The organism is Vibrio sp. Hal054 (genome assembly GCF_037162405.1).
GTDB classification, from domain to species: Bacteria; Pseudomonadota; Gammaproteobacteria; order Enterobacterales; family Vibrionaceae; genus Vibrio; species Vibrio diazotrophicus.
On record NZ_JARLUT010000001.1, the window covers coordinates 2652885 to 2768227 of the forward strand.

The window sequence follows — 115343 nt, forward strand, 5'->3', positions numbered from 1 at the left end:
GTTTTGACCTTATCAGCAACATATAGCCAACAAATTGTAGTCTACATTCGACAAAACGCTGCAACCGTTTGCCCATAAAAGAAGGTAACAAATTCTCGAGTTTTAACGACAACTTCCTGACACTTACCACCCAACTTGGCGAAAAACACTAATTTTAATCTCAGGCAAAACATGAGTGTTCCATCACACTTGAATGTTACATTTTTCACTCAACCTCACTACAAATTTGTATTCAAACGCACATTCAACACCGTACAAATTAGAAGACGATTCATCCATACATATAACCAATAAGTTGGCTTACCATTTGCTTAGTGAGCTGAACGCTATGAAAACGGCGGATAGCAAAGTAACTAAATCGTCATTTTGCACTATTTTGGTGATTCAAATCACATATATGGTGAGTCTAATTTCTTGTAAACGCTCGGAATTAACAAATAGACATACATTTATGGCTAATTAGTTTCTTCCTTTACAAAAAAATGTGATTTGGTGTGAGGTATTCGACTTTTTTTTGCAGCGCAAACGATAAACTTATACACGATCAAACTAGCTCACCAATAATTCATTCAAACTATTGATATTTTGTTTTTTGGGTTTGTTGGACTTTTGTTAAAGGTCAGCAGTCTCTCGTCTAGTACAGTGGTATTGCAACATAGGTATATAACAGTGAAAAAATCTATTATAAAAATCTCAGCACTTGCTTTAGCGGTTTCGTCATTTCACGTATTCGCAGAAGCAAAACCAGCCGTAATCTATGATACAGCGGGTAAATTCGATAAATCGTTCAACGAAGCGGTATATCAAAATGGTGTAAAAGTGATGGCTGCGGAAGGTACTGAAGTTCGCGAATTTGAACCTCAAAATGAGGCTCAACGTGAACAAGGTCTTCGTCGTTTAGCAAGCCGCGGTTTTAGCCCTATTGTTGCAGTAGGCTTTAATATGGCATCCGCTGTAGAAAAAGTGGCAACTGAGTTCCCAGACATTCACTTCACAATTCTTGACTCAGTTGTTGATAAACCAAACGTTCAATCAATCGTATTTAAAGAGCACGAAGGTTCATTCCTAGTGGGTGCACTTGCTGCGAAAGCGTCAAAATCAGGCGTAGTTGGCTTCGTTGGCGGTATGGATATCCCTCTTATCCGTAAATTCCAATGTGGTTATGAGCAAGGTGCTAAATACACCAACCCAAGCATCACTGTTCTACAAAACATGACAGGTTCAACTCCAGCAGCGTTTGCTGACCCTGCAAAAGGTTCTGAGCTTGCTAAATCTCAATTCTCTAAAGGTGTTGACGTTGTTTACGCGGCAGCTGGCGGTACTGGTCTAGGTGTTTACCAAGCAGCGAAAGATGCAGGCAAACTAGCGATCGGTGTTGACTCAAACCAAAACCACCTACAACCAGGCACAATGCTAACTTCAATGGTTAAGCTAGTAGGTGCAGCTTCAGTTGATACTTGGAAAGAAGAGATGAACGGTACTTGGCAACCTGGTATCAAAGCTCTTGGTCTTAAAGAGAATGCGGTTGACTGGGCATACGATGACAACAACAAGTCTCTGATCACTGACGAAATGAAAGCTTACATGGATACGCTAAAAGCAGACATTATCGCAGGCAAAATCAAGATTCACGACTACATGTCTAATAACAAGTGTGAGTACTAATTTAGTTCTTAATACTTAGTTAAAACAATACGTTCCGTTTGGAAATGTCATACGCCGCTGCTTGCTCAGCGGCGTATGGTTTATTTGGCTGCTCGGTCAAGCGCATCCATTTGAATATGGCCTTAGGGTCTGTTGACCTCATTAGTTCAGGAAGTTTTTACGTGACGCAATCTCAAAACTATGCCATCGAGCTTAAAAAAATCGATAAACGCTTTGGTGCCGTTCACGCGAATAAAGCTATCGATTTAAAAGTTCCAGCAGGTACGATTCACGGCATTATCGGTGAAAATGGCGCTGGTAAATCCACCTTGATGAGCATCATCTACGGTTTTTATACACCAAACTCAGGTGAGATGTTTGTCGATGGTAAACCATATAACCCTAACAACTCTCAAGAAGCGATTGCCGCAGGGATAGGCATGGTTCACCAACACTTTATGTTGGTTGATACCTTCACGGTTCTTGAAAACGTCGTTCTCGGCGCTGAATCAGGCTGGAAACTAGAAGACAGCTTAAAAGCCGCAAGAAAGAAACTGCACCAAATAGAAAAAGACTACGGTTTAGATGTTCCACTAGATAAATTGGTTGGTGACCTACCTGTTGGTTTGCAACAGCGAGTAGAAATTCTTAAAGCTCTCTACCGCGATGCAAAACTGCTTATTCTTGATGAACCAACTGGCGTGTTAACACCTCAAGAAGCGGATCACTTATTCGCAATTCTGGACAAACTTCGTAGTCAAGGCACAACGGTTATCATCATCACTCATAAACTGCGTGAAGTACTGGCTATTACCGACAACATTTCAGTCATGCGCCAAGGTCAGATGGTTGCAGATGTAAAAACCTCAGACACCAACCGCGAAGAGCTTGCAGAACTGATGGTGGGTCGTAAAGTTCGCTTAAAAGTTGATAAGTCTGAAGCCAAACCAGCCAAAGAGTTACTGAAGGTAAACAAATTAGGCTACGTCGATCACAGCGGTGTTAAACGCGTAAAAGACATCAGCTTCTCTGTTCGTGCAGGCGAACTGGTCGGTATTGCAGGAGTATCCGGCAATGGTCAATCAGAGATCTTGTCGCTACTGTCTGGCATCTTAAAGCCAACATCAGGCAGCTTTGAACTGAACGGTCACACGATTTCTGTCGATAAACCAGCGGATCCACAGCAAGTGAGAGCTATGGGTGTGGGTCATATTCCAGAAGATCGCCACAAGCAAGGTTTGATCAATAAATTTGAAGCTCAAGAAGCTTACATCTTGGGCTATCACAATCTGCCAAAATACAACAAAGGCTTACTGCAAGATAAAGCCGCTATTTCGAAGATTTGCCAAGAGAGCATGGATAAATGGGACGTTCGCCCGAATGATATCCACCTAAAAACAGCAAACTTCTCTGGCGGTAACCAGCAAAAACTGGTGATTGCCCGAGAAATGGAAGAGAACCCAGATGTCCTTCTAATTGGCCAACCAACTCGTGGGGTGGACATAGGCGCGATTGAGTATATCCACCAGCAAATCATTGCTAGCCGAGATGCAGGCAAAGCCGTGCTATTAGTCTCGGTTGAACTGGATGAAATCCTCAGTCTTGCCGATCGCATATTGGTTGTGTTTGATGGAGCTATTGTCGGTGAACTGCAAGCTCATCAGGCCGATGAGAAAACATTAGGTCTTATGATGGCAAACATCATTCCAGACCACATAAAAGAGAGTATTGCCCAAGGAGAGACGGCATGAGTCAGGCAAAAGTGCCCGCTTGGGTAACCATTGCGCTGTTACCTGCGATTAACGTTTTGGTCGCATTTTTAGTTTCAGCTTTGTTGTTTATTTATATTGATATCAATCCATTAGATGCCATCAAAGTCATGTGGACAGGGGCGTTCGGTTACGCTGAAGGCTTCGGTTACACCCTTTACTACACCACTGGTTTTATCTTTACAGGTTTAGCCGTTGCAGTGGCTTATCACGCAGGGCTATTCAACATCGGTGTGGAAGGCCAAGCATATATTGGTGGTCTGGGTGTCGGGATAATCTGTTTAACCCTAGGCGAGTACGCTCCTTGGTATGTAGTATTTCCTGTAGCGGTTATCGCTGGCGGCATTTTTGGTGCGGCTTGGGCGTTTATTCCTGCTTACTTACAGGCAAAACGGGGTTCTCATATCGTTATTACAACGATCATGTTTAACTTCATTGCAGCTTCGCTTATGGCATACCTTCTAGTCGACATTCTGAAGCCAGAAACCACGATGGCAACAGAAAGCCGAGTATTTGCACAAGGTAGCTGGCTACCTAAAATGCACGAACTGTTTGCTATGTTTGGTATTAACGTTGCGCCAAGCCCACTCAACATCAGTTTCATTTTCGCTCTGTTGTGCTGTGTGTTTGTGTGGCTATTCATTTGGCACTCTCGCTGGGGATATGAGATTCGCTCTATTGGCGCGAATGCATCAGCTGCATCTTATGCAGGTATTAACTACCTGAAGATAATCGTCATCACTATGCTGCTTTCTGGCATGTTGGCAGGCTTCTTTGGTATTAACGTGCTGCAAGGTGAACTGCACCAGATCAAACTGAATTTCGTAGAAGGGTTTGGCTTCACAGGTATTGCAGTAGCTCTGATGGGACGAAACCACCCTGTAGGTGTTGTTCTCGCAAGTTTGCTGTTTGGCTTCCTCTATCAGGGCGGTGCTGAGCTGAGCTTCGATTACGGCGTTGACCGTAACATCGTTGTGGTACTGCAAGGTCTGGTCATTCTTTTCTCTGGTGCGCTTGAGTACATGTTCAAACCTTCAATTGAACGCATTTATCTGCGCTTATTTGGCAAACAAGAACATGGAGTTGCGTAATCATGTTTGAAACCATCATTTTAATGGCTGATGCCACAATTCGTGTTGCCACCCCGCTTATTCTTGCCGCTCTAGCCGGTATGTTTAGTGAGCGTTCAGGTGTAGTAAACATCGCACTGGAAGGTAAACTTTTGGCAGCCGCTTTCGCAGGTGCTGCGACAGCTTACATCACTGGCTCAGCTTGGCTGGGTGTTTGTGCTGGTGTGCTGGTGTCTATTCTGCTTGCCTTACTTCACGGCTTTGCTTCGATTACACACCGTGGCGACCAAGTAGTCAGCGGTATGGCAATCAATATTCTTGCGACAGGTTTAACCGTAACTCTAGGACGTTACTGGTTTAATCAAGGCGGTCAAACACCAGCGCTTTCTGGCGATGCTCGTTTTGCACCAATAACATTACCTGGCGCTGATGCGTTGCAAGATGTTCCTGTTGTTGGGCTCATTTATTCTGAGCTAATGAGCGGTCACTCGATTATTGAGTACGTAGCTTTAGCGGCAGTACCTTTGTCTTGGTACGTATTGTTCAAAACTCGCTTCGGCTTACGTTTAAGAGCAGTAGGTGATTCTCCGGCGGCAGTGGATACAGCCGGTATTTCTGTTGCGGGCATGCGCTATAGTGCCATGGTGATCTGTGGATTATTGGTGGGTTTAGCTGGCGTGTACCTCTCTGTAGGTCAAACTGCGCAGTTCATTCCTAACATGAGCGCAGGTAAAGGCTATATGGCTCTCGCTGCTCTTATCTTTGGTAAGTGGCGCCCTGTGACAGCTATGGCAGCCTGTTTGCTGTTCGGCTTCCTTGATGCGCTGGCAATTCGTCTGCAAGGCGTGAGCGTTGGTGACTTCCCTATTCCGGTTCAAGCCATCGAAGCGTTGCCATATATCTTGACGGTATTTCTACTTGCTGGATTTATTGGTAAAGCAGTTGCGCCAAAAGCGATTGGTGTTCCATACACCAAAGAGCGCGAATAACGATTTAATCTTTTACTTAAAACAAAGGGAGCGAATTTCGCTCCCTTTTGCTATTCATCGTTCCCAAACAGCTCAATACTGTTTGTCCAAAGCTGTGATGCCAGTTGTTCTTTATTCGTGTCTCTCAGCGCCGCCAACTCTTCTAAGACATCAATTAAGTACTTAGGATGATTCGCCTCGCCTTGCCTGCCGGATAACGGCATGTCCGGTGCATCGGTTTCTAAAACCAAAGACTCTATCGGTAATTGACTGATCGCTTGTCGAGTTTTATTAGCTCGTGGGTAAGTAATCACTCCGCCTACACCGATTTTAAAGCCAAGGTCGATAAACTGTCTGGCTTGTTGTTCACTGCCGGAAAAAGCATGTAACACACCACCTTGAGTAAAGCGATGTTGTTTAATTAATTGCAGTAATCGATTATGCGTTTTGCGGCTATGCAGAATTACCGGAAGACGAGCGTGTTGCGCCATGGCTAGTTGGGCGATGAAAACACGCTCTTGGAGCGAGGTATTGACCTCAACCATAGCGTCTAATCCACATTCGCCTACGGCAACACAAGCGCTTTCTCGCAGTGCTAATTCATCTTCTAACAGCTGCAACTGTTCATCGGCAAAGTGTTCAAGAAAATAAGGATGAAAACCGAGGGCGTATCGAAGGGTTGCTGGGTATTGTGCCGCGAGATTTTTCACTCGCAGCCAATTAAAAACACCAACCGATGGAATAAGGATTTTATCTACCTGAGCATGCGTTGCGGCAGACATTTGCTCCGGAAACGATGCGGCAAACTCATCAAAATCAAAGTGGCAATGGGTGTCAAACAGCCTCAGCTTATGATTTTTCAATGTCTTTGCCATGAGCAGGGTCTTTGTCATGGCTCGGTTCTTTATCATGAATTGGATCTTTACGATAAGGAACGCAACAACGTTTTTGATCTGGCGTTAAACCCATGCTTTGACACCAATCATCATAGCGTGCCAGCCATTTTTTAAACCAAGTTAGCATAACAACCTCATCTATAGGCTTATTGTTCTTCTCGTTTGAATACTAGCTCTGTTGCTGTCGATTCAGCGGCACAATAGTAGTAGCCCGCAGTGTCAAAAGATTCCAACTGCTTCACCGACTCAATACGGTTTTCAATAATGTATCGCGCCATCATACCGCGAGCTTTTTTAGCAAAGAAGCTGATCACTTTATATTGACCATTTTTGCAGTCTTTAAACACAGGAGTGATCACTTGAGCCTCTAAAGCTTTCGGTTTAACGGCTTTAAAGTATTCATTCGAAGCAAGATTGATCAGCACATTATCTTCTTGTGCCTTAATTGCTTCATTTAGCTTATCGGTAATGATGTTGCCCCAGAATTGATACAAATTGCTGCCACGTTCATTACCCAGCTTAGTACCCATTTCGAGGCGGTAAGGCTGCATAAGATCGAGAGGCTTCAACAAACCGTATAAGCCTGACAGCATACGCAGATGATTTTGCGCATAATCTAAATCCGCTTCAGACAATGTTTCTGCTTCGAGACCTGTGTAGACATCACCTTTGAAGGCAAAGATCGCAGGGCGAGAATTATCAGGTGTGAAAGTTTCGGTCCACTGCTCAAAGCGTGCCACGTTCAAACCAGCAATTTTGTCACTGACTTTCATTAAGTCGGCAATATCTTGTGGCGTCAGTGTACGACACACTTTGATTAATTCCGCTGAATGCGAAGTCAACTCTGGCTGGGTAAAGCGCGTTGTTGGCAATGGAGATTCATAATCCAATGTTTTTGCTGGAGAGACCACGATAAGCATAAGGTTTCCTTTATAAATTCTGTTGAGCTGACTTTTATTGCTTTTGAACGATAGCTTACAAAAAAAGCCATGCAGTGTCTGCATGGCTTTTCCAATCTATAACATCGGTACTATCTATTAGTGTACTTAGTTTGCTTTATTCGACTTCGATTGATCCCAGATTCCATCTTCAAGTTGAGTTTTTAGTTCTGGGTAGTCATTGGCATTGAAAGTTGGTACTTTGCCCGCGTCTAGCTGACGGTTGTAGTCTTTCGCAAGCTTAATTACGGTTCCAGACAGAAGCAGAATCGCAATCAAGTTAACAATCGCCATCAAGCCCATAGAAACATCGGCCATAGCCCAAACCGTAGGCAGTGTCGCTAACGCACCAAACATCACCATACTTAAGAAAATCAGACGAAATACGACCAAACCTTTCTTGTTGTTGTGCTCAAGGAATATCAGGTTAGTTTCCGCATATGAATAGTTCGCAATGATTGAGGTGAAGGCAAAGAAGAAAATCGCCATCGCAATAAACACGCCGCCCCAATCACCGACTTGTGAACTTAGTGCACGTTGTGTTAGCTCGATACCAGTAATTTCGCCGTGCGGAACATATTCACCAGACACTAGGATGATCGCCATAGTCGCTGAACAGATCACGATAGTATCAACAAATACGCCCAGCATTTGCACATAACCTTGAGACGCAGGATGCGGAGGATAAGGCGTTGCAGAAGCCGCGGCATTCGGCGCAGAACCCATACCAGCTTCGTTTGAGAACAATCCACGCTTCACGCCGTTGATCATTGCCTGTGCAATCGCATAGCCAAGACCACCAGCGGCAGCTTGTTCAAAACCGAAAGCACTTTTAATGATCAGAGAGAACACCGCAGGCACTTTCTCAATGTTCATGAACACGACCACAAGCGCAATTGCTAGGTAGGCGATAGCCATAAATGGGACGATAAGTTCAGCGGTTCGTGCAATTTTACGGATACCACCAAAAATTACGAAGGCAGTTAGTAGCACAATACCAATACCCACCATCATCGGATCAAAACCAAATGCATTATTCATCGCATTTGAAATCGAGTTAGCTTGTACTGCATTGAACACCAAGCCAAACGCAATGATAAGGAAGATTGAGAAAATCACCCCCATCCAGCGCATACCCAAGCCTTTTTCCATGTAATAAGCAGGGCCACCACGGTAGTTGCCATCCTTATCACGTGATTTGTAAAGCTGAGCAAGAGTACTTTCTGCGAATGAAGTCGCCATGCCTAGCATCGCTGTCATCCACATCCAGAAAATCGCACCAGGGCCACCAACGGTTAATGCAACCGCAACACCAGCCATGTTACCTGTACCTACACGCGCAGCAAGACTGGTACAAAGAGCTTGAAAAGAAGAAATACCAGCATTGTCAGCTTTACGGCTGTTTCTCAGCACACTGAACATGTGCCCAAAATGGCGAAATTGGATAAAGCCTAAACGCAAGGTGAAATAAATACCGACACCAACAAGGAGATACACCAGTATCGATCCCCAAAGCAGGTCGTTCATTAAGTTAATTAAGTCTGTCACAAAAACCTCTAAAAAGAGTAAGTATTAGAACCTGAAAATAAAAGTTAGCACTTTAACTACACGCTCGCTGGCTGCGATTTGCTTTTATAATGGTGTGTAGTTCAGGAGAATGAAGACACCTTATCGGTTTAGGTATCTATATGATGGGCGAGAATAATGCAGGCAGGGTTGTTAAAAATCAATATGAGTTAAGTTGCATTTATGAGAATCCGTAAGCGCTATTCGTAGAAACAACACCAAGTAAAAATCACACAAAAAAACATTACTATTACATTAATAAAACATTACCTCCCACACCAAACTTATGTCATGCACAATAAGTTGAAGTCACATTCAGCCTTATAGCTCTATATGCTCCATCACAAAATGATTTCTAATTGCGGAACTTGAAACATTTAGAAACCTAGCGACCAAATATTAATCAACCGGCAATCCCACGGCCTAGATTAGTAACTTTTCATTAACATCAGCCAATTATCAATAAATAAGAAAATTGGTATCCAACCGGTTAAATAACAACCACCCCAATGCTAACAAAGTTTATATTCCTAGAAGAAATCCATAAAAATTTCATATCAATGAAACAAATGAGAAATAAATCATAGTTATTGTCCTTAAAAATATGATATTTAGAAAAAACTCCAGGAAAGGAGACAACCAGAAAGAGGCTTGCTTATGGACGACTTGCACTTTGATGAACTGTTAGATGCACAAATCGCAAAGCTCCGCTCAAATGCGAGTAGCAGAGCGAAACCTGCTAAAAGGATGTGGCGTGAGATAGAAGCTATACGAGATCGAAAACGGTTGGAAAGAGAGTTATTGGAAATGGATGTCTGTCTAGAACTCGATGACCTCAAATTATAAATAGAAGAGGCGCCTTTGTTGGCGCCTCTTCTATTTCTACACTTTGACTTTGTACATTTTTCCTAATTGCACTCTGTTTCGCTTTTTCTTACTCGACGAGCAAGCTGAGCGTATCTTTCCGCAATGGTTGAACCAAATACCGGATCTTCTTCACTACAATTCCACTCAGATTCCACCTGTTGCCAATCTGCAACGCTAAAAGTTCGATTAATCAGCGGTAAAACTGTTTGCTCTTCCATTTCTAAATGTTGACGCTGTGAATTAATGAATTGTTCTAGCTGTTCCATAAATACATCTTGAGGAACAACCGCATCATTTAGGATCATCTCCACCGTGTTCAAAAACTCATGTGTCGATTTGGATAACAGTGCATGTTCTTTTTCTAAATCCGAGACTTCTTCATGCTCGCCATAATGCTTCATGTAATGCCGATAAAGAATGTCTTCTTTGGGGTGATGGACACTTTCAGAATGCCTTGAAAGATAATCCACAATCTCCTTAACGAGGCTGTAGTTAATCGGTTTTTCGTCTTTAAGAAGCTGTAACTTTCCGCGCAAAATAGCCAACAGTCGAGTCATGTATCCATGTTCACGTCTGATTCTTTCAATCATCATTGTGCGTCTCCCTTACACAGTCTTGTAGGTAAAGTCTATATAAGGAATGACTAATCCGCTTTGATTTTGGTCGAAAAAACAGCAATACGAACAACCATTCATCACATCATTGATTCGAATCAAGAGTTGGTTGCCAATCAATTGGTATTTGGCCTAACTGTTTGAGTATCTGATTTGTTTGCGAAAAATGCTTACAACCCAAGAATCCTCGATGCGCTGATAACGGCGAAGGATGAGGAGCCATAAGTACATGATGCTTACTTCTGTCTATCATCTGCCCCTTTTTCTGTGCATGAGATCCCCAAAGAAGGAAGATCACGCCTTGACGATGTTGGTTTAGCGCATCAATTACACGGTCAGTGAAAGTTTCCCAACCCGTTTTAGCATGTGAATGTGCCTTCCCCTGCTCTACCGTTAAAACAGTATTGAGCAACAAGACGCCCTGATCCGCCCAGCTTTTTAAATAGCCATGATTCGGGATCTGAAAGCCGTCAATATCTTGAGCCAGTTCTTTATACATGTTCACCAGAGAAGGAGGCGTTTTCACACCCGGTAAGACAGAAAAGCACAAACCATGTGCCTGATTAGGCCCATGATAAGGGTCTTGTCCGAGGATAACGACTTTGACGTCATCGAACTCAGTAAAGCGAAAGGCATTAAACACATCTTTAGCAGGCGGGAAAATAACTTTACCAGCGGCTCGCTCAGCTTCGACAAACTTCAGCGTTTGCTGGAAATATTCTTGTTCTTTCTCTAGACCAATGACATCGTGCCAAGTCAAAGAATGGCTCATAACAGCTCCTGAGTATAAAAATAATTGCTTTATCTTATACCCATGAGCACAAAGTTGCAGCCAGACAGCACTCGTAAAATCGAATACGACATCCCTGAAACCTCAGATTTTGATCAAGAATGTCGTAAACAATTCACAAATGTCATCAACACAACAACCAAGATTTCATCTTACCGACCAACAGCAGTTCTCATCAGTAAGCCTTACTTGCAATGAGATTTACTTGGTTGCGGTGAACGATGGTGGCCTCTACCTGTTACATGCCGATTAGGCACTGGCATACGGGCAGCAGGTCGAGCACTGAATGATGAGGTAACACAAACTGAAGAGAACATAATTGGGCATCCTTCTTTACAACGTTTCATGAAAACGTCATGAGAAAAGCATGCCAATATCGTGATCTCAAACGAACAATTTATACACTTAAATGGTGCTCGCGCATTGTTTGGATCTCTAAATGCCAAATATCAGGATCAATTGTTTCTAAAATCAATGGGATATTATCAAAACGAGGATCTTTAGAGATGTATTCAAAGCAATCCCAACCGATCTCACCTTTGCCCAATGAATGGTGGCGATCCAGCTTACTGCCTAGTCCACCTTTTGAGTCATTAATATGCATTGCTCTTAAATAGTGCATACCGACAACACGATCAAACTCCGCAAAAGTAGCTTCACAAGCGGCAAAGCTACTTAAATCGTAGCCAGCGGCAAAGGTGTGGCAAGTATCGAGGCAAACACCGACACGAGATTTGTCTTCTACTTGATCAATGATTGCCGCCAAGTGTTCAAAGCGCCAGCCTAAGTTCGTTCCTTGCCCTGCTGTATTCTCGATAACAGCAATCACATCAGGTACAGCTTTATGAGCAAGGTTGATTGACTCAGCAATAGTCGCAAGGCACTGCTCTTCAGACACCAGTTTTAAATGGCTGCCCGGATGGAAGTTCAGTAGTTTCAATCCTAGCTGATTGCAACGCTCCATCTCATCAATAAATGCTGCACGCGATTTTTCCAGCTTATCTTCTTCTGGCGCGCCCAAATTAATTAAGTAGGAGTCATGAGGCAAAATATAGTCAGCAGAGAAACCTAAACGCTGACATTGCTCTTTGAAACGTCTTATTGTTGACGCTTCTAGTGGCTTCGCTACCCATTGACGCTGATTTTTAGTGAAGATAGCAAACGCGTTTGCACCAATCTCTTTTGCTCTTAATGGCGCCTGATCGACGCCACCAGCAGCGGAAACATGAGCACCAATATATTTGTTGCCAAGAGGCTTTACTTCTTTTGTCATTTAATCACTTTCTACTTTCAAATTGGCTTTTATAACTTACTGATTTGTTCTAGTTAGCTTGTTCTAGCACGTTAAAATGTAGTTTTATTACCACAAATAGAACAAAACTTAACCATAAAATATTTTTTAATCATTAAAATTTAATTGAATAATTATATTTATTAAACGCTTATTGATTAACATCAATTTATTCACCTTAAAACAATTAAGGTTTTATGTTGTTTTTTGACCTATATCAATACTATAATCATGGATATAAAATATATAATACGAAGCTCAACAATAATTACGAAATTTAACACCAATAAATACCACTGAAAGTGGACTAGGAGATATTGATGATCCAAGGTATCCAAATCACTAAAGCAGCTAATGATGACCTACTTAACTCTATTTGGCTAATCGATAGTGAAACAAACGAAGCTCGTTGTGTTGCAGCAACTGGTAGCTACTCAGAAGATCAAGTTGTTCCAGTATCTGACCTTGGCGAGTACGAAAGCCGTGAAGTGGCTATCGAAACAACTCCAAAAATTGAAGGTGGTCAGCACCTTAACGTTAACGTTCTTAAGCGTGAAACGTTGGAAGATGCCGTTGCTCATCCAGAGAAGTACCCACAGCTAACTATCCGTGTATCAGGTTACGCTGTTCGTTTTAACTCTCTAACTCCAGAGCAACAACGCGACGTTATCGCTCGTACTTTTACTGAATCTCTATAATTCAGTTTCGCAAATTAAAAAAAGCGGTGCTCTTACAGTAGCACCGCTTTTTTATGCTTTGTTGGTAGAGAATCAGTAATGATTCTCTACCTTGTATTACTCGCCACGAACCTTGATTAGATGCTTTCTCAGTGCTGCGAAGTCAACGTCCATCTCATCAGACAGTAGTTCCATAACAGCATGTTTAGCCAAAGGTGCTGGTAATTCGATGTCCGTACCTAAAATCTCATCAACCACTTCTTTGAACTTAGCTGGATGTGCAGTACATAAGAACAGACCGGTTTCACCTTCTTGAAGTTGCTGTTCAAGAACGCGGTAGGCAATTGCACCGTGTGGTTCACACAGATAACCCAATGCGTTCAGCTCTTTCACTGATTCCGCACTTTCGTTATCGAGAACCGCACCTTTACCTAAAGTTTCCAAGCCCCAATCTTTGATTTTGCATAGCTCTTCGATACGTGGCCAGTTGTTTGGTTGGCTCACATCCATCGCATTTGAAGTGGTCGCCACTGTTGGTTTTGGATCCCATTTGCCAGTTTCTAGATAACGAGGCACAGTGTCGTTTGCGTTCGTTGCAGCGATAAAACGTTTGATAGGTAAACCCAACGCTTTAGCTAATAAACCTGCAGTAAGGTTGCCGAAGTTACCACTTGGAACTGAAACAACAAGGTTTTCGCGCTCTGCTTTGCTCATTTGCGCAGCCGCTTCGAAGTAGTAACAGATTTGTGCCATTAAACGGCTGATGTTGATTGAGTTAGCTGAGTTAAGACCTACTTTCTCACGCAGTTCTGCATCATCAAATGCGCTTTTAACCAATGCTTGGCATGCATCGAAATCGCCATTGACAGCAACAGTGTGGATGTTCTTACCTAATGTACAGAACAGCTTTTCTTGTAGTGGGCTGATTTTACCTTTTGGATAAAGGATCACGACATTGATATCTTCCATGCCGTAGAAAGCATGAGCAACCGCAGCACCTGTATCGCCAGATGTTGCTGTTAGAATCGTGATTTTTCCGCCATTAGATACAGCCGCAAGAGACTGAGCCATAAAGCGGCCACCAAAGTCTTTAAACGCAAGCGTTGGACCATGGAACAGTTCAAGAGCATAAACGCCATCTTTTACTGATTTGATTGGCGCAGGGAACTGGAATGCAGATGCCACCATCTCATTCACTTTCTCGCTTGGCAGTTCGTCACCAATCAAAGCAGATAGGATCTTAGTGCTGCGTGATACGAAATCTTCGGCTAATAGCGCATCAATATCATCAAACTTTGGTAATTCCGACGGGAAAAATAGACCTTGGTTACGGCCTAACCCTTGGCGCACGGCTTGGCCAAAGGATACTTGTTCATCATTTTCTTTTATGTTGTAAAGCTTCATAGCTCACTTCCTGTAACTTTTGAACCGTTTTTGTCTAGACGACAAACGTGAACGAATCCTTCTTCGTTTTGTACGTAGTTTTGTTCCAGCCAACGCGCAACGCGCTCGGCAACGTCTTTTTCTTTGCACACACTAAATAGCGTTGGACCGCTACCAGAGATGCCTGTCGCCAATGCACCAGCAGAAAGCGCATATTGACGAGCTTTCGCAAAACCAGGCAGCAGTTTCTCACGATAAGGTTCTGCGATCACGTCTTTGATCATTTTCGCGGCTAACTCAGGCTGATTGGTGTGGCAGGCATGAATAAAGCCAGCCAGATAACGACCATGAGCGATGATATCTTGGCGGCGATACTGAGACGGTAAGATAGCACGCGCTTCAGCCGTTGAAACCTTAATACCCGGATAAGCCATTACCCAGTACCAATCATCAAAACAAGGCACTTCTTGGCTGATAATGCCAAGCTCTTCAAGCATCAGTTGTACGCCACCGAGATAGCATGGGGCAACGTTGTCATAGTGAATGCCGCCCGAGATCTTTCCTTCCATTTCACCCATTAATGCCAACAGTTCAGTTTCGTTTAATGGTTGATCATGGAATCGGTTGAGCGCATCCAGTGCAGCCACAATTGAACAAGCACTTGAACCTAAACCTGAACCTATAGGCATGTTCTTCTCTAGCGTCATTTCAAGAGGCTTCAGTTCAACCTGCTTTTTCTCTAGCTCACGAGCGAACACTGTCCAACAATCATAAACAATATTTTCTTTCGGGTTTTCTGGAAGCTTAGAAACAAAGCTGCCTGCCGTTTTCAGTGTAAAGGGTTCTGAACCCGCTTTTACTTGTACACGATCGCCAAGCAGTGTTCCGTCAATCGGTGAAACCGCAGCACCCAATACATCGAAACCAACACTTACGTTACCGATAGAAGCTGGGGCGTAAACGACTACGCCCATGTCACTTGAACTCATTGATTAAATCCCTAATTTCCAGCCAAGCGTACGCATGACATCCGAGAACACACCAGCAGCAGTTACTTCAGTACCTGCACCGTAACCGCGTAGCACTAAAGGAATTGGCTGATAGTAGCGGCTGTAGAATGCCAGAGCGTTCTCGCCATCTTTAATTTTGAACATAGGACCATTCTCATCGACCATCGCGATGTGTACTCGGCATTCACCTTCCGCTATTTCGCCTACGTAACGAAGAACTTTGCCTTCCTCCGCCGCTGTGGCTGACAGCTGTTGGAAATATTCATCCGCTTGAGGCAAGCGAGCCATGAAGTCTTCAACACTACCTGATGCATCAAAGCCCGGTGGTAACGCTTGTTCCACTTTAATATCTTCTAGCTCTAATACCATTCCCGCTTCACGAGCAAGGATAAGTAGCTTACGAGCCACATCCATACCTGATAGATCATCACGAGGATCTGGCTCTGTGAAACCTTTTTCTTTAGCAATCGTTGTTGCTTGGCTCAGTGTCAGACCTTCATCTAACTTACCGAAGATGAATGATAGAGAGCCTGATAAGATACCGTTGAATTTTTCCAGCTCATCACCTGCAGCAATGAGGTTCTGCAAGTTTTCAATAACTGGCAGACCCGCACCAACTGTTGTTTCATACATCAATTTACGACGAGAGTGACGAGCCACTTCGCGCAACTGATGGTAATACGCCATGCTTGCTGTGTTTGCTTTCTTATTTGGAGTTACAACGTGGAAACCTGCCGCTAAGAAATCTGTATATTGATTCGCGATGGCTTCACTAGAAGTACAGTCTACCAGCACAGGGTTGATGATGTGGTTACGTTGAACCAAGGCAATTAAGCGAGCTAAAGAAAATTCTTCCGATGCTGCACCCATGCGGTCACGCCAGTTATCAAGAGGCAGACCTTCGCTATCAAGTAGCAAGCCCTTACTGTTCGCCAGACCACATACGCGAATCACAATACCTTTTTCCGCCAGTTTCGCCTGTTGACGGTTAATTTGATCAACCAGCTCGCCACCAACACCACCAACACCGACAACAAAAACATCAAGGAAGTGTTTAGAGTTAAATAAGTTTTCGTGACACGCTTTAATTGCGGAAGACACTTTGTCTTCTGGAATAACCGCTGAAATCGCTCGCTCTGATGAACCTTGAGCAATCGCGACGATATTGACGTGAGCTTCTGTTAACGAAGCAAAAAACTGAGAAGCAACACCGCGCGACGTACGCATACCATCACCAACAAGAGTGATGATCGAAAGATCTTCCATAAACTCAACTGGCTCCAACAAACCATCTTTGAGTTCGAGTTCGAAAGCTTCTGACAATGCTTGTTGAGCTAGCACTTTGTGCTCTGCTTCAATACAGAAACTGATGCTGTATTCCGATGAAGACTGTGTGATAAGAACGATAGAGACACCCGCAGCAGACATTGCTCCGAACACTCGGCTAGCCATACCCACCATGCCTTTCATGCCAGGGCCTGAAACGTTGACCATAGTTAGGTTGTTAAGCGTTGTGATACCTTTGATCGCCAGATTATCTTCACCAGTATCAAGACCAATTAAAGTGCCAGGGCCTTGAGGATTGAAACTGTTTTTGATTAGACAAGGAATGTGGAACTGAGCAATAGGAGCGATAGTTTTTGGATGGAGAACGGAAGCACCAAAATAGGAGAGTTCCATCGCTTCTTGATAGCTCAGAGATTTAAGTAAGCGAGCATCGTCAACTAAACGTGGGTCACAGTTATAAACGCCATCCACATCAGTCCAAATTTCACAGCACTCAGCGCGCAAACAAGCGGCTAAGACGGCTGCAGAATAATCCGAACCATTACGGCCAAGACAAACCAATTCACCTTTCTTATTACCTGCTGTAAAGCCCGGCATAATGTGGACATGTTTTTCTGGAAGAGGGTTTGCCTTGAAGTTTTGAGTTGAAATTTCAACATCAACCATCGCTTCTAAATAATCGCCTTTCGCTAGCAGATATTTTACTGGGTCAATTAGGTTGGCGGCTAATCCTTTTGCTTCCATTACCGCTTTCATTAGCTGAATAGAAACACGCTCACCTTTACTGATAATGCGAGCATTCACATTATCAGGACACATGCCTAATAGACTGATGCCATGCACGAACTGACGTAGCTGTGACATTGAAGACTTGACTTGATTATCAAACGCAGCGCCATCGATGTTTGGCAATACTGCTTTTACATCTTCAAATAAAGTGTTGAACGAAGATTCCAACTCTTTAATTTGTAGTTCTGCTTCTCCATTACGCATCGCGCTATCGATCACTGCCACAAGTTTATTTGTGGTTTTACCCGGTGCAGAAAGAACAACGGCAACGTCTTCCTGCTGAGCGTTATTTGCAATGATGTCTGCTGCCCGTAATAAACGGTCAGCATCAGCTAACGATGAACCTCCAAACTTTAGAACTCGCATCCCTTTACTCCAAGTCATTAAAAATAGGCATAAAAAAAGGCCTGTATCGGTGGGGATACAGGCCTTCTTTGAAAATTTTACGCTTAGCAGCCTGCCCCAACACGCGTAATGTCGGTAATAATAATGGTGGTTGTCATCATTACTAGGCTGTTATTAAACATAGAAATCTTACTTCGTTTGTGTGTTTGCTTACCCCTACGTTTAACCTATTTTTTATCGCATAGTCAACGAAAAAGTAGTTTTTTTTATGTTTCATTCTGATTAGTTAGCTAAGTCTCTAAAAAATCAACAATCATTATTTGAGCAAACAAAACCGACTAAGTAAATAACCAAATACTCTAACGACTCCTCTGCCGACTCTGTTTTTTGTGCCTAGACTTTGTAAAGCGCAGTGGAAAAGTCATTTAAAAAATTTATAACTACAAGGGGGATATCATGAGACTTAGTCTTGGTATTACCTGCATGCTCATTGTTTTTAGTGCTCGCTCTGAACAACTTCCTACTCTGCCTTCAATGCAGAAAGATTCCCCACATCGATTGTTTCTAACAAGTGAACAGATCACCAGCGAACAAAACAGAGATGAATTTGGTGGTTGGGATATCAACATTGATGGTGGATACGCCTATGCGATATTCAACGACATTGATGTTTATGTCGGCGCCCGCATCAACCAATCTGACTCTGGCAACAACAGTTTTAGAGAAAATGGATTGCTCAGTGGAGTTAGCTACCAGCTAACTGAAAAAGTAACATTAAGCAGTTCAGTACAATCCTATTTTTCGGATAAAAACAGTGAGAGAACTTCAAATATTGGGGCAGAATTGTCCAGTCGATTACAGCTTTCTGATGATTTAGATTTGCATGCCACCCTTGGCTATCAAGAGTGGCAACAAGGTGTTGAAGTGGGTTTAGGATTTCGTTTTTAGCTCAAATCAAGCGCTTGCTTAGAGAGCAAGATTCCATTCCAGTCGGCATAGACATAATCCCCCGGCAACACCATTTGATTGTGCATAGCTAGAGCTACATTCACTTTACCTACACCTCGCTTTTCGGTTTTAAATGGGCAAGCATCTAATGCTTTTATCCCTAAATCCATTTGCGAAAGCGCGACAACGTCTCGAACAGCGCCATAGATAATCACTCCTTCCCAACCGTTATCAATCGCCATCATAGCAACCTGATCTCCCATCAGTGCTTTTCGGCGAGAGCCGTGACCGTCAACCACCAGTACTTTTCCCTTGCCATTCTGGCTCAAGACTTCACGCACTTTTGAATTATCGTGATAGCAACGGACTGTCACTATCTCTCCCCAAAAACTGCTTCTCATACCGTAATTTTGCAAAGGTAAGTCGAGTAAAGTCACCTGTGACTCGTAGCGATCACATATATCCGGTGTGATATCTTTCATCGTTCCTCCATGATTCTCGTAATTGTAATTTCAAAAAATAATTAGGCTCTAAAGGGGAATAACCTCTTTTGGGTTACAGTTTGAATAAATTGAAATCCCCTAAGCATTCCCGTAGTTCTCCCTTACAGGAATGTAAATAAAGCATGTTGTTACACACGTAATAGATGGCATTCTGCCTATAAACTCTGCCGAGTTGTAACGCCTTATCCAAAGGCATATTCACGGCAAAGCTTTCTTCAAACCAATAAAATTCTGGATCACCAACGCGAACAGAGCACCAATCATAACTAATCAGCTCATTCTGTAAACGTTGATTATTTACGCAATTCTCATATTCTGACAACTTATCACTTTCAGGGTTCCATGCGGTAATGATGGCGTAGTTTTCAAAGGCCATTTTATGTTGAAGATCAAATTTCACGTTGGAATAAGCTTGCCAAAGGTTTGCATTTATTTTCATGAAGTTACTGGTGTTACATCTCGTCATTAGTTTTAATATCTGTTACATTCTAACAATTGATGTAAATCAACAAAGTGATTGGAATTAACATTTGGCCGTTGTTAGCATGCTGTTAACATTATAGAATCCGGCTCAAAGACTAGTAGAACCAAAGAGGTATTGGATTCCTCATAAACTAGTATTCCACGGATGGCGGGCAACCCGAGAGTAGATTTTTTACATAAATTAAGTTTTATTGTTAACATCAAATTACCCTATGTTATGTTTTTGCCTAGAATGAGTTCTATTAGCACAAATTTTTCACAAGTTTAGGTACCGCCAATGCAAACCCCGCAGATTCTTATCGTTGAAGACGAGCAAGTTACTCGTAACACTCTAAAGAGTATTTTTGAAGCCGAGGGATACGATGTTTTTGAAGCTAGTAACGGTGAAGAAATGCACCACGAACTATCTGACAACAACATCAACCTAGTGATCATGGACATCAACTTACCGGGTAAAAACGGTTTGTTGCTAGCTCGTGAGCTTCGTGAGCAAGCTGATGTTGCTCTAATGTTTTTGACTGGTCGCGACAACGAAGTAGATAAAATCCTTGGTCTAGAAATCGGTGCAGATGATTACATCACTAAACCATTCAACCCTCGTGAACTTACTATTCGTGCTCGTAACCTACTAAGCCGTTCTATGAACACTGGCGTAACTCAAGATGAGAAACGCTCTGTTGAGAAATACGAATTCAACGGTTGGGTACTAGACATTAATAGCCGTTCACTGGTTAGTCCAAGTGGTGATGGTTACAAACTGCCTCGTTCAGAATTCCGTGCACTACTGCATTTCTGTGAAAACCCAGGCAAGATCCAAACTCGTGCTGATCTTCTTAAGAAGATGACAGGCCGTGAGTTGAAACCACATGACCGTACTGTAGACGTAACGATTCGTCGTATCCGTAAACACTTTGAGTCAGTGTCTGGTACTCCAGAAATCATCGCAACAATTCACGGTGAAGGTTACCGTTTCTGTGGCGACTTAGAAGAATAAGCTCTCGCTGTTCTTACTACTAAAGAATGCAAAAAAGCCCCTATCTGGGGCTTTTTTATTGTGTCTTGGGTTCTCTATTTGGGTTTTATTCGCAATAGAAAATGCTATGAATCGACCTTATCGAACGTTAGATTCTATCGTTCAGTAGACCTTATCAATAGTGACATTACGTTCCACCAGCCAAACATCACCGTTGCTGTCACTAAGCTCTAAAGCCACGTGAACGCTCTTTTCGACATCCACTGGGATCTCCGTTGCAAACACCACTTCCCAAAGATTTTCACTCAATGTTCTCAATTCAGTCTCATCGCCTTGAACGATCCAAGTATTGTCTTTCTGCTTGATAACCACCATTTCAACAACAAGTTCCGCTGACAGTTCACCAGAAGTGTCTAGCATCAAAGTACCGTTAAGAGGTTGGCTCTCAGATGTGCCATCAACTTTAGGCATCTTGTCTGTCCACAGATTACTTTTAAGCTGGATGTCAGTCTCAGATAAAGCAGCCAAATTACCCTGTTTCCAGTTAATGTTTTCGTGATTAGAAGTCTGAGAAGTACATGCAGCCATTGTCAGAGCTAATAAAGCGAGAGCAAGTTTTTTCATTTTATTTCCTTTGTTCCAACCACTGTTTGAGTACTTCAATATCGTTGAGGTATTCGTTCTTAATTTCCTCAACCCAATCGGTTATGTTTTCCCACCAAGCTGGCGCTTCTGGAGATTGTGCTTTTTGCGCCACACTTTGAATGTGTTTTAGACCTATAGATCCTGCTGCGCCTTTTATCTTATGCGCTTCAGAAACAATGCCGTCTTGATCTTTCGCCACCATGTTGGAATCCAAGACTTCAATATAACTTGGCATCATCTCTTCAAACATCTTGATGCTATCAAGTACAGGCTTCTGCCCAACAATATCAACGTAAGAAGTCAGCATGTCGAGATCCAGCAGACGAACATAAAGATCGTCGTTGCCTTCAATATGTTTTTCCATAGGTTTTACCTCGTCTGTTATTTGCAGAGGATTCATAGTGACCTTGCTTATCACATCCTGAACAGCTGAAACCGATAGTGGCTTACTTATCGCGTCATCCATGCCCTTTTCAAGATATTCAGAACGATCTTTAAGCACGTTAGCTGTCAACGCCACCAGCGGTGGAAGCTCTTGATAGTGGCTGCGGTAATACTGCGCAATATCAAAGCCCGTCATATCCGGAAGCTGAATATCCAAGAAGACTAAGTCATACAGCTCCGGTTTAAAATTATCAATCGCGGCTTGTCCTGTCATGGCGACAGTAACCTTATGCCCAAGACTTTCAAGCAATGAACGAGCAACGGTGACGTTGAGTTCAATGTCTTCGACCATAAAGATATTCAAACTGCGCTGAACTGCCTCCGGAGCCTTCTTCACTTCGGATGCTTCGACCAAAGGAACACTGATCGACACCGTAAAAGTACTGCCAAAGCCTTCTTCACTGCTCACGGTAATATCACCGCCCATCAAATTGACAAGCTGACGAGATACCGCAAGGCCAATACCTGTACCAACAGCGTGTAAGTTGTCCTCGCCAGACTTCACCTGATAGTACATGGCAAAAATTTTATCGAGTTCCGATTCAGGAATCCCGATGCCGGTATCTTCAATATCCATGGTGATATATGCCATATCATCTTCGATATCCGCACTGACGTTCATCACCACTCCACCTTCTTTGGTGAACTTCATTGCGTTACTGATCAAGTTCCACAGCACTTGGCGAAGTCGCGTCGCATCCACACTGACGAGTTCAGGTAAATCCGTTAATCGTTCTAAATCGAAGCGCAGACCTTTCTGCTCCGCCATCAGAGCCGACAAGCTTTCTAGCTCGACAACGAATTCTTCGAAATTCAAAGGTGCAGGGAATAACTCTAGCTTGCGACGGTCAAACTTATCCATATCAATAATATCGTTAAAGATATTACCCAAGGTGACAGCACTGACATTAATTGTCTGCATGTGTTTGCGCTGCTCAGGTGTCATTGGCGTATCCAGCAGCATTCGGCTTAAGCCGACAATACCGTTGAGCGGCGTACGCAACTCATGGCTAATTGTCGAGATAAATGTGGTTTTATCGCGGCTGGCTTTTTCCAAAGACTCTTCGTGGCGTTTGCGTTCAGTGATATCACGACCAAAGCCAACCAGACCTAGGTGACGGCCATCTTTGCTGTAAAACGGTACTTTGCGTAGCTCGAAATAGTTTTTGTGGCCATCTGGATATTCCAGCCACTGCTCATAAGTGATAGCGCGGTTGTCTTTGAATACGCGTTGATCGGTTTCAACAATCGACTGAGCAATCTCTTTACGGTAAACATCCCAAGGTGTTAAGCCAACCAACTCGCTTTCTCTTTTACCGGTCAGTTCTTCCATGGCTCGGTTACAACCCGAGAATTCACCTTTTGCGTTTCGATAATAGATCAAGTCAGGAGAAGCATCGATGAATGAACGTAACAGAGCCGTGCGTTCAGCCAGTTCAACCTGTGTTTTTTCACGTTGAAAAACCTCGGTTTCCAAATCCACCATGGCTTCTTCACGTGCTTCTTCCGCTTTTATACGCTCTTCAATCTCTTGATTCAGCTTAACAATGTTCTGCTGGAGCTTTTGGTTCAGCTCTTGATCTCGTGAACGCATATCTTTGAGCTTGGAAACCAGTTTGGAAAGACGCTGACGTGACTCTTCCAACTGATCGACGACCACGGAAAGGAAATACACAGCCCAAGGGGTGATGATCAGACCAAAGAACACCGATCTCAGAATATCGATATCATCAACATAGCCATTAAGGGCAAGTGTGATACCTACCTGAACGACCACAGCCAGAGCAACTAAAGCAAGCGCCAGTAAAATAGAGAAACGCAAAATACCCAGTTTGACTAGCAGATCCACGTAGTACTGGGCGAGATTTTTCATCGGTTTCATTCATAACTCCACAGGAATGAATTAGCCGTAGTCTAGCCTGTTTCGATGCCAAGAGTCAGCCAAAGAAGTTACTCGTCTTTGAAGAATTTGAACTAATCAAGGGTTACTGATAAAAGTCCGACTCTTTTCCGCTGTGATGAGGGAAATTAACGGACAGTTTGATAGTGAAAAGGCTGACCAATAAGAGAACCTTGCGCGCCCTCTTTATCTAATGCTTTACCAATTTCCGTCATTGCGAGCCAGCGATTCTCACACCACAACGGAGATAACAAGGTTGGTCGGCGTGCTGCGGAAGAAACACGGTGATAAACCACATTAGGCGGTGTTAAACGAATCATTTCGCTGGCAATCGCAACATACTCTTCCAACGTTGGCGCTTCTAATCTTCCGGCACGCCATGCCTTAGCCATTGTGCTGCCTTCGACAATATGCAAACCATGCAATTTGATGCCGTCAGTACCCACTTCCACAACTTTTTTCAGGGTTTCAATATTGTCGTCACTGGTCTCTTTTGGCAGGCCAACAATTAAGTGAGTACAGACTTTAATCCCCAAAGATCGTGCTCGCTCAGTGATCTGCGCATAACATTCGAAGTCATGACCTCGATTGATGTGTTTCAAGGTTTGGTTATTCGCGGTTTGTAAGCCAAGTTCCAACCAAATTTCATACCCTTGTTGTACATAGCCTGCGAGCAGATCAAGGACAGCATCAGGAACACAATCCGGTCGAGTTCCAACACATAAGCCGACAATATCCGCAGCTTTTAGTGCCTGTTCGTACATGCTCTTCAAGGTCTGAACTTCAGCATAAGTGCTGGTATATGCCTGAAAATAAGCGAGATATTTACGAGCTCTATGGATTTCACCAGCACGGTCTTTCAACTGTTCTTCAATACTTTGGATTTGCGTCTCTTCATCCGCAAACGAGGCCACATTGCAGAATGTACAGCCACCACGGCCAATGGTGCCATCACGGTTAGGACAACTGAAACCACCATGTAAAGTCAGCTTGTGTACACGCTCTCCGTAACGCCTTTGGAGATCCTGACCGATGGTATTAACTAACTCGTGTAACTGCATATGGGTACCAAAATAGATGCAAATAGTTCTCAATGCGATCTTTGTAATTAAATTACAAAATCACAAAAAAATGGTAGCCAATTGTAAATATACAGAACTTGCTAAGACCCAATCAAAATCAATAAACATTCACAAAATAAGCATTTAATACACATTGTTATTCATTTGTTAAAATCATTATGCATTTTGCAACAAAAAAATGACCTAGAAAGTAGAGTTTTCGTTGGAATTTCGTGCAACAAAAATGTAGGATATTTACAGTTTTGCGCTGATTTTGTTTATTTTATTACACAAAACCCTGTGAAACATCTGTGATTATCCAAGCCCACCTATATAAATCACTACAAAAGTGATCAAGAAAAATGGATATCACTATGGATTGTTTTTCTCACAAAATTTTTCCGTGAGAGACCGAAAGGATGCGAACCAACTAGCACTGGTTGGTTTAGATTCATTAAATATAAAAGGACTGGACGCAATGCTATGGCATGCCCTAGGGAAATTGCGTCTGCTTGAACTGGAAGGAAGTATCTATGGTAGATAGACAGCAAAATTCGCAAGGTCTCTATACTCCTGAGCTGGAGCATGATGCATGCGGTATCGGTTTTGTTGCTCACCTAAAGAACCGCAAGTCGCATCACGTTGTGACACAAGCTCTGGACATGCTCGCACGTATGGAACACCGCGGCGGCCAAGGTTGTGATCCATGTAGTGGTGACGGTGCCGGTATTTTATTGCAAAAACCACACGAATTTTTACTCGAAGAAGCGGTAAAGCTTGGTATTAAATTGCCATCTTTCGAAAAGTATGGCGTTGGTGTCATGCTGTTCCCGAAAGACGAGTACAAACGTGCACAATGTCGTGACATTCTTGAACGCAACGCTCGCCGTCTAGATCTAGACGTGATTGGCTACCGCGTTCTGCCAACAGACAATTCAATGTTGGGTGCTGATCCGTTAAGCACCGAACCACAGTTTGAACACGTATTTATTTCAGCAGCACCTGGCGTTACTCCTGAAGAACTTGAGCGCAAGCTTTATGTTCTACGTAACTACACAATCCGTGTTTGTCTGGAAAGTGTTTCTAACATCAAAGACGAATTCTACATTAACTCAATGTCTTATAAGACATTGGTTTATAAAGGTCAGTTGACCACAGAGCAAGTACCTCAATACTTCTTGGATTTACAAAATCCATCCATGGTTACTGCTTTGGCACTGGTACACTCACGCTTTTCGACCAACACATTCCCAAGATGGCGTCTGGCTCAGCCTTTCCGCTATATTGCCCACAACGGTGAAATCAACACAGTTCGAGGCAACTTAAACTGGATGAAAGCGCGTGAAGCGATTCTTCAGTCAGATCTATTTACTCAAGTTGAAATCGATATGCTGCTGCCTATCTGTCAAGAAGGCATGTCAGACTCAGCAAACTTTGATATGGCGTTAGAACTGCTTGTTCTTTCAGGCCGTAGCTTGCCACATGCTCTAATGATGATGATCCCTGAAGCATGGCAAGAGAACAAAACCATGGATCCAACTCGCCGTGCGTTCTACCGTTACCATGCAAACATCATGGAACCGTGGGATGGCCCAGCGTCTGTCTGTTTCACCGACGGCGTTCAGGTAGGTGCAACTCTTGACCGTAATGGTCTGCGCCCTTCTCGCTACACAGTGACTAAAGATGACTTCCTTGTGATGGCGTCTGAATCAGGTGTGGTAGAAATCGCACCAGAAAACGTGGAATTCCGTGGTCGTTTGCAACCGGGTCGTATCTTTGTTGCTGACCTAGAGCAAGGTCGCATTATTTCTGATGAAGAAGTAAAAGACAGCATCGCGACAGCTCAACCATACGAGAAATGGGTTGAAGACAACCTACTAAGTCTGAAGAAGCTTCCAGAAGCAGACAACGCACACAGCCAACCAAACCCAGAGCGTTTACTGCATCGCCAACAAGCGTTCGGTGTCAGCACTGAAGAAGTGAACGACATCATCGTGCCTATGGCAAATGATGGTAAAGAGCCTCTTTCTGCAATGGGTGCAGACTGGCCGTTAGCGATTCTTTCTCACCAGTCACAGCATTTATCTAACTACTTTAAGCAGTTATTTGCGCAGGTAACCAACCCGCCGATCGACCCGATCCGTGAGCGTATGGTTATGTCACTCAATACCTATATTGGTAAAGATCAAAACCTGCTTGCTGAATCACCTCAGCACTGCCGTAAAGTGGAACTTGAATCGCCAGTTATTTCTAACGCTGAGTTAGAGAAACTACGTGCGATTGATAACGAGCACTTACAAGCAAAAACACTGGATATCGTATTCCAAGCTAGTGAAGATGCCGGCAAACTTGAGCGTGCACTAAAACGTATCTGCCAATATGCAGAAGACGCAGTGATCGATGGTTACTCCATCATCCTGTTGACTGACCGTGCGGTTAACTCAAACCATGCAGCGATTCCAGCAATGCTCGCTGTGGGCGCAGTTCACCACCACCTAATTCGTAAAGGTCTTCGTGCACGTTGTGGCATCGTGGTCGAAACGGGTGATGCACGTGAAACTCACCACTTCGCAACGCTACTTGGCTATGGTGCAAACGCAGTTAACCCATACCTAGTATCGGAAACACTGGTTGATCTACAACGCCGCAAGAAACTGAACCCAGAAACGCCAGTTGAAAAGCTGTTCGACAACTACCGTAAAGCAGTAAACGGCGGCTTATTGAAGATTTTCTCTAAGATGGGGATCTCAACACTTCAGTCATACCACGGTGCACAGATCTTTGAAGCTCTGGGTATCCACAAGTCTGTGGTTGATAAGTACTTCACCGGTACCGTTTCACGTATCCAAGGTTTGACTCTGGATGACATCGCCAAAGAAGTGATCGTTCGTCACCGCGTGGGTTACCCAACTCGCGAAGTGCCAATTCGTATGCTTGATGTGGGTGGTGTTTACCAGTGGAAACAGCGTGGTGAAAAACACCTGTTCAACCCAGAAACCATCAGCCTGTTGCAACAATCAACGCGTAATAAAGATTACGCGCAGTTCAAGCAATACGCTGCGGCGGTTGATAAGCAGGGCGATGACGCAGTAACACTACGTAGCCAGCTAGAATTCATTAAGAATCCAGCAGGTTCGATCCCGATTGAACAAGTGGAACCTATTGAAAGCATCGTTAAACGCTTTGCAACGGGTGCAATGTCATTCGGTTCTATCTCTCATGAAGCGCACTCAACACTTGCGATTGCGATGAACCGCTTAGGTGCGAAATCCAACTCTGGTGAAGGCGGTGAAGATCCAACTCGTTTTGAACGTAAAGAAAACGGCGATTGGGAACGCTCAGCAATCAAGCAGGTCGCATCAGGTCGCTTCGGTGTAACGTCTTACTATCTGACGAACGCAGAAGAGCTTCAAATCAAGATGGCTCAAGGTGCGAAGCCGGGTGAAGGTGGTCAGCTACCGGGCGATAAAGTCGATGACTGGATCGGTGCAACTCGTCACTCTACTCCAGGGGTTGGTTTGATTTCTCCACCGCCACACCACGATATCTACTCAATCGAAGACTTAGCTCAGCTTATCTTCGACCTGAAAAACGCGAACCGCGCGGGCCGTGTAAACGTGAAGCTAGTTTCAGAAGCGGGTGTTGGTACTATCGCATCGGGCGTTGCGAAAGCAAAAGCTGATGTGGTTCTTATCGCTGGTTTCGATGGTGGTACAGGTGCTTCACCAATGTCTTCAATTCGCCACACAGGTCTTCCTTGGGAACTTGGCTTGGCGGAAACTCACCAAACGCTACTGAAGAACGGTCTACGTAACCGTATCGTTGTTCAGGCTGATGGTCAGATGAAAACACCTCGTGACCTTGCAATCGCAACGTTACTAGGTGCTGAAGAATGGGGCGTAGCAACCGCAGCTTTGGTTGTTGAAGGCTGTATCATGATGCGTAAGTGTCATAAGAACACCTGTCCTGTTGGTATCGCAACACAGAACAAAACTCTGCGTGAACGCTTTGATGGTCGCGTAGAAGACGTTATCACCTTCTTCCAATACATGGCGCAAGGTTTACGTGAAATCATGGCGGAGCTAGGCTTCCGCACTATCGATGCAATGGTTGGTCAAGGTCAGAAATTGAAACCTCGCCAAGACGTTGCACACTGGAAATATAAGAACCTCGATCTGTCGCCTGTTCTTCACATTGAACAAGCACGTGCAGAAGATGGTATCTACAACCAGACACAGCAAAACCACAACTTAGACAACGTGTTAGACCGCACTTTGATCAAGATTGCTGCTCCTGCGCTTGAGCGCGGTGAAGCAATTCATGCAGAGTTGCCAATCATCAACACTGACCGCTCTGTAGGTACTATGCTGTCGAACGAAATTTCGAAAGTCTACAAAGACCAAGGTCTACCTAAACCTATGAATGTGAAATTCACAGGCTCTGCGGGTCAGTCATTTGGTGCTTTCCTTGCGAAAGGCGTGACATTCGAAGTAGAAGGCGATGCGAACGACTATTGGGGCAAAGGTCTGTCAGGCGGTACGCTGATTCTTTACCCAGATTCGAAATCGACCATAGTTCCAGAAGACAACATTGTTGTCGGTAACGTATGTTTCTACGGCGCAACCTCTGGTGAATCTTACATTCGCGGTATGGCTGGTGAACGTTTCTGTGTTCGTAACTCAGGTGCGAAAGTGGTTGTAGAAGGCATCGGTGATCACGGTTGTGAGTACATGACTGGCGGTATTGCGGTTGTTCTTGGCTCTACAGGTCGTAACTTCGCTGCCGGTATGAGTGGCGGTATCGCTTACGTTTGGGACAAGTCTGGTGACTTCGAATCCAAACTGAACTCTGAGTTGGTCGACCTTGATCCTATCGAGCAAGAAGACAGAGAGCTACTACTGGATATGTTGACTAAGCATGTTCAATTCACAGGAAGTGAAGTCGCTAAGTCGTTCCTTGACAACTTTGAAGCAAGCCTAACCTCAATGGTTAAGGTTATGCCGCGTGATTACAAAGCGGTACTTCAGAAGCGTAAGGCACTGGCACAACAGACAGAAGCGGAGGCAGTGTAATGGGTAAGCCTACTGGATTTTTAGAGCATGGTCGTGAGCTTCCGAAAAAGATTGCACCGGCTGAGCGTATCAAGAACAACAAAGAGTTCGTTCTAAACGAAGAGTTTGGCAGTAAAATTAATACCCAAGCTTCTCGTTGTATGGATTGTGGTGTGCCGTTTTGTCATAACGGCTGCCCTATCGGTAACATCATTCCTGAGTTCAACGATGCGGTTTATCGCGATAGTTGGGAAGAAGCGTGGAACATTTTAAGTTCTACCAACAACTTCCCTGAATTTACAGGTCGTGTTTGCCCTGCTCCATGTGAAAGTGCATGTGTACTGGGCATCAACCAAGATCCAATCACGATCTGTAATATTGAGAAAACCATCGTTGAAACTGCGTATCGTGAAGGTTATGCAAAGCCGAAAACACCACGCTTACGCACGGGTAAAAAGATCGCGATTATCGGTTCAGGCCCTGCTGGCTTAGCTGCGGCAGAGCAATTGAACAGTGCAGGTCACACAGTGACGGTTTACGAACGTGATGAAAAAGTCGGTGGCTTGCTACGTTTCGGTATTCCTGATTTCAAACTCAGCATGGAAGTGATTGATCGCAAGATCAATTTGATGGCCGAAGCAGGTGTTCAGTTTGAAGTGAACGCGCATGTGGGTGTGGATATTAACGCTCAACAGCTACGCCAAGAATACGATGCGGTACTGCTTACAGGTGGTTCAACGGTTCCTCGTAATCTGCCGATTCCGGGTCGTGAATTGAATGGCGTGTACTTCGCGATGCAATTCCTAGCTCAGAACAACCGCCGTGCAAACGGTATGGATCTTAAAACTGAAGAGATCCATGCAAAAGGTAAGCACGTAGTGGTTATCGGTGGTGGTGATACTGGCTCTGACTGTGTCGGTACTTCTAACCGTCACGGTGCAGCGAGTATCACTCAGGTTGAGATCATGCCTATGCCGGCAGACAAACGACCTGCCAACATGCCTTGGCCGCAATACCCAATGATTCTTCGCACTTCGACTTCTCATGAAGAAGGCTGTGAGCGTCATTGGAATATCCTGACCAAAGAATTTATCGGCAACGATAAAGGCGAAGTAACAGGTTTACGTGTAGCAGACATCGTGTGGAATGATTCTCGTAACTTTACTGAAGTTGCAGGAAGTGAACGTGTCATTCCTTGTGATATGGCATTCTTGGCAATGGGCTTCTTACACCCAGAACCACATGGCGTTTTGGCTCAACTTGATATTGCCTTAGATGAGCGTGGTAATGTAGCAACCAAAGATTTCGCTACTAACCAAGAAGGTGTATTCGCTGCTGGCGATATGCGTACAGGCCAATCTCTGGTTGTACGTTGTATCAACGAAGGCCGCGAGTGTGCTCGTTCAATCGACGAATACCTAATGGGCAATACCAATCTAGAAGCAAAAGCGGATTCATTAATGCTTTCAGCATAATGATTCATAGTAAAAGGTTTTTACAGTTTGATGCTCTAGAAACCTTTTCTATTCAGATTTAAAATTTCTTATAGACCTTCCATTTGGCTAGCATACACTGCTAGCCTTTTTTATTCTTTTCTCATATCTTGAGATTTATATGTTAAATTTTTGTGATAACAAATAATTTATCATATTGAATTTTATAGACTATTTCAGAGTAATCAGTGGTAAATCGCACTCAAAGATGATTTTAGCCCAACAACTTGACCTTTTTCACAATTAGCTATAGGTTGTGAACTCACTGAAAACAAACTGCTCAAAATTGTTAAATTTTTAGTCAATTCTTAGTAATAAATATCCAAATAATAACAACAACAATATCCAAACAACTTGCAGTGGCAAAAAGCGACAAGTGAATGACCTCCTATGCCCATGAAAATCATCAGTTCTCATGAAAAGGAGCCAAATACCTAGTCAGCAAAGCTGTCACTAAAAGCCGGAAGGGTATATAAGAATAGTTAGTCATTTACTGTCTTGTAGACAGAAGCAAAGGGAGAATTGCAATGGCTCTATACGATCCTAGTCTTGAGAAAGACAACTGTGGATTCGGCTTGATTGCGCACATGGAAGGTCAAGCTAGTCATAAATTGGTTCGCACAGCGATTTCTGCACTCGATCGCATGACACACCGTGGCGGCATCGCAGCCGACGGAAAAACCGGTGATGGTTGTGGTCTTCTACTGCAAAAGCCTGACTCTTATCTGCGTTTAATTGCTGAAGAACAAGGTTGGAACCTTGGTAAGCAATACGCGATTGGTATGGTGTTTCTCAGCCAAGATCCGGTCAAAGCCCAAACGGCTCGTGACGTCATCAATAAAGAGCTATCGAAAGAAACACTAACGGTATCAGGTTGGCGCGTTGTTCCGACCAATCCAAAAGTACTGGGACCAATCGCTAACGATTCTGTTCCAGATATCCAACAGATCTTTATCACGGCACCTGCGGGTTGGCGTGAACGTGATATTGAGCGTCGTCTGTACATTGCTCGTCGCCGTATCGAAAAACAAATTACTGACGATTCAGATTTCTACATCTGTTCTCTTTCTACACAAGTTATTGTTTACAAAGGCTTGTGTATGCCAGCAGATCTACCACGTTTCTATCTGGATCTTGCTGATTTACGTATGGAATCGGCTATCTGTCTGTTCCACCAGCGTTTTTCTACCAATACTCAGCCTCGTTGGCCTCTGGCTCAACCTTTCCGTTATCTTGCACACAATGGTGAGATCAATACGATTGACGGTAACCGCCAATGGGCTCGTGCGCGCGCATACAAATTTGCCTCGCCACTACTACCCGATCTCAGCACAGCAGCACCATTCGTTAACGAAACAGGCTCTGACTCATCAAGCCTAGATAACATGCTGGACCTTTTCCTTGCAGGCGGTATGGACCTGTTCCGTGCTATGCGTATGCTAGTTCCGCCAGCATGGCAAAATCACCCAGATATGGATGAAGATCTGCGCGCATTCTACGACTTCAACTCGAAACATATGGAACCGTGGGATGGTCCGGCAGGTATCGTACTGTCCGATGGTCGCTACGCCGCATGTAACTTAGACCGTAACGGTCTGCGCCCAGCTCGCTATGTGATCACCAAAGACAAACTGATCACTCTTGCGTCTGAAGTGGGTATCTGGAACTACGCACCTGATGAAGTCGCAGAGAAAGGTCGTGTTGGACCGGGTGAGCTACTGGTTATTGACACGCGCAAAGGCAAATTATGGCAATCAAGCGAAATCGATAACGATCTTAAGAGCCGTCACCCTTACAGTGAGTGGATGAAAAACAACGTCTACAAACTGAAATCTTTTGCTGAACTACCCGATGATCAAGTTGGCGAGCGAAACTTCGATGAGACGCTGCTAAAAACTTATCAGAAGCAGTTTGCCATGACCAACGAAGAAGTGGATCAAATCCTTCGTGTCTTAGGTGATATGGGCCAAGAAGCCGTAGGTTCAATGGGTGATGATACCCCTATGGCGGTACTCTCTTCTAAAGAGCGCTTAATCACTGACTACTTCCGTCAAAAATTTGCACAGGTGACTAACCCACCTATCGACCCATTACGTGAAAAACACGTCATGTCGCTGGCGACCAGTATTGGTCAAGAGATGAACGTGTTTAACGAGACCGATGGTCACGCTTACCGTGTGACTTTCGACTCTCCGGTGCTGCTCTACTCTGACATGCAGCAGCTACTGACACTGAGTGATCAGCACTACCGCAATACCATTCTGGACATTAACTTCGATCCGCAGCAATCAACATTGCAACAAGCGGTGATCGACTTGTGTGACAAAGCGGTAGAAGTGGTTCGAGATGGCACTGTTCTGCTTGTTATTTCTGACCGAGCACTCACTAAAGATAAGCTGCCTATTCCTGCGGCTATGGCTGTGGGGGCTATCCATGCTCGTCTGGTTGAAGAGAACCTACGTTGCGATGCCAACATCATCGTTGAAACCGCAACGGCACGCGACCCACACCAATTTGCTGTATTAATCGGCTTTGGTGCAACAGCCGTTTATCCGTATCTTGCTTATGAAGTTCTGGGCAAGATGGTCGATGAAGGCGCGATTGATAAAAGCTACCGCGATGTAATGCAGAACTACCAATACGGCATCAACAAAGGTCTGTATAAGATCATGTCGAAAATGGGGATTTCTACTGTTGCATCGTACCGCTGTTCACAGTTGTTCGAAGCCGTAGGTCTACACAGTGATGTCGTCGATCTTTGCTTTAAAGGTGTAAAAACACGTATTCAGGGTGCAAGTTTTGAAGACTTCCAACAAGACCTGTTCAACTTATCACGCAAAGCTTGGGCTACTCGCAAATCAATAGAGCACGGTGGCTTACTCAAGTACGTTCATGGTGGTGAATACCATGCTTACAACCCAGATGTGGTCGGTACTCTGCAAAAAGCCGTGAAGTCCGGCGAAAGCACTGACTATCAAAGTTTTGCTAAACAGGTGAACGAAAGACCAGCGGCTATGCTGCGTGACCTGTTGAAGCTGAAAAAATCAGATAAACCACTACCACTTGAGAAGATTGAACCAGCAACTGAGCTGTTCAAACGCTTTGACTCAGCGGCGATGTCTATCGGTGCTCTGAGCCCAGAAGCGCATGAAGCACTAGCAACGGCGATGAACCGCTTAGGTGGCTTCTCGAACTCTGGTGAAGGTGGTGAAGATCCTCGTCGTTTTGGTACCGAACGTAACTCACGTATCAAACAGGTCGCTTCAGGTCGTTTTGGCGTAACACCGCACTACTTAACCAATGCGGACGTATTGCAGATCAAAGTCGCTCAAGGTGCGAAACCGGGTGAAGGTGGTCAGCTACCGGGTCATAAAGTAACCGCTGAAATAGCCAAACTTCGTCACTCGGTACAAGGTGTAACCCTGATTTCACCACCGCCGCACCACGATATTTACTCTATTGAAGACTTGGCACAGCTTATCTTCGACTTGAAGCAAGTAAACCCGAAAGCCTTGGTATCGGTAAAACTGGTTTCTGAACCGGGCGTTGGAACTATCGCGACAGGTGTAGCGAAAGCTTACGCTGACTTAATTACTATCTCAGGATATGACGGTGGTACTGCAGCGAGTCCGCTAACATCAGTCAAATACGCGGGTAGCCCATGGGAACTTGGTCTTGCTGAAACGCAGCAAGCGCTGGTTGCCAACGGTCTTCGTCATAAGATCCGCCTACAAGTCGATGGCGGTTTGAAGACTGGTCTGGACGTGATCAAAGGAGCAATCTTAGGTGCTGAAAGCTTTGGTTTTGGTACCGGTCCTATGGTTGCTATGGGTTGTAAGTTCCTGCGTATCTGTCACCTCAACAACTGTGCAACAGGGGTAGCAACGCAAGACGAAACGCTACGTAGAGACTACTTCAAAGGTCTGCCTGAAATGGTGATCAACTACTTCACAGGCATTGCTGAAGAAGTACGTGGATACTTGGCTGAACTCGGCGTTGAGAAACTAACAGATCTGATTGGTCGTACTGACCTGCTAGAAGCAGTTCAGGGTTTAACAGCGAAACAGAGTAAGTTGGATCTATCCGGCATTCTGGAAGCTCCGGTATCTCCTCAAGGGCTACCACTAAGCTGCACAGAACCAAACACACCGTTTGATAAAGGCGTTCTCAACCAGAAAATCGTTGAAGATGCGATTGAAGCAGTAGAGAAGCAACAATCCATCGAGCTTTACTACGATGTGATCAACACAGACCGCTCTGTGGGTGCTCGTCTGTCGGGTGAAATCGCTAAACGTTACGGTAACGCAGGTCTTGCTGGCTCACCGATTAAGGTGGTACTAGACGGTACTGCGGGTCAATCTTTCGGTGTGTGGAACGCTGGCGGTGTAGAACTGTATCTCACTGGTGATGCGAACGACTACGTGGGTAAAGGCATGGCTGGAGGTAAGATTGTTATCAAACCGCATTTAGGTACTGCATTTAGCTGTAACGAAGCCACTATTATCGGTAACACCTGTTTATACGGCGCGACAGGCGGAAAACTGTTTGCTGCGGGTAAAGCCGGTGAACGTTTCGCAGTACGTAACTCAGGCACTATCAGCGTAATTGAAGGCGCTGGTGACAACGCTTGTGAATATATGACAGGCGGTATCGTCGCGATTCTTGGCGCAACAGGCGTAAACTTTGGCGCAGGTATGACTGGCGGTTTTGCCTACGTTCTTGATGAGAACGGCGATTTCCAAGGTCGTGTCAACGAAGAATCTGTTGAAGCATTATCACTGAAAGATCTCTATATCCATCAGGAGCATCTGCGTGGACTTATCGCAGAGCACTTAGAAGAGACAGGTTCTGCTCACGCAGAAAATATTTTAGCGAACTTTGATGAATGGATTCCGAAGTTCTACTTAATCAAACCACAGGCAGCGGATCTACAAACCCTATTGGGTCACCAAAGCCGTAGCGCTGCAGAACTACGTGTTCAAGCACAATAATTGGAAGGAGCCAGATTTATGAGCCAGAACGTATACCAATTTATTGATGTTAACCGTGTTGACCCGGCAAAAAAGCCGCTCAACATCCGTAAAATTGAATTCGTAGAAATTTACGAACCTTTCACTAAGCAGCAGGCGACAGCGCAAGCTGACCGCTGCTTGGATTGTGGTAACCCGTACTGTGAGTGGAAATGTCCGGTTCACAACTACATTCCACAATGGCTGAAACTTGCCAATGAAGGTCGTATTTTGGAAGCCGCTGATCTTGCGCACCAAACCAACAGCTTGCCTGAAGTGTGTGGCCGTGTGTGTCCACAAGACCGCTTATGTGAAGGGTCATGCACTCTGAACGACGATTTCGGCGCGGTGACAATCGGTAATATTGAAAAATACATCACCGATACCGCGTTTGAAATGGGCTGGAAACCGGATATGTCGCACGTTGAGTGGACAGACAAAAAAGTAGCCATCATCGGTGCGGGTCCAGCAGGTCTTGCCGCCGCAGATATTTTAGTGCGTAACGGTGTGAAACCTGTGGTGTTTGACCGTTACCCTGAAATTGGTGGCTTGCTGACTTTCGGTATCCCTTCTTTCAAACTGGAAAAAGGGGTAATGGAAAACCGCCGCCGCGTGTTCACTGAAATGGGCGTTGAGTTCCGCATGAACGTGGAAGTAGGCAAAGATGTTCAGTTGCATGATCTGATCAACGAATACGATGCTGTGTTCCTTGGTGTAGGTACTTACAAATACATGCGTGCAGGCTTAGAAAACGAAGATGCACAAGGTGTATTTGACGCACTGCCTTTCCTAATCTCAAACACTTACAAAGTGATGGACTTGCCAAGCGATCAACCATTCATCGACATGGCTGGTAAAAAAGTGGTCGTTCTTGGCGGTGGTGATACAGCGATGGACTGTGTACGAACTTCAATTCGTCAAAATGCTTCACGCGTTATCTGTGCTTACCGTCGTGATGAAGAAAACATGCCTGGCTCTCGCCGCGAAGTGAAAAACGCGAAAGAAGAAGGTGTGGAATTCATGTTCAACCTTCAACCTCTAGGAATTGAAGTTGATGCGTCTGGTAAAGTAACCGGCGTAAAAGTGGTTCAGACTGCTTTAGGTGAGCCTGACGAAGCCGGTCGTCGCCGACCTGAGCCGGTAGCAGGAAGTGAACATGTGCTTGAAGCTGATGCTGTCATCATGGCATTTGGTTTCCAACCACATCAAATGAGCTGGTTAGAACCGCACGGCGTAGAACTGGATCAATGGGGTCGAATCAAAGCCCCTTCAGAGCAGTCATTTAAGTTCCAGACAACGAACGAAAAAATCTTTGCGGGCGGAGATGCCGTTCGAGGCTCAGACCTTGTGGTAACCGCAATCGATGAAGGCCGTAAAGCCGCTGATGGCATTCTCGATTACTTGAATATTTAAGTAATTTGGTTTTGAAAAAAGGATCCCTCTCAACATGGATCCTTTTTTATTTATATAATCGCAAATTATTTTCTGTGGCCATTCATAATCCTCTAAAACTAAACAGCGTGAATGAGTCTAATATGTAGAATGACTTTCCCCCGAAGAGCTAGGAGAGTACGATCCAGCTATTGGGGATACGACGAATAGGGTTTGCAGATGTATAAGGTTCTAATTGTTATTCTTTCAACAGTACTATTGAGTGCTTGTAGCAAAGGAGTTCCTCCGATGGTCGATCGCACACATTCTCCTTGTGGCAATAAACCCAATTGCGTTTCAACCGCTGAAACAAGAGAAAAATATAAGCTGGCTCCATTTTTATTACGCTCTGGTGTAACACTGGAACAGGTTGAACGCGTAGCTTTAACGCTTTCTGGCGCTCAAACCGCTGAGAAAACTGATAACTATCTTCGAATCGAATGCACTTCAAGTATTATGCGTTTTGTTGATGACCTTGAGCTGAAGATTGAAGATGGTCATCTGTTGGTGCGTTCTGAATCCCGCGTTGGTTACAGTGATTTCGGGGTAAACCGTCGTAGAGCTGCCGAACTAAGAGAAAACCTTACCCTAGCAGGGCTGATATTTGAGCCATAGATCTTAGCTGAGTGAGTTGAAATCAGAGTTCAATAAGATAAGCAGTCGAATCTCGATAAATTGCCTAATCTCATGATAAACTTCAGGCAATTTTTACACTTAATAACTTTTAAAAGAGATACCCCATGAAAATTGGCATCATCGGCGCGATGCAACAAGAAGTCGCAATTCTAAAAGACGCTCTTGAGCAATGTCAGGAAGTCAGCAAAGGCGGCTGTACTTATTACTCAGGTAGCATTCACGGCGTTGATGTCGTTTTACTTCAATCTGGTATCGGCAAAGTAGCAGCAGCGATTGGTACAACAATTCTTCTAGACGAATACCAACCAGACGTGGTTATCAACACGGGTTCTGCGGGTGGTTTTGACTCAAGCCTAACTATGGGTGATGTGGTTATTTCAACAGAAGTACGCCATCACGACGCAGACGTAACCGCATTTGGTTATGAAATGGGACAGATGGCAGGTCAGCCTGCAGCATTTGCGGCAGACGAAAAACTGATGGCTGTGGCAGAGAAAGCGCTTGAATCTATCTCTAACGAAACCAACACTCAAAAACATGCTGTACGCGGTTTGATTTGTACTGGCGACGCTTTCGTTTGTACTGCTGAACGACAAGACTTTATTCGTAAACACTTCCCTTCTGTTATTGCTGTTGAAATGGAAGCGTCTGCAATTGCTCAGACGTGTCACCAATTCCAAGTACCATTTGTTGTGGTTCGCGCAATTTCTGACGTAGCTGACAAAGAATCGCCAATGTCATTTGATGAGTTCCTACCGCTAGCAGCGCAAAGCTCATCAGAAATGGTGCTAAAAATGGTTGAGTTGCTAAAGTAACCAACTCATATCCATGAACGAAATCATTTCGACCGTTTATGCTGAAGGTGCGCTCCTCATTATGTGGGGCGCACTTTTGCTGCATTACATTCTGCCTATTCCGAGAGCTTCTCACCCTGCAATTTTGTGGCACAAGTTTGCCGAAGTTCTCGCTGACAAAGTCAACACCAACAACAATTACTCTCAAAGTATCATTTCCGGCACACTAGCTTGGCTGCTAATGATCATCCCTGCACTGCTGTTCTGTATCGCATTAAAACCTCTTGTCTGGCAGCCGCAACTCTATGAATTAGCACTACTGATCTTGGCTTTAGATTGGCGTAACAACGGCCAACTCGCGAACAAATTAGGTAAGGCCTTGGCAAAAGAGGACAAAGTAGGTGCTCGTAAACTGCTTGAACCTTTTGTGAATAGAGAAACCAGCACCCTATCTACTGTAGGACTGGGCAAAGCAGGTGCTGAGACCATTATTCTAGGTTATGGCCGTAACGTTGCTGCCGTGCTTTTTTGGTATGCTTTATTGGGTGCAACAGGGGCATTTATCTATCGATTAATGGCTGAACTTGCTCGCGCTTGGTCGCCTTCTCGTTCTCAGTTCAATCCTTTTGGATTGCCAATTGTTCGCACTATCGCAATATTAGATTATTTACCATTAAGACTGTTTAGCTTGTTCATTACGTTAGGCAATAACTCGGGTAAAGCTCTGAAAACCATCAAAACTCAGAGCCGTTCTTGGCCACTACCTGGCCCCGCTTGGCTACTCTGCGCAATCGGTGGGAAGCTCGAATTGGCTTTGGGTGGCCCTGCAATCTACGGGGAACAAAAAGTAGTGCGAGCCAAGATAGGTGGCCGTATTGTTCCTTCTGCACTGCACTTGTCTCAAATACATAGCTTGATCGCTTGGCGACTCTTTCTATGGATTTTTATCGAAAGCCTTCTACTTCTCGTCATTCATAAAGGAATATAAATGCGTTTTTGGTCACTCGCCTTCACTGCTTTACTACTTGCATCACCCACTCAAGCAGACCAATCGGTTCAGCGCATTATCAGCCTAGCTCCACATGCAACAGAGTTAGCCTTTGCCGCTGGTTTGGGCAATAAACTTGTCGGCGCAACGGATTACAGTGATTATCCAGAGAAAGCCAAAAGCATAGAGAGAGTTGCGAACTATCAGGGTATTAAGTTAGAGCGGATCATAGCGCTTAAACCTGATCTGATTATCGCTTGGCCGAAAGGTAACCCAGCAAAAGAGATTGCCAAACTTAAGCAGCTCGGTTTCAAGTTTTACAATTCCCAAGTTAATACACTTGACGATATTGCCACCAATATTGAAGCTCTCAGTCAATACGCAGATGACCCACAACAAGGGAAACAGGCAGCAAAAGATTTCCGCGAACGTTTGAATACGCTGACGTCTGAACTCTCAGGAGCCACACCTGTTCGCTATTTTTATCAACTCAGTGAAAAACCAATCATCACTTTGGCACAAGACAGTTGGCCAAGTGAGGTATTTCGTTTTTGCGGTGGAGAAAACATCTTTGAGAACAGTTCGACACCATATCCTCAAGTTGGGATCGAGCAAGTGCTGGTCGCTCAACCAGATGTTATTTTCACCTCTGCACACGCCATTGCTAACGGAAATATGTGGCTACGTTGGAAAGATGAAATTCCAGCAGTCAAACAGGGGCATGTTTGGTCTCTCAATTCAGACTGGATCAATCGCTCAACGCCTCGCACACTCAACGCGATTGAAGAAGTTTGTCACTACTTTGAGCAAGTAAGAAACAATTAACAGCTCGATAAAAAAGTCTTACAATCCACCACCTTTCGATAAACCTATTTTTGGTAGCGCATAACATTGGATACCTCATTACTTTATTTAATCGATATGTTTGGTACGGCTATTTTCGCTATTTCAGGCGTATTGCTAGCTGGTCGTTTAAAAATGGATCCTTTCGGTGTCACTGTATTGGCGAGTGTTACAGCTATCGGTGGCGGGACTATCCGAGATATGGCTCTTGGTGCGACACCGGTGTTCTGGATAAAAGATACAACTTATATCTGGGTCATTATCGTTACTTGTATTTTAACCATGCTATTAGTGCGCAGACCAAAACGTATTCCTTGGTGGGTTCTGCCGGTCTGCGATGCTGTCGGCTTGGCTTTTTTCGTTGGTATCGGTGTTGAAAAGGCACTGATGTACCAAGATTCAGCCGTGATCGCCATCATTATGGGGGTAATTACTGGCTGTGGCGGTGGCATTATCCGCGATGTACTGGCAAGAGAAATCCCAATGGTTCTGCGTAGTGAAGTCTACGCAACGGCATGTATTGTGGGCGGTGTATTCCATACAACCGCATTAGCGATGGGTTATGACAATTCCGTCGCACTTCTTTCAGGCGTTGCGTCAACGCTGATCATTCGTCTTGGTGCTATCCGCTGGCACTTATCACTGCCAACCTTCGCTCTCACTAAATAGAAATAGAGCCGCTCGACGTGGCTCTTGTCAGCTCTCATAGGTTTACATCCAAGATAAACGAACCACTGTCCTCATCGATAATATGAGGATAAACTAACTCAATCGATTCCTAATTCTCATTGGACAAAATATGCTGTTGGAAGGCATTGAAACGCTATTGGTTCTTAGCAAGCAGAAAACGATGAGCCGAACTGGCAGCCAACTGTATATCAGCCAGTCAGCCGTCAGTAAAAGAATTGCCAATTTAGAAAACAAGTTAGGGAAAAAGCTCATAGCTCCCGCTGGGCGACATATAAAGCTGACCGCTGAAGGTCAGCAACTCATCGATAATATTGAGCCAACTTTCAATGAACTAAGAGGCATGATCTATGAGAATCAAGCCCTTGAAGACAACACGCTTATCCGCATTGATTGTTCAGAAACACTTGTGGCAGGCTACTTAACGAAAGTAATGGCGGCATACCGTAAGAAAGATCCCCACTTCACCATTACCACCAACCACACTCCACGTATCGTAGAACATGTTCAATCAGGCAAAGCCACCATAGGTTTTTGTGCTGGGTATCTACCCGGTAATCATGGCCTTATGACTTTTCATTTGTATGATGAGCCATTCTGCATTGTCAGTAAGAACCACCTAACCCATTTGCCAAGTGAGATCATTACTAATGATCTCACCAATACCGCTAACACTTATCAGGCTGCATTTCTAGATAAGTTGGGTATTACACCTGTGATGGAAATGGATTCTTATATGGCGTCAGCCCAGCTCGCACTAGAAGGCGTGGCTCCAGCTTTAGTACCACTTTCTATGATCAATACCCTGCAGATAGATGCGCGTTATTGCTTTAACTTTACCGATCTCACACCGCTAATCCGCCCTATTCACATCTGCCTAAGAGCAACCAACTACCGTACAGAGCGGGTTAAAACATTGATAGAAACCATTGTGAGTGCTGTTCCCACAAAAGCTTAGACGCCATCAGTATTGACATCAGGATCACAAGTGGGCGTATCCATTTTTGTCCTTTAGATATGACAACTTTGGCACCAACACGAGCACCAATAAACTGCCCGACAGCCATGACCAAACCTAACTTCCAGATAGGTAACCCAGCAATAACGAAGAATAGCAGCGCTGCGATATTTGATGTGAAGTTAAGAACTTTCGTTCTAGCCGTTGCTTCAACCAAAGTAAAATGACCTAAAACGACAAAACACACAGTGAAAATGGAACCTGTACCCGGGCCAAAAAATCCATCGTAAAAGCCCACACAGCTTCCGACACTATAGGCAAATGCAGCTTCTGAAAGCGGTTTTTTACCGGAGTCAGCCCTAGTCTGCGGCGCGAATAGAAAGTAGAGAGAAATCGCAACCAATAGAATGGGAATTAAACTCGTCAAGAATGACGTATCAAACTGTTGTACCAGCAAAGCCCCAGTTGCGGCACCAATAAAAGTACACACAATGGCAAGTCGCATATCTTTAAGATTAACGATACCACTGCGTACGAAATACATACTGGCAGAGAAGCTACCAAAAGAGCTTTGGAGCTTATTTGTCGCCAAAGCATTGGTTGGGGGAACACCTGCAGCCAAAAGTGCTGGAAGTGTTAATAAGCCACCGCCACCAGCCATCGCATCAATAAAACCTGCTGCGCCAGCAACAAAAAACAAAATGACTAATATATCTAACGAGACTTCCATGACATTCCACAACCAATACGACCGAGTGGCTAAAGTATCACTGAGTAAGTGATTGAAATAGTGAAACAACAGAACACAACCTATTCCAATAATTCATCAATGATATAGATAGTCTTTCATCTTCAAACGTTAGCTTTGCCAAAATACAGGCCTAAAAAAGCCCGCTCAAATGAGCGGGCAATGAGGTTGTCAGATAAACCTTAGGTTTATCAATTTATTATTCATTACGCTAAGCTAGCTTTCACTTTAGCGTGAAGTTCTTGTACTGATGTTACTGATGCTTTCGCGTCAGCAGTGTGAGACATACAGGTTGCGAACGCTGCATTCAGCGTTGTTGTGTAGTTCACTTTCTCAGCCAAAGCACCACGACGTAGAACTTTAGAATCTTCAATTGCTTGACGACCTGACGCCGTGTTCACGATGTAGGTGTATTCATTGTTCTTGATACGGTCCAGAATGTGTGGGCGGCCTTCATGAACTTTGTTTACCAAGCGAGGGTTAATACCTGCTTCACCTAGAATCACAGCAGTACCGTGAGTTGCATCTAGTTGGTAGCCCAGTTTCACTAGCTTAGAAGCAAGGTCAACAACGCGCTCTTTATCACCTTCACGTACTGAAAGCAGTGCTCGACCACCTTCTGGGTAGACTGAACCACAGCCTAGCTCCGCTTTCGCGTAAGCTTCAGCAAATGTTGCACCTACACCCATAACCTCACCAGTAGAACGCATTTCTGGGCCTAATAGCGGGTCAACGCCAGGGAACTTGTTGAACGGCAGTACCACTTCTTTTACTGAGTAGTATGGTGGAATGATCTCTTTCGTGAAGCCTTGTTGCTCAAGAGTTTGACCAGCCATAACACGTGCAGCGATTTTCGCTAATGGTGCACCCGTTGCTTTAGATACGAATGGTACTGTACGTGCAGCACGTGGGTTTACTTCGATGAGGTAAACTTCGTTATCTTTCACAGCAAACTGAGTGTTCATCAAACCGCGTACACCAAGTTCGAAAGCAAGTTTCTCTACTTGTTCACGCATCTTGTCCTGAATCTCTTGGCTTAGCGTATATGCTGGAAGCGAACATGCTGAGTCACCAGAGTGAACACCTGCTTGTTCGATGTGTTCCATGATACCGCCGATAACCACACGCTCACCGTCACAGATAGCGTCGATATCCACTTCTGTAGCGTCATCTAGGAAACGGTCTAGCAGAACTGGAGACTCGTTTGACACGCTTACTGCTTCGTTGAAGTAACGACGCAGGTCTTGCTCGTCATAAACGATTTCCATCGCACGACCACCTAGAACGTACGAAGGACGTACAACTAGAGGGAAACCAATTTCTTTTGATTTCTCAATCGCCTGTTCCATTGTTGTTACTGTAGCGTTTTCTGGTTGTAGTAAACCTAGACGCTCAACAGCAGCTTGGAAGCGTTCACGGTCTTCTGCACGGTCGATAGCATCTGGGCTAGTACCAATGATAGGCACGCCAGCCGCTTCTAAAGCACGAGCCAGTTTCAGTGGAGTTTGACCACCGTACTGAACGATAACGCCTTTTGGCTTTTCAACACGTACGATTGCTAGCACATCTTCCAAAGTTACTGGTTCGAAGTACAGACGATCAGAAGTGTCGTAGTCTGTTGAAACTGTCTCAGGGTTACAGTTAACCATGATAGTTTCGTAGCCATCTTCACGAAGTGCTAGAGATGCGTGTACACAACAGTAGTCAAATTCGATACCTTGACCGATACGGTTTGGACCGCCGCCAAGAACCATGATTTTGTCTTTGTCTGTTGGGTTCGCTTCACACTCTTCATCGTAAGATGAGTACATGTAAGCGGTATCTGAAGAAAATTCCGCAGCACAAGTATCAACACGCTTGTAAACAGGGTGGATATCGTACTGGTCGCGTAGACGACGAATTTCGCTTTCAGAAACACCAAGGAGTGCTGAAAGACGTGCATCAGAGAAGCCTTTACGCTTCATATTCTTCAGAACATCTTGAGTCAGACCAGCAAAACCGCCAGCTTTCACTTGCTCTTCCAACTTAACCAGTTCTTCGATTTGAACGAGGAACCAACGGTCAATATTGGTTAGATTGAATACGCCATCGACTGACATACCAGCACGGAATGCGTCTGCGATGTACCAAATACGCTCTGCACCAGCTTCTTTTAGCTCGTGGCGGATTTTAGTCAACGCATCTGGTGCATCTAAATCAACCATTTCATCCAAGCCGTTCACACCAACTTCTAGGCCACGAAGTGCTTTCTGTAGCGATTCTTGTTGGTTACGACCGATTGCCATTACCTCACCAACAGACTTCATCTGGGTAGTTAGGCGGCTATTTGCACCTGCAAATTTCTCGAAGTTAAAGCGAGGAATCTTAGTCACAACGTAGTCGATAGTTGGTTCGAATGATGCTGGCGTTGCGCCACCAGTGATGTCATTCATTAGCTCATCAAGAGTGAAGCCAACTGCCAGTTTCGCTGCGATTTTCGCGATTGGGAAACCTGTTGCTTTAGAAGCAAGAGCAGAAGAACGAGATACACGTGGGTTCATCTCGATGATAACCATACGGCCATCTTTCGGGTTGATACCAAACTGAACGTTTGAACCACCAGTCTCGACACCAATTTCACGCAGTACTGCTAGCGATGCATTACGCATTAGCTGGTACTCTTTATCCGTTAGCGTTTGAGCTGGTGCTACCGTGATTGAGTCACCTGTGTGAATACCCATTGGGTCAAAGTTTTCAATCGCACAAACGATGATACAGTTGTCGTTCTTATCACGAACAACTTCCATCTCGTACTCTTTCCAACCAATGAGAGATTCATCGATAAGCAGCTCGTTAGTTGGAGAAAGATCCAAGCCACGGCGACAGATTTCTTCGAACTCTTCTTTGTTATAAGCGATACCACCACCAGTACCACCCATAGTGAATGAAGGACGGATGATACATGGGAAACCAACCATATCTAGGACACGGTAAGCATCTTCCATTGTTTTAGCAGTATCAGCGCGTGGACATTCTAAACCGATAGACTTCATTGCTTTATCAAAGCGAGAACGGTCTTCAGCTTTGTCGATTGCATCTGCAGTCGCACCAATCATCTCTACGCCGAACTCTTTAAGAACGCCATTTGCTTCTAGAGCAAGCGCACAGTTAAGAGCCGTTTGACCACCCATTGTTGGAAGAATCGCATCTGGGCGCTCTTTCTCGATGATCTTACGTACAACTTCCCAGTGGATTGGCTCGATGTATGTTGCATCAGCCATTTCTGGGTCAGTCATGATAGTTGCAGGGTTTGAGTTTACAAGAATAACTCGGTAGCCCTCTTCGCGCAGTGCTTTACACGCTTGAGCGCCAGAGTAGTCAAACTCACAAGCCTGACCGATAACAATTGGACCTGCACCTAAAATAAGAATGCTCTGAATGTCAGTACGTTTTGGCATTATCTACTACTCCAAATTAAGCGCGGTGTTGTTTAATCAATTCAATGAAGTGGTCAAATAGCGGTGCAGCATCGTGCGGACCTGGGCTCGCTTCTGGGTGACCCTGGAAGCTGAATGCCGGTTTGTCCGTACGGTGAATACCTTGTAGAGAACCGTCAAATAGAGACTTGTGCGTTGCACGTAGGTTCTCAGGTAGCGTTGCTTCGTCCGCAGCAAAACCGTGGTTTTGAGAAGTAATCATTACCACACCACGATCAAGATCTTTAACCGGGTGGTTTGCACCATGGTGGCCAAACTTCATTTTTACTGTTTTAGCACCTGAAGCCAACGCTAGGATTTGGTGACCTAAACAGATACCAAATACCGGCAGAGCTTTATCAAGGAAAACTTTCGTTGCTTCAATCGCGTAAGTACATGGCTCTGGGTCACCAGGGCCATTCGATAGGAATACGCCATCTGGGTTCATTGCTAGTACTTCTTCAGCTGAAGTTTCTGCAGGTACTACAGTTAGACGACAACCACGGTCAACTAACATACGTAGGATATTGCGTTTCGCACCAAAATCGTAAGCCACTACATGGTATGGCAACTCACTGTCATCTTTAGGTTCAGGTAGGCCACCTTCCAGTGTCCACGAACCTTGTTTCCATTCATACGCTTCTTTAGTCGTTACAACTTTCGCTAAGTCCATGCCTTTAAGGCCTGGGAACTCTTTAGCTTTAACCAACGCAAGAGCTTCATCTAGGTTATCGCCTGCCATAATGCAACCGTTCTGAGCGCCTTTCTCACGTAAAATGCGCGTAAGTTTACGCGTATCGATATCAGCAATACCGACGATATTTTGTGATTTAAGGTAATCAGAAAGAGATTTTTCACTACGGAAGTTAGAAGCGATAAGAGGAAGATCGCGAATCACAAGGCCTTGTGCATGAATTGAAGAAGATTCTTCATCTTCGGTATTAGTGCCGGTATTGCCAATGTGAGGATAAGTTAGTGTAACGATTTGTTGAGAATAGGAAGGATCAGTGAGGATTTCTTGGTACCCCGTCATCGAGGTATTAAAAACGACTTCACCAACGGATGAACCATCTGCCCCAATGGACACTCCGCGGAACACTGTCCCATCTTCTAGGACTAACAGTGCTGATTTACTCAAGACAACCTCCAGAATAAAAATGCATAAAATTTAAATTAAATTGCAAATTTGCCTTCCTGTTCGCGTGAAAATCATGCTCTAGGCTAATTTTGACAAATTGGCGGTATTTTAGAGATCGCTGTGACCTATGTCAACGTTAGCAGATAAATTAAACTCAAATTTATTACCTTAGAGCTAAAAAAGAGCTCTAACCCATCAAAAAAGCATGTTTTACTCATTCAAAAACAACATTTATAGGGCTTTGATTTTAAATTAGACAAAAATAGTTTGTTAATAATCGAAATCAGCGCAAAAAAAATAAGCAAACGTTAATATCATTTTTTTATTGTCAAAAATAAAGGAAAGTTGGAGAAATCAACCTCAACATGACAAAATTACTTAAAAAGTTAAAGGATAAGCTAAATTATAGGAAAGAAAATTTGATTAGAAAATGTTAGAGAAATTCTTATGCGCCAAGCGAACTTGACGCATAATTATGTAATTACAGTTCATTCAAACCTAGTACATCAGTCATGGTATAAAAACCTGCTGATTTTTGATTCAACCAAACTGCAGCACGAATAGCGCCGTTGGCAAATGTCATTCGATCTGTTGCCTTATGAGTGATCTCTACTCGTTCACCAATATCAGCAAACATAGCAGTGTGTTCACCAATGATGTCACCAGCGCGAATGGTCGCAAATCCGATTTCATCTCTAGTTCGTTCCCCAGTGATACCTTCACGCGCGTACACAGCAACATCATTGAGTTTGTTGCCCATTGCTCCAGCAATGGCTTCACCCATACCAATCGCAGTACCCGATGGAGCATCCACTTTGTGTCGATGGTGCGCTTCGATAATTTCGATATCGCAGTAGTCACCCATTACTTTGGCTGCCTTCTCTAGCAGCTTGAATACTAGGTTCACACCTACACTGTAGTTTGGGGCCATCACAATAGGGATAACTTTCGCGGCTTCATTGATCAGCTCACGCTCTTCATCGGTAAAACCCGTAGTACCAATGATCAGCTTCTTGCCATGCTTCTTACACAGTTCAATGTTCGCTAGTGTGCTCGCTGGTGCCGTGAAATCCACGATAACATCGAAGTTATCGACCGCTAACTCCAGATTATCCACCAAAGCGACATCAAATCGACCAACACCACATAACTCACCAACATCCACTCCGACGAGAGAAGACTCAGGACGCTCAGATCCTGCACCCACTGTTGATTCTGAATTATGATGTGCTGCTTTGACCAGATTGCGGCCCATACGTCCAGCTGCGCCTGCAATTGCAATTCTTACCATTGCAAATTTCTCCATTTACTCGTGACTACGCAGTCCTGCATAGTGTTATTCCGATTTACGCTTTTTAAACTACCAACTATCGAGGTTGATAGCTAGCACTTAAGAAAACTCTTTAATAACACGTTCGAGGATTGGAACATTGGCTTCTGGAAACTGATAATTTGCGAGTTCTGCAATGTCTACCCAAAGTCCTTCTTGCCCTTCTTTGCCATATGGTTCTTTGTTGAAGTTACTGATGACGATGAAGTCAAACTTCAGTGATTTTTCTGGGTAATCGTATTCCAGATGCTCGAACAGATGCTGCTCCGTCACTTCAATGCCAATTTCTTCTTCAAGCTCACGAGTCATGGCTTGTTCAACGCTTTCACCTTCTTCAACTTTGCCACCCGGAAATTCCCAGAAACCACCTTTGTGCAAATTGTCTGGGCGTTTAGTGATAAAGATTTGTGATTTATCCTGATTGAAGATAATACCCGCCACGATATGAATTCGTTTCATCTGTGTTCCTTTGTCTTTCTTTACTTAAAAAAAGAGCCGCCTAAGCGACTCTTTTCTATTTATTTTTATTAGGCAATTTTGCCATGGCACTGCTTATACTTCTTGCCTGAGCCGCAAGGACAAGGTTCATTACGCCCCACTTTACGTTCAGCTTGAGATTCAGACTCTTCGCCATTCGCATTGGCGTGCTGAGCTTGACTCATACGAGCCGCTTGCTCTGCTTGAGCACGGCGTTGCTCCTCCATACGCTCAACTTCTTCTTGTTGTTGAACACGTACTTTAGAAAGAATCGCGATCACGTCTGACTTCAGTGACTCTAGAAGCTCTTCGAACAGCTCAAACGATTCACGCTTGTACTCTTGTTTCGGGTTCTTCTGTGCATAACCACGTAAGTGAATGCCTTGACGCAGGTGGTCCATAGCAGCAAGGTGCTCTTTCCACAGTGTATCAAGAGTCTGTAGCATTACAGATTTCTCAAAGTTACGCATCACTGAAGCGCCAACCACTTCTTCTTTGTTCTTATAAACCGTTACCGAGTTTTCAAGAATACGTTCGCGAAGTGCTTCTTCATACAGTTTGTCGTCTTCATCCAACCAAGACTGGATAGGCAGATCAAGATCGAAATCGTGCTTCAAGCGATCTTGTAGACCGGCGATATCCCACATGTCATCAAGTGATTGTGGTGGAATGTATTGATCGATCACCGATGTCATAACGTCAGCACGGTTTTGTTCGATCATTTCGCTAATATCGTCAGTGCTCATCAACTCATCACGAAGTTCGTAAACGACGCGACGCTGATCATTGGCAACATCATCATATTCAAGAAGCTGTTTACGAATGTCGAAGTTACGACCTTCAACTTTACGCTGAGCTTTTTCAATTGAGCGAGAAAGCATCTTAGATTCGATCGCTTCACCTTCTTCCATACCGCTTTGAATCAAGCTTGCCATACGGTCTGAAGTGAAAATACGTAGCAGTGTGTCTTCCATTGACAGATAGAAACGAGAAGAACCCGCATCACCCTGACGACCTGAACGACCACGTAGCTGGTTATCGATACGACGTGATTCGTGACGCTCAGTACCAATGATATGTAAGCCACCGGCTTCTAAAACTTGATCGTGAACTTTACGCCATTCCGCTTTAATTGCGTCAATTTGCTCTTGAGTTGGATTGTTTAGCGATTCAACTTGCATCTGCCAGCTACCGCCAAGCACGATATCCGTACCACGACCAGCCATGTTAGTCGCGATAGTGACTGAACCTGGTTTACCCGCTTCAGCAACGATTTCCGCTTCTTTCTCATGGAACTTCGCGTTCAGTACGCTGTGTTTGATCTTTGCTTTCTTCAGTGCATTAGACAGCAATTCAGATTTTTCTATCGAAACCGTACCAACCAGTACAGGCTGACCTTTTTCAACACAAATTTTAATATCTTCGATGATAGCAGCAAACTTTTCAGCTTCTGTACGGTACACCATATCCGGCATATCGTTACGAATCATAGGCTTGTTAGTTGGAATAACCACTGTTTCCAAACCATAGATTTGTTGGAATTCAAATGCTTCTGTATCTGCTGTACCTGTCATACCTGACAGTTTTTCGTATAAACGGAAGTAGTTCTGGAAAGTAATCGATGCCAGGGTTTGGTTTTCGTTCTGGATCTTAACGCCTTCTTTCGCTTCAACTGCTTGATGCAAACCATCAGACCAACGACGACCAGGCATAGTACGTCCGGTGTGTTCATCAACGATAACGACTTCACCTTCTTCCGTCACAATGTAGTCGACGTTTTTCTCAAACAGAACGTGAGCACGTAGCGCAGCGTTCACATGGTGAAGCAGACTGATATTCGCAGGAGAGTAAAGTGTATCGCCCTCTTGCATTAAACCATTCTTAACCAGCAACTCCTCAACAAATTCCTGACCAGTTTCAGTGAGGTAAACCTGCTTAGATTTCTCGTCTACAGTGTAGTGACCATCACCGCGGTACTCCTCAGAGTCTTCTTTATCTTGAAGCTGCAGAGACGGAATAAGAGTGTTAATGCGAGTATAGAGCTCAGAACTGTCTTCAGCCGGACCTGAGATAATTAATGGTGTACGTGCTTCATCAATAAGAATTGAGTCAACCTCATCGACAACAGCAAAGAAACGTTCACGTTGCACGCGGTCTTCAGGGCGGAATGCCATGTTGTCACGAAGGTAGTCGAAGCCAAACTCGTTGTTTGTTCCGTATAAGATGTCTGCTTGGTAAGCTTCTTTCTTTGCAGGTGGCGACATGTTAGGTACGTTGATACCAACTGTCAGACCTAGAAATTCAAATAATGGACGGTTTGTTTCTGCGTCACGCTTAGCTAGGTAGTCGTTCACTGTAACAATGTGAACACCTTTGCTTGGCAATGCATTCAGGTACGCTGGAAGCGTTGCAGTCAGTGTTTTACCTTCACCTGTACGCATCTCTGCTATTTGACCAGAATTCAGTACCATACCGCCGATAAGCTGAACGTCGAAATGACGCATGCCAAATACACGCTTCGAAGCTTCACGAACAGTAGCAAACGCTTCTGGTAGTAATTGGTCTAGATTTTCACCTTGCTCAAGACGTTGACGAAACTCTACCGTTTTAGCCTTTAGCTCTTCATCGGACAGAGCTTCAAATGCAGGCTCATAATTATTAATTTCTTTTACAATTTTTCTTAGGCGGCGAAGTGTTCTGTCATTACGACTGCCGACCACTTTTGTCAGTAGCTTAGTTATCATTTCTTGTGAATCTCTCTTTGCTTAGATCGTCCGCGATCTCTAAATGCCTTCAGTCTCTACCTGTTTTCAACTAAGGATACTGAGATAAATCATGTATCTTCTGATATTGTGATGATGACGTTTATTTTCAAGACACTAGTGGCGCATAGTTTAAGTAATTTTTCGTTCAACAACCAATAACATTAGGACTTGTTTGCTTTGAGCTTTGTATTTTGTGCACTAAGCCCAATGTTTTAGGCTATCGGGCACTAAAGAATACATCTTCAATCGCTCATTTCAGTCAGCAAAGAATCGTTATAGAATGCTGCAGAACTTTATAAAAGGAGTGCGGAATGCGAGATCATCGCCCCACATCTACAGACGAATTGATTGAGTCATCTCGGCTGAGTAAGTTACAACAGCACGCGAAAGAGATCATCCAGATCAACCAAATATTAAAAACGCTTTTGCCTAAAGGTATTGAACCACATATAAGAGCGGCAAACGTTCGTGGTGGACATTTAGTTTTGGAAGCCGCTAGTGCATCGATCAAAATGAAAGTGGACTATGAGCGGTTGAATATCCTCAACCAGCTGAGAAATCAGGGCTTTGGAAAACTGATCAGCATTGAAATAAAGATCAACCCAGCGATTTATCGCACCCAAAAAGGTTCAAGCAAGGATCAAAAAGAGGCAATTCCTCGCCCCCCACTTTCAGAAAATGCCGCTTCATCGTTGTTAATGGTTGCTCAAAATGCCAACCCTAAGGTTAAACAACGATTAGAGAACATCGCAAAACTCGCGAAAAAGTAACTTTTAAAATATAAAGTAGTTTTACCAACGATAGACACAAAAAAGCCAGACTTAGTCTGGCTTCTTAAAATCTTGATGTTTTACGCTAGAACCACGTTTGGGTCTGCAAACGCTACTGGTGAACCTACTTCCTCTTCGAAAGTCGCCCACTCCCAAGCTTCTTGATCTGCCAATACTTTACGTAGTAATTGGTTATTCAGACCATGACCTGATTTATAAGCACTGAACTCACCAACAATAGCATGACCACACATGTACAAGTCACCAATTGCATCAAGTACTTTGTGAGTCACAAACTCGTTAGCGAAACGCAGGCCTTCTTCGTTAAGAATGCGGTAATCATCCAAAACGATAGCACAGTCAAAGCTGCCACCTAAACATAGGTTTTGCGATTGCAAGTACTCGATATCACGCATGAAACCGAAAGTACGAGCGCGAGAAATCTCTTTGATAAAGCCTTGAGTTGAAAAATCAAACACTAAGCGTTGATCGTCACCATCGATTGCTGGGTGGTCAAACTCAATTTGGAAATCCATTTTGAAGCCGTTATGTGGACGCATTTCAGCCCACTTATCACCATCTTCAAAACGAACTGGCTTTTTAATACGGATGAATCGCTTAGGCGCGTTTTGAGTCTCGATACCTGCTTGTTGAAGAAGGTATACAAACGGACTCGCACTACCATCCATAATTGGAATTTCTGGTGCATCCACTTCGATAATGACGTTATCAATACCCATACCAGCAAGAGCTGCACTTAAGTGCTCTACAGTAGAGATACGAATGCCTTCATCGTTAACTAATGCAGTACACAGCATAGTGTCGCGTACAGATTCTGGGTCAGCTGGAAAATCAACTGGTGGATTTACGTCAGTACGACGGTAAATAATACCTGTGTTTGCAGCGGCTGGGCGAAGAGTAAGCGTGACTTTACGACCAGAGTGGAGACCCACACCAGTTGTTTTCACTATCTCTTTCAGAGTACGTTGTCTGATCATCTGTTTGCCTCTAAATCAATGCCACAAAGCTCGGCCGGTAACTTTACCGACCGACATATTACCAAAATTTTGAACACTGTCAAATTGTGGCGGTATTTTAATCAGCCTGACGACGTAAAAACGCAGGTATATCCAGATATCCACTCTCTTTTTCTGGCTTCGGAGCAACATTCTGCCCTTGGCTAGAAGAAGAAGAGGTATTTGACGTCGGTGAAGGCTGTACTTTCACTTCTGTCTTTTCATGCAAAGGTTGTGCCGGTTTCTCTTCCACTTTTGCTGCTACCGCAACTTGTGGTTGAGTGACTGGTGCAACTTTCGCTTTACCGCCTGCAACTAAAGTAATATCTGGTTTTCTTTCGTTACCAATACCTGTAGCTACAACCGTTACGCGAATTTCATCTGCCATATCTGGATCTAACGATGTACCGATAACGACAGTTGCATTGTCAGAAGCAAACGCTTTAACAGTGTTACCAACCGTTTCGAACTCATCAAGTCTCATATCCAGACCAGCAGTGATGTTAACCAATACGCCGCGAGCACCAGCAAGATCGATGTCTTCAAGTAGAGGACTTGAAATTGCCATTTCAGCAGCTTCTTCAGCGCGGTCTTCACCTTTGGCAATACCACTACCCATCATAGCGTGACCCATTTCAGACATTACGGTGCGTACGTCTGCAAAGTCCACGTTAATCATGCCAGGGCGAGTGATTAGCTCTGCAATCCCTTGTACTGCATTCTTAAGTACGTCATTCGCGCTAGCAAAGGCTTCAAGTAAAGTGATACCACGACCCAGTACTTTCAACAGTTTTTCATTTGGAATAGTAATCAAAGAGTCAACATGTTTAGAAAGCTCTTCAATTCCTTGTTCAGCAAACGCAAGACGTTTTTTACCTTCAAAGCTAAATGGTTTAGTCACTACAGCAACGGTTAAGATGCCCAGTTCTTTTGCCACTTCAGCAATAACAGGAGCAGCACCAGTACCGGTACCGCCGCCCATACCAGCTGCGATAAACACCATATCGGCACCAGCTAGTAATTCTTTAATTCGATCTCGGCTTTCTAGAGCTGCATCACGTCCCACTTGAGGATTAGCACCTGCGCCCAAACCTTTAGTGATATCACCACCGATTTGAATGACGCTGCTTACGCTGGTTTTGCGAAGTGCTTGTGCATCCGTGTTGATACTGATGAATTCCACGCCTTCAATGGACTCACGCACCATATGTTCTACAGCGTTACCGCCGCCGCCACCAACTCCAACAACTTTAATTACCGCGTCGTCAGACATTTCCATCATCGGTTCAAACATGTGTTATCTCCGTTTTTCCTGCAACTCAGGTTAAAACTCTTTTTGTATCCAATTACGCAAACGACCAAATACACTAGACACTGATTGGCGCTTAGGCTCTTGAAACTCAATGTCGTCATTAATTTGACTGTCTTTCGCGTAATGAAGTAAACCAACTGCCGTAGAATGATACGGCTCTTTAACGTAATCAGTAAGTCCACTCACTTCGAGAGGCTTACCTACCCTAACTTGATTGCGGAATACACGCTCTGCACATTCCACTAAACCTTCAATTTGCGAAGCACCACCAGTTAGAACAACACCTGCAGCTAAATGGTGCTTAATGCCTTCTTTTCGCAAATTCTCTTGGACACTATCGATAGTCTGGTTAACTAAGCCCATTAACTCAGTGTAGCGAGGCTCAATCACTTCCGACAAGGTTTGACGTTGTAAACTTCGTGATGGTCTTCCGCCAACACTTGGTACGTTTACCGTATCGTCCTTACTCACCAACTCACTTAACGCACAGCCGTACTTAACTTTGATCTCTTCAGCGTCGTTAACTGGGGTGCCGAAAGCAAACGCTATATCGCTTGTAACCGCATTGCCCGCGTACGAGAATACTTCTGTATGTCTTAGCGCACCACCAGTCCAAATAGCGATATCCATCGTACCTGCACCAATGTCAATAACACACACACCAAGCTCTCGCTCGTCTTCAGTGATAACAGCATTACTTGCTGCTAACCCTGAATACACTAACTGCTCAACTTTCAATCCGCAACGTTCAACAGCTTTAATAATGTTTCTTGCCATATCACTATGACAAGTAATCAAGTGCACGCTGACTTCCATGCGTACTCCCGATAATCCTAGCGGATTTTTTATACCTTCCTGATAATCAATCGTAAATTCTTGAGGAATTACATGCAAAATACGCTGTTCCTCACTAATTTTAATCGACTTCGCGGTATGAATAGCACGATCCATATCTTCTTGAGAAACTTCGCCCTCAGAAATAGTTCCCATGCCTTTTTCAATTCTACTTGTAATATGTCGACCAGAGATCGATAGAAACACATTACTAATTTGGCACTCAGCCATCAATTCAGCTTGGTCAATTGCACGCTGAACCGATTTAACCACCGACTCTAGATCATTTACGCCGCCTTTATCCATTCCTCTGGAAGGGCTGGTACCTGCGCCAATGATATTAATTTGACCGTCAGGAAGTAATTCACCAACTAAGGCTGAAACGGTGGCTGTGCCTATATCGAGACCAACAATTAATTTGTCATCAGCTGTTTTACTCATCTGTGCTCTCTTGCGCTAATTCTTGATCAGGAAACCAACCAACGGCCGCTCCGGTATCGTATCTGAGATCGATATAACTCACACGTTCAGCATCATTACCTAGCTGCTTGTAGAGTAAAAAGAAACGGTTAATTCGCTCTTCTAAAGACTCTTTTCCTAATTCTAAGCGAATTCCATTGTCTAAAATAATTTGCCAAGCTCGACGCTCGTTTAATACCAGAGAGGATATATTTAAACCAATCTGCTGAAATTTAGGGCTGTATTCTTTCCAAATATTTAAAACTTCAGGTGCACTGCCATCTGGTCCATATAGTTTGACATGTTCTTCATTTACTTGAGCAATATCGCCATTAAAGACAATACCTTTATCATCAAGCAACGAATTACCATTCCAAATAGCTTTAACCTGATATTCAGTTAAAAATACTTTTATTGTGTCTGGCCACTGTTTGCGGATTGAAGCATGAGATACCCAAGGAATTGACTGAGCACTGGATTGCAGCTCGTTAATATCCTGCGACATAAATGTGCCAATATGATCAAGTTGACCAAAAGCACGCTGAACATCAAACGCGGATACGTATTGTAAGTCACCTTGCAAAACTATCTTTGAGAGCGGCAGCCTCTCTTCATCCCACATCCAACTGATCGTTGAATACAACAAAACACCAACCAACAACAACACCATAAGTAAAAAGCTGGCACCTACGATGTGCTCTCTGACTAATGGTGAACGGGACATATTACGACCTTGAGAAAATGTACTATTTATCAAAGTTCGTTGTTCCTGTTGACGACTGGCAATTTAATTCCCTATTTCAATGTACAATAGAGGCAAAAGCAATAACTTTAACCTAAGGATTATACTGAGGACACTAAAAGTATCAAACACTCAAATAAATAAAACTGGTAGGAGTACCACCAATATCACGAATGGGACACCCATAAGCAACGAATTTAATATTTTTGCATCTTTTCAATATTCAATTGTAAAGATTGTAAGTGTTTGGCTACTTTGCCCACATCACCAGCGCCTTGAGTCAGAACTAAGTCACCATCTTGTAATACATTGGCTAACACAGCAGGCAAAGTCTTACTATCTGAAACGAAGATAGGGTCAACTTTTCCTCGACTACGAATGGTTCGACAAAGTGAACGACCATCTGCACCTGCAATTGGCTTTTCACCTGCAGAATAAACATCCAGCATAATCAGTACATCGACCTGCTCTAGCACATTAGCAAAATCATCATAGAGATCGCGAGTACGAGTATAACGGTGTGGCTGGAATATCATCACCAGACGCTTATCAGTCCAGCCGCTACGAGCAGCTTTGATGGTAACGTCCACTTCTGTTGGATGGTGACCATAGTCGTCCACCAGCATTGCAACACCATTACCGGTTTCGAATTCACCTAAATGGTCAAAGCGACGACCTGTACCTTGTGTACTAATCAATGCTTTTAGAATGGCTTCATCACTGATGTCATCTTCCGTCGCAACCGCTATTGCAGCCGAAGCATTGAGAGCATTGTGGCGGCCTGGAATGTTCAGCGTAATATCTAAATTCTGTTTTCCTTTACGAACAACCGTGAACTGGCCTTGTTGTCCTTGCTGACGGTAGTTTTCAATACGCACATCCGCATCTTCAGAGAAACCATAAGTGATAACCTGACGGCTAATTCGTGGAATCAGTTCACGAACCACTGGATCATCAATACATAAAATGGCTTGACCGTAAAATGGCAGATTATGCAGGAAATCGACAAACGTCTGTTTCAAGGTTTCAAAATCGCCACCATAAGTATCCATATGGTCAGCTTCAATGTTGGTCACAATGGTAGCCATTGGCTGCAAGTGAAGGAATGATGCATCACTCTCATCGGCTTCAGCAATCAGCACGCGGCTTGAGCCTAAACGAGCGTTTGTGCCCGCGCTTTTCACTAAACCACCGTTAACAAAAGTCGGATCCATACCTGCTTCGGAATAGATTTGAGTCACTAAAGCGGTAGTGGTTGTTTTGCCGTGCGTACCCGCAACTGCGATACCATGACGGAAACGCATCAACTCAGCTAACATCTCAGCGCGACGTACAATTGGAATACGCTTTTCACGAGCCGCTTGAATTTCTGGGTTTTGCTCATTGATCGCCGTTGATACAACCACCACACTTGCTTGGTCAATGTTCGACGCTTGATGACCAATGAATACAGACGCACCGATACTTTCTAAACGTTCGGTCACCGCATTAGCCGCGATGTCAGAGCCTGTGATCTGATAACCTTCATTTAGTAACACTTCCGCTATACCGCTCATACCTGCACCACCTATGCCGATAAAGTGTATGCATTTAACTCGACGCATTTCAGGCACCATTGCTCGGATTTGAGCTAAGTCTTGAGTATGTTTGATCTTCATGAATAGGTTCTCATTTCTCAGTAATAGCGATAATGGCATCAGCAACCACTTGGTCTGCATCTAATTTTGCTGCTTGACGAGCTTTGTTAGCCATATCTAATAATTGGGTACGTTCGAGTTGAGCAATAGTTTGACTGAGCTTTTCAACCGTCAATTGCGGTTGTTCTATCATTTTGGCTGCGCCACATTCTACTAAATGATCGGCATTCAGTGCTTGTTGCCTATCTTTGTGTATAAATGGGATGAAAATAGCAGCAACGCCCGCTGCTGAAATTTCTGAAACCGTTAACGCACCAGAGCGACAAACTAACAAATCCGCCCATGCATAAGCTTGCGCAACATCATCAATAAATTCGGTTACCTGAAAGTTCTTAGCACCAGCCACTTGGTAAGCTTGCTCAACTTCCGCTTGATTGTCTTTACCAGCCTGATGACGCACTTCATAGCCTTCGCCTAATTTAGCCATCACTTCCGGTAATGTTTGATTGAGAATTCTAGCACCTTGGCTACCGCCCATGACCAACACACGGATAGGGCCACTGCGTTCAGCAAGACGTTGATTCGGCTCGGGCAGTTCAACGACATCCGTACGAACAGGGTTTCCGACCACAGGCGCATTCGGAAATGCACCATTAAAAGCCTGAAACACTCGCGATGCAATTTTCGATAACCACTGATTGGTTAAGCCTGCGACCGCATTTTGTTCATGCAGAATAACGGGGATACCTTGCAACCAAGCAGCGATACCACCAGGTCCGCTGACGTATCCGCCCATACCAAGTACCGCATCGGGTTGCCAAGCTTTCATGTGGCGTCTGGCTTGCAAAATGGCATTAATGATTTGAAAAGGCGCTTTAATCAAACGAGCAATACCTTGTCCACGCAGCCCTTTTACACGAATAAAATCAATCTCAATGCCATGCTTAGGTACTAAGTCGGCTTCCATACGGTCAGCCGTACCTAACCAGCGAATTTCCCAGCCTTGCTGTTGAAGCTTCTTCGCCACTGCCAATCCCGGGAAAACGTGACCGCCAGTACCACCAGCCATCACCATTAAACGTTTCTTATTCTTCATCCGTATTTTCTTCTATCTGTCGAACTCGTTCTACTCGGCATTCATGATCAATACGAAGCAAAATAGATACTGCTACCGACATAACAATTAAACTGGAACCACCGTAACTAATCAGGGGTAAAGTAAGACCTTTGGTTGGCACCATACCAGCGGCAGCACCAACGTTAACCAGCGTTTGAAAAGCAAACCAGATACCGATACTGAGTGCCAAATAGCCACCAAACTGGTGGTCATGTTCAAATGCCTTTTTACCGATGAAAGCCGCTTTGAGAACCAGACTAAATATCAGCATTAAAATCAGTACTACGCCAACAAAGCCAAGTTCTTCACCTACGACTGCAAATACGAAGTCGGTATGCGCTTCAGGAAGGTATTCCAACTTCTGAATGGAATTACCTAGTCCCTGACCCAACCACTCACCACGGCCAAACGCCATCAGTGATTGAGTTAACTGATAACCGCTTCCGAACGGGTCATCCCAAGGGTCAAGAAAAGAAGTTACACGGCGTATACGATAAGGTTCTGCGGCAATGAGTCCGACAATCACCAAAATACCGGCCACCATTAAGGCGAGGAACTGGGACAACTTCGCACCAGCAATAAACAACATGCCGAACAAAGTCACCAGCATCACAACCACAGTACCTAAGTCCGGCTGCAACAGCAGCAATACCGCTAACGCCATAAACACCAAGATAGGTTTGATGAATCCGCCAAAGAAAGTCTCCCGAACTTCATCCTGTTTACGAACCAAGTAACCCGACATAAAGATGAACAGTGACAGCTTTGCGACCTCTGCTGGCTGCAAGTTAAATAGCCCCAAAGGAATCCAGCGAGATGCACCGTTAACCGATTTACCACCGATCAATACAACAACTAACAGAAAAAAAGATATAGCGAGTAATGCAGAGCTATATTGAGACCAACGCTGAATAGGTATTTGCAAAATGACCGATGAGGTAATGATTGCTAATAACAAGAACAGAGCATGGCGAAACATAAAGTGGAACGGTTGATCCGTTAGCCTTGAACTGATCGGAAACGATGCGGATGTCACCATCACAAGACCAATCAACATTAAACCCAATGCTATCCAGACGAGCTGACGATCAAACAAAGCCTCTGGGGAGGGTGTTCGTAGCCACTTATGAATAGAATTTACTGGTTTAAATCGTCCCAAAACATTACCTTTCGATTACTTGACTCTTAGGCGCAAGTTACTTGTCTGCAAATTGTTTAGCTAGAGCGGCAAACTGCTCGCCTCGGTCCATAAAGTTCTTAAACTGATCCATGCTGGCACAAGCAGGTGACAGTAACACCATATCGCCTTGTTTTAGCTCAGGATGAATGGTTTTAACTACCTGTTCCATTGTCTCAAATCGACGTGCAGACGAGTGAAGAGGCATAAACTGATCGCCATCTGCGCCAAAACAACAAAGTTTCAGAGGTAAAGTTGCGAATACAGGCTTGAGCGAAGAGAAATCTGCGCCTTTACCGAGTCCGCCAACCATCAAATACAAACGCCCTTCCAGAGATAAACCTGATAGCGCCGCTAGCGTGCTTGCTACGTTTGTGGCTTTCGAGTCATTTACCCACTTAACACCATTTTTGTCTTCAACCACCTGACAACGATGCGTCAATCCGGTGTAAGACTTCAATGCACTGAGCAGTGAGTCACTGTAATCAATACCAGCCGCTTTAAGTAACGCCAGAACAGTTAATACATTGGCTACATTGTGACGCCCGACTAAGCTCAGCTCTGCCGATGGTAATACAGCTTCATCAACAGCCATTAACCACTCTTGCCCTTGGTTCTCTTTAGTGTAGAAATCCGCAGGATTATCTAAGCCAAAACTCACCAGATTAGCGCTGTTTGAATCTGGATAGGTTTGACGATCATCGGCGTTCACAACTAAGGTTTCAGCATGTTCAAAGATGCGTAATTTAGCTTGGCGGTAAGATTCCATACCGTCATAGCGATCCATATGATCTTCAGAAAGATTTAAAAATGCTGCCGCTTTAAGCTTTAGGCTGGAAGTCGTTTCAAGTTGAAAACTCGACAGTTCAAGAACATAAAGATCAGAATCTTCAGAGAGCAAATCGAGCGCTGGAACACCGATATTGCCACCAATCGAAGTTTTAATCCCAGCCGCGTTGCCTAGCACACCCATGAGGTCGGTAACTGTACTTTTACCATTGGAGCCCGTAATTGCGACTACTGGTTTTTGCACTTGCCAAGCAAACAGTTCGATATCACCTACTACAGGAATATTGGCGGCAATCGCTTGTTGAACCTGCGGTGTCGCTAACGCAATCCCCGGATTTGCCACGATCATATCTGCGGCCAACAACCAATCCATATTCCAGCCGCCGCTATGTAAAGCGACGTCTGCTGGAAGCTGTTCTTTGCTCGGCGGATTTTCGCGAGTATCAATCACTTTCACCTCAATTTGAGGATGAAACTTTCGCAGATAATTAACGACAGAGAGCCCGGTAATACCGAGCCCTACGACCACAACATGCTGAATGCCTTGCCAACGGTCCATTTTAAATCCATATCCTTTGGGGATATTCCCCAATCATTATTTCTGTTTAGCTCGTAACTAACGTACTTTAGCTATTAACGTACTTTAAGTGTTGCTAAGCCAATTAAAACTAACACAATCGAGATGATCCAAAAACGAACGATTACGCGCGGCTCTGGCCAACCTTTCAGTTCATAGTGGTGATGAATGGGTGCCATACGGAAAATACGTTGACCACGGAGTTTGTATGAACCCACCTGTAGGATCACAGAAATGGTTTCCATGACGAATACACCGCCCATGATAACCAACACAAATTCTTGACGAACAAGTACCGCGATGGTACCTAAAGCGCCACCAAGAGCCAACGAACCGACATCGCCCATAAACACTTGTGCTGGGTAAGTGTTAAACCATAAGAAACCTAAGCCAGCACCAACAATGGCGGTACACACTACCACCAACTCTGAAGTGTAAGGGATGTATGGAATATGAAGGTAACTTGCAAAGTTAACATTACCCGTTGCCCATGCAATCACACCAAAACCGGCCGATACAAGCACAGTGGGCATAATCGCCAATCCATCTAAACCATCTGTAAGGTTTACGGCGTTGCTGGTACCGACAATGACAAAATAAGTCAGAACAATGTAGAGCATTCCCAACTGAGGCATGATGTCTTTGAAGAAAGGCACAACTAATTGAGTCGCAGCTGTATCTTTACCATGTGCATACAAGGCAAAAGCGACAACCAGAGCAATGGCTGATTGCCAGAAGTATTTCCAGCGCGCGATCAAACCATCGGTGTTCTTACGCACCACTTTACGATAGTCATCAACAAATCCGACGGCGCCATAACCACCAAGAACCGCTAATACGGCCCATACGTAAGGGTTGGAAAGATCCGCCCAAAGCAGAACCGTGGCAAAAATAGACGCTAAGATCATCACACCGCCCATAGTCGGTGTACCACGCTTACTAAAGTGAGATTCAGGTCCGTCATTACGAACGACTTGACCAATTTGCAGAAGTTGTAAGCGCTTAATTAAGTGAGGCCCCATCCATAACGACAGTGCAAGTGCCGTCAAAATGCTCACAATTGCTCGAAATGATAGGTATTCGAACAAACGAAAAAACGAAAAATATGGCTGGAGTAACTCCGCTAGCCAAATAATCATGAGTAATTCTCCTTAAGAGCAGCAGCAATCTTACTCATACCTGCACTATTAGCGCCTTTGACTAACAGCACATGAGAATGATTCTGTTGTTGTTCTAGAACCTGCTCGATGAAACTGATCATCTCTTGATGACTTTCAAAATGCTTACCATGACAAACATCGCTAATCACTTTCGCATCAGCGCCATAGGTCAAGACAAATTCAAAATTGAATGGTGCAGCATGTTCTCCGACTTGTTGGTGAAGTGCAAGACTTTCATCACCCAACTCCGCCATATTGCCTAAAATTAACCAACGGCTGTCAGAAAAACTCGCCAACAAGTCAACCGCAGCTTTCATAGCCGGAACACTCGCGTTGTAGCTGTCATCAATTAATGTGATGTTATCGGTTAACTTTTGCACATCTACTCTGCCTTTCACCTTAGGTAAATGAGACAAACCAAATTGAATTTCGTTTAACGTCGCGCCCATTTCAATTGCCAGAGCTGATGCCGCTAGCGCATTAGACACGTTGTGCTGACCAATAATGTTTAAAGAAATGCGAATCTCACCAATTGGTGTCACCATATCAAATGAGGCTTGACCGGCTGAATCCAGTTGAACGTTCTTCGCATGAAAATCTGCACTCGTGTTCAGGGCTGAAAAGGTTTTCACCGTTTTGTCTGCCAATACAGATTGCCACAGTTCGCCACCATTGCTTTCAAGATTGACTATCGCTGTACTTGCTGCTTTTAAGCCTTGATAAATTTCACCTTTGGCACGTTTCACACCGTCAATAGAGCCAAAACCTTCCAAGTGGGCAGCGGCCACATTGTTCACTAAGGCAACATCCGGTTGAACTAATTCGGTGGTATAGGCAATTTCACCAATGTGGTTGGCACCAAGTTCGATGACCGCGTAATCATCTTGCTCCGTCGAACGAAGCAGAGTCAGAGGTACACCAATATCATTGTTAAAGTTACCCGAAGTGAAAAGCACCTGTCCTTTGGAAGACAAAATACTCGCTACCATCTCTTTCACTGTGGTTTTACCGCAACTGCCAGTAATCGCAACTGTCGGGGTAGCACATACTTGGTGAACCCATGCACCGAGCTTACCCAATGCTAGTTTGCTATTGGCAACAATTAACTGAGGTAAAGCAATATCTAACTCTCGTTCTACCAAAAGCGCACAAGCACCATTGTCCAAAGCTTGCTGGGCAAAGTCGTGCGCATCAAAACGCTCACCGACCAAAGCAACAAATAGCGCCTTCTCTGGCACCTGACGAGTATCAGTAGTCACCGCTTCGATATTGCAGTCTTGACCGACTAAACGCGCACTTAAAACTTCACTTAACTGGGATAAAGATGTCTTAATCATAATGCTAACCCCAATAAGGTTTGAGCAGACTCTCGGTCTGAATAATGAACGGTTTCATGCGCCATCACTTGGTAATCTTCATGACCTTTTCCGGCCAACAGGATGATGTCATCCGCTTCAGCATTATCAACCGCAAATTTTGCTGCCAAATAACGGCTGTGCTCAATCTGAGCTTCATCCGGTTTGTCTAAGCCTGCCAGCATATCTTGTACAATTGCGGCCGGATCTTCACTACGCGGATTGTCATCGGTGAGGATGACACGATCGGCAAACTTTTCAGCAATTGAAGCCATCATAGGGCGTTTGCCTTTATCACGGTCACCGCCACAGCCAACAATTGCCCAAAGCTTACCGCTGCAATGCACTCGAAGCGCCAGCAGCGCTTTCTCTAATGCGTCTGGAGTATGAGCATAATCCACAACGATTTTTGCTTTATTCGGCACTTGGAACAGTTCCATGCGGCCAAGCACTGGTTTTAGTTGTGGCGCGGTTTTGATTAGTTCTTCTTTCGCAAAACCCAGCGATAACATTGTCGCAAAAGCTTGCAAAACGTTCGACGCGTTAAATTCACCAATCAAAGGAACGTGAAGTTCGCCAGTGCCCCAACTACCGTCAAAACGAAGGGTAATCCCCGTTTCTGCATAATTGACTTGTGTTGCCCAAAGCGCTCGCTCTGTATTAGGTTTTGATTTCAAAGAAATGCCAACAGCGTGAGGCAGCTTGGCGCTCCACTCCAAGCCCACCGTATCATCAACATTGATAATTGCATTTTTACATTGGTGTTCGGTGAAGAGAGAAAATTTAGCCTTCGCATACTCTTCCATGGTGCCGTGATAATCCAGATGATCACGACTTAGGTTCGAAAATACGCCCACATCAAAATTGAGCTTTTTCACTCGCCCTTGCACCAAACCATGGGAAGAAACTTCTAAAGCGGTGAAGTCTGCACCTTGCTTGGCGAGCTGGTACAACTGAGCCTGAATCTCAATCGCGCTGCCAGTGGTGTTTGCTGCAGGAGCTAAGTTAGCAAGGAAGCCATTACCTGTCGTTCCCATCACCGCCGCTTTTTGCCCCAATAAATCAATCCACTGTGCAATGAGCTGAGTAATTGTGGTTTTACCGTTGGTTCCGGTAACGCCTACTAAACGACTTTGGTGAGAACCATACAGATTTCCAGCCAGTTCAGACAAATGCTGATCAAGTTGATCAATATAGATAACTGGAACGTCCGATTTCCATTCAACATGGCCGTGATTGTTGAGCGAACACGCTTGAGCTAACACGGCATTTGCGCCACGTTCTATAGCGGTATCTATAAATTTTCTGCCATCAACAGCATGACCAACGATGGCAACAAAAGTATCACCAGCCTGAATTTTACGGCTGTCGAGATCTAAATGAGTAACAGAGATATTGGCCCAAGCTGGGTTTGCTTGAAGCCAAGGAGAGATAAGTTCAGATAAAGCCTTACTAGTGTTCATACGGATTCTCACACTAATTGTTATTCTTGAAATTTGTTTTCGTCAGGGACAATGTTCAGAATTTGCAATGCCCCTTTCATGATCTCTGAGAAAACAGGACCCGCTACTGCGCCGCCGTAGTAGGAATCACCTTGAGGTTCATTGACCATCACCACCAGCGAAATTCTCGGATCGCTAACTGGAGCAACACCAGCTGTGTAAGCAAAGTATTCATCACTATACCCACCAGCAATAGCTTTACGCGATGTTCCTGATTTTGCTGCAATACGATACCCAGGAACCGCAGCTTTAACCGCCGTACCACCGGGCTGAGTCACGGTTTCTAACATTTCCAGCACTTGTTTTGCGTACTTAGCGTCCACCACGCGATGCGACAGATCCTGTTGATTGTTCTCGATAATATGAATAGGTTGATAAACCCCGAAATTACCTAAAGTGGCATAAGCATGTGCTAATTGGATTGGAGTAATTGCCAAGCCGTATCCAAAAGCGAGTGTGGCAATTTCAAATTGAGACCAGCGGTTGCGGCTTGGGAAAATACCCGCGGTTTCACCGACTAGGTTAAGCCCAGACATTTCTCCCAAACCAACAGAGTTATACATACCCAACAGCGCTTCGAGAGGCATTTGAAGAGCAAGTTTCGTCACACCAACGTTGCTCGACTTTTTCAAAATCATTTGCAGATTAGCTTTGCCGACTTTCGATGTGTCGCGCACACGGCTACCACCGATCTGCAACACGCCATCACCGGTATCAATAATGGTGTTTTTATCGGCTATACCATTAGCTAAAGCAGCAAGAACGACAAAAGGCTTCACCGTTGAACCCGGTTCAAACGCGTCCGTAATAACACGGTTACGCATTTTGAAACTTTGCCAGTCGTTACGGTTATTCGGGTTGTAAGACGGCGCGTTAACCATCGCCAGTACAGCACCTGTTTTCACATCTAACATCACAGCAGAGGCGGACGTTGCTCGGTAATCGGCCATCGCCTGCTTTACCGCGCGAAAAGCAATTGCTTGCAGACGTTGGTCAATTGTCAGTTGCAGTGGTTTACCTTCCTCACTCTCTTCTAGTGAGATGTTTTCTACGACACGACCATATCTGTCTTTACGAATAATGCTTTTACCTGATTCACCGGTTAGCCATTTGTCGTAACTGCGCTCCGCGCCTTCCAAACCGTGACCATCAATGCCAGTTACACCGATAAGATGAGCACTCACTTCACCTGCGGGATAATAGCGACGAGATTCGGCTTTTAGGCCAACACCATTGAGTTTTAACTCGCGAATATATTTCGCCATCGCAGGACTCACTTGGCGTTGAAGGTAGATAAAACGACGCGTGCTGTTGTCTGAGATTTTTTTCAATAGCGCATTGCGGTCTAACCCCAACACATCAGCAAGAGCATGCCAGCGATCTTTTTCCTGCAACCCGCCATTTTTAAAAATGGCTACCGGATCTGCCCAGACTGCTTCCACGGGAACACTAACGGCGATCGCTTCACCATTTCTGTCTGAGATAATACCGCGCGCCGAATGCAGTTCTTTTGCACGAATAGATCGCATATCCCCTTCGCGGATTAAGTTGTCAGGCTCGATAACTTGGATAAAAGCGACACGCCCGATAAGCGCAGCCATAGCGACCAGAAGAAAGAAAATAAGCAGATAGAAACGCCAGCGGATGAAAACTGGAGCTGGCATCGCTTCTTTGGATGGAGCAGGTTTATTGGCGGATTTGTTAGATTTAGCTTTTGCTTGAACTGGCTTTTTTTCATTTCAGGTTAACCACAACTTCCTTATCCGCATCCGGACGTTTCATTTCCAGATCTTTTTGAGCAAGTTCTTGAACTCGGCTGTGTTCAGCAAGAGCAGTTTCTTCGAGAATCAAATTGCGCCATTCATTATCCAATCTATCCCTTTCCATAAAAGCCTGATCTTTTTCAGAAATAGCTTGGCGAGTGTGATGGGTGGTAAATACCACGCCCATTGCACTCGCAAAGATCAAGATTAATAACACTAACGGCACCCGACCCACAGTAAACAGGTCAACGACGATCAGTTTGGCAAGGTTAGTTTTAGATTGAGGCATAAATAAATCAAAGTTTCTCAGCAATACGTAGAACCGAACTGCGTGAGCGTGGATTCATTTCAACTTCTTCTTTCGAAGGCATAATCGCTTTGCCTATCGCTTTTAAATTGGCGCTACCCAAAGCTTTGATTTGGTCTTGAGTAAGAGGAATACCATGAGGAACTTCCGGACCTTTACTCTCTTTACGAATAAAGCGTTTCACCATGCGATCTTCTAACGAGTGAAAGCTGATCACCGATAGACGACCTTCAGGAGCCAGAATTGATGCCGCACCTTTTAATGCCGTATCAATTTCTTCCAGTTCACTGTTGATGTAGATGCGGAATGCTTGGAAAGCACGAGTTGCTGGGTGCTTTTTCTCTTTAAAACTTTTTGGTGCTGCATCAGAAATTAACTTCGCTAACTGACTGGTACGTGTTAGCGGCTCGTTCTCTTCGTCTTCACGATAAGCAACAATGGCTTTAGCGATGCGGCGAGCGTGTTTGTCTTCACCAAACTCACGAATCACCCAAGTAATGTCATCAAGGTCAGCTTCCATCAACCACTGAGAAACGGGGATACCTGACGTTGGATCCATACGCATATCCAGAGGGCCATCTTTCATAAAACTGAAGCCTCGTTCTGCGTCATCAAGTTGTGGTGACGACACGCCTAAATCAAACAGAACACCATCGACTTTTCCAACTAAATCATAACGTTCAGCGTACTCAGCGATACCAGAGAATGGGCCATGTACGATAGTGAAACGAGGATCATCAATCTTCTGTGCTTCTGCGATTGCTTGTGGATCGCGGTCAATACTGTATAGACGCCCGTTTTCACCCAGTTTGGACAGAATGGTACGACTGTGACCACCACGGCCAAAAGTTCCATCAATATAGATACCATCAGGTTTGATCGCTAAGCCATCAATTGATTCATGAAGAAGTACAGAAATATGTTGGAAAGTGTCAGTCATAAGTTTCTCGTTCTGCGGGCCAGCCCGTACATAATCATTCTGTAGTGTACCGAATTCTTACACTACTGCTACCCATAAGCGCTTACAGGGCGTGACATTGTACTAAGTTTAGTGGTTTTGCTATCAACTAAGTCAATATAAAGCAAAAAACCCATCATAACGAGGTAGTTATGATGGGTCTGAAATAGGTGGAGTCGACGTATAAGCCGGGTTCTGTTCCGCTTGCGCGGCAGTAGCCATTCGTCTAGGCCAGCAATCACTCACTGGCTCAAGCAACCTACCCGCCTCCTTACGCGAGCAACGCAATGTGGAGGCCTATTTGGTCTTGCTCCGGGTGGAGTTTACCTTGCTACGAACTGTTGCCAGACGCACGGTGCGCTCTTACCGCACCCTTTCACCCTTACCTGATCCCTTACGGGCCATCGGCGGTCTTCTCTCTGCTGCACTTGTCGTAGGCTTGCGCCCCCCAGGCGTTACCTGGCACCCTGCTCTATGGAGCCCGGACTTTCCTCCCCTTTGTCAGTCTCCCGAAGGACGTCAACGTCAGTCTCCCAAAGGACTTCAACGCCAGTCTCCCGAAGGACATCAACAAAGCAGCGACTACCCAGTCAACTCCGAGCGCGAATTCTATAGATAACTCAACTCAGTGTCTAGGAAGAATGCCTTCCAAGCGCCAATTAACCCTCAGATGCTTAAAATCCAGACGATTAATCCAGATTTTCCAATCCCCACTTATAAAGCGCATTTTTCTTCAGGTTGTAAATTTCTGCAGCTAATGCCGCCGCTTTCTTAAGTGGCAATTCTTTAGTCAAGATAGCTAGAGTACGCAATGCTTCATCAGGAAGAGCGTCTTCTGCTTGCTCTCTGTGTCCATGGATAAGCAACACCATTTCACCACGTTTGCGGTTTTCGTCTTCTTCAATCCATTCAATCAACTCGCCAAGCGGCATACCTTGAATCGTTTCAAAAGTTTTCGTTAACTCACGAGCCAATACCACTTCTCGCTCTGGACCAAGGACTGACAGCATATCTTGCAGCGATTCCGTAATACGATGTGGAGATTCATAGAAGATACAAGTTCGCTCAACTTTTGCAATTTCCATAAATTTATCTTTACGGCCCTTGCTTTTCGCAGGCAAGAAGCCTTCAAAGCTAAAGCGGTCTGACGGCAGACCAGAGGCACTTAACGCTGTAATTACCGCACACGCACCTGGAAGTGGCACAACTTTAACTCCAGCCTGACGACATTGTGTCACCAAGTGGTATCCTGGATCACTGATAAGTGGTGTTCCAGCATCCGAAACCAATGCAATTGATTCTCCAGCTAACAATTTTTCAACTAATACTTGAGCTTTTTGTTGTTCGTTGTGATCATGCAAAGCGAAGGTTTTGGTTTGGATATTAAAGTGAGAAAGTAATTTGCCTGTATGGCGAGTATCTTCTGCTGCGATAACGTCAACACTTGAGAGCACGTCTAAGGCGCGCTGGGTAATATCCCCTAAATTGCCTATCGGAGTAGGAACAATGTATAAAGTTGGGACCTCTGCCGGCAAGGTTTTGTTATCTGTCATTTGTTTACCATCACTTCAACGATTAATATAGAGACAATTTCACTCGGGATAATGAAAAGAACTCATGGCTATAAATAACCATCAGAGAATCAGTGTACCACGCTTACTCGCTCCAGTTGCATTAGCAATCACGTTAGCAGCTTGTTCGTCTAAACCTTCAGCACCTCAATATGTTGATATCACCGCTGAAGCGAACCAGCCGACGCAAAATTATCTTATGAAAGCTGATAGTAGTCAGGGTAGCTTGCAGAATGACTGGTTAATTATGGCCATGAAAGCCGCTATCGCGAGTAACAACACAGAGCAAGCTCAGTTACTCATTTATCGACTGTCAAAACAGAATCTTAGTGACGTTCAACAAGCCGAATGGCAAATGGGCAAAGCTCAGCTTTCGATGAATGCTGAACAGTACAGCCAGGCGTTAAATCAGCTTAATTTTAACGCTCTATGGGCATTAGCTGATTCGCAATGGGTTCAATACCATCAAATGAGAGCAGATATTTTTACCGCACTTGATCGCCCTTTTGACACGAGCCGCGAGTTGTCCGCACTGTATGGTCTGATCCCGAACGATCAAGAAGAAGCTGTTTCTGATCAAATCTGGGCTAATTTACAACGTTATTCAGGTCAAACTATTACTCAACTGACGGCGCAACCGGAAGAAGAAATTTTAGACGGCTGGTTACAACTGGCTATCTACGTGAAGACGTTCGGCAACGATATCCCACAACTGAAGAACACCCTTGAGAAATGGCTGGCAGAAAATGCCGATCATCCGGCTGCAAAATATACGCCTAAATCGATTACCGACATCTTAAATCTCACTATCATCCAACCTGTGAATACGGCGCTATTGCTGCCGCTAACAGGGAAGTTTGATAAGCAAGCTCAGTTAATTCGTGACGGCTTCATCATGGCAATGATGAATGACGAAAAGCGTGAAGATAACGCGACACTTACCATCATTGATACCAACTCAGAGTCTTTAGAAACAATAAAAGCCAAAGTCCAAGAGAAACAGATTGATTTCATCGTTGGTCCTCTGCTTAAAGAAAATATCGCACAGATGCAGCAGCAACACGGAACTGAAGAGCGCATGATCCCAAGTCTTGCATTGAACATTCCAGATGAATTGATCGAAGGCACGGATATCTGTTATCTCGCACTGTCTCCGGAGCAGGAAGTGGCACAAGCGGCTAAACACCTTGCGGCTGAAGGTGCGCAATATCCTTTGATTCTTGCACCTCAAAGCAGTTATGGCGAACGCGTTGTTGAAGCTTTCAATGATGAATGGCGTAAATACAGTAACAACAAAGTGGCTGTGAACCTGTTTGGTGACAAACGCCAGCTTCAACGCAATATAAACAATGTATTTGGTTTGCAAGATAGTCAGCAGAACATTGCTCAGATGGAAGGCTTACTCAACATTAAACTTGAGAGTCAGCCTCGTAGCCGTCGCGATATCGATGCAGTATACATAGTTGCAAGCAGTGATGAACTCACTCTGATTAAGCCATTTATTGAAGTAGCGATTAACCCGGACACTCGTCCACCAAAACTTTACTCGAATTCGAAAAGTAACGGCGGTGGTCGTCAGTATGAAGACTTAACTGGCGTTAGCTACAGCGATATTCCACTTCTTATTCATCCTCAGGCAGAAATCTCTGAGCAGATGGAGCGTTTGTGGCCTAAAGATTCAAACGCAGAACGACGATTACAAGCTCTGGGTATGGATGCTTATCGTTTAATGGTTGAACTTCCACAAATGAAAACCGTCGAAGGATATACCATTAATAGTCAGACAGGTGTACTCAGCATTGATGGCCAATGTGTAGTACAACGCGAAATCAGTTGGGCAGAGCATGGCGCTACTTCTGAGCAAGCGCAGTAAAGGCCAACAGTTTGAACAGATGGCGGCAGAATATTTACGCCGCCAAGGTTTATCTCTAATAGATAAGAACTTCCTTGCCCGAGGTGGTGAGTTAGACCTAATAATGAGAGAAAACAACACCATAGTTTTTGTCGAAGTTAAGTATCGCAACAGTCAGGCTTATGGTCACGCAGCGGAAAGTGTGACCCGACAGAAACAGCACCGCTTGATCAAAGCGGCCAATTGGTGGATGCTCAAGCAAGGCTTAAACGCTGACGCTACAGATTTTAGATTTGATGTGGTCGCCATCCATAGTAATGGTAGTCATATCGAGTGGATAAAAAACGCAATTACCGAAGGATAATCAATGCTAGAAAGCATTAAAGACAGTTTCACTGAAAGTATTCAGATTCAAATCGCAGCAGCAGAAGCACTACCAGATGCTATTTTACATGCCTCACAGGCGATTGTTGCTAGCCTGTTGAACGGAAGCAAAATTCTCTGTTGTGGTAATGGTGGTTCATCTTCTAACGCTCAACAGTTTGTCTCCTGTTTACTTAACCGTTTTGAAACTGAGCGTCCTAGCTTACCTGCCATGGCTTTAACGGCAGATATCACTACTCTTACAGCAGTGGCTAATGACTACCACTACCAAGAAGTGTTCTCTAAACAAGTTCGCGCATTCGGTCAGCCGGGCGATATCTTACTAGCTATTTCAACTAGTGGTAACAGTAAAAACATCATCAAAGCAATGGAAGCAGCGGTAACTCGTGATATGACGATCATAGCCCTCACTGGCAAAGATGGTGGTGAAATGGCTGGGTTACTAGGTGAGAATGATGTGGAAATTCGTATTCCATCTCACCGTACCGCACGCATTCACGAAGTACATATGCTCACACTGCATTGCCTGTGTGATTTGGTTGATCAGGTACTATTCCCATCCCACGAAGAATAACAGTAGAAGGTTTGTTATGAAGTCTCTCCGCCTAGCGTTAATATTAAGCGCCACAATGAGTTTGTCAGGGTGTGCCGGGTTATTTATTGCTGGTGCTGCGACGACCGCGAATTTGGTAACAGATCCTCGAACGACACAGCAGATTTGGAACGACAACCAAATAGAGTTTGAAGTAGCAGGCCTTGGTAACAAAGCGCCTTACAGAGGTGCTGCTCGATTTGTCGCAAGTTCATATCAAGGAACCGTCGTTCTTCTCGGTCAAGCGAGAAATGCCGAATTGCTAGACCAATTTATTGCCCAAGCACAGAAAGTTAAAGGTGTGAAAACGCTGCATAATCAGGTCAAAATTGCTGAGCCTTTGTCTGTGAGTGCAATAAGTAACGACAGTTGGATAACAACCAAAGTAAAATCAGCACTACTCGCAGATTCCGACCTTAACGGTACAAAGATTAAAGTGATTACAGAAGCCAAAGAAGTGTATTTGTTTGGCTATGTCTCTCATGAGCATGCGGATAAAGCGACAGAAATTGCCCGTAACATCTCTGGCGTAAAACAGGTCATCAGAGCCTTCGAATATGGCGCTGAGTAAGAGCAAATAAATCTCATAAAGAAAAAGCAGCTCATTGAGCTGCTTTTTAGTATTACTTTACGACTTGTTACTTCACAACACGCAAACTTGGTTTGCCTTTTGGACGAGGTGGCTCATCATCTGAAGGGCCATCATCAACAGAAATTTCAACTTCGATGTTTTCGTCTGTCACATCTTCCACAATCATATCTGAATCCAGTTCTTGCTCGTAAGCTGGCTCTGGATCAAACATGGTTCCGGCACCGTTTTCACGAGCATATATTGCTTGTACGGCATACAACGGAACAACAACAACTTGTGGTCGGCCACCAAATCGAGCATTGAAAGTAACTTCATCGTTACCTAGCTCTAAGTTACCAACCGCACGAGGTGCCACATTGAGGATGATTTGTCCATCTTGTACGTATTCCATTGGAACTCGTACGCCACGCATCGTCGCGTCTACAACAAGATGAGGAGTCAAATCGTTTTCTAGCAACCAATCATAAAATGCTCGCAGCATATATGGTCGGCGAGGTGTCATTTGATCAATATCCATCAAATACAACCATTAACGAGCAAGACGCATCTCGCGTTCTGCTTCAGTTAGAGAAGCTAGGAATGAATCGCGTTCAAATACACGGTTCATATAAACTTTAAGCTCTTTCGAACCTGGGCCAACTAGTTCGATGCCCAGAACTGGTAGACGCCATAATAGCGGTGCTAAGTAACAATCAATTAGGCTGAACTCTTCACTCATGAAGTATTCATATTCAGCAAATACTGGTGCTAGAGTTAGCAAGTCATTACGTAGTTTGTTACGTGCAGATTCCGCTTCTTCACCCTTGCCATTTACCACTTTCTCAGCAAGTGAATACCAGTTTCTTTCGATACGATAGATCATCAAACGGCTATTACCACGAGCAACCGGATATACAGGCATTAGTGGTGGATGCGGAAAACGTTCATCAAGGTATTCCATGATGATTTTTGAATCATAAAGCGCAAGCTCACGATCGACTAAAGTAGGTACCGTTTTGTATGGGTTAAGCTCAACTAGATCAGCTGGTAGGTTATCTTCATCAACCAACTCAACCTCAACACTGACACCTTTTTCAGCCAGCACAATACGAACCTGATGGCTATACATATCAGATGCACTTGAAAATAGAGTCATCACAGAACGTTTATTGGCAGCTACAGCCATGGAGCCCTCCAGCACACTTACACAGACACAAAAAACAATGGAGGCTAAGCCCCCATTGCAGAATTAAATACTAGGATTTAGCGCGGTATAATAGCACAATTAGTGCACATCACGCCAATATTCTTTCTTAAGTGCTACGACTACGATAGTGAACACAACTAAGAATGCGAATACCCACCAACCCATAGCTTGGCGTTCCAATTTAACAGGTTCACCCGAGTACTCTAAGAAGTTAACCAAATCCAGAACGGCTTGGTCAAACTCGCCAGTACTTAACTCACCGTTACCTTGAGACTTAGTACCAACCACAACCTTAACTTCTTCACCATCGACTACATGAGTATCGAAGATAGGTTCCGGTGTACCTTGCAGCTCTTCAAGAACATGTGGCATACCAACGCTTGGGAAAACTATATTGTTTACACCAAATGGGCGACTTGGGTCCGCATAGAATGAACGCAAATAGGTATACAGCCAATCAGCACCACGTACACGTGCGACTAATGTCAAATCTGGCGGTGGAGCACCAAACCATTTCGCAGCGGATTTGTCAGGAATCGCGTTCTCCATCAACTCACCAATCTTAGAGGTAGGGTTGAAAATAAGATTCTCTTTCATTAAATCTGCTGGAATACCTAGGTCAGTAGCAACACGCTCATAACGTTGGTATTGCGTTGAGTGACAACCAAAGCAGTAGTTCATGAATAACTTGGCACCACGTTGCAATGACGCCTGATCAGATAAATCATTCTCTGCTTTATCTAAATGTACATTTCCACCTGCTGCCATAACCATCGAAGGCAACAATGCAAACAAAATTACAATCCATTTCTTCATTTGAATGTCACCCTCTTTGGTAGTGGCTTGGTTGCTTCATTTTTGCTGTAGAAGAACAGCAATACGAAGAACATGAAGTAACCTAAACTAAAGATTCGAGCTAGTAAGGTATAAGTTGGAGTCGCTGGTAGCGCCCCAAGGATACCTAAAGCAATGAAACAAATGGTGAATTGAATAATGTTGATTAAATGCAACTTACTGCGGTAGCGGTAAGAACGAACTTTACAACGATCCAACCAAGGCAATAGGAATAGCACGACAATCGATGCACCCATGGCAACAACACCAATTAGCTTATCCGGAACTGCACGCAAAATCGCATAGAACGGAGTGAAGTACCAAACTGGTGCGATGTGCGCTGGTGTTTTCAGTGGGTTTGCTGCTTCAAAGTTAGGCGGCTCAAGGAAGTATCCACCCATTTCTGGGTTGAAGAACAACACATAGCTGAACAAGAACAAGAAGCCAGCAACACCTACCATATCTTTTACCGTTCCATAAGGATGGAAAGGAATAGAATCGATAATGTCGTATTTCTTCGAGTAGTAATCGTGGAACTTGAACTGTGATTGGTAATCGTCACCCATAGAGCCTTTTGGCAGTTTAGTTTCGATACCATCAGGGTTGTTTGAACCCACTTCATGCAGAGCAAGAATGTGCAGCACAATCAACAGCAGTAACACGATTGGTAAAGCGATTACGTGTAGGGCGAAGAAACGGTTCAACGTTGCACCAGATATTACGTAGTCACCACGAATCCATAGTGTTAAGTCATCACCGATTACAGGAATCGCACCAAACAGAGAAATGATTACCTGTGCACCCCAGTAAGACATTTGTCCCCAAGGTAGCAAATAACCCATAAACGCTTCAGCCATCAGCACTAAGAAAATTAGCATGCCGAACAACCAAAGAAGTTCACGAGGCTTTTGGTATGAACCGTAGATTAGGCCACGGAACATATGTAGATACACAACCACGAAGAATGCAGAAGCTCCCGTTGAGTGCATATAACGTAGCAACCAACCAAACTCCACATCACGCATGATGTATTCAACAGAAGCAAAGGCACCTTCACCAGAAGGAACGTAGTTCATTGTCAACCAAATGCCCGTTAGGATCTGGTTTACAAGTACCAGCATCGCCAAGGAACCAAAAAGGTACCAAAAGTTGAAGTTCTTCGGCATTGGATATTCAGAAAGGTGCTTTTTATACGCGTTCATCGCGGGTAGACGTTTTTCTACCCAATCAAGTAGAGCTTGCATTATGCCTCCCCTGTTTCATCGAGACCGATGACAATTCTTGTATCACTTAAATACATATGCTTCGGAATGACCAGGTTCAGTGGTGCAGGAACGCCCTGGAACACTCGTCCAGCCATATCAAACTTCGAACCGTGGCAAGGACAGAAGAAACCTGACTTAACGCCTTGGACTTGCTCGCTGAAAGAATCTGGCAAATAGCTTGGTGAACAACCTAAGTGCGTACAGATACCCACAGCGATGAAATATTCAGGCTTAATTGAGCGATAAGTGTTTTGAGCGTAATCCGGCTGCTGCTCTTCACCAGAGTTCGGATCACGTAATTGATTGTCGTGCTCTTTAAGAGCGTCAACGATTACTTGCGAACGACGAACAACCCATACAGGTTTACCTCGCCACTCAACACGAACCATTTGCCCTTCCTCGAGTTTGCTTACATCAACCTCGACAGGGGCGCCGGCCGCTTTTGCTTTCGCACTTGGGTTCCAAGATTTTATAAAAGGTACAGCAACTGCCGCCGCTCCTAACCCACCGACAACCGCAGTTGTCGCAGTTAAGAAACGTCTGCGACTGTTGTTCAAAGGCGCATTGCTCATCCAGACATTCTCCCATTTGCTCCTTGTGGATTGCTTTTATTCCGCTTAAGAGCATGGCTAACAAAATACTAATTTAGTTGTATTTATTTGACGGCAAATGATAAATAAAACCCTACTTTTTGACAAGATAAAGCTACCTTTTTGTAACATTCGTGAAGCAAACCCTAAGTTGCGTCACAAAAGGGAGTAAGGCTGTAAAAGTTTCGGAAGTGATTATTGATAAATGAAATTTTTCATAAGAGAAGAAAAACAAAAAGCCCGGCGTAAGCCGAGCTTTTTTTTGTCCCAATCCAGTAAAACTGGACCAACGAACATCTTCCAATAAAGAAAGATTAACGTTTTGAGAACTGTGGACGACGACGTGCTTTACGTAGACCAACTTTCTTACGTTCAACGCAACGAGCGTCACGAGTAACATAGCCAGCCGCACGTAGTGCAGGACGTAGTGATTCATCGTATTCCATAAGAGCGCGAGTGATACCGTGACGGATAGCACCTGCTTGACCAGAAATACCGCCACCTTTAACAGTGATGTATAGATCTAGTTTCTCTACCATCTCAACTAGCTCAAGAGGTTGTTTAACAACCATGCGAGAAGTTGGACGACCGAAGTATTCATCAAGGCTACGCTTGTTGATTACGATGTTGCCGCTGCCTGGTTTAATAAAAACGCGTGCAGCTGAGCTTTTGCGACGGCCAGTGCCGTAGTATTGATTCTCTGCCATTTCCGATATCCCCAATTAGATGTCTAGTACTTTAGGTTGTTGAGCAGCGTGGTTGTGCTCAGCGCCTGCGTAAACTTTAAGCTTACGGTACATAGCACGGCCTAGAGGACCTTTTGGAAGCATACCTTTAACCGCTAGCTCAAGTACCATCTCAGGCTTACGCTCGATCAGCTTCTCGAAGCTGAAAGATTTTAGGCCACCTGGGAATTCAGTGTGACGGTAGTACATTTTGTCTTTAGCTTTGTTACCAGTTACAGCAACTTTCTCCGCGTTAACAACGATGATGTAATCACCAGTGTCTACGTGTGGAGTGTATTCAGCTTTGTGCTTGCCACGTAGGCGAGATGCAATTTCACTTGCTAGACGGCCTAGAGTTTTACCTTCAGCGTCTACAACATACCAGTCGCGTTTTACAGTTTCTGGTTTAGCAACGAATGTTTTCATGCTAATAATAACCCGTTAATTAAAATTTACACTTAAAGGAGCAAATTGCTCCCACTGTCTAAGAGCCCAGACAACACCCCTTCGAGTGGGTGGTACTCCCGGCCTAAAAAGACCTGCAGTAACGGTGGGTCGCAGGATTATAAAGAAGAGTGAAGGAAAAATCACCTCTTTTTATACAAAAAAGTCATTTTTCCTTATCAATTTGGTAAGGCTTACGCTAAGTGTTCCTGAGCTAGGTAATCATGGCTTTGCATCTCGATTAAACGAGACTGACAACGCTTAAATTCAAACTCCAACTGACCTTGTGTATAGAGCTGTTCTAACGGTACTTCAGCTGAAATAATAAGCTTCACATTCCGCTCATAAAACTCATCAACCAACGCAATAAAGCGTCTCGCCGCATCTTCAATGGTACGATCCATCTGTTTAACTTCAGCGAGTAAAACCGTGTGGTAGAGTTTTGACAGCTCAATATAATCATTCTGACTCCGAGCCGTCTGACACAGTTGCTCAAATGACGCATAGAGTAAACCGTCGTTAGCTTCAATCACATCAATAGTGCGGTGGTTAATCTCTATCTGATGCTGTTTCGGTTTTTCGCTTCCAGCAAGTTGTTCATAGTATTTGTTCAAGTTCTCAGAAGCTTTAGCATCGAGCGGATAATGATAAATTTCCGCTTGTTGCAATGTTCTTAGACGGTAATCCACACCACTATCAACATTTAAGATATGACAGTATTTTTCAATCAGAGCGATAGCGGGTAAGAAACGAGCACGCTGCAAACCATTTCTATATAGGTCATGAGGCGGAATATTAGACGTTGCAACCAAAACAACACCGCGCTGGAACAGGGCTTGAAATAACGTTCCTAAAATCATTGCATCTGTAATATCAGACACAAAAAACTCATCAAAACAGATAATCACGGCTTCTTTACTGAATTTATCAGCAATAAGCTCCAGTGGATCGCTGACATGATCAAGAAGTTTTAATTCATCATGTACCCGATACATAAAGCGATGGAAATGAACCCGCATTTTTTTATCTGTTGGCAAAGCATCAAAAAACGTATCCATCAAATACGTTTTACCGCGCCCTACTCCCCCCAAAAATACAAACCCTTAGGAAGTTCAGGTTTCTCTTCTTTCTTTCCCAGTAGTTTTTGCCAACGAGATGGTTTGACCACTGGTGTATTCACGTAATCAATTAACTGATGATAAAGGTCATCCAGCGCATTCACAGCCATAGCTTGCGCTTCATCTTGTTGAAAATCCGACCTTTTTAAATCTTGTTCGTATCGCTGCTTCGGAGTCATGACTATCTGCTCAAAGAAAGAGGGGAAGAAACTGCAATGTAGAGCACATGCTTTTTGCTTTATCCATTCGGGGAGTCATAGTACCATGAGACATACGCATGTGTAACCAGCTGGTAAAAAACATGTTAAATAACAACAATAAGGAGCTGTTATGCCTTGGATTTATGCGATTGTTGGATTGTTAGTCGGCCTCGTTGCTGGCGTTGTGATTTCTCGTTTAACCACGCCTCAATATAAGGCACAGAAATCCTTACAAAAAGATTTAGACGGTGCGAAGTACGCCCTTGAGCAACAACGTCAAGAGCTCGCTGATCATTTTGCCCAAACAGCAGAAATGCTCGATACACTTGGTAAAGACTACACTAAGCTTTATCAGCATATGTCTAAGACCTCTAGTGAGTTACTTCCGAATCTTCCTGAGCAAGATAACCCGTTTGTTAAACAAATTGCTCAACAAAAAGATGAAAGCGCTACCGACGATACTTTAGAAGAGCAACCAAAAGACTACGCTTTAGGTGCTACGGGACTACTAAAGAATGAAGAAAAAACCATTCTTCGTTCTTCAGATGTTATTGATGTCAAAGCGAGCTAATTGACACTCATATTGATAACAACCAATCTCAAGTGAACTTTAAAAAGGTTTTTGAGTCATAACTCTCACTGAGTCTGTTGAAGTTTGATATTTAGCACAAATATTATTCACGACCAGATACTTATCAATGAGGAGTTTCATGATGAAAAAACCTTTGCTTGCTTTAACGGTCCTATCCTTAAGCTTAAGTTCTATCATTACACCAATGCCAGCGACTGCGGCACTGCCTGTATCTGTGAATGGAGAGCAAATGCCTAGCTTGGCGCCTATGCTCGAGAGAGTCACACCAGCAGTGGTAAGCATTGCAGTAGAAGGTACCCAAGTCTCCAGACAGAGGCTTCCAGAACAATTCCGATTCTTCTTTGGTCCAGACTTCCCCGTTGAACAGATGCAAGAGCGCCCATTTAGAGCGCTAGGCTCTGGAGTCATTATTGATGCGGGCAAAGGCTACGTTGTGACTAACTACCACGTCATCAACAATGCAGAAAAAATTCGCGTTAAATTGCATGATGGTCGAGAACTGAATGCCGAGCTTGTTGGCGGTGATGAAATGTCTGACATTGCTTTACTGAAACTAGAAAAAGCAGAAAACCTAACGCAAATTAAGATTGCAGATTCGGATCAACTTCGGGTCGGCGATTTCGCTGTAGCGATCGGTAACCCATTCGGTCTTGGTCAAACAGTTACGTCTGGTATCGTTTCAGCACTCGGCCGAAGTGGTTTGAATATAGAAAACTTCGAAAACTTCATTCAAACCGATGCAGCGATTAACAGCGGTAACTCCGGCGGCGCATTGGTAAACCTAAACGGTGAACTGATCGGTATCAATACTGCGATTCTCGGTCCAAATGGTGGGAACGTAGGCATTGGTTTCTCCATCCCTTCAAATATGATGAAAAACCTCACCGGTCAAATTTTAGAGTTTGGTGAAGTGAAACGCGGCATGCTAGGTGTACAAGGTGGTGAAGTTACTTCTGAGCTTGCTGAGGCAATGGGGTATTCATCTACTAAAGGGGCTTTTGTCAGCCAAGTAGTGCCAGACAGTGCAGCAGATAAAGCAGGCCTTAAAGCGGGTGATATTGTTGTTTCTGTAAACGGTAAGAAGATAGAAACCTTCTCCGAATTGCGAGCCAAAGTCGCTACTTTAGGTGCAGGTAAAACAGTAAAACTGGGCATCATTCGTGAAGGTAAAGAGAAAACTTATGAAGTCACACTTGGTGAAGCTACCAATGCTAAGACTAAGGCAGACAATCTACACCAAGGGCTACAAGGTGCGGAATTAAGCAACACAACAGCCACCGACCCTATTGAAGGTGTAAAAGTGACAAGTGTTGCGAAAGACTCACCAGCCGAAAGTTATCAACTTAAGACTGATGACATCATTATTGGAGTGAACAGACAACGGGTAAAAAATATCGCGGATTTAAGAGCAATAATGGATAAAAACCCAAGTATCCTAGCGCTGAATATTCAACGTGGTGATCGTACTATTTACTTAGTTGTTAGATAAAACTCAGAGCTTTATTGTTAATACAACACGTAGAAGGACCACTATTTGATGTGGTCCTTTTGTTATTGGGTCGGGTAATGCTATTCTTCGTTTCTATAACAGTATCCTAAACCTTTTCGGATACAACTATTTATAGCTCACTCGATTATACCCAAACAACTTGGTATTGCAGGCAAACGGCCGGTGAATCATTCCCCTTACATATATCTTATGTAATCGAGAATAATAAACCTCGAAATCGCAACTGCACTATTGAGAAGGAAGGATATAGCTGCGTTGATTTTGGGGAAATTATGCTTAAAGTTTTGCTTCGTTCTGTTGTGATAGGCTTGGTTACTGCTGCTATCATTATCGCTGCAATGCCATCTTTACGAGAAAATATTCTTCCTAAACGCAGCAATGCATCCACTGACATTACGTCACTGCAAATCTCATTCAATAGTGCAGTGAGTAAGGCCGCACCAGCAGTGGTTAATATCTATAGTCGTAAATATTCAGAAAACAATCGCAACAAATTATCGACTCAGGGTTTGGGTTCAGGTGTTATCGTCAGTGAGAAAGGCTACATCATTACCAACTATCACGTTGTCGCTCAAGCCGACCAAATCATTGTTGCTCTGCAAGATGGACGAGTAGCAGCGGCTCAGCTGGTTGGTAAAGACAGAAGAACCGATATCGCCGTATTACGCGTTGAAGGCAATAATCTACCTGTTATCCCCCTTAATCCTAACTATCAAGCTAAGGTTGGCGATGTTGTGCTGGCTATTGGCAACCCATACAACCTAGGGCAAACCACTACATTTGGTATTATCTCTGCCACTGGTCGCTCTTCAATCAGCGCTGATGGTCGACAAGCTTTTATCCAAACTGATGCAGCCATCAATGAAGGTAATTCAGGTGGTGCTCTTGTCAATACTCAGGGTGAGTTGGTCGGTATCAATACCGCTTCTTTCCAACAAGCTACAGATTTAGAAACCTACGGTATTTCATTTGCCATACCCTATGCGCTTGCCAATACCATCATGGAAAAGATCATTGCAGATGGGCGTGTAATTCGTGGCTACATCGGCGTGGACGGCCAAGACATTAATTCTGTCACCTCACGCTTACTCGGCAGCGAACATGTTGGCGGAATCATTATTTTAGCTGTAGACCCGAATGGTCCGGCGGCTAAAGCAGGCTTTGAACCTCGCGATATTATCTTGAAGATTGACGATCACAAAATCAATGGTCGCCAAAGCGTAATGGATCTCGTCACCAACCTGAGACCAGGTACAGTTGCGAACTTTACATTATTACGCAAAGGTGAAGAAATCACCGTACCAGTAACAATTTCGGAAGACACTCGCTAATCTCTGATTCACTATAATGAAGTGTTTATTGCGTATCTTAGTCGAATTAGAAGCATAAAAAACGGAGCCAACTGGCTCCGTTTTTTTTATGAGAATGCGATATGAAGTATTACTTCTTAGCAAGTTTCTCTTTAATACGAGCAGACTTACCAGAACGCTCACGCAGGTAGTACAACTTGGCACGACGTACTGCACCGCGACGTTTAACTTCAATTCCGCCGATAGCAGGAGAGTGAGTTTGGAACGTACGCTCAACACCTTCACCGTTAGAAATCTTACGTACAGTGAATGCAGAGTGTAGACCACGGTTACGGATAGCGATTACAACACCTTCGAATGCCTGTAGACGCTCACGTTCACCTTCTTTTACCTTAACTTGAACTACAACAGTGTCACCTGGTGCAAATTTAGGTAGGTCTTGTTTCATTTGCTCTTGCTCAAGAGCTTTGATGATGTTACTCATTTTTTAAATTCCTAGAATAAACTGATACTAAATTTAATAGGTTACCGGTTATTCCGAGTTTCTTTAATGAACTCAGCCAGCAATTGTTCCTGTTCGTCAGTCAGAGCTAGGTTTTCCAGGAGCTCCGGACGTCTTAACCAAGTTCGGCCTAGCGACAATTTCAGTCGCCAGCGACGAATGTCCTCGTGATTGCCGGATTTCAGTACCGCTGGTACTTCTTTTCCGTCTAGCACTTCAGGACGCGTATAGTGTGGACAATCTAACAAGCCATTGGCAAAAGAATCTTCTTCTGCTGACGCGAAATCTCCAAGTACCCCCGGAATAAACCGAGATACAGAATCAATCAACGTCATGGCTGGGATTTCCCCACCCGTCATTACAAAATCACCAATTGACCATTCTTCGTCAACTTCAGATTCAATAATGCGTTCATCTACCCCTTCATAGCGACCACAGATAAGAACAAGATTCTCATTTGTAGCCAACTCTTCAACTCCTTGCTGGTCGAGCTTTCGACCTTGAGGAGAAAGATAAATGACTTTCGTCTTTCCCGGTGCGGCTTGTTTGGCAGCATGAATAGCATCGCGCAAAGGCTGTACCATCATTAACATGCCAGGGCCACCACCGTAGGGTTTATCATCGACAGTGCGACGTTTGTCGTGAGTGAAATTTCGAGGATTCCATGTATCAACAGACAACAACCCTTTTTTAACCGCTTGGCCTGTGACTCCAAAATCTGTAATGCTGCGGAACATTTCAGGAAATAGGCTTATAACGCCAACCCACATGTGTTCTTTGCCTTATATTTTAGAGTTAAAACGCTGGATCCCAGTCAACTTCGATCCGTTGAGCTGTGCGATCAATATTCTTGATCACTTGCTCTTCAAGGAACGGGATTAATCGTTCCTTTTGTCCGAAAGCATCTTTCAGATTTGCTTTAACTACGAGAACATCATTCGAGCCTGTTTCTAACATGTCAGTAACTTTACCAAGGTCGTAGCCCTGGGTGGTTACCACTTGCATGCCGAACAATTCACGCCAGTAGAATTCATCTTCTGGCAATTCTGGTAGTACTGCAGGATCAATTGAAATTTCAAAGTTCGTCAGCAGATGCGCATCTTCACGAACATCAAGACCTTCTAGTTTTGCTACAAGACCTTTGTTGTGACGCTTCCAGCCTTCTACTTTATATTCAACTGACTCACCCTTGTGGTTAACAAACCAAGGGGCGTAATCAAAAATACTTTCCGGATTGTCTGTATAGGAAAAAACCTTAAGCCAACCACGAATGCCGTAAGTAGCTCCAAACTTGCCTACAACAATTCTCTCGTTTTGTTTGCTCATTGTTTCTTTACCTTTCATCGACATAAACTAGTTACTCACTAAATGTAAGAATTAAGCCGCTTTTTGAGCGTCTTTAACTAGTTTAGCTACGCGGTCAGATACAGTAGCGCCTTGTGATACCCAGTGGTTCACACGGTCTAGATCTAGACGTAGGCCTTCTTCTTGACCAGTAGCAGTAGGGTTAAAGAAACCTACTTTCTCAATGAAGCGGCCAGTAGCTGCGTTGCGGCTGTCTGCAACAACGATTTGATAGAATGGACGCTTCTTAGCGCCGTGACGTGCCAAACGAATGGTTACCATGTCGTCCTCTTTGCTTTCTCAAAAATAAAATTAACCCCAGTAACCGTCTTAGATAAAACAGCTTGGGGTCTCGTGCCAAAATAAAGCCCCGGAATTTTACTCTTATTCCGAGGCATTGCAAGGTTTTTAGCTAAATTTCCACCACCAAAAGCAGGGGTAAATTACTGTGACCTTGATAACACTTTGAAAAGTTGAGAACGTTTTTTGAACAAACAATATTCTCAACTTAACAAATCGAGGTCTGGGCTTAGTTTAACGACCGAAGAAACCGCCACCGCCTCCGCCCATACCTCCCATTCCGCCCATCATGCCTTGCATGTTGCGCATCATGCCTTTCATGCCGCCTTTCTGCATTTTTTTCATCATCTTTTGCATCTGAGTGAATTGCTTTAATAGGCGGTTAACGTCTTGCACCTGTGTACCGGAACCTGACGCAATACGTTTCTTACGAGAACCTTTGATCAAATCAGGGTTACGACGTTCTTTCATCGTCATAGAGCTGATAATGGCTTCCATCTGCTTGAACATACCGTCATCAACTTTATCTTTAACACCGGCAGGAAGCTGAGACATGCCCGGAAGCTTATCCAGCATGCCCATCATGCCACCCATGTTTTTCATTTGGCCAAGTTGTTCACGGAAGTCTTCTAGGTCGAAGCCTTTTTTCTCTTTAAACTTCTTAGCTAGCTTTTCCGCTTTCTCTTGGTCAACATTACGTTGCAAGTCTTCAATCAGTGACAGAACGTCACCCATACCTAGAATACGGGAAGCAACACGATCTGGATGGAATGGTTCTAGAGCGTCAGTTTTTTCCCCCACACCCAAGAATTTAATTGGTTTTCCAGTGATATGACGTACAGACAGAGCTGCACCACCACGAGCATCACCATCCACTTTGGTAAGAATTACCCCCGTTAGTGGCAGTGTGTCACCGAATGCTTTAGCCGTGTTTGCCGCATCTTGACCTGTCATAGCATCGACAACAAACAGCGTCTCAACAGGATCGATTGCTTTATGCAGGTCTTTGATTTCCGCCATCATTTGTTCATCGATAGCAAGACGACCTGCTGTATCGACAATCAATACGTCGTAGAATTTTTTCTTCGCATGGTCAATAGCCGCATTCGCAATATCAATTGGCTTTTGGTCAGCTGAAGACGGGAAGAAGTCAACACCGAGATCTGTTGCCAAAGTTTCTAGCTGTTTGATCGCCGCTGGACGATAAACGTCGGCAGAAACCACCAGCACTTTCTTCTTATCACGCTCTTTTAATAGCTTAGACAGTTTACCAACACTGGTTGTTTTACCAGCACCTTGCAAACCTGCCATCAGAATCACAGCCGGTGGCTGAGCGGCTAAGTTAAGCGCTTCATTGGACTCACCCATGACCTTTTCAAGTTCGCTACGTACGATCTTGATGAATTCTTGGCCTGGGGTCAGCGATTTAGAAACTTCGACACCTACCGCGCTCTCTTTAACACGGTTTACGAAATCACGAACTACAGGAAGTGCAACGTCAGCTTCCAATAGTGCCATGCGAACTTCACGCAGGGTCTCTTTAATATTGTCTTCTGTAAGACGTCCTTTGCCGCTGATATTTTTCAGCGTCTTGGATAGTCGATCCGTTAAATTCTCAAACATCTTTATTCTCTTCGCGGTACGGCGATTAATTGTTGTGAGTATACCTTAGCCAAGTCCATAGGCATACCCTAATCCCCACAACTGGGAACGCAGACATCTCTATAACTGGGAACACTGAGGTTTGTCTTCTAGATTGGGTTAACTTTGTGAGATCTCAACTATCAAAAATCAATCAAGATCCACCGTAGCTCATTAGGGTTATGCAATGTATAATTCGTTAATTCAGCAGCCATTTATGTGAGAAGTATGGATAACTTAATCGCTATCGTTGCCACTCTAATGTACGTTTTATCGATCGCAACCATAGTGCCTAGCCTAGTCAACCACACAGGTATAAGAGCAAAGTCCGTTTTTATTTCTGCTTTCTTAGCACTTGTTTTTCATGCTTGGCTGCTTGGAGATCTGATTCTCAATGTCACTGGGCAAAACTTGAGTATGCTCAACGTTGCGTCACTGATTAGCTTTATTATCTCTCTAGTCATGAGCGTAGCGATGTTTAAAACTCGCTTATGGTTCTTGTTGCCTGTGGTTTATAGCTTTTCAGCTATTAATGTATCGGCCGCAACATTTCTACCGAGTACTTTCATTACGCACTTGGAAAACGACCCTAAACTGCTCGTTCATATATCACTGGCTCTGTTCTCGTACTCGACTTTGTCTATTGGCGCGCTCTATGCGTTGCAACTTGCTTGGCTCGATTACAAATTGAAAAAGAAAAAAGCTTTAGCAATTAACCCTAATTTGCCACCATTGCTTATGGTTGAACGTCAACTGTTTAAAATAATTCTGATTGGCAACTTGCTACTAACTGGTACTCTTATCACTGGTTGGTTTTTCGTTCAGGATATGTTTGCTCAAGGTAAAGCACACAAAGCGATACTTTCCTTTATAGCTTGGGTGGTTTACTCCATTTTACTTTGGGGCCATTACCAAAAAGGCTGGCGAGGCAGAAAGGTGACATGGTTTGCAGTTGCCGGTGCAACACTTCTGACTCTGGCTTACTTTGGCAGCCGATTTGTCAGAGAAATTATCCTAAGCTGAGTAACGTTTTGCGAGTTGTCTTGATTGACTTCCCGCTTATCATAATCCATTAATTAATAAAGTTTATTTACCTAAATCTGTTATAAGGAAAAAGATCGTTTTGGACGATATCTCTACGGGTATTTTATTTGCGCTGCTTGCGTGTCTTATCGTTATTTCTGCCTATTTTTCCGGTCTCTGAGACAGGCATGATGTCTCTCAACCGTTATCGTTTAAAGCACCTCGCCAACACAGGGCACAAAGGTGCGAAACGAGTTGAGAAATTACTTAGTCGTCCAGATCGTCTTATTGGCCTAATTCTTATCGGTAATAACCTAGTCAACATTCTCGCTTCTGCGATTGCGACGATTATCGGTATGCGTCTGTATGGTGACTACGGTGTTGCTATCGCAACGGGTGTGTTGACTCTTGTGGTACTTGTCTTTGCTGAAGTCACACCAAAAACATTAGCTGCGTTGTTCCCTGAGAAGGTCTCTTACGCAAGCAGTGTTCTGCTGACAATACTGATGAAAGTCTTTGCACCACTGGTCGTATTCGTAAACTTTATTACCAACGGTTTTATCCGTCTATTGGGCGTAAAGAACTTAAGCAGTGGCGATGATCATCTGAGTTCTGAAGAGCTTCGCACAGTCGTAAACGAAGCAGGTGGTCTTATTCCTCGTCGTCACCAAGATATGCTGTTGTCGATTCTTGACCTTGAGCACGTGACGGTGAATGACATTATGATTCCACGTAATGAAATTACGGGGATCAATATTAATGATGACTGGAAATCCATTGTTCGTCAGTTAACTCACTCTCCTCATGGTCGTGTAGTCTTGTATCGTGACCAAATAGATGAAGCCGTAGGTATCTTGCGTTTACGTGAAGCATCTCGCTTTGTGTTGGAGAAAAGCGAACTGAGCAAAGAGATCATCCTGCGAGCCGCTGATGAGATTTATTACATCCCTGAAAGCACACCGTTAAACGTTCAGCTACTTAAATTTCAACGTAATAAAGAGCGAATCGGTCTAGTCGTTGATGAATATGGCGATATTATTGGTTTGATTACTTTGGAAGATATTCTGGAAGAGATTGTGGGCGAGTTTACCACGTCTATTGCTCCAAGCTTATCTGAAGAAATCACGCCACAAGGTGATGGTAGCTTCCTTATTGAAGGCAGTGCGAACATTCGAGATATCAACAAGAGCCTGAAATGGAAACTTCCTACAGACGGTCCAAGAACGCTTAACGGTTTAATTCTGGAGCATCTTGAAGAGATCCCGGAAAGCCATATTAGCGTCAAAGTAGCCAATCATCCGATGGAAATTGTTGAGCTGGAAGAAAACCGTATTAAGCTGGTTCGAGTTCATCCTCGCAAACCGAAGAAAGTGTAAATCTCTTTTCTGAGAACACAAAAAGGCTTGGTAAACCAAGCCTTTTTAATATCTGCAATCTGACGATGTTTAGTCGATTTTTAGCTCTTTCAGCATATCTTCTGGCAAAGCTAACTCATCGTTACGGTTAACACTGATACCCGCTGCGATAACAGTCTTAGCAATTTCCTTCGCTTCTTCTAGCGAGTGCATTGCTGCTGTACCGCATTGGTATTCATTCAGTTCAGGGATCTTATTTTGAGATTCCACTTTCAGCACATCTTGCATTGCTGCAAGCCAAGCATCAGCCACTTCTTGCTCAGTTGGTGTACCAATCAGGCTCATGTAAAAACCTGTACGGCAACCCATTGGTGAAATATCAATAATCTCTACATTTGAACCGTTTAGGTGTGCACGCATAAAACCTGCATATAGATGTTCAAGGGTATGAATACCTTTTTCAGACAAAATCGCTTTGTTTGGCATAGTAAAGCGCAGGTCAAAAACCGTAATAGTATCGCCCTTAGGGGTCTGCATTTTCTTAGCTACGCGCACCGCAGGTGCATTCATTCGAGTATGGTCAACCGTAAAGCTGTCTAATAATGGCATTGTTCTTTCTCTCCAATGGCGCTGAAATTTAATTCTATTCCAGCACAGATAAATGGTTTGCTAACTATTTTATTTACTAATGATAGCGATCTAAGCATCAATGGTGAAGCTGCTTATTTCAGGTAAGCAAAATACTGTTCAAGATACTCATCAAAACTTAGCGTATCTTGTTGTTCGATACTGAGTTGTTCTTGAGCAGAACGAATGACCTCTTCTTCCATCAACTCTTTTGAATAAACTTGATATTGATGCTCAAGGTTTTGTTGACGATATTGCATACCTAACGCACACCCAGCTTTACCTAAACCACCGACCGTTTTTACGATTTCTAGCAGTTGTGCCGATAACGTTTTGTCAGGATTATCGATCCACGTTTCTAGCTCATTGCACACTTTTTGGTAAGCATTACCGCCAAGCTCTGCATCCATCACTTCGGCAATTTGGCGTAAATCAGCAAACACACGCTTCGCCCAGTCTTGCAGTGATAACTTTTCACCATGACAGCCAATCTGCAGTTCAAGACCAACTTGACGGCCTTGAACAATGACTTTGTTCCAGTTGTCTCTCCAACATTCCAGTTCACAACTGTCCATAGGATCTGAGTCTGAAAGCGCTGCCCATGTTAAGAACAAGTCTAAGAATCGAACTTGCTGTTCTGTTACACCTACAGGGCTGAATGGGTTCACATCCAGAGAGCGAACCTCAATATATTCAACACCACCTCGAGCTAACGCTTCTGATGGTTTCTCACCACTCTTGGCTACTCGTTTAGGGCGGATTGGTGCATACAGTTCATTTTCAATTTGCAGAACGTTGCTGTTGAGCTGGCGATACTCACCATCCACTTTGACACCAATTTCGGCAAACTCAGTAGAAGGCGTACGGATTGCTCTGTTCAATCCTTCAAGATACTGATTTAAACCATTGAAGCCGATTTTCAGCCCACTCTGAGCACTGTTGGTATAACCTAAATCACTTAAGCGCAGAGACGTTGAGTGTGGAAGATACAAAGTGCCACCAACTTTCTCAAATGGCAGCTTTGTTTCACGGCCACGAATAAAGGATGAACAGAGTGCAGGCGATGCACCAAAGAAATACGGGATCAACCATCCAAATCGATAGTAATTACGGATCAACGCAAAGTAGGCTTCCGATTTTGTATCCTGACGCGTAATTTCATCTTGCTCACCATACAAAGCGTCCCAGAATGAATCAGGGAAAGAGAAGTTGAAATGAACGCCAGAGATAATCTGCATCAAGCTGCCATAACGCTTTTTAAGGCCTGCGCGATACAAAGTTTTCATTCGTCCGGTATTCGACGAGCCATATTGAGCAAGATTAATGTCATCTTCACTGCCCACATAGCAAGGCATAGATAACGGCCACAATTTCTCATCACTGATCTTAGACTGAGCAAAATGATGTATGTCTTTCAATTGTGACATTAACGTTGCAACATCATTAGAAACTGGCGTTATAAATTCCAGCAAAGACTCTGAAAAATCAGTTGTGACCCAACGGTTCGTCAAAGCACTGCCAAGTGATTGAGGATGTGGCGTCAAAGCCAGCTCACCATCTGATGTATAGCGTAATGTTTCACGTTCAACACCACGGCCAAACTGCTGAAATACTTTAGATTTATTTGCAACTCGTTCAAGTCGCTCGGCAAAATTAGTCAAATTGAAATTCGCTTATATGTATTGTGAGTCGGCCTAATCCTCTAGCGGTTCAACCTTGTTAAGTGGAAGAATCTACGAAGACAGACAGGAGGCACGCGAACGTCGCCTCCTCTTTTATGTGTACTCTAGCGGATGATTTCAAGCTCTTCTACGGGAATTGTTAATTTTTCTAGTTGAGGCTTGAGTGTTTTTGCATCACCGACCACGATAATCTGGTAATCATTCGGATTAAACCATTTCGCAGCTAAACGATCTAGTGTCACTTTATCAACGCGTTTTACTATCTCATTACGAACTTGTAGATAATCTCTATCCAAGCTGTAGGTCAATATGCTACTCAATAAGGAGGCTTTTTGTCCCGGAGTTTCATACTTCAATGCATCTTGCTGCCCCACAGCCAGACGTAAGAAATCCATTTCTTGCTCAGTTAAACCATGCTCGCTGAACTTCGCCATTTCATTCTGTAACTCAATAATCGAGTCTAACGTAGCATCTGCTCTGACTTGAGCATTAAACACTACAGCCCCCACTTCTCGGTTGCTGGAAAAGTAACTGCTCGCACCGTAGGTAAAACCTTTATCTTCACGTAGATTCTGATTGATACGACTATTGAAATTGCCGGCAAGATTAAAGTTTGCCAGTTGGCTCAGGTAAAGTTCACCCGTTGCGTCAAACGGTAAACCGCGTCTAACTAGGCGAACGACTGATTGAGGCGCATCCGGTTTATCCACCAGATAAACTTTTCTGCTGGTTAAGTTAGGAACAATTTGCGGATCAATCAGAGGCGAAGCTTCCCCTTCCAATTGGCGAAGAAGTTAAGCTGTTTGCGAATATCCTGCTTTGAAACATCCCCAACGACCACAATTTGAGCTCCATTCGGTGTGTAATGTTTACGATAGAAATGCTTCACATCTTCCAAGGTCAAACTGGCGATAGAATCATTGGTACCATCACTGGAGCGAGCAAAAATCGAAGAGCCAAACAACACTTGGCGAGTTGCTTGCGATGCTAGCCATTCCGGTTGCTGATGCTGGTAGACCATTCCTTGAATCATCTGCTGCTTGATTCGATCAAAATCTTCTTGCTTAAAGCCCGGTTGGAATAACACTTCTTCAATGACCGACAAAGTTTCAGCTAGATTCTTCTCCAAGCTAGAAACCACAACACTTGTTGAATAGGTATTCGCATTCACGCTGATGGTTGAACCTAGTTTATCCAACTGCGCTTGAATCTCTTCTACATCCCTTGATGCTGAGCCCTGCTCCATCATAGCTGCGGTTAAATTTGCTAAGCCTTCCTTTCCTCTCGGCACATGTCTTTCACCTGCTGGAAGTTTAAATTGAATGACCACAGTCGGAGTTTCAGATGTTTTGGTTCCAAGCAGTTCAGCACCGTTGTTGAAGTAAATGTCATACAACGTGGATAAGCGAGCCTGAACTCCCTCGGCGACTTTCGGCATGACTGAACGGTCGAAATTATCTTCTACATGACGGTACGTCAGTTGCTGTTCAGAAATTTTTTGGTGCTCAGGCAAATCACGTTCAGGTGTAACAAATGTCGCCTTCTTCACTGCAAAACTTATCTTACCTTGTGGGACAACACTAAGCGTGACTTTATTTTTGCCATTAATGTACTTGTTATATGCCGCTGTGAGGGTTTTTGGCGATACATGGCGCAGTTGTTCCAGCTGATCTTCAATACGATCCGGTTGACCATAAAAGGTTTCATTTGCCGCCAACTGAGCCACTTTTCCTGACACACTCTGCAAAGCAAATACCGAGTTCGCTTCAGCCATTCCTGTGATTTGTTCTAAACGCTCAGCCGCAACGCCCTTCGATTTGAACTCATCAAGTGTCTGCATAAGCTCTTGGTATAAAGGTACTAACTGACCTTTATTGCCAGCAGGGGCCATAGCGAACACATAGAAATTACACGCCAGCTCTGAACAGTCATGGAAAGAACCAGCACTGACCGCCTTCTGAGTTTTAACTAAGTTTTGGTACAAATAGCTGTTAGTTCCACTCCCAAGAACACTGGCTAAAACATCCAGAGACATTTGATCACCAGCACCACGATATGACGTCGGCCAGCCAATCACCACCATAGGCTGTTGAATACGGTCTTCCATGGTTATAAAGCGGTTTTCAGGCAAAATCGCTGGCTGCTTTTTGGCATTTTTCACTTCCGGACCTTTAGGAATAGATCCAAAATATTTGTTTACCCATTGAAGCGTTTCATCGACGTCAATGTCACCACCGATAGTCAAAACAGCATTGTTTGGACCGTACCAGCGCAGGAAAAACTCTTTTAAATCATTAACATCGACTTTATCCAAATCTTCGACATACCCGATTGTCTGCCAAGAGTATGGGTGCCCTTGCGGATAAATGGCTTCACCCATTTTCTCCCACATAAGACCATATGGACGGTTGTCATAATTCTGCGCACGCTCATTCTTCACTGTATCGCGCTGGATTTCGAACTTACGTTGAGAGACCGCATCAAGTAAGAAACCCATACGATCCGCTTCTAACCACAGCACTTTTTCCAGTTGATTAGCCGGTACCGTTTCATAATAATTCGTCCGGTCTCGGTTAGTTGTGCCATTCAAGGAACCGCCCGCTTCAGTGAGCAGCCGAAAGTGTTCTTGGTCACCCACATTCTTAGATCCTTGGAACATCATGTGTTCAAAAAAGTGTGCAAAACCTGATTTGCCAACTTCTTCACGAGCAGAGCCCACATGATAAGTAACGTCTACATGCACTAACGGATCAGAATGATCCGGAGAAAGAATAACCGTTAATCCATTATCTAACTGGTATTTAGAATAAGGGATCATCACTTTGCCGGACGCTGCTTCAACTTGTTCAACTAAGTGAATGCCTTGAGGAAGTGAGGAGAGATCAGCCTCTGGTTTGGTTTGAGTACTACAGCCATAAATGGCGATTAACGAGAAGGCTCCAGCCCAGATTTTCCTCATAACATCTCCTTCGAAAATCTTAGAAAAAGAAAAGAACGGCTAGAATGGAATATCGAAGCGCTTTGCCAATCAAAATCATGACAAATGAAGGTAAAAATTTCATTCTTAACCAGCCGGCCGCTAAACAAAGTGGATCGCCAATAATAGGTAACCAACTAAACAGTAAAGACCAGTAACCGTACTTAGTTAGCCAAGCTAAAGCTTTATGACCATGCTTTTGCTGCTGAGTTCTATTCGGCAGCCATAAACCTAACCAATAGTTGACTAAGCCACCAAGGGTATTCCCCAAAGTTGCGATTGTAATGACAGAAAACACGGAATATTGATTAAGCGCTAAAGTAGCGAGTAAAGCGGCTTCTGAACCACCGGGAAGTAGAGTTGCACTAAAAAAGCCGCCAAAAAAGAGAACCCATAATGCTGAATCAGAGAATAACTGCGCAAATTGGGTAAAAAGAGAGTTAAAAAACTCAATCATTTCATATCTAACAAAACCTTGCCTCGTGTATGACCCGTTTCTATTTGTTTGTGGGCTTGTTGAACTTCATCCATAGGATAAATGTGTTGAATTTCAGTTTTTAGCAATCCAACACTAACCATGTATAGCATAGTATCTAATTGTTCAGGATTAGGATCTACCAACATACCTGTGGCTTGAAAACCCAACATTTTCGCTTTCTCACAAATCAGTTCAGCACTTAATGTCGGAACAGTGACAACACGAGCATTATCATTTAGACACTTCAACGCATCCAAAGCAGCATCTCCGCCAACAAGGTCGATCAATACATCCACTTTTTCAATACGCTGTGATACAGGCGCAAACTGATAGTTAATCGCATGGGCACCAAGAGTAGCCAGATAATCCAGATTACTTTCACTGCAAGTGGTATAAACCTCTGCTTTTGCAGCAATAGCTATCTGTACAGCCAAATGCCCGACACCACCAGCACCCGCTAAAATCAGTACCACATCACCTTCTTTCACTTCCGCTTTATTCAAAGCCTGAGCAGCAGTTTGCCCCGCAAGAGGAAGCACGGCAGCGGCTTCTAAAGTGACCGCTTCAGGCACCAGGCTCAGTTCCTTTTCTGGAACACAAACATATTGGCTATAACCTCCACCTTGAGTAGGAAAACCAATAAAACCAGCAACGTTATCGCCATCTTGCAAACGAGAAACACCCTCGCCGACTTTTATAATCTGCCCTGCAACATCATAGCCCGGCACCCAAGGTAGATTGTCTTTATTTTGAGCTGCAGCCCAACCTAAACCAGCCCGTGTTTTTACATCAATCGGATTGATTCCAGAATATGCGACACGGACTAATACCTCGCCAGCCTTCGGCTCTGGTATTGGTGACGATAATATTGATAAAACTTCAGGCCCACCAAACTGGGTAATAGCAATTTGCTTGTTTTCCATTTCAACTGTCCCTATAGCGCAAATAAAAAAGGGATGCTGCAGCATCCCTTTGAATATATACCAATATTTACAAACACTACAGTTTCATACCGCGAAAGCGTTAAGCAAAGATAATGTCCTCTATTGGTACGTTCAACCAATTGGTTTCTTCAGCCAGCTATTAACCTACTAATGCGAGTAAAACACCAGCGGCAACTGCAGAGCCAAGCACACCGGCTACGTTGGGTCCCATAGCATGCATCAACAAGAAGTTTTGAGGGTTAGCTTGTAAGCCAACCTTGTTAACCACTCGTGCTGCCATAGGAACCGCAGATACACCAGCCGCACCAATAAGCGGGTTGATATCCTCTTTAGAGAATTTATTAAGTACCTTAGCCATAATGACACCACCAGCAGTACCGATACTGAATGCCACTGCGCCTAAAGCCAAAATACCCAACGTTTCTAAATTTAAGAATTTATCCGCTTGCAACTTAGAACCAACACCAAGCCCTAGGAAAATAGTGACGATGTTGATCAACTCATTTTGCGCAGTCTTAGACAAACGCTCAACGACACCCGCTTCGCGCATCAAGTTTCCTAAACAGAACATACCAACGAGTGGCGTTGCTGACGGTAGGAACAAAATAGTCATCAGAAGGACAATCAGTGGGAAAATGATTTTTTCTGTTTTCCCAACATGACGAAGCTGAGCCATTTTAATCTGGCGCTCTTCGGGAGTCGTCAGAGCTTTCATAATTGGCGGCTGAATAATAGGTACTAATGCCATGTAGCTGTATGCTGCTACAGCAATCGCACCCAGCAGATCCGGTGACAACTTACTCGCTAAGAAAATCGCTGTCGGACCATCAGCACCACCGATAATTGCAATCGATGATGCATCTGCCATGGAAAATTCCATTCCCGGAACATAGTTAAGGAAAATTGCACCAAATAAGGTTGCAAAAATACCTAACTGAGCAGCGGCACCTAACCACAATGTTTTTGGGTTTGCGATTAAAGCGCCAAAGTCAGTCATTGCCCCTACACCCATAAAGATCAACAACGGGAATACACCCGATTCGATCCCTACGTGGTAAACGTAGTAAAGCAAACCTCCCGGTTCGGTGAAACCAGCATTTGGAATATTTGCCAGAACCGCACCAAAGCCAATTGGCAGAAGTAACAAGGGTTCAAAACCTTTACGAATAGCAAGGAACAGTAGCAAACAACCAACCATGATCATAATGATCTGACCCAGTTCAAAGTTAGCTATACCTGTTTCACGCCATAAGGTTATTAATCCGTCCATGGTACTCCCTTACGCCAAGCTCAGCAGTGGTGAACCAACAGCAACAGCATCACCCTCTTTAACATGAAGATCCTGAACTAATCCTGAGCGAGCTGCTCTGACTTCCGTTTCCATCTTCATTGCTTCGAGAATAATGAGTACATCGCCTTCAGCAACTTCTTCACCAGCCGCTACGTTTACTTTGAAAATAGTACCGGCTAGAGGCGCTGGAACGTCTTCAGCGTTATCAACAGCAGCAACTGGAGCGGCAGCCGCAGGTTTAGCCTGCGCAGGTGTAACCGAAGTAAGCTGGCCTTGAGGACCGACTTCCACATCGTACACGTGGCCATCAACTTTAACACTGTAAGTTTCGATGCCACCAACCGCTGACGCAGCAGGTTTAGTTACAACTGGAGCAGCCACTTCTTTACCCGGTGCAGGCTCGAAAGCTTCTGGGTTGTGGCGGTTCTTCAGGAACTTCAAACCAACCTGAGGGAACAGCGCATATGTCAGGACATCATCAACGGTGTCTTCTGCCAAAGAAATACCTTCTGCTTTTGCTTTCTCTAGCAGTTCAGTCGTTAGGTGTTCCATCTCATCTTGCAATAGATCTGCAGGACGACAGGTGATCACTTCTGCACCATCGAGAACACGAGCTTGCAACTCAGTGTTTACTTCAGCAGGAGTCGCACCGTATTCGCCTTTCAATAAACCCGCCGTTTCTTTAGTGATGCTCTTATAGCGCTCGCCAGTCAGAACGTTGATCACAGCTTGAGTACCGACGATTTGTGACGTCGGCGTTACCAAAGGAATATAGCCAAGATCTTTACGAACACGAGGGATCTCTTCGAGAACTTCATCGATACGATCAGCCGCGCCTTGTTCTTTAAGCTGACCTTCCATATTGGTCAACATACCGCCAGGGACTTGAGCAATCAAAATGCGAGAATCAACGCCTTTTAACTGACCTTCCCACTTCGCGTATTTCTTACGCACTTCACGGAAGTAAGACGCAATAGGTTCGATCTGCTCAAGCTTCAAATTAGTATCGCGTTCAGTACCTTGCAGCATAGCGACAACAGTTTCTGTTGGCGTATGACCGTAAGTCTGGCTCATGGAAGAAATTGCGGTATCAAGAATGTCGATACCAGCTTCTACCGCCTTCACCGCTGTTGCTGTCGATAAACCAGTGGTTGCATGGCAATGTAGAGCAAGTGGAACATCACACGATGCTTTAATACGAGTAATCAGCTCTTCAGCTTCATATGGTTTAAGCAGGCCAGACATATCTTTGATACACAAAGAATGACAACCTAAATCTTCCAATCTCTTAGCAAGATCAACCCAAGTATCGGCATTGTGAACCGGACTGGTGGTATACGAGAGCGTACCTTGAGCATGAGCACCGACATCAATTGTCGCTTTTACTGCTTTCTCAAAGTTACGCACATCATTCATCGCATCAAAGATACGGAACACATCCATACCATTGGTATGCGCACGCTCAACAAATTTCTCTACCACATCATCAGCATAGTGACGATAACCCAGTAAGTTTTGACCGCGCAAAAGCATTTGCATTGGTGTGTTAGGCATTGCTCTTTTCAGCTCTCGTAAACGTTCCCATGGGTCTTCGCCCAAGAATCGAATACAGGCATCAAATGTTGCTCCGCCCCAAGTTTCAAGAGACCAATAGCCAATTTTGTCCAACTCTGCTGCAATCGGCAGCATATCTTCGATACGCATGCGCGTAGCAAATAAAGATTGATGGGCATCGCGAAGGACCACATCGGTTATGGCAAGTGGTTTAGACATGCTTATTAACTCCTTTTAATTATTTACTACCTTTCGCAGCAGCTAGAGTACGGTGCTGATGTACAGCAGCAGAAATAGCCGCAACAACCTGTGGGCTAACCGTTTGTTGGTTCAACGCCCCAGATTTCACTGGTACTTTTTTATTTTTAATAGGTGTACTGATCGGTTGAGGTACTTCTTGAGGTACCAATTTAGACATTAACCGAACGAGATAGACCAATATGGTTAGGAATAGAAAAACGAAGCCCATCCCTGTCATCATCAGGGTGGCCGCGTCTACTAGCAGGCTTCCAATGTTTGTCATGTTGCTTCCTTTCTTTTGTCATCCTGACAACAATCGTCAAAAAAAACGAGATTCCTCGTTATGACAAGTGAGCGAAAATTATCTCAATTGATTAAAAATTGTCAATTTAGTTGAGAGTACTCTTCTAGAAGCGCCACATATTGAGTGTCAGATTTATGGCATAGCTAACAAAACGGCGCAAACCGATTGTAAGCAAACCAACGCGTGAGCCACGTATTTGTATCCATTACGATGAGAATAGTGAAACTTTGAAATGAAATAAGAAATATGGGAGGTAAAGTCATGTTGGTTCGATACAGAACAGTGACTTACTACTTGCAGATAAACAAGAATTGTATTTTTAACAAAAGAAAAAGCCTCGCATAATGCGAGGCTTTAAATAGTGGCGCGTCCTGGAGGATTCGAACCTCCGACCGCCTGGTTCGTAGCCAGGTACTCTATCCAGCTGAGCTAAGGACGCGCAGAGTTAATGAGTTTAAATAAAAACATCAACTTAAATAATGGCGCGCTCAGGAGGATTCGAACCTCCGACCGCCTGGTTCGTAGCCAGGTACTCTATCCAGCTGAGCTATGAGCGCGCAGTTTTTAATATTCGAGTCTTAAAGATTAAGACTGATATAAGGGCATTACCCTCCTGCTTAGGACTCTTTTTACAGACATCTTAAACATAAATAGTGGCGCGTCCTGGAGGATTCGAACCTCCGACCGCCTGGTTCGTAGCCAGGTACTCTATCCAGCTGAGCTAAGGACGCGCAGAGTTAATGAGTTTAAATAAAAACATCAACTTAAATAATGGCGCGCTCAGGAGGATTCGAACCTCCGACCGCCTGGTTCGTAGCCAGGTACTCTATCCAGCTGAGCTATGAGCGCGCAGTTTTTAATATTCTAGTCTTAAAAACTAAGACTGATATAAGGGCATTACCCTACATCCAAGATTCTTGTTGTTACCAACAACATCTTAGACGATAAATAGTGGCGCGTCCTGGAGGATTCGAACCTCCGACCGCCTGGTTCGTAGCCAGGTACTCTATCCAGCTGAGCTAAGGACGCGCAGGGTGTGAAGCATATCACACTAAGTTTATTTCAGAACAAAAAAATTGACCGTTGGTCAATAAATGGCGGTGAGGGAGGGATTCGAACCCTCGATGCGGCTACAAACCGCATACTCCCTTAGCAGGGGAGCGCCTTCGGCCTCTCGGCCACCTCACCGCATTATTCACATTCAATAACTTGCTATAAAAACAAGAGAAAGAATATGGCGCGTCCTGGAGGATTCGAACCTCCGACCGCCTGGTTCGTAGCCAGGTACTCTATCCAGCTGAGCTAAGGACGCACTTTGTTCTTTGCTTGGCTGCTAACCCAAACAAGGCAAGAATGGCGGTGAGGGAGGGATTCGAACCCTCGATGCGGCTACAAACCGCATACTCCCTTAGCAGGGGAGCGCCTTCGGCCTCTCGGCCACCTCACCGTCTTGCGGAGGCACATATTACGATTTACCAAAAATATGTCAAACATTTTCTTGGCAAAAATAGCAAAAACCAAGTCAATCGTTGCCTATTTAATCAAAGCGCTATGAAATTACACTTTTATTAAAAATCGCATCTCTTAAAAACAAAAAAGGCTGGCTAATTTGCCAGCTCTTTTTGAAAATTAGTAGTTGCCAGATGAAACGTTACCATTGCCCTTTTCAGCTTGAATGCGCATGTAAATTTCTTCACGGTGAACAGATACTTCTTTCGGCGCATTTACACCAATACGTACTTGGTTACCTTTTACGCCTAAAACAGTAACAGTGACTTCATCACCGATCATTAGAGTTTCGCCAACACGACGAGTCAAAATTAGCATTCTTTGCTCCTTGAGTAATCTCTGAATTATCTTGCAGTTACACTATTATCCAACAGAAGTTATATTTTGGTAAACTCTGTTGGCAGTCTATTAACCTAAAGATACTTGCCTAGGTTGAAAATCTAATAGTTCGTCAGAAGTTATAAAAGCCTCATGCAAAATATTAGCTGCTGAATTAACACTTTCTGGACTTAACATAAGCATGAATGATTGCGAAGTCGTTGAAACATAATGAATATTTATGTCGAGTTCAGCCAGTAATGCAAAAGAGCGGTCAACGAAGCTCGGGGCCTGTAAACCTACTGTGGTTAATAAACTCACATGTTCACTATTACGGATTTTGTCACTGAACACCAGCTTCAACTTAGCACAAGCATCAAGTTTTATGACCACTCCTGCCCAATCTGTATCCTCGATCACACTCCACACCTCAATACCTAACATTTGGCAACGTTTCTGTAGGTTTGAAAGAGCTTCATGTTCAATGGTAATCAAAGCCATATCTCTTTGAATGGCGATACCACAGACAGGTTTGGTTCCCTGCTCCCCTTTAATCAAACTACCTTCATTAACATCGAAAGTAGACAAGACACGAAGTGGAACCGCATTATCCCATGCATACTGAACACATGGTAAATGTAAAACTTTTGCACCCTTACGAGCCATTTCTTCCATAGATGGGAAATCTACAACATCTAATTTCTGAGCATTCGGTACCACTCTTGGATCACAAGAGTAGACACCATCTACATCAGTAAAGATTTGGCATTCGTCAGCCTTGAGAGCTCCGGCAAGTGTCACAGCACTTGTATCTGAGCCACCGCGCCCTAACGTGGTGATGTCCCCATTCTCATTAACACCTTGAAAACCAGCTACTATCACGATTTGATCTTGTTCTAGTAGCTCGTTAATCGTTCGTGTATCAATGTACTTAATCGTCGCGTCATTGTGCAGGTTATCTGTCACTATGTTCGCTTGAGCTCCGGTTAGTGAACGGGCAGCAAAACCTAATTTATTTAAAGTCATTGCTAACAGTGCCATAGACACTTGTTCACCAGCAGAGAGCAAAACATCAAGTTCTCTTGCAGTTGGTACGCTATCGATTTGCTGAGCTAACGCCACTAATCGATTCGTTTCACCCGCCATTGCAGATACAACTACAACAACTTGATTACCATCATTTTTCGCCTTTATGATGTGTTCAGCTACAGTATGGATTGTTTCAATTGAACCCATAGAAGTTCCGCCAAACTTTTGCACGATAAGGGACTTTTTCACCAGTATTCACCTTCCCAAGACCGAAGTCTCATACGCACCAACTCGTTTATCCAACCGATAAATTCGTTTAGTAATAACAAAAACAAAACCAAGCAGATAACTGAGCGGAAAACTCCACCCAATTAAACCACTTGGTCAATGGAATTAAACATACGTCAGTTTAAGGTGAAACTGACGTAGCTAATTAATTTATAAGCGTTCTTCTAGCCAAGGCTGAACAGTTTGCATAGCCGCAGGTAAAGCTGATACATCTGTACCACCTGCCTGAGCCATATCAGGGCGACCGCCGCCCTTACCGCCAACTTGTTCTGCAACCATTTTAACTAAATCACCTGCTTTAACTTTGCTAGTCAGGTCGTTAGTTACACCAGCAATAAGGCCGACTTTGTCGTCCGCCACATTGGCCAGTAGAACAACACCACTACCAAGTTGATTCTTAATATCGTCAACCATGGTTCTTAGATTCTTACTGTCTGCGCCTTCAAGACCAGCGATAAGAACTTTAGTGCCGTTGATCACTTGAGCTTTGCCCATAATGTTGGCACTTTCAGCCGCTGCCATTTTGTCTTTCAGCTTCTGAATTTCTTTCTCTAACGCTTTCGCTTTGTTAGCTGCTTCAACAAGCTTCTCTTCATACTTGCGTGTTTGAGCATCGATAACATCTAGTGCTGATTCACCAGTAACTGCTTCAATACGGCGAATACCTGCTGCGATACCGCCTTCGGAAGTGATCTTGAACAGACCAATATCACCCGTATTTGATGCGTGAATACCACCACACAACTCAGTTGAGAATTCACCCATTGAAAGCACACGAACTTGGTCATCGTATTTCTCACCGAACAGTGCCATTGCACCTTTCTTCTTTGCTGATTCGATGTCCATGATGTTCGTTTCAATCACGTGGTTACGACGTACTTGTTCATTAACCAAACGCTCTACTTCTTTCAGCTCTTGAGCAGTTACCGCTTCAAGATGAGAGAAGTCAAAACGCAGACCTTCAGGTTTCACTAAAGAACCTTTCTGAGCCACGTGTTCACCTAATACTTGGCGAAGTGCTGCATGTAACAGGTGAGTCGCTGAGTGGTTAAGAGACGTTGCTTGACGACGCTTAGCATCGACAACCGCCGTAACTTTATCGCCTTTAGCAAATACACCTTCAACAAGTACACCGTGATGAGCAAAAGCATTGCCTAGTTTCTGAGTGTCTTCGACTTTGAACAAACCTGATTCAAGTTTTAGTACACCAGCATCACCACACTGACCACCGGATTCTGCATAGAAAGGTGTTTCGTCTAGTACAACAATCGCTTTGTCGCCCGCTGACAATGAATCAACTTCGTTGCCTTCAACGAACATAGCAGTGATAGTGCCTTGACCTTCTGTCGCACTATAGCCACAGAACTCAGTGCTACCATCGACTTTGATTAGCGTGTTGTAATCAGTGCCGAATTGACCTGCTTCGCGAGCACGTTGACGCTGTTCTTCCATTGCCGCTTCAAATCCAGCTTCGTCGATTGTGAAGTTACGTTCACGAGCAACGTCGTTAGTTAAGTCAGCAGGGAAACCGTATGTGTCATACAGTTTGAATACTGTTTCACCATCAAGCTCATTGCCTTCTAGGTTATCCAGTGCTTCATTTAGAATTGCCATACCGCGATCTAGTGTGCGGCTGAAGTTTTCTTCTTCAATACGAAGTACTTTCTCAACCACAGCTTGTTGCTTCTTAAGCTCTTCACCTGCTGTACCCATAACATCAGCCAGTACAGAAACAAGTTTGTAGAAGAAAGAGCCTTGAGCACCCAGTTTGTTACCATGACGAACTGCACGACGAATGATACGGCGCAGTACATAGCCACGGCCTTCGTTAGAAGGCATAACGCCATCAACGATTAAGAATGCACATGAACGGATATGGTCAGCAACAACGCGCAATGACTGGTTAGAAAGATCGTCATGACCTGTCACTTCAGCGGCTGCTTTAATTAGTGTTTGGAATACATCGATTTCGTAGTTTGAGTGTACGTTTTGCATAATTGCAGAGATACGCTCAATACCCATACCCGTGTCCACAGATGGCTTAGGTAGTGGTTCCATCGTGCCATCAGCATGACGGTTGAACTGCATAAATACGTTGTTCCAAATCTCGATGAATCGGTCACCATCTTCTTCTGGAGAGCCCGGAGGACCGCCCCAAATATGATCACCGTGATCGTAGAAAATTTCTGTACATGGACCACATGGACCAGTATCGCCCATTTGCCAGAAGTTATCTGATTCATACGCTTTACCGCCTGGCTTGTCGCCAATGCGAATAATGCGATCTGCAGGAATACCAACTTGTTTGTTCCAGATATCAAATGCTTCATCATCAGTTTGGTAAACCGTGACTAGCAGGCGATCTTTTGGTAGTTGCAGAACTTCAGTCAGAAATTCCCATGCGAATTTGATGGCATCTTCTTTGAAGTAATCACCAAAGCTGAAGTTACCCAACATTTCAAAGAATGTGTGGTGACGCGCGGTGAAACCCACGTTCTCTAAGTCATTATGTTTACCACCAGCACGAACACAGCGTTGAGCTGTTGTTGCGCGAGTGTATGCTCGTTTCTCTAGACCTAGGAAACAATCTTTAAACTGGTTCATCCCTGCGTTAGTGAATAGCAAGGTAGGATCGTTAGCAGGCACCAAAGACGAACTTTCGACGATTTGGTGGCCTTTACTTTCAAAGAATGAGAGGAACGCGCGGCGAACCTCATCCGTGCTCATGTACATGCAGCTCTTCCTGAAATACTCAAGTTAGAATTTTTCGCTATTGTAAAGCATGGATAAGAGTTCGCCTAGTTTTCTTAAAGAAAAGACGAGCAAGAATTAAAAATTAGCGGAATGTCATGAAGTTAAATGACGAATTGAGTTGAGACGAGTGACAGCAAGTGGCAGAGCAGTTGGTTCTCAGTGATCGCCTTCTTCATCGGCACGCAAAGCATAGTTTATTTGGTCGAAATTAAAGCCTCGATACTGAAGGAATCTTACCCTCTTCGCGTACTCTTTTTGATCTTGAGTCATAACATGTTTGAATTTCTTTTCTGCCGTTTGCTTCGCTAACTCAAACCAATCGACCTCTTCTTGTTCGATTGCGCTATTAACCACATCATTTTCAACACGTTTTTGTTGCAGTTCCTGACGAATTCGCCTTTCACCATGCCCTTTTGCAATATGCTGTCTAACTTGGCTCCGAGCAAAGCGTTGATCATCTAGGTAACCTTGCTCTTTACAATAGATGACCGCTTGTTGAACTTCCTCTTCTTCAAAGCCTTTCAACAGTAACTTTTGCCAAAGTTCAAACTCGCCATGATCACGTCTTGTCAGCAGATACAAAGCGCGTTCTTTGCAGCTCATCTTATTAGGGCTTGAATACATATCACCTCAAAGCTCACACCTAAATTTTAATAACAAAAAGCCCCGCTAATCAGCAGGGCTCTGAAATCGCTATCACTGTGTTGATTAAACCAGTAGTGATTAAAATTCTTCTTCTTCAACAGACGGCTGAGCTACATCAGCAGATACAGGTGCTTCTAAGCTAGGGTTTAGTAGCATCTCGCGAAGTTTAGCGTCGATCGTTGCTGCTGCTTCTGGGTTCTCTCGTAGGTATTTACATGCGTTAGCTTTACCTTGACCGATCTTGTCGCCATTATAGCTATACCAAGCACCAGCCTTCTCAACTAGCTTGTGTTTAACACCTAAATCAATCAGTTCACCTTCGCGGTTAAAACCTTGGCCGTAAAGAATTTGCGTATCAGCTTGTTTAAATGGCGCTGCAATCTTGTTCTTAACCACTTTGATACGTGTTTCGTTACCAACAACTTCATCGCCTTCTTTGATAGAACCAGTACGACGAATATCTAGACGTACAGAAGCGTAGAATTTAAGAGCGTTACCACCCGTTGTTGTTTCTGGGTTACCGAACATCACACCAATCTTCATACGAATTTGGTTAATGAAGATACACATACAGTTTGACTGCTTCAGGTTACCCGTTAGCTTACGCATCGCTTGAGAAAGCATACGAGCTTGAAGACCCATGTGGCTATCGCCCATTTCACCTTCAATTTCTGCTTTCGGTGTTAGTGCTGCAACGGAGTCGACAACCATAACATCTACCGCACCAGAACGAGCCAATGCGTCACATATTTCAAGTGCTTGCTCACCAGTATCTGGCTGAGAAACCAATAGTTCATCAATATTAACGCCGAGTTTGCGAGCGTAGATTGGGTCTAGAGCATGCTCAGCATCAATAAAGGCACAAGTTTTACCTACACGTTGCGCTGCAGCAATCAGTTCAAGAGTCAGTGTTGTTTTACCTGAAGATTCTGGACCGTAGACTTCCACAATACGTCCCATTGGTAAACCACCAGCACCTAACGCGATATCCAAAGAAAGTGAACCCGTAGAGATGGTTTCTACATCCATAGTACGGTTGTCACCAAGGCGCATAATCGAACCTTTACCGAATTGCTTTTCAATTTGACCTAGGGCTGCGGCTAACGCCTTCTGTTTATTCTCGTCCATTACTTTCTCCAGACTGTCACTTGCGTGATGTTAGGGTTCGTTGACCCTGGAAATTGGTTTGACTTAATTACGTCGAATGCTGCTCATTATACTGTTGATTCATACAGTGTCCACCCCTGTATGGAAAAAAGTTGTCACTTGCCGAAAAGTCAGAGACTTAAGACAAATGCTCTTTAATTGTTTCTAAGGCATGGATCACAGCTTGGGTTCGAACAGCACTGCGATCGCCAGTAAAGTGTTGAGTTTCAACCTTGAGCCATTCGGATTTATCTGCCCAAGCAAAGCACACTGTCCCAACAGGTTTTTCTTCACTTCCTCCAGTCGGTCCTGCAATACCGCTGATCGAAACACCGATAGTCGCGTTGGAATTTTTCAATGCTCCTTGCACCATTTGAATCACAACGGGTTCAGATACCGCGCCAAATTCCGCGAGAGTTTGCCCTTCAACGCCAATCATTTCTTGTTTTGCTTCATTGCTATAGGTAACAAAAGCCCGATCAAACCATGCAGAACTTCCTGCAATTTCAGTGATTGCATTGGCGACGCCACCACCAGTACAAGACTCAGCCGTCACTAAAATCTGTTTGTGCTTAAGCAATAACTCGCCCAGTTGTTGGCTTAATTGTTCTACGGAATTCATGAGAAAATACCTAACCTTTTATCAATCAGATAAAGCTAACTGATAGTCAACCAATTGCCAACCGTAGAAACAACAAGAGTGCCAAATGGCACTCTTATCTTTAGCGTTTGTTCAGACATATAGAACAATTAAATCTCGAACATTAAGTTACCCGGAGCCAAGAATGGCCAGCGTATAACTTCCGGTGCTTGATGTGAATCATCAGCAAAGAAGTACCCTACTTGAGGCAAAGCGAAAACCTGATCGCCGCGCTTTAGAGATTGCTCATTGAGAGAACGGTGAGAAAGTTTCGCTTCCCAAAGTTCATCGGTTTGCCAACCAATTGGTGATAACTCAACTCGCACTTCAGCCCCAACAGGGTTGATAGACACCACTTCACAAGGCAATGATGCTTGGCTGTTTTCTTTTGTCGATAGGCTCAGCTCATGGCTACGTATGTAAAGCTGACCGTTTTTCTGTGTCGTTTCATTAAATGGTGGCAAAACAAACGCTTCGCCATTCTTCCACTGTTCTTGCTGCCAGTTCGCTTTGAACTGGTTGACGTTACCAAAGAAATCAAACACAAAACGGCTATTCGGATGTGCATACAGTTCAACCGGTGAATCCACCTGCTCAATTCTACCATTGCTCATTACCACTACGCGATCAGATAGCTCTAGAGCCTCATCCTGATCATGAGTCACGAATACGCTGGTAAAGCCAAGCTCATCGTGCAAACTGCGTAACCAGCGACGCAAGTCTTTACGTACTTTTGCATCCAATGCGCCGAAAGGTTCATCAAGTAAAAGTACTTCTGGCTTGGTTGCTAGCGCTCGCGCAAGTGCGATACGCTGCTTTTGCCCGCCAGAAAGCTGCTCTGGGTAGCGGCCTGCTAAATGTCCAAGCTGCACAATTTCCAGCAGTTGCTTTACTCGCTTATTGATTTCAGCTTGAGAAGGACGCTGTGAACGTTCCATAACCTGCAAACCAAACGCCACGTTGTCAGCCACCGTCATGTGACGAAATAGCGCATAGTTTTGGAAAACAAAACCGACTCGGCGGTCACGTACGTGTACGTTAGTCACATCGCGATCGCGGAAATGGATAGTTCCAGAATTGGCACTTTCCAAACCAGCAATAATACGCAGTAATGTTGTTTTACCTGAACCTGACGGTCCAAGTAAGCCAATCATTTCACCATCTTCAATATGCAAGGAGAGTGGCGAAAGTGCCTGAAATTTGCCGAAATGCTTCGAAATATTGTCTAAACGAATACTCATAACGTTCCTTGCTGCTCTTGTTTAATGACATGATTTCGTTCTTGGCGCCATTCAACAAAGGCTTTCAAAATCAAAGTTAATAAGGCGATAAAGGCCAAAAGTGACGCACTCGCAAATGCCGCTTCTGATTGGTAATCCTCATAAAGAAGCTGAACATGTAAAGGCAAGGTGTTGGTTTCACCACGGATATTACCTGACACAACCGCCACTGCACCAAACTCACCAACAGCTCTTGCATTGGTTAGGATCACACCGTAAATCAATGCCCACTTAATGTTTGGCAGTGTGACTCGGCGAAACAGTTGCCACCAAGAGGCACCAAGGATCACCGCTGCTTCTTCATCGCTACGACCTTGTTGCTGCATCAAAGGAATCAATTCTCTGGCAACAAATGGACAGGTCACAAACACCGTCACAAGCACAATACCCGGCCAAGCAAACATGATTTGCAGATCGCGTTCATATAACCATTCACCGAGCCAACCGCTGCTGCCATAAAGCAGCAGATAAAGCAGGCCTGCAACAACAGGCGATACAGCGAATGGAATATCAATTAAGGTGGTAAGAAATTTACGCCCTGTAAACTCAAAGCGAGTCACTGACCACGCTAACATCACACCGAACACTAAGTTAATCGGCACCGTCAGTAACGCTACCACCAAGGTTAAGCCGATTGCATGCAGGGTATCTGGTTCACTGAGGTTAGTAATGTAAGTTTCTAGGCCACTGGCAAAGGCTTGTTGAAATATGCTTAGCAGTGGAATCAACAGCAGCACTGCCACAAAAAATAACGCCAGAGAGATTAAACTCCATTTAACCCAAGGCTGTTCACCGACTCGTAAAGGTCTTTGATTTGCCGTTCTTTGACTAGACATAACGAATAGACTCCCTATCGACCATGAATTCGGCGTAAATACGCGCCTTGCCACAGGTTGATCACTAACAGAAGTGACAACGAGGTAAGAAGGACGACTGAAGCAATCGCACTCGCCGCAGGGAAATCAAATTCCTGTAAGCGGACAAAGATCATCAGAGAAGTGATTTCACTGACATAAGGCATGTTGCCCGCAATAAATATCACCGCACCAAACTCACCTAAACTACGTGTGAATGATAAAGCAACGCCCACCAACAAAGCTGGCCAAAGCGAAGGCATTATCACACGCCAAAATACTGCGCTGTCAGACGCACCAAGCGTCATGCCTGCTTCTTCTTCCTCACGGGAGATTTCTTCAAGTACTGGTTGTACGGTACGAACAACGAAAGGAATACTGGTGAAAGCCATAGCGACAATAATGCCCAAAGGGGTATACGCCACTTTCAAACCGATACTTTCCAGCACACTGCCTATCCAACCGTGGCTTGAATACAAAGTTGCAAGGGTAATACCCGCAACCGCTGTAGGTAACGCGAAAGGCAAGTCAACTAATGCATCAAGAATTCGTTTACCCGGAAAGGTGTAGCGAACCAATACCCAAGCAAGTAGCAGACCGAAAGCACCGTTAAACAGTGATGCAACGAATGCGGATAACACGGTCACTTTGTAACTTGCTACCACACGAGGGTCAGCAATCACCTGCCAATATTCACTAAGAGACATGCCTTTGGTTTGCATTACCAGACCTGTTGCTGGGAGCAACAAAATCAAGCTAACAAACAACAATGAGATACCTAAACTTATCGCAAATCCCGGTAAAACACGGGTTTTCTTAGGTACACCATGATGTTTCGGGCGAGATGTCACAACAGATCCGCTCATAAACTCTCAATCTAACTTATCAAAGAGAAAAATAACCGCCTCTCAGCCCTGATTTAGCAGTGTAAGAGGCGGCACTTATCGATTAACGACGTTGTAGTTGGTCTAACTTAGCGCCATTAGAGAATTGGGTTTTCATCGCTTGATCCCAACCACCGATGATCTGCTCAACAGTCAGTAGTTCTACTTCAGGGAAACGGTCAGAAAATTCTGCTTTTACTGTTTCATCGTGCACGCGGTAGTTAAAGCCAGCCAACATACGTTGTGCATCTTCACTGTACAGGTATGAAAGATACTCAGTTGCGACTTCTGTAGTCCCGTTACGTTTCGCATTGCGCTCAACAACTGCTACTGGGAACTCCGCAAGAATTGACGTTTTCGGTACCACAACTTGGTAGTTATCTTCGCCGTACTGTTTGCGGATATTGTTTACTTCTGATTCGAACGTGATAAGAACGTCGCCTAATTGACGTTCAACGAATGAAGTTGTCGCGCCACGGCCACCTGTATCAAATACCGCGACGTTTGCTAGGAATTGCTTCAAGAATTCATCTTGTTTCGCTTCGTTATCTTTACCAAACGCTTTCTGAGCGTAGCCTAGAGCAGCTAGATATGTGTAACGAGCGTTACCCGAAGTTTTCGGGTTAGGGAAAACAGATGACACATCTTCACGAGCTAAATCACCCCAGTCTTGAATATTCTTAGGGTTACCTTTACGCACCAAAAATGCCGTTGTTGAGTAATAAGGTGAACTTGCGTTTGGTAGCAAATCTTGCCAGTTGGCAGGAATCAATTTTCCTTTGTCATGCAGTACTTGTACGTCTGTAACTTGGTTAAAAGTCACAACATCCGCAGACAGACCTTGCAGAATAGAACGAGCTTGCGCAGATGAACCGCCGTGCGATTGCTTAATCTCAATCGTTTTGCCTGTTTTTTCTTTCCAGTGTTCTGCAAACAACGGGTTATATGAAGCAAACAACTCACGAGCAATATCGTAAGAAGAGTTCAAGATTGTTTGATCTGCTGCTGAGGCGTTAAATGATCCCGCAATTAATAAAGCTGCGAGTGCTGACTTCATCTTTTTCATTATGTTCATACTCCAAAATCATCTTGCCGATATGGCTTCCTTTTAGACTAGAGTATGTGCATAAAACGATTATAACAAAGGTTATAAATAGAACCTTTTGGAATAATATCAAACAATAAATTGTATGCTCATCACTAATAGAGACTTGTGTTGGAGTGGAGAAGAATTAGACAATAGCAGCACTTAAAAGACTAACAATAAAAGGCTGATAACGTGTCTGACTTTCCAACCATTGAAGCTTATGTAGGCCAAACGCCTCTGGTAAAACTGCAACGTCTAGCATCGGGTAGCCAAAGTACCGTGCTCGTGAAACTGGAAGGAAATAACCCTGCTGGCTCGGTTAAAGATCGCCCTGCACTGAATATGATTATTCAAGCCGAAGCTCGCGGCACTATTCAACCAGGTGACACCATTATTGAAGCGACGAGCGGCAACACAGGTATCGCTCTGGCGATGGCAGCGGCTATCAAAGGCTATAAGATGATTCTTATCATGCCGGATAACTCTACTCAGGAGCGTAAGGATTCGATGCGTGCTTATGGCGCAGAGCTGATTCTGGTGAGTAAAGAACAAGGGATGGAAGGCGCGCGAGACCTAGCATTACAAATGCAAAGTGAAGGCAAAGGTAAAGTTCTCGATCAGTTCAACAACCCAGACAATCCTGATGCACACTTTCACTCTACTGGGCCGGAAATCTGGCAACAAAGCCAAGGCAAGATCACTCACTTTGTTTCGAGCATGGGTACAACCGGCACTATTATGGGTGTATCTCGTTTCCTAAAGAGCCAGAATCCTGAAATTAATATTGTTGGTCTGCAACCTTCAGAAGGCAGTGCCATTCCGGGTATTCGCCGCTGGCCGCAAGAGTATTTACCGGGCATCTTCAATGCCGCCGACGTTGACCAAGTGATAGATATTGATCAACAAGATGCTGAAAACACAGCCAGAGCATTAGCGCGTGAAGAAGGCATCTGTGCAGGCGTAAGCTCTGGTGGTGCAGTATTCGCAGCGATTGAAATTGCAAAACAAAACCCGGGATCGGTGGTTGTTGCGATCATCTGTGATCGCGGTGATCGTTACCTCTCTTCAGGTCTTTTCTCTTAGCACCTCTTCTTTTCGTAACTTTTGTCTCGTATTCATCCCCTTATCATTCGCGATGTAAGGGGATAATTGCTCTGTCGTTGTTTGATTTGTTATCATCACTCACCGTTTTCAAGTGACCTTACGCGTGACTTAGCTCATGACTATTTATTTGATAGTTAGAGCAAAAGGACTGCCAACGATACCAACAAGTGATGTAACGCCATGAATCAATCGAGCGAGTCTCTTTCGCACCACACTCCAATGATGCAGCAGTACCTAAAACTCAAGGCTGAAAACCCTGAGATATTGTTGTTCTATCGTATGGGGGATTTTTATGAGCTTTTCTACGATGACGCTAAACGCGCGTCGCAACTGTTGGATATCTCTCTGACCAAACGAGGTGCATCTGCCGGTGAACCTATTCCAATGGCGGGCGTTCCATTCCACGCGGTTGAAGGTTACTTAGCGAAATTAGTTCAATTGGGTGAGTCAGTCGCTATCTGCGAACAAATCGGCGATCCTGCCACCAGCAAAGGTCCTGTAGAACGTAAAGTCGTACGTATCGTCACTCCGGGTACGGTCACGGACGAAGCACTGCTATCTGAACGTCTAGATAACCTTGTTGCTGCGATTTATCACCACGATGGCAAATTTGGTTACGCCACTTTGGATATTACTTCT

At 44.2% G+C, this 115343-nt stretch carries 94 protein-coding genes, 8 tRNA genes, 1 other RNA gene, 3 pseudogenes and 1 other annotated feature (1 of these 107 only partly in view); of the genes and pseudogenes, 30 read left to right on the forward strand and 76 right to left on the reverse strand.

Going from position 1 to position 115343, the window contains the following annotated elements:
• Nucleotides 1–669: 669 nt before the first annotated feature.
• The 4 genes from P4S58_RS12325 to P4S58_RS12340 all read left to right on the forward strand — a co-directional run bounded on the left by P4S58_RS12325 (nucleotide 670) and on the right by P4S58_RS12340 (nucleotide 5472).
• Nucleotides 670–1665 carry a BMP family lipoprotein gene (locus P4S58_RS12325; RefSeq protein WP_219725539.1) on the forward strand — a complete coding sequence of 332 codons (996 nt, stop codon included), beginning with the start codon at nucleotides 670–672 and terminating at the stop codon, nucleotides 1663–1665.
• A gap of 116 nt (nucleotides 1666–1781) precedes the next feature.
• Nucleotides 1782–3395 (forward strand): ABC transporter ATP-binding protein, encoded by a 1614-nt coding sequence (locus P4S58_RS12330; protein ID WP_206361821.1) that lies wholly within the window; start codon nucleotides 1782–1784, stop codon nucleotides 3393–3395.
• A complete protein-coding gene (locus P4S58_RS12335) occupies nucleotides 3392–4504 on the forward strand; it encodes an ABC transporter permease (protein ID WP_102954401.1) in 1113 nt (370 codons plus the stop codon). Before P4S58_RS12330 ends, P4S58_RS12335 begins: the two co-directional genes overlap by 4 nt.
• Before the next feature lie 2 nt (nucleotides 4505–4506).
• Nucleotides 4507–5472 carry an ABC transporter permease gene (locus tag P4S58_RS12340; RefSeq protein ID WP_102954402.1) on the forward strand — a complete coding sequence of 322 codons (966 nt, stop codon included), beginning with the start codon at nucleotides 4507–4509 and terminating at the stop codon, nucleotides 5470–5472.
• 50 nt (nucleotides 5473–5522) lie between these two features.
• On the opposite strand, the gene P4S58_RS12345 is transcribed toward P4S58_RS12340, so the two are convergent.
• From P4S58_RS12345 to P4S58_RS12360, 4 genes are all read right to left on the reverse strand, one after another.
• Nucleotides 5523–6326 carry a TatD family hydrolase gene (locus P4S58_RS12345; protein ID WP_180980309.1) on the reverse strand — a complete coding sequence of 268 codons (804 nt, stop codon included), beginning with the start codon at nucleotides 6324–6326 and terminating at the stop codon, nucleotides 5523–5525.
• Nucleotides 6301–6474, reverse strand: coding sequence for a DUF5363 family protein (locus P4S58_RS12350; RefSeq protein ID WP_180980153.1), 174 nt, complete (start codon nucleotides 6472–6474; stop codon nucleotides 6301–6303). Before P4S58_RS12350 ends, P4S58_RS12345 begins: the two co-directional genes overlap by 26 nt.
• A gap of 19 nt (nucleotides 6475–6493) precedes the next feature.
• Nucleotides 6494–7267, reverse strand: coding sequence for a peroxide stress protein YaaA (yaaA, locus tag P4S58_RS12355; protein WP_337164162.1), 774 nt, complete (start codon nucleotides 7265–7267; stop codon nucleotides 6494–6496).
• Nucleotides 7268–7393: 126 nt separating this feature from the next.
• Nucleotides 7394–8833, reverse strand: a complete 1440-nt coding sequence (locus P4S58_RS12360; protein WP_102987243.1) for an alanine/glycine:cation symporter family protein — start codon at nucleotides 8831–8833, stop codon at nucleotides 7394–7396.
• A 675-nt stretch (nucleotides 8834–9508) separates the two neighbouring features.
• Between P4S58_RS12360 and P4S58_RS12365 the strand changes: the two genes are divergently transcribed.
• A complete protein-coding gene (locus tag P4S58_RS12365; protein ID WP_102954405.1) occupies nucleotides 9509–9697 on the forward strand; it encodes a DUF3545 family protein in 189 nt (62 codons plus the stop codon).
• Nucleotides 9698–9759: 62 nt separating this feature from the next.
• Here the strand turns inward: P4S58_RS12365 and P4S58_RS12370 are convergent, their stop codons facing one another.
• The 3 genes from P4S58_RS12370 to nfo all read right to left on the reverse strand — a co-directional run bounded on the left by P4S58_RS12370 (nucleotide 9760) and on the right by nfo (nucleotide 12395).
• On the reverse strand, nucleotides 9760–10311 hold the full coding sequence (locus tag P4S58_RS12370; RefSeq protein ID WP_102954406.1) for a hemerythrin domain-containing protein: 552 nt from the start codon (nucleotides 10309–10311) through the stop codon (nucleotides 9760–9762).
• A gap of 106 nt (nucleotides 10312–10417) precedes the next feature.
• Nucleotides 10418–11104, reverse strand: a complete 687-nt coding sequence (gene ung, locus P4S58_RS12375) for a uracil-DNA glycosylase (protein WP_102954407.1) — start codon at nucleotides 11102–11104, stop codon at nucleotides 10418–10420.
• Between the two features lie 415 nt (nucleotides 11105–11519).
• Entirely contained in the window at nucleotides 11520–12395 is an 876-nt protein-coding gene (nfo, locus tag P4S58_RS12380; protein WP_102963574.1) for a deoxyribonuclease IV, read from the reverse strand.
• Between the two features lie 338 nt (nucleotides 12396–12733).
• Between nfo and grcA the strand changes: the two genes are divergently transcribed.
• A complete protein-coding gene (gene grcA, locus P4S58_RS12385) occupies nucleotides 12734–13111 on the forward strand; it encodes an autonomous glycyl radical cofactor GrcA (protein ID WP_042480363.1) in 378 nt (125 codons plus the stop codon).
• A gap of 96 nt (nucleotides 13112–13207) precedes the next feature.
• Here grcA and thrC read toward each other — a convergent pair whose 3' ends face one another.
• From thrC to thrA, 3 genes are read right to left on the reverse strand one after another with little or no spacing between them, the layout of a single operon-like run.
• A complete protein-coding gene (thrC, locus tag P4S58_RS12390; RefSeq protein WP_269348700.1) occupies nucleotides 13208–14494 on the reverse strand; it encodes a threonine synthase in 1287 nt (428 codons plus the stop codon).
• The gene (gene thrB / locus P4S58_RS12395; protein WP_042480786.1) at nucleotides 14491–15447 is read right to left on the reverse strand and encodes a homoserine kinase; all 957 of its coding nucleotides are present in this window, start codon (nucleotides 15445–15447) and stop codon (nucleotides 14491–14493) included. The genes thrC and thrB overlap by 4 nt, the downstream gene beginning before the upstream one ends.
• An 18-nt stretch (nucleotides 15448–15465) precedes the next feature.
• Nucleotides 15466–17925: a bifunctional aspartate kinase/homoserine dehydrogenase I gene (thrA, locus tag P4S58_RS12400; protein WP_102987240.1), complete on the reverse strand. Its 2460-nt coding sequence runs from the start codon at nucleotides 17923–17925 to the stop codon at nucleotides 15466–15468.
• 30 nt (nucleotides 17926–17955) lie between these two features.
• Nucleotides 17956–18073: a sequence feature (Thr leader region), on the reverse strand.
• A 287-nt stretch (nucleotides 18074–18360) separates the two neighbouring features.
• Here thrA and P4S58_RS12405 point away from each other — a divergent pair.
• Nucleotides 18361–18852, forward strand: coding sequence for a hypothetical protein (locus P4S58_RS12405; RefSeq protein WP_042480371.1), 492 nt, complete (start codon nucleotides 18361–18363; stop codon nucleotides 18850–18852).
• Here the strand turns inward: P4S58_RS12405 and P4S58_RS12410 are convergent.
• Both P4S58_RS12410 and P4S58_RS12415 read right to left on the reverse strand, forming a co-directional pair.
• Nucleotides 18849–19334 (reverse strand): putative 4-hydroxy-4-methyl-2-oxoglutarate aldolase, encoded by a 486-nt coding sequence (locus tag P4S58_RS12410; protein WP_042480372.1) that lies wholly within the window; start codon nucleotides 19332–19334, stop codon nucleotides 18849–18851. The two genes, P4S58_RS12405 and P4S58_RS12410, sit on opposite strands and share 4 nt — an antisense overlap.
• Before the next feature lie 73 nt (nucleotides 19335–19407).
• Complete coding sequence (locus P4S58_RS12415; RefSeq protein ID WP_337164164.1) at nucleotides 19408–19794, reverse strand: DUF3293 domain-containing protein; 387 nt, start codon at nucleotides 19792–19794, stop codon at nucleotides 19408–19410.
• 321 nt (nucleotides 19795–20115) lie between these two features.
• On the opposite strand from P4S58_RS12415, the gene arcA reads away from it, so the two are divergent.
• Complete coding sequence (arcA, locus tag P4S58_RS12420) at nucleotides 20116–20832, forward strand: two-component system response regulator ArcA (RefSeq protein ID WP_042480376.1); 717 nt, start codon at nucleotides 20116–20118, stop codon at nucleotides 20830–20832.
• A gap of 141 nt (nucleotides 20833–20973) precedes the next feature.
• Here the strand turns inward: arcA and P4S58_RS12425 are convergent, their stop codons facing one another.
• From P4S58_RS12425 to P4S58_RS12435, 3 genes are all read right to left on the reverse strand, one after another.
• Entirely contained in the window at nucleotides 20974–21435 is a 462-nt protein-coding gene (locus P4S58_RS12425) for a hypothetical protein (protein WP_042480378.1), read from the reverse strand.
• Nucleotide 21436: 1 nt separating this feature from the next.
• On the reverse strand, nucleotides 21437–23782 hold the full coding sequence (gene arcB / locus P4S58_RS12430; protein WP_102963580.1) for an aerobic respiration two-component sensor histidine kinase ArcB: 2346 nt from the start codon (nucleotides 23780–23782) through the stop codon (nucleotides 21437–21439).
• Nucleotides 23783–23928: 146 nt separating this feature from the next.
• Nucleotides 23929–24861 carry a TIGR01212 family radical SAM protein gene (locus P4S58_RS12435; RefSeq protein WP_102963581.1) on the reverse strand — a complete coding sequence of 311 codons (933 nt, stop codon included), beginning with the start codon at nucleotides 24859–24861 and terminating at the stop codon, nucleotides 23929–23931.
• Between the two features lie 533 nt (nucleotides 24862–25394).
• On the opposite strand from P4S58_RS12435, the gene gltB (P4S58_RS12440) reads away from it, so the two are divergent.
• The 10 genes from gltB (P4S58_RS12440) (at nucleotide 25395) to P4S58_RS12485 (ending at nucleotide 42751) form a co-directional block, all read left to right on the forward strand.
• Nucleotides 25395–29933 carry a glutamate synthase large subunit gene (gltB, locus tag P4S58_RS12440; protein ID WP_102963582.1) on the forward strand — a complete coding sequence of 1513 codons (4539 nt, stop codon included), beginning with the start codon at nucleotides 25395–25397 and terminating at the stop codon, nucleotides 29931–29933.
• The gene (locus P4S58_RS12445; RefSeq protein WP_337164166.1) at nucleotides 29933–31387 is read left to right on the forward strand and encodes a glutamate synthase subunit beta; all 1455 of its coding nucleotides are present in this window, start codon (nucleotides 29933–29935) and stop codon (nucleotides 31385–31387) included. The genes gltB (P4S58_RS12440) and P4S58_RS12445 overlap by 1 nt, the downstream gene beginning before the upstream one ends.
• A gap of 545 nt (nucleotides 31388–31932) precedes the next feature.
• A complete protein-coding gene (gltB, locus tag P4S58_RS12450) occupies nucleotides 31933–36396 on the forward strand; it encodes a glutamate synthase large subunit (RefSeq protein WP_042480390.1) in 4464 nt (1487 codons plus the stop codon).
• 18 nt (nucleotides 36397–36414) lie between these two features.
• Nucleotides 36415–37827, forward strand: coding sequence for an FAD-dependent oxidoreductase (locus P4S58_RS12455; protein ID WP_337164169.1), 1413 nt, complete (start codon nucleotides 36415–36417; stop codon nucleotides 37825–37827).
• Between the two features lie 267 nt (nucleotides 37828–38094).
• The gene (locus P4S58_RS12460; protein WP_042480395.1) at nucleotides 38095–38460 is read left to right on the forward strand and encodes a DUF1499 domain-containing protein; all 366 of its coding nucleotides are present in this window, start codon (nucleotides 38095–38097) and stop codon (nucleotides 38458–38460) included.
• A 125-nt stretch (nucleotides 38461–38585) separates the two neighbouring features.
• Nucleotides 38586–39296, forward strand: coding sequence for a 5'-methylthioadenosine/S-adenosylhomocysteine nucleosidase (gene mtnN, locus P4S58_RS12465; protein WP_337164171.1), 711 nt, complete (start codon nucleotides 38586–38588; stop codon nucleotides 39294–39296).
• Between the two features lie 13 nt (nucleotides 39297–39309).
• A complete protein-coding gene (locus P4S58_RS12470; RefSeq protein WP_337164173.1) occupies nucleotides 39310–40263 on the forward strand; it encodes a cobalamin biosynthesis family protein in 954 nt (317 codons plus the stop codon).
• On the forward strand, nucleotides 40264–41088 hold the full coding sequence (gene btuF, locus P4S58_RS12475) for a vitamin B12 ABC transporter substrate-binding protein BtuF (RefSeq protein ID WP_337164175.1): 825 nt from the start codon (nucleotides 40264–40266) through the stop codon (nucleotides 41086–41088).
• 66 nt (nucleotides 41089–41154) lie between these two features.
• Nucleotides 41155–41775, forward strand: a complete 621-nt coding sequence (locus P4S58_RS12480; protein WP_102963587.1) for a TRIC cation channel family protein — start codon at nucleotides 41155–41157, stop codon at nucleotides 41773–41775.
• Between the two features lie 130 nt (nucleotides 41776–41905).
• Entirely contained in the window at nucleotides 41906–42751 is an 846-nt protein-coding gene (locus tag P4S58_RS12485; protein ID WP_337164177.1) for a LysR family transcriptional regulator, read from the forward strand.
• Here P4S58_RS12485 and P4S58_RS12490 read toward each other — a convergent pair.
• The 6 genes from P4S58_RS12490 to secA form a co-directional block, all read right to left on the reverse strand.
• Entirely contained in the window at nucleotides 42702–43481 is a 780-nt protein-coding gene (locus P4S58_RS12490) for a TSUP family transporter (protein WP_102968281.1), read from the reverse strand. The genes P4S58_RS12485 and P4S58_RS12490 overlap by 50 nt on opposite strands.
• A gap of 224 nt (nucleotides 43482–43705) precedes the next feature.
• Entirely contained in the window at nucleotides 43706–46936 is a 3231-nt protein-coding gene (carB, locus tag P4S58_RS12495; RefSeq protein ID WP_102954424.1) for a carbamoyl-phosphate synthase large subunit, read from the reverse strand.
• Between the two features lie 16 nt (nucleotides 46937–46952).
• Nucleotides 46953–48092 (reverse strand): glutamine-hydrolyzing carbamoyl-phosphate synthase small subunit, encoded by a 1140-nt coding sequence (carA, locus tag P4S58_RS12500; protein WP_102968282.1) that lies wholly within the window; start codon nucleotides 48090–48092, stop codon nucleotides 46953–46955.
• Between the two features lie 481 nt (nucleotides 48093–48573).
• The gene (dapB, locus tag P4S58_RS12505) at nucleotides 48574–49383 is read right to left on the reverse strand and encodes a 4-hydroxy-tetrahydrodipicolinate reductase (protein ID WP_042480423.1); all 810 of its coding nucleotides are present in this window, start codon (nucleotides 49381–49383) and stop codon (nucleotides 48574–48576) included.
• A gap of 99 nt (nucleotides 49384–49482) precedes the next feature.
• Nucleotides 49483–49881: an 8-oxo-dGTP diphosphatase MutT gene (gene mutT / locus P4S58_RS12510; protein WP_102963592.1), complete on the reverse strand. Its 399-nt coding sequence runs from the start codon at nucleotides 49879–49881 to the stop codon at nucleotides 49483–49485.
• A 68-nt stretch (nucleotides 49882–49949) separates the two neighbouring features.
• Nucleotides 49950–52643, reverse strand: coding sequence for a preprotein translocase subunit SecA (gene secA / locus P4S58_RS12515; protein WP_042480427.1), 2694 nt, complete (start codon nucleotides 52641–52643; stop codon nucleotides 49950–49952).
• Nucleotides 52644–52975: 332 nt separating this feature from the next.
• Here secA and P4S58_RS12520 point away from each other — a divergent pair, with 332 nt between their 5' ends.
• Nucleotides 52976–53434, forward strand: a complete 459-nt coding sequence (locus tag P4S58_RS12520; RefSeq protein ID WP_042480431.1) for a DUF721 domain-containing protein — start codon at nucleotides 52976–52978, stop codon at nucleotides 53432–53434.
• An 80-nt stretch (nucleotides 53435–53514) separates the two neighbouring features.
• Here the strand turns inward: P4S58_RS12520 and lpxC are convergent, their stop codons facing one another.
• From lpxC to rsmI, 16 genes are all read right to left on the reverse strand, one after another.
• Entirely contained in the window at nucleotides 53515–54432 is a 918-nt protein-coding gene (gene lpxC, locus P4S58_RS12525) for a UDP-3-O-acyl-N-acetylglucosamine deacetylase (RefSeq protein ID WP_042480433.1), read from the reverse strand.
• Between the two features lie 97 nt (nucleotides 54433–54529).
• Nucleotides 54530–55744, reverse strand: coding sequence for a cell division protein FtsZ (ftsZ, locus tag P4S58_RS12530; RefSeq protein WP_042480436.1), 1215 nt, complete (start codon nucleotides 55742–55744; stop codon nucleotides 54530–54532).
• A gap of 30 nt (nucleotides 55745–55774) precedes the next feature.
• Entirely contained in the window at nucleotides 55775–57037 is a 1263-nt protein-coding gene (gene ftsA, locus P4S58_RS12535) for a cell division protein FtsA (protein WP_042480439.1), read from the reverse strand.
• A complete protein-coding gene (locus tag P4S58_RS12540) occupies nucleotides 57030–57779 on the reverse strand; it encodes a cell division protein FtsQ/DivIB (RefSeq protein WP_102954427.1) in 750 nt (249 codons plus the stop codon). Before P4S58_RS12540 ends, ftsA begins: the two co-directional genes overlap by 8 nt.
• Before the next feature lie 215 nt (nucleotides 57780–57994).
• Nucleotides 57995–59455 carry a UDP-N-acetylmuramate--L-alanine ligase gene (gene murC / locus P4S58_RS12545; RefSeq protein WP_102954428.1) on the reverse strand — a complete coding sequence of 487 codons (1461 nt, stop codon included), beginning with the start codon at nucleotides 59453–59455 and terminating at the stop codon, nucleotides 57995–57997.
• Nucleotides 59456–59465: 10 nt separating this feature from the next.
• Nucleotides 59466–60530, reverse strand: a complete 1065-nt coding sequence (murG, locus tag P4S58_RS12550) for an undecaprenyldiphospho-muramoylpentapeptide beta-N-acetylglucosaminyltransferase (protein ID WP_337164180.1) — start codon at nucleotides 60528–60530, stop codon at nucleotides 59466–59468.
• A complete protein-coding gene (ftsW, locus tag P4S58_RS12555) occupies nucleotides 60520–61710 on the reverse strand; it encodes a cell division protein FtsW (RefSeq protein WP_337164181.1) in 1191 nt (396 codons plus the stop codon). Before ftsW ends, murG begins: the two co-directional genes overlap by 11 nt.
• Before the next feature lie 37 nt (nucleotides 61711–61747).
• Nucleotides 61748–63076, reverse strand: coding sequence for a UDP-N-acetylmuramoyl-L-alanine--D-glutamate ligase (murD, locus tag P4S58_RS12560; protein WP_337164182.1), 1329 nt, complete (start codon nucleotides 63074–63076; stop codon nucleotides 61748–61750).
• Nucleotides 63077–63150: 74 nt separating this feature from the next.
• Nucleotides 63151–64233 carry a phospho-N-acetylmuramoyl-pentapeptide-transferase gene (gene mraY, locus P4S58_RS12565; RefSeq protein ID WP_042480455.1) on the reverse strand — a complete coding sequence of 361 codons (1083 nt, stop codon included), beginning with the start codon at nucleotides 64231–64233 and terminating at the stop codon, nucleotides 63151–63153.
• Nucleotides 64230–65591, reverse strand: coding sequence for a UDP-N-acetylmuramoyl-tripeptide--D-alanyl-D-alanine ligase (locus P4S58_RS12570; protein ID WP_337164184.1), 1362 nt, complete (start codon nucleotides 65589–65591; stop codon nucleotides 64230–64232). Before P4S58_RS12570 ends, mraY begins: the two co-directional genes overlap by 4 nt.
• The gene (gene murE, locus P4S58_RS12575) at nucleotides 65588–67072 is read right to left on the reverse strand and encodes a UDP-N-acetylmuramoyl-L-alanyl-D-glutamate--2,6-diaminopimelate ligase (RefSeq protein WP_337164186.1); all 1485 of its coding nucleotides are present in this window, start codon (nucleotides 67070–67072) and stop codon (nucleotides 65588–65590) included. The genes P4S58_RS12570 and murE overlap by 4 nt, the downstream gene beginning before the upstream one ends.
• A 20-nt stretch (nucleotides 67073–67092) precedes the next feature.
• Nucleotides 67093–68775 (reverse strand): penicillin-binding transpeptidase domain-containing protein, encoded by a 1683-nt coding sequence (locus P4S58_RS12580; protein WP_255209349.1) that lies wholly within the window; start codon nucleotides 68773–68775, stop codon nucleotides 67093–67095.
• A 70-nt stretch (nucleotides 68776–68845) separates the two neighbouring features.
• The gene (gene ftsL, locus P4S58_RS12585) at nucleotides 68846–69163 is read right to left on the reverse strand and encodes a cell division protein FtsL (RefSeq protein ID WP_042480467.1); all 318 of its coding nucleotides are present in this window, start codon (nucleotides 69161–69163) and stop codon (nucleotides 68846–68848) included.
• A 7-nt stretch (nucleotides 69164–69170) separates the two neighbouring features.
• Entirely contained in the window at nucleotides 69171–70121 is a 951-nt protein-coding gene (gene rsmH / locus P4S58_RS12590) for a 16S rRNA (cytosine(1402)-N(4))-methyltransferase RsmH (protein ID WP_042480470.1), read from the reverse strand.
• A 186-nt stretch (nucleotides 70122–70307) separates the two neighbouring features.
• Nucleotides 70308–70737, reverse strand: an RNA gene (rnpB, locus tag P4S58_RS12595) — RNase P RNA component class A.
• A 91-nt stretch (nucleotides 70738–70828) separates the two neighbouring features.
• Complete coding sequence (gene rsmI, locus P4S58_RS12600; RefSeq protein ID WP_102954434.1) at nucleotides 70829–71692, reverse strand: 16S rRNA (cytidine(1402)-2'-O)-methyltransferase; 864 nt, start codon at nucleotides 71690–71692, stop codon at nucleotides 70829–70831.
• A gap of 70 nt (nucleotides 71693–71762) precedes the next feature.
• On the opposite strand from rsmI, the gene P4S58_RS12605 reads away from it, so the two are divergent.
• The 4 genes from P4S58_RS12605 to P4S58_RS12620 are packed head-to-tail and all read left to right on the forward strand — an operon-like array spanning nucleotide 71763 to nucleotide 75109.
• A complete protein-coding gene (locus P4S58_RS12605; RefSeq protein ID WP_337164568.1) occupies nucleotides 71763–73583 on the forward strand; it encodes a penicillin-binding protein activator in 1821 nt (606 codons plus the stop codon).
• A complete protein-coding gene (locus P4S58_RS12610; RefSeq protein WP_042480476.1) occupies nucleotides 73555–73926 on the forward strand; it encodes a YraN family protein in 372 nt (123 codons plus the stop codon). The genes P4S58_RS12605 and P4S58_RS12610 overlap by 29 nt, the downstream gene beginning before the upstream one ends.
• A gap of 3 nt (nucleotides 73927–73929) precedes the next feature.
• Nucleotides 73930–74520, forward strand: coding sequence for a phosphoheptose isomerase (locus P4S58_RS12615; protein ID WP_042480478.1), 591 nt, complete (start codon nucleotides 73930–73932; stop codon nucleotides 74518–74520).
• A 16-nt stretch (nucleotides 74521–74536) separates the two neighbouring features.
• Complete coding sequence (locus tag P4S58_RS12620) at nucleotides 74537–75109, forward strand: BON domain-containing protein (protein ID WP_102954435.1); 573 nt, start codon at nucleotides 74537–74539, stop codon at nucleotides 75107–75109.
• 67 nt (nucleotides 75110–75176) lie between these two features.
• Here the strand turns inward: P4S58_RS12620 and sspB are convergent, their stop codons facing one another.
• From sspB to zapE, 8 genes and pseudogenes are all read right to left on the reverse strand, one after another.
• The gene (gene sspB, locus P4S58_RS12625; protein ID WP_102954436.1) at nucleotides 75177–75647 is read right to left on the reverse strand and encodes a ClpXP protease specificity-enhancing factor; all 471 of its coding nucleotides are present in this window, start codon (nucleotides 75645–75647) and stop codon (nucleotides 75177–75179) included.
• Nucleotides 75648–75659: 12 nt separating this feature from the next.
• Nucleotides 75660–76295 (reverse strand): stringent starvation protein SspA, encoded by a 636-nt coding sequence (gene sspA, locus P4S58_RS12630; protein WP_042480488.1) that lies wholly within the window; start codon nucleotides 76293–76295, stop codon nucleotides 75660–75662.
• Nucleotides 76296–76394: 99 nt separating this feature from the next.
• On the reverse strand, nucleotides 76395–77132 hold the full coding sequence (locus tag P4S58_RS12635) for a cytochrome c1 (RefSeq protein WP_102954437.1): 738 nt from the start codon (nucleotides 77130–77132) through the stop codon (nucleotides 76395–76397).
• Nucleotides 77129–78394 carry a cytochrome b gene (locus tag P4S58_RS12640; RefSeq protein ID WP_042480494.1) on the reverse strand — a complete coding sequence of 422 codons (1266 nt, stop codon included), beginning with the start codon at nucleotides 78392–78394 and terminating at the stop codon, nucleotides 77129–77131. The genes P4S58_RS12635 and P4S58_RS12640 overlap by 4 nt, the downstream gene beginning before the upstream one ends.
• Nucleotides 78394–78987, reverse strand: coding sequence for a ubiquinol-cytochrome c reductase iron-sulfur subunit (gene petA / locus P4S58_RS12645; protein WP_042480497.1), 594 nt, complete (start codon nucleotides 78985–78987; stop codon nucleotides 78394–78396). The genes P4S58_RS12640 and petA overlap by 1 nt, the downstream gene beginning before the upstream one ends.
• 332 nt (nucleotides 78988–79319) lie before the next feature.
• Nucleotides 79320–79712, reverse strand: coding sequence for a 30S ribosomal protein S9 (gene rpsI / locus P4S58_RS12650; protein WP_042480501.1), 393 nt, complete (start codon nucleotides 79710–79712; stop codon nucleotides 79320–79322).
• 15 nt (nucleotides 79713–79727) lie between these two features.
• Complete coding sequence (gene rplM, locus P4S58_RS12655; RefSeq protein ID WP_042480504.1) at nucleotides 79728–80156, reverse strand: 50S ribosomal protein L13; 429 nt, start codon at nucleotides 80154–80156, stop codon at nucleotides 79728–79730.
• A gap of 212 nt (nucleotides 80157–80368) precedes the next feature.
• Nucleotides 80369–81471, reverse strand: a pseudogene (zapE, locus tag P4S58_RS12660) (cell division protein ZapE).
• A gap of 151 nt (nucleotides 81472–81622) precedes the next feature.
• Here zapE and zapG point away from each other — a divergent pair.
• The 3 genes from zapG to degS all read left to right on the forward strand — a co-directional run bounded on the left by zapG (nucleotide 81623) and on the right by degS (nucleotide 84925).
• Nucleotides 81623–82063: a Z-ring associated protein ZapG gene (gene zapG, locus P4S58_RS12665; RefSeq protein WP_042480508.1), complete on the forward strand. Its 441-nt coding sequence runs from the start codon at nucleotides 81623–81625 to the stop codon at nucleotides 82061–82063.
• Between the two features lie 142 nt (nucleotides 82064–82205).
• Nucleotides 82206–83573, forward strand: coding sequence for a Do family serine endopeptidase (locus tag P4S58_RS12670; protein WP_042480511.1), 1368 nt, complete (start codon nucleotides 82206–82208; stop codon nucleotides 83571–83573).
• A 293-nt stretch (nucleotides 83574–83866) separates the two neighbouring features.
• Nucleotides 83867–84925, forward strand: coding sequence for an outer membrane-stress sensor serine endopeptidase DegS (degS, locus tag P4S58_RS12675; protein ID WP_042480791.1), 1059 nt, complete (start codon nucleotides 83867–83869; stop codon nucleotides 84923–84925).
• Between the two features lie 109 nt (nucleotides 84926–85034).
• Here the strand turns inward: degS and rplS are convergent, their stop codons facing one another.
• The 5 genes from rplS to ffh all read right to left on the reverse strand — a co-directional run bounded on the left by rplS (nucleotide 85035) and on the right by ffh (nucleotide 88673).
• Nucleotides 85035–85388 (reverse strand): 50S ribosomal protein L19, encoded by a 354-nt coding sequence (gene rplS, locus P4S58_RS12680; RefSeq protein ID WP_042480514.1) that lies wholly within the window; start codon nucleotides 85386–85388, stop codon nucleotides 85035–85037.
• Nucleotides 85389–85429: 41 nt separating this feature from the next.
• Nucleotides 85430–86176 (reverse strand): tRNA (guanosine(37)-N1)-methyltransferase TrmD, encoded by a 747-nt coding sequence (gene trmD / locus P4S58_RS12685; RefSeq protein WP_337164191.1) that lies wholly within the window; start codon nucleotides 86174–86176, stop codon nucleotides 85430–85432.
• 25 nt (nucleotides 86177–86201) lie between these two features.
• Nucleotides 86202–86756 carry a ribosome maturation factor RimM gene (rimM, locus tag P4S58_RS12690; protein WP_042480520.1) on the reverse strand — a complete coding sequence of 185 codons (555 nt, stop codon included), beginning with the start codon at nucleotides 86754–86756 and terminating at the stop codon, nucleotides 86202–86204.
• 27 nt (nucleotides 86757–86783) lie between these two features.
• Nucleotides 86784–87032, reverse strand: coding sequence for a 30S ribosomal protein S16 (gene rpsP, locus P4S58_RS12695; protein WP_042480523.1), 249 nt, complete (start codon nucleotides 87030–87032; stop codon nucleotides 86784–86786).
• Nucleotides 87033–87284: 252 nt separating this feature from the next.
• Nucleotides 87285–88673 carry a signal recognition particle protein gene (gene ffh / locus P4S58_RS12700; RefSeq protein ID WP_102963605.1) on the reverse strand — a complete coding sequence of 463 codons (1389 nt, stop codon included), beginning with the start codon at nucleotides 88671–88673 and terminating at the stop codon, nucleotides 87285–87287.
• Nucleotides 88674–88919: 246 nt separating this feature from the next.
• Between ffh and P4S58_RS12705 the strand changes: the two genes are divergently transcribed.
• Together P4S58_RS12705 and P4S58_RS12710 are read left to right on the forward strand one after the other, a co-directional pair.
• A complete protein-coding gene (locus P4S58_RS12705) occupies nucleotides 88920–89714 on the forward strand; it encodes a cytochrome C assembly family protein (protein WP_042480529.1) in 795 nt (264 codons plus the stop codon).
• Nucleotides 89715–89814: 100 nt separating this feature from the next.
• Nucleotides 89815–91090: pseudogene (locus tag P4S58_RS12710) on the forward strand (HlyC/CorC family transporter).
• A 69-nt stretch (nucleotides 91091–91159) separates the two neighbouring features.
• Here P4S58_RS12710 and luxS read toward each other — a convergent pair.
• From luxS to cysP, 26 genes and pseudogenes are all read right to left on the reverse strand, one after another.
• On the reverse strand, nucleotides 91160–91678 hold the full coding sequence (gene luxS / locus P4S58_RS12715; protein WP_042480533.1) for an S-ribosylhomocysteine lyase: 519 nt from the start codon (nucleotides 91676–91678) through the stop codon (nucleotides 91160–91162).
• A gap of 113 nt (nucleotides 91679–91791) precedes the next feature.
• Nucleotides 91792–93357, reverse strand: a complete 1566-nt coding sequence (gene gshA / locus P4S58_RS12720) for a glutamate--cysteine ligase (protein ID WP_337164193.1) — start codon at nucleotides 93355–93357, stop codon at nucleotides 91792–91794.
• A 125-nt stretch (nucleotides 93358–93482) separates the two neighbouring features.
• Nucleotides 93483–96337 (reverse strand): annotated as a pseudogene (locus tag P4S58_RS12725) (M16 family metallopeptidase).
• Nucleotides 96338–96356: 19 nt separating this feature from the next.
• Nucleotides 96357–96812, reverse strand: a complete 456-nt coding sequence (locus tag P4S58_RS12730; RefSeq protein WP_042480540.1) for a YqaA family protein — start codon at nucleotides 96810–96812, stop codon at nucleotides 96357–96359.
• Nucleotides 96809–97756 (reverse strand): NADP-dependent oxidoreductase, encoded by a 948-nt coding sequence (locus P4S58_RS12735; protein ID WP_042480544.1) that lies wholly within the window; start codon nucleotides 97754–97756, stop codon nucleotides 96809–96811. The genes P4S58_RS12730 and P4S58_RS12735 overlap by 4 nt, the downstream gene beginning before the upstream one ends.
• Before the next feature lie 160 nt (nucleotides 97757–97916).
• The gene (locus tag P4S58_RS12740) at nucleotides 97917–99047 is read right to left on the reverse strand and encodes a sodium ion-translocating decarboxylase subunit beta (protein ID WP_042480546.1); all 1131 of its coding nucleotides are present in this window, start codon (nucleotides 99045–99047) and stop codon (nucleotides 97917–97919) included.
• A 9-nt stretch (nucleotides 99048–99056) separates the two neighbouring features.
• Complete coding sequence (oadA, locus tag P4S58_RS12745; RefSeq protein ID WP_269348723.1) at nucleotides 99057–100841, reverse strand: sodium-extruding oxaloacetate decarboxylase subunit alpha; 1785 nt, start codon at nucleotides 100839–100841, stop codon at nucleotides 99057–99059.
• A gap of 19 nt (nucleotides 100842–100860) precedes the next feature.
• The gene (locus P4S58_RS12750; RefSeq protein ID WP_042480552.1) at nucleotides 100861–101145 is read right to left on the reverse strand and encodes an oxaloacetate decarboxylase subunit gamma; all 285 of its coding nucleotides are present in this window, start codon (nucleotides 101143–101145) and stop codon (nucleotides 100861–100863) included.
• 383 nt (nucleotides 101146–101528) lie between these two features.
• A tRNA-Arg gene (locus P4S58_RS12755) sits at nucleotides 101529–101605 on the reverse strand.
• A gap of 41 nt (nucleotides 101606–101646) precedes the next feature.
• Nucleotides 101647–101723, reverse strand: a tRNA-Arg gene (locus tag P4S58_RS12760).
• Between the two features lie 97 nt (nucleotides 101724–101820).
• A tRNA-Arg gene (locus P4S58_RS12765) sits at nucleotides 101821–101897 on the reverse strand.
• Nucleotides 101898–101938: 41 nt separating this feature from the next.
• Nucleotides 101939–102015, reverse strand: a tRNA-Arg gene (locus tag P4S58_RS12770).
• Nucleotides 102016–102118: 103 nt separating this feature from the next.
• Nucleotides 102119–102195: transfer RNA gene (locus P4S58_RS12775), tRNA-Arg, on the reverse strand.
• A 66-nt stretch (nucleotides 102196–102261) separates the two neighbouring features.
• Nucleotides 102262–102354, reverse strand: a tRNA-Ser gene (locus P4S58_RS12780).
• A 47-nt stretch (nucleotides 102355–102401) separates the two neighbouring features.
• Nucleotides 102402–102478 (reverse strand) — tRNA-Arg (locus P4S58_RS12785).
• A 42-nt stretch (nucleotides 102479–102520) separates the two neighbouring features.
• Nucleotides 102521–102613 (reverse strand) — tRNA-Ser (locus tag P4S58_RS12790).
• A gap of 182 nt (nucleotides 102614–102795) precedes the next feature.
• Nucleotides 102796–102993 carry a carbon storage regulator CsrA gene (gene csrA / locus P4S58_RS12795; protein ID WP_042480555.1) on the reverse strand — a complete coding sequence of 66 codons (198 nt, stop codon included), beginning with the start codon at nucleotides 102991–102993 and terminating at the stop codon, nucleotides 102796–102798.
• Between the two features lie 90 nt (nucleotides 102994–103083).
• The gene (locus tag P4S58_RS12800) at nucleotides 103084–104271 is read right to left on the reverse strand and encodes an aspartate kinase (RefSeq protein WP_337164196.1); all 1188 of its coding nucleotides are present in this window, start codon (nucleotides 104269–104271) and stop codon (nucleotides 103084–103086) included.
• Between the two features lie 189 nt (nucleotides 104272–104460).
• Complete coding sequence (alaS, locus tag P4S58_RS12805) at nucleotides 104461–107043, reverse strand: alanine--tRNA ligase (protein WP_042480561.1); 2583 nt, start codon at nucleotides 107041–107043, stop codon at nucleotides 104461–104463.
• Between the two features lie 177 nt (nucleotides 107044–107220).
• Nucleotides 107221–107688, reverse strand: coding sequence for a recombination regulator RecX (gene recX, locus P4S58_RS12810; protein WP_337164199.1), 468 nt, complete (start codon nucleotides 107686–107688; stop codon nucleotides 107221–107223).
• 99 nt (nucleotides 107689–107787) lie between these two features.
• On the reverse strand, nucleotides 107788–108837 hold the full coding sequence (recA, locus tag P4S58_RS12815) for a recombinase RecA (RefSeq protein WP_042480567.1): 1050 nt from the start codon (nucleotides 108835–108837) through the stop codon (nucleotides 107788–107790).
• A gap of 157 nt (nucleotides 108838–108994) precedes the next feature.
• Nucleotides 108995–109477 carry a nicotinamide-nucleotide amidase gene (gene pncC / locus P4S58_RS12820; RefSeq protein WP_102955402.1) on the reverse strand — a complete coding sequence of 161 codons (483 nt, stop codon included), beginning with the start codon at nucleotides 109475–109477 and terminating at the stop codon, nucleotides 108995–108997.
• Nucleotides 109478–109605: 128 nt separating this feature from the next.
• On the reverse strand, nucleotides 109606–110736 hold the full coding sequence (locus P4S58_RS12825) for a sulfate/molybdate ABC transporter ATP-binding protein (RefSeq protein WP_042480572.1): 1131 nt from the start codon (nucleotides 110734–110736) through the stop codon (nucleotides 109606–109608).
• Nucleotides 110733–111611, reverse strand: coding sequence for a sulfate ABC transporter permease subunit CysW (gene cysW / locus P4S58_RS12830; protein WP_042480575.1), 879 nt, complete (start codon nucleotides 111609–111611; stop codon nucleotides 110733–110735). The genes P4S58_RS12825 and cysW overlap by 4 nt, the downstream gene beginning before the upstream one ends.
• A gap of 14 nt (nucleotides 111612–111625) precedes the next feature.
• Nucleotides 111626–112495, reverse strand: a complete 870-nt coding sequence (cysT, locus tag P4S58_RS12835) for a sulfate/thiosulfate ABC transporter permease CysT (protein WP_042480579.1) — start codon at nucleotides 112493–112495, stop codon at nucleotides 111626–111628.
• An 82-nt stretch (nucleotides 112496–112577) separates the two neighbouring features.
• Nucleotides 112578–113579 carry a thiosulfate ABC transporter substrate-binding protein CysP gene (cysP, locus tag P4S58_RS12840; protein ID WP_337164201.1) on the reverse strand — a complete coding sequence of 334 codons (1002 nt, stop codon included), beginning with the start codon at nucleotides 113577–113579 and terminating at the stop codon, nucleotides 112578–112580.
• A gap of 213 nt (nucleotides 113580–113792) precedes the next feature.
• On the opposite strand from cysP, the gene cysM reads away from it, so the two are divergent.
• Together cysM and mutS are read left to right on the forward strand one after the other, a co-directional pair.
• Nucleotides 113793–114683 carry a cysteine synthase CysM gene (gene cysM / locus P4S58_RS12845; RefSeq protein WP_042480584.1) on the forward strand — a complete coding sequence of 297 codons (891 nt, stop codon included), beginning with the start codon at nucleotides 113793–113795 and terminating at the stop codon, nucleotides 114681–114683.
• Between the two features lie 201 nt (nucleotides 114684–114884).
• Nucleotides 114885–115343: the 5' end (the start) of a DNA mismatch repair protein MutS gene (gene mutS / locus P4S58_RS12850; RefSeq protein ID WP_337164203.1), read on the forward strand. It continues 2127 nt past the right edge of the window; the window shows 459 of its 2586 coding nt (coding positions 1–459); the start codon lies at nucleotides 114885–114887; its stop codon lies beyond the right edge, outside the window.

What these genes read in the sequence shown, in the direction of transcription:
- P4S58_RS12330 (WP_206361821.1), top strand. Translation starts at nt 1,782, where the DNA reads ATGGCCTTAGGGTCTGTTGACCTCATTAGTTCAGGAAGTTTTTACGTG.
- P4S58_RS12335 (WP_102954401.1), top strand. Translation starts at nt 3,392, where the DNA reads ATGAGTCAGGCAAAAGTGCCCGCTTGGGTAACCATTGCGCTGTTACCT.
- P4S58_RS12340 (WP_102954402.1), top strand. Translation starts at nt 4,507, where the DNA reads ATGTTTGAAACCATCATTTTAATGGCTGATGCCACAATTCGTGTTGCC.
- P4S58_RS12345 (WP_180980309.1), bottom strand. Translation starts at nt 6,326, where the DNA reads ATGGCAAAGACATTGAAAAATCATAAGCTGAGGCTGTTTGACACCCAT.
- P4S58_RS12350 (WP_180980153.1), bottom strand. Translation starts at nt 6,474, where the DNA reads ATGCTAACTTGGTTTAAAAAATGGCTGGCACGCTATGATGATTGGTGT.
- yaaA (WP_337164162.1), bottom strand. Translation starts at nt 7,267, where the DNA reads ATGCTTATCGTGGTCTCTCCAGCAAAAACATTGGATTATGAATCTCCA.
- P4S58_RS12365 (WP_102954405.1), top strand. Translation starts at nt 9,509, where the DNA reads ATGGACGACTTGCACTTTGATGAACTGTTAGATGCACAAATCGCAAAG.
- P4S58_RS12370 (WP_102954406.1), bottom strand. Translation starts at nt 10,311, where the DNA reads ATGATGATTGAAAGAATCAGACGTGAACATGGATACATGACTCGACTG.
- ung (WP_102954407.1), bottom strand. Translation starts at nt 11,104, where the DNA reads ATGAGCCATTCTTTGACTTGGCACGATGTCATTGGTCTAGAGAAAGAA.
- nfo (WP_102963574.1), bottom strand. Translation starts at nt 12,395, where the DNA reads ATGACAAAAGAAGTAAAGCCTCTTGGCAACAAATATATTGGTGCTCAT.
- grcA (WP_042480363.1), top strand. Translation starts at nt 12,734, where the DNA reads ATGATCCAAGGTATCCAAATCACTAAAGCAGCTAATGATGACCTACTT.
- thrC (WP_269348700.1), bottom strand. Translation starts at nt 14,494, where the DNA reads ATGAAGCTTTACAACATAAAAGAAAATGATGAACAAGTATCCTTTGGC.
- thrB (WP_042480786.1), bottom strand. Translation starts at nt 15,447, where the DNA reads ATGGGCGTAGTCGTTTACGCCCCAGCTTCTATCGGTAACGTAAGTGTT.
- thrA (WP_102987240.1), bottom strand. Translation starts at nt 17,925, where the DNA reads ATGCGAGTTCTAAAGTTTGGAGGTTCATCGTTAGCTGATGCTGACCGT.
- P4S58_RS12405 (WP_042480371.1), top strand. Translation starts at nt 18,361, where the DNA reads ATGAGACTTAGTCTTGGTATTACCTGCATGCTCATTGTTTTTAGTGCT.
- P4S58_RS12410 (WP_042480372.1), bottom strand. Translation starts at nt 19,334, where the DNA reads ATGAAAGATATCACACCGGATATATGTGATCGCTACGAGTCACAGGTG.
- P4S58_RS12415 (WP_337164164.1), bottom strand. Translation starts at nt 19,794, where the DNA reads ATGAAAATAAATGCAAACCTTTGGCAAGCTTATTCCAACGTGAAATTT.
- arcA (WP_042480376.1), top strand. Translation starts at nt 20,116, where the DNA reads ATGCAAACCCCGCAGATTCTTATCGTTGAAGACGAGCAAGTTACTCGT.
- P4S58_RS12425 (WP_042480378.1), bottom strand. Translation starts at nt 21,435, where the DNA reads ATGAAAAAACTTGCTCTCGCTTTATTAGCTCTGACAATGGCTGCATGT.
- arcB (WP_102963580.1), bottom strand. Translation starts at nt 23,782, where the DNA reads ATGAAACCGATGAAAAATCTCGCCCAGTACTACGTGGATCTGCTAGTC.
- P4S58_RS12435 (WP_102963581.1), bottom strand. Translation starts at nt 24,861, where the DNA reads ATGCAGTTACACGAGTTAGTTAATACCATCGGTCAGGATCTCCAAAGG.
- gltB (WP_102963582.1), top strand. Translation starts at nt 25,395, where the DNA reads ATGGTAGATAGACAGCAAAATTCGCAAGGTCTCTATACTCCTGAGCTG.
- P4S58_RS12445 (WP_337164166.1), top strand. Translation starts at nt 29,933, where the DNA reads ATGGGTAAGCCTACTGGATTTTTAGAGCATGGTCGTGAGCTTCCGAAA.
- gltB (WP_042480390.1), top strand. Translation starts at nt 31,933, where the DNA reads ATGGCTCTATACGATCCTAGTCTTGAGAAAGACAACTGTGGATTCGGC.
- P4S58_RS12455 (WP_337164169.1), top strand. Translation starts at nt 36,415, where the DNA reads ATGAGCCAGAACGTATACCAATTTATTGATGTTAACCGTGTTGACCCG.
- P4S58_RS12460 (WP_042480395.1), top strand. Translation starts at nt 38,095, where the DNA reads ATGGTCGATCGCACACATTCTCCTTGTGGCAATAAACCCAATTGCGTT.
- mtnN (WP_337164171.1), top strand. Translation starts at nt 38,586, where the DNA reads ATGAAAATTGGCATCATCGGCGCGATGCAACAAGAAGTCGCAATTCTA.
- P4S58_RS12470 (WP_337164173.1), top strand. Translation starts at nt 39,310, where the DNA reads ATGAACGAAATCATTTCGACCGTTTATGCTGAAGGTGCGCTCCTCATT.
- btuF (WP_337164175.1), top strand. Translation starts at nt 40,264, where the DNA reads ATGCGTTTTTGGTCACTCGCCTTCACTGCTTTACTACTTGCATCACCC.
- P4S58_RS12485 (WP_337164177.1), top strand. Translation starts at nt 41,906, where the DNA reads ATGCTGTTGGAAGGCATTGAAACGCTATTGGTTCTTAGCAAGCAGAAA.
- P4S58_RS12490 (WP_102968281.1), bottom strand. Translation starts at nt 43,481, where the DNA reads ATGGAAGTCTCGTTAGATATATTAGTCATTTTGTTTTTTGTTGCTGGC.
- carB (WP_102954424.1), bottom strand. Translation starts at nt 46,936, where the DNA reads ATGCCAAAACGTACTGACATTCAGAGCATTCTTATTTTAGGTGCAGGT.
- dapB (WP_042480423.1), bottom strand. Translation starts at nt 49,383, where the DNA reads ATGGTAAGAATTGCAATTGCAGGCGCAGCTGGACGTATGGGCCGCAAT.
- mutT (WP_102963592.1), bottom strand. Translation starts at nt 49,881, where the DNA reads ATGAAACGAATTCATATCGTGGCGGGTATTATCTTCAATCAGGATAAA.
- secA (WP_042480427.1), bottom strand. Translation starts at nt 52,643, where the DNA reads ATGATAACTAAGCTACTGACAAAAGTGGTCGGCAGTCGTAATGACAGA.
- P4S58_RS12520 (WP_042480431.1), top strand. Translation starts at nt 52,976, where the DNA reads ATGCGAGATCATCGCCCCACATCTACAGACGAATTGATTGAGTCATCT.
- lpxC (WP_042480433.1), bottom strand. Translation starts at nt 54,432, where the DNA reads ATGATCAGACAACGTACTCTGAAAGAGATAGTGAAAACAACTGGTGTG.
- ftsZ (WP_042480436.1), bottom strand. Translation starts at nt 55,744, where the DNA reads ATGTTTGAACCGATGATGGAAATGTCTGACGACGCGGTAATTAAAGTT.
- ftsA (WP_042480439.1), bottom strand. Translation starts at nt 57,037, where the DNA reads ATGAGTAAAACAGCTGATGACAAATTAATTGTTGGTCTCGATATAGGC.
- P4S58_RS12540 (WP_102954427.1), bottom strand. Translation starts at nt 57,779, where the DNA reads ATGTCCCGTTCACCATTAGTCAGAGAGCACATCGTAGGTGCCAGCTTT.
- murC (WP_102954428.1), bottom strand. Translation starts at nt 59,455, where the DNA reads ATGAAGATCAAACATACTCAAGACTTAGCTCAAATCCGAGCAATGGTG.
- murG (WP_337164180.1), bottom strand. Translation starts at nt 60,530, where the DNA reads ATGAAGAATAAGAAACGTTTAATGGTGATGGCTGGTGGTACTGGCGGT.
- murD (WP_337164182.1), bottom strand. Translation starts at nt 63,076, where the DNA reads ATGGACCGTTGGCAAGGCATTCAGCATGTTGTGGTCGTAGGGCTCGGT.
- mraY (WP_042480455.1), bottom strand. Translation starts at nt 64,233, where the DNA reads ATGATTATTTGGCTAGCGGAGTTACTCCAGCCATATTTTTCGTTTTTT.
- P4S58_RS12570 (WP_337164184.1), bottom strand. Translation starts at nt 65,591, where the DNA reads ATGATTAAGACATCTTTATCCCAGTTAAGTGAAGTTTTAAGTGCGCGT.
- murE (WP_337164186.1), bottom strand. Translation starts at nt 67,072, where the DNA reads ATGAACACTAGTAAGGCTTTATCTGAACTTATCTCTCCTTGGCTTCAA.
- P4S58_RS12580 (WP_255209349.1), bottom strand. Translation starts at nt 68,775, where the DNA reads ATGCCAGCTCCAGTTTTCATCCGCTGGCGTTTCTATCTGCTTATTTTC.
- ftsL (WP_042480467.1), bottom strand. Translation starts at nt 69,163, where the DNA reads ATGCCTCAATCTAAAACTAACCTTGCCAAACTGATCGTCGTTGACCTG.
- rsmH (WP_042480470.1), bottom strand. Translation starts at nt 70,121, where the DNA reads ATGACTGACACTTTCCAACATATTTCTGTACTTCTTCATGAATCAATT.
- rsmI (WP_102954434.1), bottom strand. Translation starts at nt 71,692, where the DNA reads ATGACAGATAACAAAACCTTGCCGGCAGAGGTCCCAACTTTATACATT.
- P4S58_RS12610 (WP_042480476.1), top strand. Translation starts at nt 73,555, where the DNA reads ATGGCGCTACTTCTGAGCAAGCGCAGTAAAGGCCAACAGTTTGAACAG.
- P4S58_RS12615 (WP_042480478.1), top strand. Translation starts at nt 73,930, where the DNA reads ATGCTAGAAAGCATTAAAGACAGTTTCACTGAAAGTATTCAGATTCAA.
- P4S58_RS12620 (WP_102954435.1), top strand. Translation starts at nt 74,537, where the DNA reads ATGAAGTCTCTCCGCCTAGCGTTAATATTAAGCGCCACAATGAGTTTG.
- sspB (WP_102954436.1), bottom strand. Translation starts at nt 75,647, where the DNA reads ATGGATATTGATCAAATGACACCTCGCCGACCATATATGCTGCGAGCA.
- sspA (WP_042480488.1), bottom strand. Translation starts at nt 76,295, where the DNA reads ATGGCTGTAGCTGCCAATAAACGTTCTGTGATGACTCTATTTTCAAGT.
- P4S58_RS12635 (WP_102954437.1), bottom strand. Translation starts at nt 77,132, where the DNA reads ATGAAGAAATGGATTGTAATTTTGTTTGCATTGTTGCCTTCGATGGTT.
- P4S58_RS12640 (WP_042480494.1), bottom strand. Translation starts at nt 78,394, where the DNA reads ATGCAAGCTCTACTTGATTGGGTAGAAAAACGTCTACCCGCGATGAAC.
- petA (WP_042480497.1), bottom strand. Translation starts at nt 78,987, where the DNA reads ATGAGCAATGCGCCTTTGAACAACAGTCGCAGACGTTTCTTAACTGCG.
- rpsI (WP_042480501.1), bottom strand. Translation starts at nt 79,712, where the DNA reads ATGGCAGAGAATCAATACTACGGCACTGGCCGTCGCAAAAGCTCAGCT.
- rplM (WP_042480504.1), bottom strand. Translation starts at nt 80,156, where the DNA reads ATGAAAACATTCGTTGCTAAACCAGAAACTGTAAAACGCGACTGGTAT.
- zapG (WP_042480508.1), top strand. Translation starts at nt 81,623, where the DNA reads ATGCCTTGGATTTATGCGATTGTTGGATTGTTAGTCGGCCTCGTTGCT.
- P4S58_RS12670 (WP_042480511.1), top strand. Translation starts at nt 82,206, where the DNA reads ATGAAAAAACCTTTGCTTGCTTTAACGGTCCTATCCTTAAGCTTAAGT.
- degS (WP_042480791.1), top strand. Translation starts at nt 83,867, where the DNA reads ATGCTTAAAGTTTTGCTTCGTTCTGTTGTGATAGGCTTGGTTACTGCT.
- rplS (WP_042480514.1), bottom strand. Translation starts at nt 85,388, where the DNA reads ATGAGTAACATCATCAAAGCTCTTGAGCAAGAGCAAATGAAACAAGAC.
- trmD (WP_337164191.1), bottom strand. Translation starts at nt 86,176, where the DNA reads ATGTGGGTTGGCGTTATAAGCCTATTTCCTGAAATGTTCCGCAGCATT.
- rimM (WP_042480520.1), bottom strand. Translation starts at nt 86,756, where the DNA reads ATGTCGATGAAAGGTAAAGAAACAATGAGCAAACAAAACGAGAGAATT.
- rpsP (WP_042480523.1), bottom strand. Translation starts at nt 87,032, where the DNA reads ATGGTAACCATTCGTTTGGCACGTCACGGCGCTAAGAAGCGTCCATTC.
- ffh (WP_102963605.1), bottom strand. Translation starts at nt 88,673, where the DNA reads ATGTTTGAGAATTTAACGGATCGACTATCCAAGACGCTGAAAAATATC.
- P4S58_RS12705 (WP_042480529.1), top strand. Translation starts at nt 88,920, where the DNA reads ATGGATAACTTAATCGCTATCGTTGCCACTCTAATGTACGTTTTATCG.
- luxS (WP_042480533.1), bottom strand. Translation starts at nt 91,678, where the DNA reads ATGCCATTATTAGACAGCTTTACGGTTGACCATACTCGAATGAATGCA.
- P4S58_RS12730 (WP_042480540.1), bottom strand. Translation starts at nt 96,812, where the DNA reads ATGATTGAGTTTTTTAACTCTCTTTTTACCCAATTTGCGCAGTTATTC.
- P4S58_RS12735 (WP_042480544.1), bottom strand. Translation starts at nt 97,756, where the DNA reads ATGGAAAACAAGCAAATTGCTATTACCCAGTTTGGTGGGCCTGAAGTT.
- P4S58_RS12740 (WP_042480546.1), bottom strand. Translation starts at nt 99,047, where the DNA reads ATGGACGGATTAATAACCTTATGGCGTGAAACAGGTATAGCTAACTTT.
- oadA (WP_269348723.1), bottom strand. Translation starts at nt 100,841, where the DNA reads ATGTCTAAACCACTTGCCATAACCGATGTGGTCCTTCGCGATGCCCAT.
- P4S58_RS12750 (WP_042480552.1), bottom strand. Translation starts at nt 101,145, where the DNA reads ATGACAAACATTGGAAGCCTGCTAGTAGACGCGGCCACCCTGATGATG.
- csrA (WP_042480555.1), bottom strand. Translation starts at nt 102,993, where the DNA reads ATGCTAATTTTGACTCGTCGTGTTGGCGAAACTCTAATGATCGGTGAT.
- alaS (WP_042480561.1), bottom strand. Translation starts at nt 107,043, where the DNA reads ATGTACATGAGCACGGATGAGGTTCGCCGCGCGTTCCTCTCATTCTTT.
- recX (WP_337164199.1), bottom strand. Translation starts at nt 107,688, where the DNA reads ATGTATTCAAGCCCTAATAAGATGAGCTGCAAAGAACGCGCTTTGTAT.
- recA (WP_042480567.1), bottom strand. Translation starts at nt 108,837, where the DNA reads ATGGACGAGAATAAACAGAAGGCGTTAGCCGCAGCCCTAGGTCAAATT.
- pncC (WP_102955402.1), bottom strand. Translation starts at nt 109,477, where the DNA reads ATGAATTCCGTAGAACAATTAAGCCAACAACTGGGCGAGTTATTGCTT.
- P4S58_RS12825 (WP_042480572.1), bottom strand. Translation starts at nt 110,736, where the DNA reads ATGAGTATTCGTTTAGACAATATTTCGAAGCATTTCGGCAAATTTCAG.
- cysW (WP_042480575.1), bottom strand. Translation starts at nt 111,611, where the DNA reads ATGTCTAGTCAAAGAACGGCAAATCAAAGACCTTTACGAGTCGGTGAA.
- cysT (WP_042480579.1), bottom strand. Translation starts at nt 112,495, where the DNA reads ATGAGCGGATCTGTTGTGACATCTCGCCCGAAACATCATGGTGTACCT.
- cysP (WP_337164201.1), bottom strand. Translation starts at nt 113,579, where the DNA reads ATGAAAAAGATGAAGTCAGCACTCGCAGCTTTATTAATTGCGGGATCA.